Source organism: Nocardioides sp. (assembly GCF_050246775.1).
In the GTDB taxonomy this organism is placed as follows: domain Bacteria; phylum Actinomycetota; class Actinomycetes; order Propionibacteriales; family Nocardioidaceae; genus Nocardioides.
This window is the reverse complement of record NZ_JBFWVK010000001.1, coordinates 112,639-225,061: the sequence shown is the minus strand read 5'-3', so window position 1 is coordinate 225,061 and position 112,423 is coordinate 112,639. Positions and strand designations below refer to the sequence as shown.

The 112,423-nt window shown below is 69.3% G+C and carries 106 protein-coding genes, 2 tRNA genes, 2 pseudogenes and 2 riboswitches (1 of these 112 cut by a window edge); of the genes and pseudogenes, 64 read left to right on the top strand and 46 right to left on the bottom strand.

Features of this window, described 5'->3' with window-relative positions; genetic code table 11:
- Positions 1–1,816, top strand: the 3' portion of a protein-coding gene (locus AB7I40_RS01110) for a TIGR03960 family B12-binding radical SAM protein (protein WP_428346541.1). 173 nt of this gene lie to the left of the window's left edge; 1,816 of the gene's 1,989 nt are visible here — the last part of the coding sequence; its start codon lies off the left edge, out of view; it ends in the stop codon at positions 1,814–1,816.
- A gap of 8 nt (positions 1,817–1,824) precedes the next feature.
- On the opposite strand, the gene AB7I40_RS01105 is transcribed toward AB7I40_RS01110, so the two are convergent.
- Entirely contained in the window at positions 1,825–2,601 is a 777-nt protein-coding gene (locus tag AB7I40_RS01105) for a septum formation family protein (protein WP_428346540.1), read from the bottom strand.
- Between the two features lie 59 nt (positions 2,602–2,660).
- On the opposite strand from AB7I40_RS01105, the gene AB7I40_RS01100 reads away from it, so the two are divergent.
- Positions 2,661–3,842 carry a winged helix DNA-binding domain-containing protein gene (locus tag AB7I40_RS01100; protein ID WP_428346539.1) on the top strand — a complete coding sequence of 394 codons (1,182 nt, stop codon included), beginning with the start codon at positions 2,661–2,663 and terminating at the stop codon, positions 3,840–3,842.
- A 3-nt stretch (positions 3,843–3,845) separates the two neighbouring features.
- On the opposite strand, the gene AB7I40_RS01095 is transcribed toward AB7I40_RS01100, so the two are convergent.
- Positions 3,846–4,532, bottom strand: coding sequence for a hypothetical protein (locus AB7I40_RS01095; RefSeq protein ID WP_428346538.1), 687 nt, complete (start codon positions 4,530–4,532; stop codon positions 3,846–3,848).
- Between the two features lie 82 nt (positions 4,533–4,614).
- Between AB7I40_RS01095 and AB7I40_RS01090 the strand changes: the two genes are divergently transcribed.
- Positions 4,615–5,334, top strand: a complete 720-nt coding sequence (locus AB7I40_RS01090; RefSeq protein WP_428346537.1) for a TIGR03936 family radical SAM-associated protein — start codon at positions 4,615–4,617, stop codon at positions 5,332–5,334.
- A 313-nt stretch (positions 5,335–5,647) separates the two neighbouring features.
- Entirely contained in the window at positions 5,648–8,749 is a 3,102-nt protein-coding gene (locus AB7I40_RS01085; RefSeq protein WP_428346536.1) for an Rne/Rng family ribonuclease, read from the top strand.
- Positions 8,750–8,787: 38 nt separating this feature from the next.
- On the opposite strand, the gene AB7I40_RS01080 is transcribed toward AB7I40_RS01085, so the two are convergent.
- Positions 8,788–9,540: a class I SAM-dependent methyltransferase gene (locus tag AB7I40_RS01080; protein WP_428346535.1), complete on the bottom strand. Its 753-nt coding sequence runs from the start codon at positions 9,538–9,540 to the stop codon at positions 8,788–8,790.
- A 124-nt stretch (positions 9,541–9,664) separates the two neighbouring features.
- Here AB7I40_RS01080 and AB7I40_RS01075 point away from each other — a divergent pair, with 124 nt between their 5' ends.
- From AB7I40_RS01075 to AB7I40_RS01030, 10 genes are all read left to right on the top strand, one after another.
- Positions 9,665–10,222: a dihydrofolate reductase family protein gene (locus AB7I40_RS01075; protein ID WP_428346534.1), complete on the top strand. Its 558-nt coding sequence runs from the start codon at positions 9,665–9,667 to the stop codon at positions 10,220–10,222.
- A gap of 190 nt (positions 10,223–10,412) precedes the next feature.
- Positions 10,413–10,721, top strand: a complete 309-nt coding sequence (gene rplU, locus AB7I40_RS01070; protein WP_428346582.1) for a 50S ribosomal protein L21 — start codon at positions 10,413–10,415, stop codon at positions 10,719–10,721.
- A 25-nt stretch (positions 10,722–10,746) separates the two neighbouring features.
- The gene (gene rpmA / locus AB7I40_RS01065; RefSeq protein ID WP_428346533.1) at positions 10,747–11,001 is read left to right on the top strand and encodes a bL27 family ribosomal protein; all 255 of its coding nucleotides are present in this window, start codon (positions 10,747–10,749) and stop codon (positions 10,999–11,001) included.
- A gap of 86 nt (positions 11,002–11,087) precedes the next feature.
- Positions 11,088–12,617: a GTPase ObgE gene (gene obgE / locus AB7I40_RS01060; RefSeq protein ID WP_428346532.1), complete on the top strand. Its 1,530-nt coding sequence runs from the start codon at positions 11,088–11,090 to the stop codon at positions 12,615–12,617.
- A complete protein-coding gene (proB, locus tag AB7I40_RS01055; RefSeq protein ID WP_428346531.1) occupies positions 12,614–13,744 on the top strand; it encodes a glutamate 5-kinase in 1,131 nt (376 codons plus the stop codon). The genes obgE and proB overlap by 4 nt, the downstream gene beginning before the upstream one ends.
- 17 nt (positions 13,745–13,761) lie before the next feature.
- Complete coding sequence (locus tag AB7I40_RS01050; protein WP_428346530.1) at positions 13,762–14,733, top strand: endonuclease/exonuclease/phosphatase family protein; 972 nt, start codon at positions 13,762–13,764, stop codon at positions 14,731–14,733.
- A 125-nt stretch (positions 14,734–14,858) separates the two neighbouring features.
- Positions 14,859–15,842 carry a matrixin family metalloprotease gene (locus tag AB7I40_RS01045; protein WP_428346529.1) on the top strand — a complete coding sequence of 328 codons (984 nt, stop codon included), beginning with the start codon at positions 14,859–14,861 and terminating at the stop codon, positions 15,840–15,842.
- Between the two features lie 52 nt (positions 15,843–15,894).
- Positions 15,895–17,067: a cysteine desulfurase family protein gene (locus tag AB7I40_RS01040; RefSeq protein ID WP_428346528.1), complete on the top strand. Its 1,173-nt coding sequence runs from the start codon at positions 15,895–15,897 to the stop codon at positions 17,065–17,067.
- The gene (gene mnmA / locus AB7I40_RS01035) at positions 17,067–18,170 is read left to right on the top strand and encodes a tRNA 2-thiouridine(34) synthase MnmA (RefSeq protein ID WP_428346527.1); all 1,104 of its coding nucleotides are present in this window, start codon (positions 17,067–17,069) and stop codon (positions 18,168–18,170) included. The genes AB7I40_RS01040 and mnmA overlap by 1 nt, the downstream gene beginning before the upstream one ends.
- Positions 18,167–19,162: a methionine synthase gene (locus AB7I40_RS01030; protein ID WP_428346526.1), complete on the top strand. Its 996-nt coding sequence runs from the start codon at positions 18,167–18,169 to the stop codon at positions 19,160–19,162. The genes mnmA and AB7I40_RS01030 overlap by 4 nt, the downstream gene beginning before the upstream one ends.
- A 100-nt stretch (positions 19,163–19,262) precedes the next feature.
- On the opposite strand, the gene AB7I40_RS01025 is transcribed toward AB7I40_RS01030, so the two are convergent.
- The 3 genes from AB7I40_RS01025 to AB7I40_RS01015 all read right to left on the bottom strand — a co-directional run bounded on the left by AB7I40_RS01025 (position 19,263) and on the right by AB7I40_RS01015 (position 22,276).
- Positions 19,263–20,870: a DHA2 family efflux MFS transporter permease subunit gene (locus AB7I40_RS01025; protein WP_428346525.1), complete on the bottom strand. Its 1,608-nt coding sequence runs from the start codon at positions 20,868–20,870 to the stop codon at positions 19,263–19,265.
- Between the two features lie 52 nt (positions 20,871–20,922).
- Positions 20,923–21,528 carry a TetR/AcrR family transcriptional regulator gene (locus AB7I40_RS01020; RefSeq protein WP_428346524.1) on the bottom strand — a complete coding sequence of 202 codons (606 nt, stop codon included), beginning with the start codon at positions 21,526–21,528 and terminating at the stop codon, positions 20,923–20,925.
- Between the two features lie 112 nt (positions 21,529–21,640).
- A complete protein-coding gene (locus tag AB7I40_RS01015; protein ID WP_428346523.1) occupies positions 21,641–22,276 on the bottom strand; it encodes an alpha/beta hydrolase in 636 nt (211 codons plus the stop codon).
- 101 nt (positions 22,277–22,377) lie between these two features.
- On the opposite strand from AB7I40_RS01015, the gene ligA reads away from it, so the two are divergent.
- Positions 22,378–24,468: an NAD-dependent DNA ligase LigA gene (ligA, locus tag AB7I40_RS01010; RefSeq protein ID WP_428346522.1), complete on the top strand. Its 2,091-nt coding sequence runs from the start codon at positions 22,378–22,380 to the stop codon at positions 24,466–24,468.
- 1 nt (position 24,469) lies between these two features.
- Here the strand turns inward: ligA and AB7I40_RS01005 are convergent, their stop codons facing one another.
- From AB7I40_RS01005 to AB7I40_RS00995, 3 genes are read right to left on the bottom strand one after another with little or no spacing between them, the layout of a single operon-like run.
- Positions 24,470–25,402, bottom strand: a complete 933-nt coding sequence (locus AB7I40_RS01005) for an SGNH/GDSL hydrolase family protein (protein ID WP_428346521.1) — start codon at positions 25,400–25,402, stop codon at positions 24,470–24,472.
- 30 nt (positions 25,403–25,432) lie between these two features.
- A complete protein-coding gene (locus AB7I40_RS01000) occupies positions 25,433–26,557 on the bottom strand; it encodes a hypothetical protein (RefSeq protein WP_428346520.1) in 1,125 nt (374 codons plus the stop codon).
- Complete coding sequence (locus AB7I40_RS00995) at positions 26,550–27,080, bottom strand: SigE family RNA polymerase sigma factor (RefSeq protein ID WP_428346519.1); 531 nt, start codon at positions 27,078–27,080, stop codon at positions 26,550–26,552. The genes AB7I40_RS01000 and AB7I40_RS00995 overlap by 8 nt, the downstream gene beginning before the upstream one ends.
- 79 nt (positions 27,081–27,159) lie before the next feature.
- Between AB7I40_RS00995 and AB7I40_RS00990 the strand changes: the two genes are divergently transcribed.
- From AB7I40_RS00990 to AB7I40_RS00950, 9 genes are all read left to right on the top strand, one after another.
- Complete coding sequence (locus AB7I40_RS00990) at positions 27,160–27,603, top strand: hypothetical protein (protein ID WP_428346518.1); 444 nt, start codon at positions 27,160–27,162, stop codon at positions 27,601–27,603.
- Positions 27,604–27,662: 59 nt separating this feature from the next.
- The gene (gatC, locus tag AB7I40_RS00985; RefSeq protein ID WP_428346581.1) at positions 27,663–27,992 is read left to right on the top strand and encodes an Asp-tRNA(Asn)/Glu-tRNA(Gln) amidotransferase subunit GatC; all 330 of its coding nucleotides are present in this window, start codon (positions 27,663–27,665) and stop codon (positions 27,990–27,992) included.
- Positions 27,989–29,527, top strand: a complete 1,539-nt coding sequence (gatA, locus tag AB7I40_RS00980; protein WP_428346517.1) for an Asp-tRNA(Asn)/Glu-tRNA(Gln) amidotransferase subunit GatA — start codon at positions 27,989–27,991, stop codon at positions 29,525–29,527. The genes gatC and gatA overlap by 4 nt, the downstream gene beginning before the upstream one ends.
- Positions 29,527–31,047: an Asp-tRNA(Asn)/Glu-tRNA(Gln) amidotransferase subunit GatB gene (gene gatB / locus AB7I40_RS00975; protein ID WP_428346516.1), complete on the top strand. Its 1,521-nt coding sequence runs from the start codon at positions 29,527–29,529 to the stop codon at positions 31,045–31,047. The genes gatA and gatB overlap by 1 nt, the downstream gene beginning before the upstream one ends.
- Before the next feature lie 54 nt (positions 31,048–31,101).
- A riboswitch (cobalamin riboswitch) is annotated at positions 31,102–31,172 on the top strand.
- Positions 31,173–31,274: 102 nt separating this feature from the next.
- Positions 31,275–32,888, top strand: coding sequence for a hypothetical protein (locus AB7I40_RS00970; protein ID WP_428346515.1), 1,614 nt, complete (start codon positions 31,275–31,277; stop codon positions 32,886–32,888).
- Positions 32,888–33,769, top strand: coding sequence for a hypothetical protein (locus AB7I40_RS00965; protein WP_428346514.1), 882 nt, complete (start codon positions 32,888–32,890; stop codon positions 33,767–33,769). The genes AB7I40_RS00970 and AB7I40_RS00965 overlap by 1 nt, the downstream gene beginning before the upstream one ends.
- Entirely contained in the window at positions 33,766–34,899 is a 1,134-nt protein-coding gene (locus tag AB7I40_RS00960; RefSeq protein WP_428346513.1) for an energy-coupling factor transporter transmembrane component T family protein, read from the top strand. Before AB7I40_RS00965 ends, AB7I40_RS00960 begins: the two co-directional genes overlap by 4 nt.
- A complete protein-coding gene (locus AB7I40_RS00955) occupies positions 34,896–36,449 on the top strand; it encodes an ABC transporter ATP-binding protein (protein ID WP_428346512.1) in 1,554 nt (517 codons plus the stop codon). Before AB7I40_RS00960 ends, AB7I40_RS00955 begins: the two co-directional genes overlap by 4 nt.
- A complete protein-coding gene (locus tag AB7I40_RS00950) occupies positions 36,446–37,252 on the top strand; it encodes an ECF transporter S component (RefSeq protein ID WP_428346511.1) in 807 nt (268 codons plus the stop codon). Before AB7I40_RS00955 ends, AB7I40_RS00950 begins: the two co-directional genes overlap by 4 nt.
- On the opposite strand, the gene AB7I40_RS00945 is transcribed toward AB7I40_RS00950, so the two are convergent.
- From AB7I40_RS00945 to AB7I40_RS00935, 3 genes are all read right to left on the bottom strand, one after another.
- Positions 37,239–38,360, bottom strand: coding sequence for a PQQ-dependent sugar dehydrogenase (locus tag AB7I40_RS00945; RefSeq protein WP_428346510.1), 1,122 nt, complete (start codon positions 38,358–38,360; stop codon positions 37,239–37,241). The genes AB7I40_RS00950 and AB7I40_RS00945 overlap by 14 nt on opposite strands.
- Positions 38,361–38,414: 54 nt before the next feature.
- Positions 38,415–38,606, bottom strand: coding sequence for a hypothetical protein (locus tag AB7I40_RS00940; protein ID WP_428346509.1), 192 nt, complete (start codon positions 38,604–38,606; stop codon positions 38,415–38,417).
- An 82-nt stretch (positions 38,607–38,688) separates the two neighbouring features.
- Positions 38,689–39,546, bottom strand: coding sequence for an EamA family transporter (locus AB7I40_RS00935; RefSeq protein WP_428346508.1), 858 nt, complete (start codon positions 39,544–39,546; stop codon positions 38,689–38,691).
- Positions 39,547–39,669: 123 nt separating this feature from the next.
- Here AB7I40_RS00935 and AB7I40_RS00930 point away from each other — a divergent pair, with 123 nt between their 5' ends.
- A complete protein-coding gene (locus tag AB7I40_RS00930; protein ID WP_428346507.1) occupies positions 39,670–40,755 on the top strand; it encodes a WD40/YVTN/BNR-like repeat-containing protein in 1,086 nt (361 codons plus the stop codon).
- Positions 40,756–40,765: 10 nt separating this feature from the next.
- A complete protein-coding gene (locus AB7I40_RS00925) occupies positions 40,766–41,224 on the top strand; it encodes an SRPBCC family protein (RefSeq protein ID WP_428346506.1) in 459 nt (152 codons plus the stop codon).
- On the opposite strand, the gene AB7I40_RS00920 is transcribed toward AB7I40_RS00925, so the two are convergent.
- Genes AB7I40_RS00920 through AB7I40_RS00910 form a run of 3 tightly spaced genes read right to left on the bottom strand, consistent with a single transcriptional unit; the run spans position 41,199 to position 45,401 of the window.
- Positions 41,199–42,158 (bottom strand): phosphotransferase enzyme family protein, encoded by a 960-nt coding sequence (locus tag AB7I40_RS00920; protein WP_428346505.1) that lies wholly within the window; start codon positions 42,156–42,158, stop codon positions 41,199–41,201. The two genes, AB7I40_RS00925 and AB7I40_RS00920, sit on opposite strands and share 26 nt — an antisense overlap.
- A 4-nt stretch (positions 42,159–42,162) precedes the next feature.
- The gene (locus tag AB7I40_RS00915; RefSeq protein WP_428346580.1) at positions 42,163–44,640 is read right to left on the bottom strand and encodes a glycoside hydrolase family 65 protein; all 2,478 of its coding nucleotides are present in this window, start codon (positions 44,638–44,640) and stop codon (positions 42,163–42,165) included.
- A gap of 23 nt (positions 44,641–44,663) precedes the next feature.
- Entirely contained in the window at positions 44,664–45,401 is a 738-nt protein-coding gene (locus tag AB7I40_RS00910) for an HAD family hydrolase (protein ID WP_428346504.1), read from the bottom strand.
- An 85-nt stretch (positions 45,402–45,486) separates the two neighbouring features.
- On the opposite strand from AB7I40_RS00910, the gene ilvD reads away from it, so the two are divergent.
- From ilvD to AB7I40_RS00895, 3 genes are read left to right on the top strand one after another with little or no spacing between them, the layout of a single operon-like run.
- Entirely contained in the window at positions 45,487–47,190 is a 1,704-nt protein-coding gene (gene ilvD / locus AB7I40_RS00905; RefSeq protein ID WP_428346503.1) for a dihydroxy-acid dehydratase, read from the top strand.
- 37 nt (positions 47,191–47,227) lie between these two features.
- Positions 47,228–48,196 carry a hypothetical protein gene (locus AB7I40_RS00900; protein ID WP_428346502.1) on the top strand — a complete coding sequence of 323 codons (969 nt, stop codon included), beginning with the start codon at positions 47,228–47,230 and terminating at the stop codon, positions 48,194–48,196.
- A 21-nt stretch (positions 48,197–48,217) separates the two neighbouring features.
- Entirely contained in the window at positions 48,218–49,420 is a 1,203-nt protein-coding gene (locus tag AB7I40_RS00895; RefSeq protein ID WP_428346501.1) for a kynureninase, read from the top strand.
- Here the strand turns inward: AB7I40_RS00895 and AB7I40_RS00890 are convergent.
- Positions 49,408–50,046 (bottom strand): Pr6Pr family membrane protein, encoded by a 639-nt coding sequence (locus AB7I40_RS00890; protein WP_428346500.1) that lies wholly within the window; start codon positions 50,044–50,046, stop codon positions 49,408–49,410. The two genes, AB7I40_RS00895 and AB7I40_RS00890, sit on opposite strands and share 13 nt — an antisense overlap.
- A 56-nt stretch (positions 50,047–50,102) precedes the next feature.
- On the opposite strand from AB7I40_RS00890, the gene AB7I40_RS00885 reads away from it, so the two are divergent.
- The 5 genes from AB7I40_RS00885 (at position 50,103) to ilvC (ending at position 54,801) form a co-directional block, all read left to right on the top strand.
- Positions 50,103–50,519, top strand: a complete 417-nt coding sequence (locus AB7I40_RS00885) for a VOC family protein (protein WP_428346499.1) — start codon at positions 50,103–50,105, stop codon at positions 50,517–50,519.
- On the top strand, positions 50,516–51,175 hold the full coding sequence (locus AB7I40_RS00880; protein WP_428346498.1) for a 4a-hydroxytetrahydrobiopterin dehydratase: 660 nt from the start codon (positions 50,516–50,518) through the stop codon (positions 51,173–51,175). Before AB7I40_RS00885 ends, AB7I40_RS00880 begins: the two co-directional genes overlap by 4 nt.
- Positions 51,176–51,453: 278 nt before the next feature.
- Positions 51,454–53,205 (top strand): acetolactate synthase large subunit, encoded by a 1,752-nt coding sequence (locus AB7I40_RS00875; protein ID WP_428346497.1) that lies wholly within the window; start codon positions 51,454–51,456, stop codon positions 53,203–53,205.
- Positions 53,205–53,741: an acetolactate synthase small subunit gene (ilvN, locus tag AB7I40_RS00870; protein WP_428346496.1), complete on the top strand. Its 537-nt coding sequence runs from the start codon at positions 53,205–53,207 to the stop codon at positions 53,739–53,741. Before AB7I40_RS00875 ends, ilvN begins: the two co-directional genes overlap by 1 nt.
- A gap of 31 nt (positions 53,742–53,772) precedes the next feature.
- Positions 53,773–54,801: a ketol-acid reductoisomerase gene (gene ilvC / locus AB7I40_RS00865; RefSeq protein WP_428346495.1), complete on the top strand. Its 1,029-nt coding sequence runs from the start codon at positions 53,773–53,775 to the stop codon at positions 54,799–54,801.
- A gap of 102 nt (positions 54,802–54,903) precedes the next feature.
- Here ilvC and AB7I40_RS00860 read toward each other — a convergent pair whose 3' ends face one another.
- The 3 genes from AB7I40_RS00860 to AB7I40_RS00850 all read right to left on the bottom strand — a co-directional run bounded on the left by AB7I40_RS00860 (position 54,904) and on the right by AB7I40_RS00850 (position 57,264).
- Complete coding sequence (locus AB7I40_RS00860) at positions 54,904–55,704, bottom strand: ABC transporter permease (RefSeq protein WP_428346494.1); 801 nt, start codon at positions 55,702–55,704, stop codon at positions 54,904–54,906.
- On the bottom strand, positions 55,701–56,600 hold the full coding sequence (locus AB7I40_RS00855; protein ID WP_428346493.1) for an ABC transporter ATP-binding protein: 900 nt from the start codon (positions 56,598–56,600) through the stop codon (positions 55,701–55,703). Before AB7I40_RS00855 ends, AB7I40_RS00860 begins: the two co-directional genes overlap by 4 nt.
- Positions 56,601–56,736: 136 nt before the next feature.
- Positions 56,737–57,264 (bottom strand): GNAT family N-acetyltransferase, encoded by a 528-nt coding sequence (locus AB7I40_RS00850; protein ID WP_428346492.1) that lies wholly within the window; start codon positions 57,262–57,264, stop codon positions 56,737–56,739.
- A gap of 36 nt (positions 57,265–57,300) precedes the next feature.
- Here AB7I40_RS00850 and AB7I40_RS00845 point away from each other — a divergent pair, with 36 nt between their 5' ends.
- Positions 57,301–57,996, top strand: coding sequence for a DsbA family oxidoreductase (locus tag AB7I40_RS00845; RefSeq protein ID WP_428346491.1), 696 nt, complete (start codon positions 57,301–57,303; stop codon positions 57,994–57,996).
- Here the strand turns inward: AB7I40_RS00845 and AB7I40_RS00840 are convergent.
- Entirely contained in the window at positions 57,993–59,624 is a 1,632-nt protein-coding gene (locus AB7I40_RS00840; RefSeq protein ID WP_428346490.1) for an ABC-F family ATP-binding cassette domain-containing protein, read from the bottom strand. The two genes, AB7I40_RS00845 and AB7I40_RS00840, sit on opposite strands and share 4 nt — an antisense overlap.
- A 180-nt stretch (positions 59,625–59,804) precedes the next feature.
- On the opposite strand from AB7I40_RS00840, the gene serA reads away from it, so the two are divergent.
- Positions 59,805–61,391 carry a phosphoglycerate dehydrogenase gene (gene serA / locus AB7I40_RS00835; protein ID WP_428346489.1) on the top strand — a complete coding sequence of 529 codons (1,587 nt, stop codon included), beginning with the start codon at positions 59,805–59,807 and terminating at the stop codon, positions 61,389–61,391.
- Between the two features lie 2 nt (positions 61,392–61,393).
- Here serA and AB7I40_RS00830 read toward each other — a convergent pair whose 3' ends face one another.
- A complete protein-coding gene (locus tag AB7I40_RS00830) occupies positions 61,394–62,818 on the bottom strand; it encodes a PLP-dependent aminotransferase family protein (RefSeq protein ID WP_428346488.1) in 1,425 nt (474 codons plus the stop codon).
- 61 nt (positions 62,819–62,879) lie between these two features.
- Between AB7I40_RS00830 and AB7I40_RS00825 the strand changes: the two genes are divergently transcribed.
- On the top strand, positions 62,880–63,566 hold the full coding sequence (locus tag AB7I40_RS00825) for a YczE/YyaS/YitT family protein (protein WP_428346487.1): 687 nt from the start codon (positions 62,880–62,882) through the stop codon (positions 63,564–63,566).
- Here AB7I40_RS00825 and AB7I40_RS00820 read toward each other — a convergent pair.
- The gene (locus AB7I40_RS00820) at positions 63,540–64,103 is read right to left on the bottom strand and encodes an O-methyltransferase (protein WP_428346486.1); all 564 of its coding nucleotides are present in this window, start codon (positions 64,101–64,103) and stop codon (positions 63,540–63,542) included. The genes AB7I40_RS00825 and AB7I40_RS00820 overlap by 27 nt on opposite strands.
- Before the next feature lie 365 nt (positions 64,104–64,468).
- Between AB7I40_RS00820 and AB7I40_RS00815 the strand changes: the two genes are divergently transcribed.
- The 4 genes and pseudogenes from AB7I40_RS00815 to AB7I40_RS00800 all read left to right on the top strand — a co-directional run bounded on the left by AB7I40_RS00815 (position 64,469) and on the right by AB7I40_RS00800 (position 68,522).
- Complete coding sequence (locus tag AB7I40_RS00815; protein ID WP_428346485.1) at positions 64,469–64,606, top strand: hypothetical protein; 138 nt, start codon at positions 64,469–64,471, stop codon at positions 64,604–64,606.
- 10 nt (positions 64,607–64,616) lie between these two features.
- A complete protein-coding gene (locus AB7I40_RS00810; RefSeq protein ID WP_428346484.1) occupies positions 64,617–65,675 on the top strand; it encodes a 3-isopropylmalate dehydrogenase in 1,059 nt (352 codons plus the stop codon).
- A 141-nt stretch (positions 65,676–65,816) separates the two neighbouring features.
- Positions 65,817–66,890: pseudogene (locus AB7I40_RS00805) on the top strand (branched-chain amino acid aminotransferase); the annotation flags it as partial.
- Entirely contained in the window at positions 66,879–68,522 is a 1,644-nt protein-coding gene (locus tag AB7I40_RS00800) for a serine/threonine-protein kinase (protein WP_428346579.1), read from the top strand. The pseudogene AB7I40_RS00805 and the gene AB7I40_RS00800, both read left to right, overlap by 12 nt.
- Here AB7I40_RS00800 and AB7I40_RS00795 read toward each other — a convergent pair.
- The gene (locus tag AB7I40_RS00795) at positions 68,519–69,229 is read right to left on the bottom strand and encodes a MerR family transcriptional regulator (RefSeq protein WP_428346483.1); all 711 of its coding nucleotides are present in this window, start codon (positions 69,227–69,229) and stop codon (positions 68,519–68,521) included. The genes AB7I40_RS00800 and AB7I40_RS00795 overlap by 4 nt on opposite strands.
- Positions 69,230–69,523: 294 nt before the next feature.
- On the opposite strand from AB7I40_RS00795, the gene cimA reads away from it, so the two are divergent.
- The gene (gene cimA / locus AB7I40_RS00790) at positions 69,524–71,116 is read left to right on the top strand and encodes a citramalate synthase (RefSeq protein ID WP_428346482.1); all 1,593 of its coding nucleotides are present in this window, start codon (positions 69,524–69,526) and stop codon (positions 71,114–71,116) included.
- On the opposite strand, the gene pgsC is transcribed toward cimA, so the two are convergent.
- The 4 genes from pgsC to AB7I40_RS00770 are packed head-to-tail and all read right to left on the bottom strand — an operon-like array spanning position 71,113 to position 74,473.
- Complete coding sequence (gene pgsC, locus AB7I40_RS00785) at positions 71,113–72,141, bottom strand: poly-gamma-glutamate biosynthesis protein PgsC (RefSeq protein WP_428346481.1); 1,029 nt, start codon at positions 72,139–72,141, stop codon at positions 71,113–71,115. The two genes, cimA and pgsC, sit on opposite strands and share 4 nt — an antisense overlap.
- A 7-nt stretch (positions 72,142–72,148) precedes the next feature.
- A complete protein-coding gene (gene pgsB, locus AB7I40_RS00780; RefSeq protein WP_428346480.1) occupies positions 72,149–73,474 on the bottom strand; it encodes a poly-gamma-glutamate synthase PgsB in 1,326 nt (441 codons plus the stop codon).
- Positions 73,475–73,476: 2 nt separating this feature from the next.
- Positions 73,477–74,379, bottom strand: a complete 903-nt coding sequence (locus AB7I40_RS00775) for a hypothetical protein (protein WP_428346479.1) — start codon at positions 74,377–74,379, stop codon at positions 73,477–73,479.
- Positions 74,348–74,473, bottom strand: coding sequence for a hypothetical protein (locus tag AB7I40_RS00770; protein WP_428346478.1), 126 nt, complete (start codon positions 74,471–74,473; stop codon positions 74,348–74,350). Before AB7I40_RS00770 ends, AB7I40_RS00775 begins: the two co-directional genes overlap by 32 nt.
- 214 nt (positions 74,474–74,687) lie before the next feature.
- Between AB7I40_RS00770 and AB7I40_RS00765 the strand changes: the two genes are divergently transcribed.
- Positions 74,688–76,508: a CapA family protein gene (locus tag AB7I40_RS00765; RefSeq protein ID WP_428346477.1), complete on the top strand. Its 1,821-nt coding sequence runs from the start codon at positions 74,688–74,690 to the stop codon at positions 76,506–76,508.
- Here the strand turns inward: AB7I40_RS00765 and AB7I40_RS00760 are convergent.
- On the bottom strand, positions 76,505–77,101 hold the full coding sequence (locus AB7I40_RS00760; protein WP_428346476.1) for a TetR/AcrR family transcriptional regulator: 597 nt from the start codon (positions 77,099–77,101) through the stop codon (positions 76,505–76,507). The two genes, AB7I40_RS00765 and AB7I40_RS00760, sit on opposite strands and share 4 nt — an antisense overlap.
- 88 nt (positions 77,102–77,189) lie before the next feature.
- Between AB7I40_RS00760 and AB7I40_RS00755 the strand changes: the two genes are divergently transcribed.
- Positions 77,190–77,732 (top strand): NADPH-dependent FMN reductase, encoded by a 543-nt coding sequence (locus tag AB7I40_RS00755; protein ID WP_428346475.1) that lies wholly within the window; start codon positions 77,190–77,192, stop codon positions 77,730–77,732.
- A gap of 22 nt (positions 77,733–77,754) precedes the next feature.
- Here AB7I40_RS00755 and bioD read toward each other — a convergent pair whose 3' ends face one another.
- From bioD to AB7I40_RS00740, 3 genes are read right to left on the bottom strand one after another with little or no spacing between them, the layout of a single operon-like run.
- Complete coding sequence (gene bioD, locus AB7I40_RS00750) at positions 77,755–78,417, bottom strand: dethiobiotin synthase (protein WP_428346474.1); 663 nt, start codon at positions 78,415–78,417, stop codon at positions 77,755–77,757.
- Positions 78,414–79,544, bottom strand: coding sequence for an 8-amino-7-oxononanoate synthase (locus AB7I40_RS00745; RefSeq protein ID WP_428346473.1), 1,131 nt, complete (start codon positions 79,542–79,544; stop codon positions 78,414–78,416). The genes bioD and AB7I40_RS00745 overlap by 4 nt, the downstream gene beginning before the upstream one ends.
- Complete coding sequence (locus tag AB7I40_RS00740; protein WP_428346472.1) at positions 79,544–80,821, bottom strand: adenosylmethionine--8-amino-7-oxononanoate transaminase; 1,278 nt, start codon at positions 80,819–80,821, stop codon at positions 79,544–79,546. The genes AB7I40_RS00745 and AB7I40_RS00740 overlap by 1 nt, the downstream gene beginning before the upstream one ends.
- Before the next feature lie 111 nt (positions 80,822–80,932).
- On the opposite strand from AB7I40_RS00740, the gene bioB reads away from it, so the two are divergent.
- A complete protein-coding gene (gene bioB / locus AB7I40_RS00735; protein WP_428346471.1) occupies positions 80,933–81,928 on the top strand; it encodes a biotin synthase BioB in 996 nt (331 codons plus the stop codon).
- A 165-nt stretch (positions 81,929–82,093) separates the two neighbouring features.
- Here bioB and AB7I40_RS00730 read toward each other — a convergent pair whose 3' ends face one another.
- The 4 genes from AB7I40_RS00730 to AB7I40_RS00715 are packed head-to-tail and all read right to left on the bottom strand — an operon-like array spanning position 82,094 to position 84,427.
- A complete protein-coding gene (locus AB7I40_RS00730; RefSeq protein ID WP_428346470.1) occupies positions 82,094–82,657 on the bottom strand; it encodes a M23 family metallopeptidase in 564 nt (187 codons plus the stop codon).
- A gap of 9 nt (positions 82,658–82,666) precedes the next feature.
- On the bottom strand, positions 82,667–82,930 hold the full coding sequence (locus AB7I40_RS00725) for a DUF2087 domain-containing protein (protein ID WP_428346469.1): 264 nt from the start codon (positions 82,928–82,930) through the stop codon (positions 82,667–82,669).
- A 10-nt stretch (positions 82,931–82,940) separates the two neighbouring features.
- Positions 82,941–83,459, bottom strand: coding sequence for a 2'-5' RNA ligase family protein (locus tag AB7I40_RS00720; RefSeq protein ID WP_428346468.1), 519 nt, complete (start codon positions 83,457–83,459; stop codon positions 82,941–82,943).
- An 11-nt stretch (positions 83,460–83,470) separates the two neighbouring features.
- Positions 83,471–84,427 carry a 3-methyladenine DNA glycosylase gene (locus AB7I40_RS00715; RefSeq protein WP_428346467.1) on the bottom strand — a complete coding sequence of 319 codons (957 nt, stop codon included), beginning with the start codon at positions 84,425–84,427 and terminating at the stop codon, positions 83,471–83,473.
- Positions 84,428–84,486: 59 nt separating this feature from the next.
- Here AB7I40_RS00715 and AB7I40_RS00710 point away from each other — a divergent pair, with 59 nt between their 5' ends.
- From AB7I40_RS00710 to AB7I40_RS00690, 5 genes are all read left to right on the top strand, one after another.
- Positions 84,487–85,296 carry a fumarylacetoacetate hydrolase family protein gene (locus tag AB7I40_RS00710; protein ID WP_428346466.1) on the top strand — a complete coding sequence of 270 codons (810 nt, stop codon included), beginning with the start codon at positions 84,487–84,489 and terminating at the stop codon, positions 85,294–85,296.
- Positions 85,296–86,771 carry a glutamate--tRNA ligase gene (gltX, locus tag AB7I40_RS00705; protein ID WP_428346465.1) on the top strand — a complete coding sequence of 492 codons (1,476 nt, stop codon included), beginning with the start codon at positions 85,296–85,298 and terminating at the stop codon, positions 86,769–86,771. The genes AB7I40_RS00710 and gltX overlap by 1 nt, the downstream gene beginning before the upstream one ends.
- On the top strand, positions 86,771–87,706 hold the full coding sequence (locus AB7I40_RS00700) for a lysostaphin resistance A-like protein (protein ID WP_428346464.1): 936 nt from the start codon (positions 86,771–86,773) through the stop codon (positions 87,704–87,706). The genes gltX and AB7I40_RS00700 overlap by 1 nt, the downstream gene beginning before the upstream one ends.
- A gap of 46 nt (positions 87,707–87,752) precedes the next feature.
- Positions 87,753–87,824, top strand: a tRNA-Gln gene (locus AB7I40_RS00695).
- Between the two features lie 71 nt (positions 87,825–87,895).
- Positions 87,896–87,971 (top strand) — tRNA-Glu (locus AB7I40_RS00690).
- 56 nt (positions 87,972–88,027) lie between these two features.
- Here AB7I40_RS00690 and AB7I40_RS00685 read toward each other — a convergent pair.
- From AB7I40_RS00685 to AB7I40_RS00675, 3 genes and pseudogenes are all read right to left on the bottom strand, one after another.
- Entirely contained in the window at positions 88,028–88,480 is a 453-nt protein-coding gene (locus AB7I40_RS00685; RefSeq protein ID WP_428346578.1) for a KUP/HAK/KT family potassium transporter, read from the bottom strand.
- Positions 88,481–88,588: 108 nt separating this feature from the next.
- Positions 88,589–89,946: pseudogene (locus AB7I40_RS00680) on the bottom strand (KUP/HAK/KT family potassium transporter); the annotation flags it as partial.
- A gap of 23 nt (positions 89,947–89,969) precedes the next feature.
- Entirely contained in the window at positions 89,970–90,728 is a 759-nt protein-coding gene (locus AB7I40_RS00675; RefSeq protein WP_428346463.1) for a DUF4118 domain-containing protein, read from the bottom strand.
- A gap of 122 nt (positions 90,729–90,850) precedes the next feature.
- On the opposite strand from AB7I40_RS00675, the gene AB7I40_RS00670 reads away from it, so the two are divergent.
- The 8 genes from AB7I40_RS00670 to AB7I40_RS00635 all read left to right on the top strand — a co-directional run bounded on the left by AB7I40_RS00670 (position 90,851) and on the right by AB7I40_RS00635 (position 99,661).
- The gene (locus AB7I40_RS00670) at positions 90,851–91,042 is read left to right on the top strand and encodes a hypothetical protein (RefSeq protein ID WP_428347908.1); all 192 of its coding nucleotides are present in this window, start codon (positions 90,851–90,853) and stop codon (positions 91,040–91,042) included.
- Positions 91,039–91,128 carry a K(+)-transporting ATPase subunit F gene (gene kdpF / locus AB7I40_RS00665; RefSeq protein WP_428346462.1) on the top strand — a complete coding sequence of 30 codons (90 nt, stop codon included), beginning with the start codon at positions 91,039–91,041 and terminating at the stop codon, positions 91,126–91,128. The genes AB7I40_RS00670 and kdpF overlap by 4 nt, the downstream gene beginning before the upstream one ends.
- Before the next feature lies 1 nt (position 91,129).
- Positions 91,130–92,788 (top strand): potassium-transporting ATPase subunit KdpA, encoded by a 1,659-nt coding sequence (gene kdpA / locus AB7I40_RS00660; protein ID WP_428346461.1) that lies wholly within the window; start codon positions 91,130–91,132, stop codon positions 92,786–92,788.
- 65 nt (positions 92,789–92,853) lie between these two features.
- Positions 92,854–94,914, top strand: coding sequence for a potassium-transporting ATPase subunit KdpB (gene kdpB / locus AB7I40_RS00655; protein WP_428346460.1), 2,061 nt, complete (start codon positions 92,854–92,856; stop codon positions 94,912–94,914).
- A 17-nt stretch (positions 94,915–94,931) separates the two neighbouring features.
- The gene (locus AB7I40_RS00650; protein ID WP_428346459.1) at positions 94,932–95,591 is read left to right on the top strand and encodes a potassium-transporting ATPase subunit C; all 660 of its coding nucleotides are present in this window, start codon (positions 94,932–94,934) and stop codon (positions 95,589–95,591) included.
- Between the two features lie 51 nt (positions 95,592–95,642).
- The gene (locus AB7I40_RS00645; protein ID WP_428346458.1) at positions 95,643–98,270 is read left to right on the top strand and encodes an ATP-binding protein; all 2,628 of its coding nucleotides are present in this window, start codon (positions 95,643–95,645) and stop codon (positions 98,268–98,270) included.
- Complete coding sequence (locus AB7I40_RS00640) at positions 98,267–98,971, top strand: response regulator (protein ID WP_428346457.1); 705 nt, start codon at positions 98,267–98,269, stop codon at positions 98,969–98,971. Before AB7I40_RS00645 ends, AB7I40_RS00640 begins: the two co-directional genes overlap by 4 nt.
- 76 nt (positions 98,972–99,047) lie before the next feature.
- Positions 99,048–99,251, top strand: a riboswitch (cobalamin riboswitch).
- A gap of 119 nt (positions 99,252–99,370) precedes the next feature.
- Positions 99,371–99,661 carry a hypothetical protein gene (locus AB7I40_RS00635; protein ID WP_428346456.1) on the top strand — a complete coding sequence of 97 codons (291 nt, stop codon included), beginning with the start codon at positions 99,371–99,373 and terminating at the stop codon, positions 99,659–99,661.
- 52 nt (positions 99,662–99,713) lie between these two features.
- On the opposite strand, the gene AB7I40_RS00630 is transcribed toward AB7I40_RS00635, so the two are convergent.
- The 6 genes from AB7I40_RS00630 to AB7I40_RS00605 all read right to left on the bottom strand — a co-directional run bounded on the left by AB7I40_RS00630 (position 99,714) and on the right by AB7I40_RS00605 (position 104,481).
- On the bottom strand, positions 99,714–100,277 hold the full coding sequence (locus tag AB7I40_RS00630) for a copper resistance CopC family protein (protein WP_428346455.1): 564 nt from the start codon (positions 100,275–100,277) through the stop codon (positions 99,714–99,716).
- A gap of 62 nt (positions 100,278–100,339) precedes the next feature.
- Positions 100,340–100,984 carry a vitamin K epoxide reductase family protein gene (locus tag AB7I40_RS00625; RefSeq protein ID WP_428346454.1) on the bottom strand — a complete coding sequence of 215 codons (645 nt, stop codon included), beginning with the start codon at positions 100,982–100,984 and terminating at the stop codon, positions 100,340–100,342.
- Positions 100,981–101,769, bottom strand: coding sequence for a DsbA family protein (locus AB7I40_RS00620; RefSeq protein ID WP_428346453.1), 789 nt, complete (start codon positions 101,767–101,769; stop codon positions 100,981–100,983). The genes AB7I40_RS00625 and AB7I40_RS00620 overlap by 4 nt, the downstream gene beginning before the upstream one ends.
- Before the next feature lie 17 nt (positions 101,770–101,786).
- Positions 101,787–102,851, bottom strand: coding sequence for a Dyp-type peroxidase (locus AB7I40_RS00615; protein WP_428346452.1), 1,065 nt, complete (start codon positions 102,849–102,851; stop codon positions 101,787–101,789).
- A gap of 164 nt (positions 102,852–103,015) precedes the next feature.
- Positions 103,016–103,606 carry a copper chaperone PCu(A)C gene (locus tag AB7I40_RS00610; protein WP_428346451.1) on the bottom strand — a complete coding sequence of 197 codons (591 nt, stop codon included), beginning with the start codon at positions 103,604–103,606 and terminating at the stop codon, positions 103,016–103,018.
- Positions 103,607–103,770: 164 nt separating this feature from the next.
- Positions 103,771–104,481: a hypothetical protein gene (locus AB7I40_RS00605; RefSeq protein ID WP_428346450.1), complete on the bottom strand. Its 711-nt coding sequence runs from the start codon at positions 104,479–104,481 to the stop codon at positions 103,771–103,773.
- Between the two features lie 368 nt (positions 104,482–104,849).
- Between AB7I40_RS00605 and AB7I40_RS00600 the strand changes: the two genes are divergently transcribed.
- On the top strand, positions 104,850–105,209 hold the full coding sequence (locus AB7I40_RS00600; protein WP_428346449.1) for a YciI family protein: 360 nt from the start codon (positions 104,850–104,852) through the stop codon (positions 105,207–105,209).
- A 37-nt stretch (positions 105,210–105,246) separates the two neighbouring features.
- Here the strand turns inward: AB7I40_RS00600 and AB7I40_RS00595 are convergent, their stop codons facing one another.
- Complete coding sequence (locus tag AB7I40_RS00595) at positions 105,247–106,602, bottom strand: MFS transporter (RefSeq protein ID WP_428346448.1); 1,356 nt, start codon at positions 106,600–106,602, stop codon at positions 105,247–105,249.
- A 69-nt stretch (positions 106,603–106,671) separates the two neighbouring features.
- On the opposite strand from AB7I40_RS00595, the gene AB7I40_RS00590 reads away from it, so the two are divergent.
- Genes AB7I40_RS00590 through AB7I40_RS00580 form a run of 3 tightly spaced genes read left to right on the top strand, consistent with a single transcriptional unit; the run spans position 106,672 to position 109,414 of the window.
- Positions 106,672–107,385: a VOC family protein gene (locus AB7I40_RS00590; RefSeq protein WP_428346447.1), complete on the top strand. Its 714-nt coding sequence runs from the start codon at positions 106,672–106,674 to the stop codon at positions 107,383–107,385.
- Between the two features lie 33 nt (positions 107,386–107,418).
- On the top strand, positions 107,419–108,933 hold the full coding sequence (locus AB7I40_RS00585; protein WP_428346446.1) for an AlkA N-terminal domain-containing protein: 1,515 nt from the start codon (positions 107,419–107,421) through the stop codon (positions 108,931–108,933).
- A 1-nt stretch (position 108,934) separates the two neighbouring features.
- Positions 108,935–109,414: a methylated-DNA--[protein]-cysteine S-methyltransferase gene (locus AB7I40_RS00580; protein WP_428346445.1), complete on the top strand. Its 480-nt coding sequence runs from the start codon at positions 108,935–108,937 to the stop codon at positions 109,412–109,414.
- Between the two features lie 8 nt (positions 109,415–109,422).
- Here the strand turns inward: AB7I40_RS00580 and AB7I40_RS00575 are convergent, their stop codons facing one another.
- On the bottom strand, positions 109,423–110,145 hold the full coding sequence (locus AB7I40_RS00575; RefSeq protein WP_428346444.1) for an IclR family transcriptional regulator: 723 nt from the start codon (positions 110,143–110,145) through the stop codon (positions 109,423–109,425).
- Positions 110,146–110,246: 101 nt separating this feature from the next.
- Between AB7I40_RS00575 and leuC the strand changes: the two genes are divergently transcribed.
- Both leuC and leuD read left to right on the top strand, forming a co-directional pair.
- Entirely contained in the window at positions 110,247–111,650 is a 1,404-nt protein-coding gene (gene leuC / locus AB7I40_RS00570) for a 3-isopropylmalate dehydratase large subunit (protein ID WP_428346443.1), read from the top strand.
- 3 nt (positions 111,651–111,653) lie between these two features.
- Positions 111,654–112,262, top strand: a complete 609-nt coding sequence (gene leuD, locus AB7I40_RS00565) for a 3-isopropylmalate dehydratase small subunit (RefSeq protein WP_428346442.1) — start codon at positions 111,654–111,656, stop codon at positions 112,260–112,262.
- Positions 112,263–112,423: the final 161 nt, after the last annotated feature.

Sequence of the window (112,423 nt, the reverse complement as noted above, 5' to 3'; positions counted from 1 at the left end):
GCTGATGTACCCCGACGCCTATGAGGTGGGCCTGCCCAACCAGGGCGTCCAGATCCTCTACGAGGTCCTCAACGAGCGTGACTGGATCGTGGCCGAACGCACCTATGCGGTGTGGCCCGACCTGGAGCAGATCATGCGCGAGGGTGACAGTCAGGGGCCGATCCCGCAGTTCACCGTCGACGCGCACCGCCCGGTGAAGGCCTTCGACCTGTTCGGCCTCAGCTTCTCCACCGAGCTCGGCTACACCAACATGCTCAACGCTCTCAGCCTGGCCGGCATCCCCCTGCACGCCGTCGACCGCACCGAGGACGACCCCATCGTGCTGGCCGGCGGGCACGCGGCCTTCAACCCCGAACCGATCGCCGACTTCATCGACGCCGCCGTCCTAGGCGACGGCGAGGAGATCGTGCTCAAGATCTCCGAGGTGCTCCGCGAATGGAAGGGCCAGGGTGAGCCCGGTGGTCGCGACGAGGTGCTCGCGCGACTGGCTGCCAGTGGCGGCGTCTACGTGCCCAAGTTCTACGACGTCAGCTACGGGGCGGACGGAGCCATCGCCGCCGTCGTCCCCAACCGTCCCGGCGTGCCGGACCGGATCCGCAAGCACACCTTGATGGACCTGGACGCCTGGCCCTACCCGGCTCGGCCACTGGTGCCGTTGGCCGAGACCGTGCACGAGCGATTCTCGGTGGAGATCTTCCGGGGCTGCACCCGCGGGTGCCGCTTCTGCCAGGCAGGCATGATCACCCGCCCGGTCCGCGAACGCTCCATCGAGACCATCGGTGCGATGGTGGAGAACGGCATCCGGTCCTCAGGGTTCGAGGAGGTCGGGCTGCTGTCGCTCTCGAGCGCGGACCACACCGAGATCGCGGAGGTCGCCAAGGGGCTTGCCGACCGTTACGAGGGCTCCAACGTCTCGTTGTCGCTGCCCAGCACCCGGGTCGATGCCTTCAACATCTCGCTGGCCAACGAGTTCTCCCGCAACGGACGCCGCTCCGGGCTGACCTTCGCGCCTGAGGGTGGCAGTGAGCGGATGCGCAAGGTGATCAACAAGATGGTCACCGAGGAGGACCTGATCCGGACCGTTGCCGCCGCCTTCAGCCACGGCTGGCGCCAGGTCAAGCTCTACTTCATGTGCGGTCTGCCGACCGAGACCGACGAGGACGTCCTCGAGATCGCAGACCTGGCCAGGAAGGTGATCGCGAAGGGTCGGGAGGTGTCGGGACGCAACGACATCCGCTGCACCGTCTCGATCGGTGGGTTCGTGCCGAAACCGCACACGCCGTTCCAGTGGGCAGCGCAGCTCGACCACGAGACCACCGACCTGCGGTTGAAGAAGCTGCGCGACCTGGTGCGCGAGGACAAGAAGTTCGCGCGGGCGATCGGGTTCCGCTACCACGACGGCAAGCCCGGCACCATCGAAGGGTTGCTGTCTCGCGGTGACCGTCGGGTCGGTGCCGTGATCGAGGCGGTCTGGCGCGACGGGGGGCGCTTCGACGGCTGGAGCGAGCACTTCTCCTACGACCGGTGGCTCACGGCCGCCACTGAGGCGCTGTCCGGGACCGGGGTGGACCTCGACTGGTACACCGTCCGCGAACGTGGCTACGACGAGGTGCTTCCCTGGGACCACCTGGACTCCGGCCTCGACAAGGACTGGCTGTGGGCGGACTGGGAGGACGCCATCGATCCGTCCACGGACGTCGAGGTCGAGGACTGCCGCTGGACACCCTGCTACGACTGCGGGGTCTGCCCGGAGATGAACACCGAGATCCAGATCGGCCCCACCGGCCACACGCTGCTGCCGTTGTCGGTCCTCTGAGCGAGCCGTCAGGGGCGGCCGGTGCCGCGCAGCGAACCCTGGATGAGGGGGTCGGAGCGGCCGATCACGCACTGCACGGAGTGGTCGCCGAGCAGGTTCCACGTGCGCTTCTGCGGGTAGTACAGATAGATGGAGAGGTCGGAGCCGCGAGCGGGTTGGCCTCCCAGGAAGGACCGCACCTTGCCCGAGCAGCCTTCGTCCGCGAGCGCGTCGACCTTGTCGCTGCCCGGGTAGTCGTCCCCGGGGATCTCGAAGGTGTGGTAGATCTCGAAGTGGTGCGGCTGGGCGCAGGGCACAGCCTCGGCGGTGGTCGCCTGGACCCCCTCCTGCGTCGCCCCCAGCATCGTGTCGTCGTCGAAGCAGTCCCCGACCCGCAGGTTCTCCACGGTCACCTCGGTGCGCTCGGTGACGTTGCCCTGGCTGTCGCGGGGCGCGTCGATGCCCTCGGTGACGCCCTTGTAGAGGCCGAAGGCGAAGAGCCCCACCTGCGCCAGGAACACCAACGTGGCGATGCACAGGGCGGCGATCGCCATCGTCCTGCCGTGGTCGCGCCCGTCCCTCGACTTGACCAGGACGGCGATCGCCAGCCCGATCGAGACCAGGAAGCCGAACGGGATGCAGATGAGGAGTGCCAGTGCCAGCGCCCAGCCCGCCATGGTCTTGGACGGCGGCGGCTGGTAGCCACCGCCGTACGGAGCGACCGGCCCGTAGGGCGACCCCGGAGGGGTGCCGTGCGGCGACCCGTAGGGCGATGGGCCGGGCGGTGGAACGGGCGGCTGGGACATGCGGAGTCTTTCCGAGTGCGATCGCGGGTGCGCGCAGCCTAACCGGGCATGCTGGTCCCATGCGGAGGTTTGACGACATCGAGCGGCGAGCCAGGATCGCCCGACGACACGGCATCGATCCGGCTCACCGCTTCGACGATGCGGTGACGGCGACGCGGGCCATGACGGTGCTCCACGCGACCGAGCCGGCCACCGTGCACCTCTCGGTGTTCGCGCGGGTCACGGACATGTCGGCGGCCGGGCTCGACCCTGCCCTGTACGACGAGCGCAGCCTGGTCAAGCAGCTGGCAATGCGGCGCACCCTGTTCGTCTTTCCTCGCGATCTGCTGCCGGCTGCCTGGGGGAGTGCGTCGGCACGGGTCGCGGCTACCGAGCGGGCCCGGATCATCAAGGACGTCACCGCCTCGGGGCTTGCCGCCGACGGTGACTCCTGGGTGGACGCAGCATGTTCGGCGGTGCTCGATCGGCTGGGTGCCGGCCCGTTGACGGCTCAGCGTGTCCGCGAGGAGGTGCCCCAGCTCACCGGCAAGGTGACGATCTCACCGGGCACCACCTGGGGCGGCGAGGTCCCGATCGGTCCACGGGTGCTCGGTCTGCTGGGCGCGCGTGGCGACATCGTGCGCGGGCGGAACTCCTCGCACTGGCGGGTGTCGCGCCCGGAGTGGACCCTGATGCGGGACTGGCTCGAGGAGTCCGGAGGCGCCGTACCCACTGCACTGCCCGCACGGGAGGGGTACGCCGAGATCGCGCGCCGCTGGCTGTGGACGTTCGGTCCGGCCTCGCTGAACGACTTGAAGTGGTGGCTCGGCAGCACGGTCAGCGCAGCCCGAGCGGCACTCGCGGACATCGGCGCGCAGGAGGTCGAGACTGCGGCGGGGCCGGCCTTCGTGCTGTCCGACGATCTCGACGCCGAGCCGGCCCAGGCGCCCTGGGCCGCGCTGCTGCCGGTGCTCGATCCCACAGTGATGGGATGGAAGGAGCGCGGCTTCTTCCTGGGGCCGCATGCCGAGCGACTCTTCGACCGCAACGGCAACGCCGGGACGACCGCGTGGTGGGACGGTCAGGCGGTGGGCTGCTGGGTGCAGGATCCCGACGGAGTCGTGGAGGTCAGGCTCCTGGAGAACGTCGGTGCGGACGGGCGGGCGGCCCTGGCCGTCGAGGCCGAGCGGCTCACCACGTGGCTCGACGGCGTCAAGGTCGGCACGGTCTACTCCTCGCCGCTGATGAAACCTGGTGCCTGACGCTCAGCAGATGCTCGCGTGCAGGCGACGGCGCAGCGCGTCCCCGAGCTCGACCGGAGTGGCTGCGGGTCGCTCGAAGGTCAGGGTCCGGCGATCTGCGCCGTGCTCGTCGACCCAGACGAGGTCGACCGCGCTCGGGGTGAGTCGATCCAGGGCAGCCGCGAGGATGCCGTCGACCGGCACGCCGACGGCCTGGGCCACGGAGCGGCGGAGCTCTGCCAGGTGGCAACAGTTGGCATGCTCCGTGGCCCGGTGCAGGTAGCCCGAGTTCAAGGCAAGCGTGGGATCGCGGAAGGCCTGGGGGGCGATCAGGTGGCGCCGACCCCGACGGATCAGCAGCACCCGGGTGACGACCAGCAGCACCTGCACGGCTGGCTCGTCGTCGAGGACCTCCTCGCCCACGAGATCGAGGTGGCCGGCCAGCACCAGGGACAGCCCCGGGTCCGGATCCGGCAGACCGCTGGAGAGCTCGAGGAGCCCGGAGCGGGCCTGCTCGGCGGCCCGGTGCAGCGGAGAGTCGAGGTGGCAGGTGATGGCAGGAAGGCCCCCTCGGTCCTCGAGGACCAGACTGGTGGAGCCGTCGACGTGTTCGATGCCGTCGACCAGGAGGCTCATCGAGCCCGGACAGGCCAGGACACTGCGGGCGACGGCGGCGAGGTCGGTCATGGTCGGGGTGGGTTCCGTGGTCATCTGCACTCCAAAGTTAGGTAAGCCTTACCTTAGATACGGTGATGAAGCGTGTCCAGCCCCGGGTTACGGCTAGCGTTGCCCCGTGCGTGAGCAACCCGAACAACAGGCCCCGCCGGTGCAACGGCTCCGGATCCGCTATGCGAAACGTGGGCGACTGCGCTTCACCAGCCACCGCGACTTCAGTCGCGCGTTCGAGCGCGCCGTGTTCCGGGCCCGGGTGCCCATGGCCTACTCCTCGGGGTTCAACCCGCACCCCCGCATCTCGTACGCCGGGGCCGCGCCGACCGGCTCGGCGAGTGAGGCCGAGTACCTCGAGATCGCCCTGGCGCAGGTCGTGGATCCGGCCGAGGTCAAGCTGCAGCTCGAGGCCGCTCTCCCCGACGGGCTGGACGTCCTCGAGGTGGTCGAGTCGGCCGGTGGCTCCCTGGCCGACCTGCTCACCGGAAGTCACTGGCAGATCACCTCGACCGGTGACCCGGAGGCTGCCGCAGCGGCCGTGGAGAGGTTCCTCGCCGAGGACGAGGTGATGGTCGAGCGGATGACGAAGAAGGGCCTGCGCTCGTTCAACTGCCGTGCAGCGGTGATCTCGCTGGCCGCCCGGGGGACGGTCCTGGATCTGGTGCTGCGCCACGAGGTCCCCGCGGTGCGCCCCGACGACGTACTGTCCGGACTCGCCGCCACGACGGGCTTCGATGCAGGCGAGGCGCCGACCCTGACGCGGCTGAGCCAGGGCCTGCTGGACGAGGAGACGGCGAGCATCGCTGACCCGCTGGCATCCGGCCGCTCACCGGAAATCGCTTGACCTGTGCGATACTCGTGAGTGGTTTGTGCTTCACGGCACGACCCGACGACGTTCTCGCCGGTCCGATTCGGGACTGGCACAGAAGGTGAGAGTCTTCGCCAAACCGCGACGCGGCTGCAGCACCGATCCGTGACAGGGACAGTGCGTTCAACGCCCAGCGACCGCGGTAGGTGACAGGCACCCATCCTCTGACGCGCCCGCGGAGGGTGTCGCCGCCACCTGAAGGCTTTGCGTCGTCCGGCTGTTCGTGGCCGCCGGCGTCTGACACACCCGAGATCGAGTGCCTCGGCGCTCCGGGTGACAAGGAGAGCCCATGCTCGACGAAGACTCCACCTCCAGCGATTCAGTTCTGGAACCTGCTGCCGAAGCCCCGAAGAAGGCGCCGGCCCGCAAGAGCGCCGCCAAGAAGACCGCGGCCAAGAAGACCGTTGCCCGCAAGAGCACGGCCAAGAAGGCTGTCGCCGCGGCTCCCGCGGACGATCCGGGTGACGTCACCGAGGCTGCTGCCGCCACCCCCGAGTCTGCCGGTGAGTCCGTGCCGGCAGTGAAGAAGACCACCCGGACCCGGGCCCCGAGGAAGACCGCCGCCAAGGTGGCGCCTGAGACCACACCTGAGATCCCCTTCGAGGCGCCTGAGCCCTCAGCGGCAGCGGCGCCCACGGCCGTCGTACCCCTCTTCCAGGCCCCCGACGCCACGGTCGTGACCACCCGACGCACCCGCAAGCCCGTCGTGAAGATGGCTCCGGCACCGGCCGAAGCCGCCCCCGATGCCCCAACCCCCGATGCCCCAGCCACCGACACGCCCACTGAGGGTGCCGCGGAAGGCGAGACCGCGCCCGACGCCGAGCGGACGGGCCGCCGTGGCGGTGAGCGCCCGAGCCGCCAGCGCAACCGGGGTGGCGCCAAGGCGGGTTCGAAGGCCGCCGCGAAGGCCGCTGCGAGCAGTGACGACGAGGACGACGAGGTCACCGAGGACGCCGCGGACGACGTCAATCTCGAAGCCGACGACGTCGACGACAGCGACGAGAGCGATGAGAACGATGGCCCGCGTCGCCGGCGCCGCCGCGGCGGGCGTCGTCGTCGCCGCTCCGGAGATGACGACACCGAGGCGGGCGCCGGCGATTCCGAGGCGGATGCAACGCCGGAGGGTGGCGTTCAGGAAGCCGCCGCCGACGACGCGGGCGAGGGCGGCGGTTCACGTCGTCGTCGACGCCGTCGCCGTCCCGGCGAAGATGGTGGCGACGGTGGGGACGACCCGGAGAAGACCACCACCCGCGTCCGACGCAGCCGCACCTCGGACGACCAGATCACCGCAGTGTCCGGATCGACGCGACTCGAGGCGAAGAAGCAGCGTCGGCGCGAGGGCCGTGAGGCTGGTCGCCGCCGCGCACCGATCGTGAGCGAAGCCGAGTTCCTGGCCCGTCGCGAGTCCGTGGAGCGCGTGATGGTGATCCGTCAGCGTGAGGACCTGATCCAGATCGCCGTCCTCGAGGACAAGGTGCTCGTCGAGCACTACGTCGCCCGTGAGTCCCAGACCTCGTTGATCGGCAACGTCTACGTGGGCCGCGTGCAGAATGTGCTGCCCTCGATGGAGGCGGCGTTCGTCGACATCGGCAAGGGACGCAACGCCGTGCTCTACGCCGGCGAGGTCAACTGGTCCTCGCTCGGCCACAAGGACGGGCAGCCTCGCAAGATCGAGTCGGTGCTCTCGTCGGGACAGTCGATCCTGGTTCAGGTCACCAAGGACCCACTCGGACACAAGGGAGCGCGTCTCACCAGCCAGGTCAGCCTGGCTGGACGCTTCCTGGTCTACGTGCCCGACGGCACCACCAGCGGCATCTCCCGCAAGCTGCCCGACACCGAGCGCAACCGGCTCAAGACGCTGCTCAAGGACATCGTCCCCGACACGGCCGGCGTGATCGTGCGCACCGCCGCGGAAGGTGCCTCCGAGGAGGAGCTCACCACGGACGTGGAGCGGCTCAAGGCGCGCTGGGAGGACATCGAGAAGAACTCCAAGTCCGGCGGATCTCCCAAGCTGCTCTACGGCGAGCCCGACCTGACCCTCAAGGTCGTGCGCGACCTGTTCACCGAGGACTTCTCCAAGCTCGTGATCGAGGGCGACGACGCCTGGGAGACGGTGCAGCAGTACGTCGCCCACGTGGCCCCCGACCTCGAGCCGCGCCTGGAGCGCTACGACCGTGCCGAGCACGGCGCCGACGTCTTCTCGACCTACCGGGTCGAGGAGCAGATCGCCAAGGGACTCGACCGCAAGGTCTGGCTGCCCTCGGGTGGATCGCTGGTCATCGACCGGACCGAGGCCATGACGGTGGTTGACGTCAACACCGGCAAGTTCACCGGCTCCGGCGGCAACCTCGAGGAGACCGTCACCAAGAACAACCTCGAGGCCGCCGAGGAGATCGTCCGCCAGCTGCGGCTGCGCGACATCGGCGGGATCATCGTGGTCGACTTCATCGACATGGTGCTGGAGTCCAACCGCGACCTCGTGCTGCGCCGCCTGGTCGAGTGCCTGGGGCGCGACCGGACCCGCCACCAGGTTGCCGAGGTGACCTCGCTGGGCTTGGTGCAGATGACCCGCAAGCGGATCGGGACCGGCCTGCTCGAGGCCTTCAGCGAGAACTGCGAAGCCTGCCAAGGTCGAGGCATCGTCATCCATGACGCACCCATCGAGCCGAAGAACTCCGACGACGACGGTCGGCGAGGTGGCGGTCCCGGCGGCGGTCCCGCCACCGGACGCCGCAATCGCGGACGAGGTCGCGATGGCGCCCAAGGTGGCAACGGCAGCGGCAACGGCAACGGCAACGGCAACACCCCGCCGCGCGCCGTCCCCTCGCCCAAGGACCTTGCGGCCACGCACCCTCCGGTGGAGCCGGACGTCGCCGTGGTCGAGCCGCTGGAGCCTGCCGGCCCGGTCGAGCCAGTGACTCCGGTGGAGCCTGAGCCCGTGGATCCTGCGACCCCGGTGGAGCCTGACCCCGTCGAGCCAGTGCCGGTCGAGCCAGTGCCGGTCGAGCCTGAGCCGGTGGATCCTGCGACCCCGGTGGAGCCCGAGCCCACCCAGCCGGACCCGTTCCACCCCGACCCGGTCGAGCCCGCCCCCGAGCCTGTGGTGCCGGCCGAACCCGAGCCGACCCCGGCGCCGGTCGCGGAGGCACCTCGCGTCGTGACGAGGACTCGGCGGCGCAGCGCGAGCCGCCCTGCTGGCCCTCCCTCGGTGGCGATCCCGGCCACCGGCCCGGCTCATGCCGACGAAACGTCCGCGACCGTGGGCGACGTCGGTGCCCCGGCCGCCCACGGCATGGTGGAGCCGGGCGCTGCGGGTGTCGAACCAGGCACGCCTGGCGAGCACGCGGAGCTGCACGTGCCGGTGAAGAAGAAGGGTTCGCGCAGGCGCTGACCGGCCCACCTCGTTGAGTCGTGCCCGCGGGGCACCACTCAGCGGGCGGGCGGTGGCCCGGGCAGCCGGTAGACCGAGACGTGCGACGACGAGTCGGCGGTGAACTCCGACCCGGACCAGTCGGCGTGTCTGCTCTCGAGCTCGAAGCCCGCCAGTTGCGCCATGAGGTCGAGCTCGGCCGGCCAGATGTAGCGGTGCGGGCTCCGGAAGAGTTCTGCGACCGAAGTGTCGTCGAACGTGAAGTGGTGCGAGACCACGTGCTGGTGCAGCGTGTCGTAGGTGTCGACCAGCAGGTAGTCGGGGTCCGAACGCCCCACGGTGGCCGCGATGCCCGGTGGGAGTCGCCGCAGCTCGGGCACCCACAGCTCGATCACGAAACGACCGCCGGGGGCAAGGTGACGGGCTGCATTGTGGAAGCAGGCCACCTGTTCTGCCTGGGTCACCAGGTTCGAGATCGTGTTGAAAACCAGGTAGACCAGGGTGAAGTCACCGGTCACGAAGGTCCGGGCCATGTCGCCCACGACCACCGGCAGGCTCTCCTGTGGCGCTTTGGCCCGCAGTCGGTCGAGCATCGCCGTGGACAGCTCGATACCGGTGACCGGCACGCCGGCCGCAGCAAGCGGAAGTGCCACCCGACCCGTGCCGACCGCGAACTCGAGAGCGGCACCACCCTCGGCCCAGCTGGCCAGTGCCGCCACGGTCGGCTCCAGCACCTCGGGGGCGAACATGCCCTCCCCGGGTGTGTCGTATCGCTGGGCGGTCTCGGCATCCCAGATCCTGTCCTGCCACATGGTCGCGATCCTGCCCCCATCCACAGTCGGGGTCCAACGCATTTGTGCGGCGATGTCGTGTTCGGTGATCCCCGTTCGTGGAGTGGATGAGAACATCCCTTGACCCCATCCACGAGGAGTCCACATGCGCACCCTGATCATCACCGAGTTCATCAGCCTCGACGGAGTCGTCGACTCGCCCGGAGGTGGCAGCCACCCACGCGCCGGGTGGACCTTCAAGGACGTCGCGTTCGACCTCGCGGCCTACGAGATCAAGGGCCGCGAACAGGCTGAGGCCACCGCGATGCTCCTGGGGCGCGTCAGCTATGACGAGTTCGCCCCGGTGTGGCCCACGATGGCCGACTTCGCGGAGTACAACGCCATGCCCAAGTACGTCGTCTCCACCACCCTCACCGATCCTGAGTGGAACAACACCACGGTGCTGCGCTCGCTGGACGACGTGGCCGCCCTGAAGGAGACCGCGGGCGGCCCGATCATCGTGCACGGCAGTGCCCGGCTCGCCCAGGGCCTGGCTGCGGCAGGGCTCGTCGACCGCTACCACCTCCTGGAGTTCCCGATCGTCCTCGGAGGCGGAAAGCGACTCTTCGCCGAGGAGGGTGCGCAGGTGGCCAAGCTCGAACTGGTCGAGCACGCGGCGTACTCCAACGGCATCCGCCTGGCCGTGTACGACGTCGTACGCTGAGCGAGGGAGTGCGCGGACCGTCCAGGAACGAGCCCGTTTTGCGGTGAGCGCCCAACGTCCGTAGTATTGATTCTCGGCGTGCGCCCCGCGCGCGCATTCTGCATGGCACCTCCTCCTCGCATCTGATGTGTGGATCTGTGTGCCGCAGACCAGCACTGTTACGCAGATGGAAACGACGAAGGAGACCGCGGTGTACGCGATCGTGCGCGCAGGCGCCATTCAGCAGAAGGTGGCCGTCGGCGACGTCCTCGAGATCGACAAGATCACGACGGGTGTCGGCGAGTCCGTCAGCCTCCCCGTGTTGATGCTCGTCGACGGCGCGAGCGTCACCACCGACGCCGCGGCGCTCGGGAAGGCCTCCGTCACCGTGGAGGTCCTCGGCGCCACCAAGGGTCCGAAGATCATCATCCAGAAGTACAAGAACAAGACCGGATACAAGAAGCGCCAGGGGCACCGTCAGAAGTACACCCAGGTCAAGGTCACCGACATCACCGTCTGACGTTCCCAGATAAAGGACTGAACTCATGGCACACAAAAAGGGCGCAGCCTCGACCAAGAACGGTCGCGACTCCAACTCCCAGCGCCTCGGCGTCAAGCGCTACGGCGGCCAGTTGGTCAACGCCGGCGAGATCATCGTGCGCCAGCGTGGCACCCACTTCCACCCTGGCAGTGGCGTCGGCCGCGGCGGTGATGACACCCTTTTCGCGCTCGTCGAAGGCGCTGTCGAGTTCGGCACCAAGCGCGGTCGTCGCGTGATCAACATCGTCCCGGGCGAGTGACCTCACTCCACCCCTAGACACACACTTCACCCGAAGGGCGTCCCTAGACTGGGGGCGCCCTTCGGCATTTTCGTACAGGAGAACTCATGGCTGTCCCGACCTTCGTCGACCAGGTCACGCTGCACATCGCAGCGGGCCGGGGTGGACACGGTGTCGCGTCGGTGCACCGTGAGAAGTTCAAGCCGCTGGGCGGCCCCGACGGCGGCAACGGTGGCCCCGGCGGATCGGTGATCCTACGGGTGGAGCAGGACGTCACCACCCTGCTCGCCTACCACCACAGCCCCAAGCGGCGCGCTGAGAGCGGCGGTCACGGTGCCGGCGGCCATCGCAACGGCAGCCACGGTCAGGACCTGATCCTTCCCGTCCCCGAGGGCACCGTCGTCTCTGACGTGCGCGGCAACCTCATCGCCGACCTGGTCGGCGTCGGCACCGAGCTGGTGATCGCCAGTGGCGGCCGCGGCGGTCTCGGCAACGCCGCCCTGGCCAGCTCCAAGCGCAAGGCCCCCGGCTTCGCACTGCTCGGCGAGCCCGGTGACGAGATCGAGGTGGTCCTCGAGCTGAAGGTCGTGGCCGACATCGGCCTGGTGGGCTTCCCGAGCGCCGGCAAGTCCAGCCTGATCGCCGCCATCAGCCGGGCGCGCCCCAAGATCGCGGACTACCCGTTCACCACCCTGGTGCCCAACCTCGGAGTCGTCAGCGCCGGCGACACCACCTTCACGGTCGCCGATGTCCCCGGACTCATCGAGGGCGCCAGCGAGGGGCGTGGCCTGGGCCACGACTTCCTGCGCCACATCGAGCGCTGCGCGGCGCTCGTCCACGTCATCGACACCGCCAGCGTGGAGCCCGGCCGCAACCCCGTCGAGGATCTGGACATCATCGAGAACGAGCTCAGCCGCTACGGCGGGCTCGAGGACCGGCCCCGCCTCGTGGCGCTCAACAAGGTCGACGTGCCCGATGGTCGCGACATAGCCTCGTTCGTCACCGACGAGCTGCGTGAGCGTGGGCTCACGGTCCTCGAAGTCAGCGCAGCCTCCGGCGAAGGGCTGCGCGAGCTCACCTTCGCCATGGCCGAGATCGTGGCCAGGGCTCGAGCCGAGCGCCCCGTCGCCGAGGCACAACGCATCGTGATCCGGCCGCCCTCGGTGGACGGCAAGGGCGAGTTCACGATCGCCCGGACCGACGAGGGCTGGCGCGTTCGAGGCGAGAAGCCCGAACGCTGGGTCCGACAGACCGACTTCGGCAACGACGAGGCGGTCGGGTTCCTCGCCGACCGTTTCAACCGGATCGGCATCGAGGCCAAGCTGGTCGAACTCGGCGCCCAGGAGGGCGACGCGGTCCTCATCGGGCACCCGGACAACTCCGTGGTGTTCGACTTCAAGCCCGGCATCGACGCCGGGGTCGAGATGCTGGGTCGTCGTGGAGAGGACCAGCGCTTCGACGAGAAGCGTCCCGCGCACCGCCGCCGCCGCGAGATCGACGAGATGATGGGCGAGCGCGAGGAGAACGAGACCCGCGCCGACGTTGCGCGCAAGCTGGTCACCGGCCCGACGTCGTACGAGATCGGTACGGAGGCAGATCCCGACTGGCTGGCGTCGGACCCGGACTCCGACGCATGAGCCGCGAAGGGCTCGAGCACCGCAGCACGGTCTCCGGTGCCCGTCGCATCGTGGTCAAGGTGGGCTCCTCGTCCCTGACCACCGCGGCCGGTGGCATCGACCCGAGCCGGATCAGTCGTCTGGTCGACGTCCTGGCGTCGGTCCGGTCCCGTGGTGCCGAGGTCGTGCTCGTCTCGTCGGGAGCCATCGCCGCCGGCCTGGCCCCGCTCGGCCTCAGGAAGCGGCCGCGCGCGCTGCCCGCGCAGCAGGCTGCCGCCTCGGTGGGCCAGGGACTGCTCGTGCACCGCTACACCGAGGAACTCGCCCGGCACGGTCTGGTGACCGGTCAGGTGCTGCTCACCGTCGATGACGTCGTACGACGAGCGCACTACCGCAACGCGCACCAGACCTTCGCCAAGCTGCTCGAGCTCGGGGTGCTGCCCATCGTCAACGAGAACGACACCGTGGCGACCAGCGAGATCCGGTTCGGCGACAACGACCGCCTGGCTGCACTCGTCGCGCACCTGGTGCACGCCGATCTGCTGGTGCTCCTCTCCGACGTCGACGGACTGTACGACGGGCACCCCACCCACGACGGCACCCGGCTCATCGCAGAGGTCCGCGGCAACGCGGATCTGGCCGGCGTCCGCACCACCACCGCCGGAGCAGCCGGCGTGGGGACCGGGGGCATGTCCACCAAGGTCGATGCCGCACGGATCGCCACCGGTGCCGGCATCCCCGTCGTCCTCACGAGTGCCGACCAGGCCTCGGCGGCGTTGGCGGGGGATCCGGTGGGCACCCTGTTCCACCCCACCGGCAAGCGGCGCCCGACCCGGCTGCTGTGGTTGGCGCACGCCACCGAACCGAAGGGTCAGCTCGTCCTGGACGGTGGCGCCGTGAAGGCCGTGACCGAGCGGCGCGCCTCGCTGCTGGCCGCTGGCGTCACCGCGGTCCGTGGCTCGTTCGTGGCGGGTGACCCGATCGACCTGCTGGGTCCCGACGGCACCACCGTCGCCCGAGGGCTGGTCAACTTCGACGCCGACGAGCTGCCCGGACTGCTGGGCCGCTCCTCGCACGAGCTCAAGCGCGAGCTCGGCGCGGCCTACGAACGAGAGCTGGTCCACCGAGACGACCTGATCGTGCTCTAGTTGGAATCATGAGGGGGATGGGCAGGCTGCTGGTCGCGCTCTTCCTGGTGCCGGCCCTGGTGCTGACGGTGCTGCGCATCGTCCAGCCCGAGTTCGGGCTCGCGGTGCGCCTGGTGTCGTTCGCCCCTCTCGCGATCGTGCTCTACGGGTTCGTCGTGCTGTTCTGCATCGTCCGGGTGCTGTTGCCCGGCCGTGGACGGTGGCAGGTCGATGCGGCGACGGCAATCGTCGCCCTGCTCCTGCTGGGGCTGCATGCCTGGTGGTTGAGCCCGCAGTTCGTCGGCCCGCACCCCACCGCTGCCGCGGACGCAGTGCCCCTGCGCGTGCTCACCGTGAACCTCTACCGAGGCCAAGCGGACGCACCGGCCGTGCTCGACAAGGCAGTGCGACAGAAGGTCGACGTCCTGGTGCTGGAGGAGGTCACCCCCGGGATCCTCGCCGACCTGCGCGAGGCCGGGCTCGACGAGGCGTTCCCCCATTCGGGTGGGCGGCCAGCAGAGCAGATCGCCGGCACCATGGTGTTCGCGGCCGCGCCGATCAGCGAGGTGACCCGGCTGTCGACGAACTTCGGCTCCTGGTCGATGACCGTGTCCCTGCCGCAGGGCGACGTCACGGTCTTCGCCGTGCACCCGAGGCCACCGAAGGGGTCCGCGGGTCAGTGGGCCGACGACCTCGCAGCGATCGCGGACGCCATCGAGGCCGACCAGCCGGACATCGTGGCCGGGGACTTCAATGCCACCCGCGACCACCGGCAGTTCCAGCGACTGCTCGACGCCGGCACCGTGGATGCCGCCGAACGGCTCAACACCGGCTGGCAGCCGACCTGGCCGGCCAACGGCGAGTTCCACGTGTTGGGTCTGGGCCTGCCTCGCCTGGTCCAGATCGACCACGTGCTGATCGGCCCTCGGTTCGCCGCGGTGGGGGTCCGGACGGTCGCGTTGGACAACACCGATCACAGCGGTGTGCTTGCCGAGGTCGCCCTGCGCTGAGCGAGGCCCGAGCCCGTCCGCGACTTCGGGGAGGGCCACGCGGACCCCACCCCCGTGACTCGATCCTGTCGGCCGTCTGTGACACATTGGTGCGAAGTCCAGACAGATCTACGGGGGAGTTTCACATGACGGGATCCATCTCGGGGCGCTGCGGCGCCATCCTGGTCGCGCTGGCGGTGACGGTGCCACTGGCTGCCACCATGACCTCCAGCACCGCCGCGACGCCGGCCACCACGGGGCAGCGCTCCAGCGTGTGTGACACGCGCGGGCCGATCGCCGCCTCGGCACTCGTCGATGGTGTCAGCGGTTGCTCACTGGTCGGCAGGGTCGTGGTGTCGGGTTCGGCCGCTGTCGTCGTGCCTCGCGCCGGCTACGGCGTCGGTGCTGACGGCGTCGCGGGTGCCGGATCCAGTGACGCCGCGTCGCTGCAGGTCACCAACCTCGACGGCGTGGTCCGCGCCACCGTCGACGGCGACGCCGCACCGGCGTCGCGAGGCCTCGCGGCCAGGGCCGCGGGGGCGTGCTCCGCCGGCCAGTTCAAGCTGGCCTCCGGTCGACACCCCTGGGGCAAGGTGCTGTCGTGGCGCTACCACCGGCCCTCGGAGCCCAAGCGCTATGCGACGGGCAAGGCGCTGGCCCACATCAGGGCCGGCATGACCAACATGCGCACCGCCCGCAACGACTGCAACCGCACCAGCAACCTGAGTGCCCGCGCCCGCTACGCCGGCGTCAGCGCCACCGGCCCCGGCATCCGGGTCAAGGGCAGTCGCATCACGTGCGGCAAGCTCAACAGCAGGAACGTGGTCGGCTGGGGTGCGTTGCCCAACAGTCTGCTGGGTTGGACCTGCTACTGGTGGGGCGGCAGCGGCAAGATGATCGCCGCCGACATGCGCCTGTCGACGTCGGCCAAGGTGGTCACCGCGATCCCCGGGTCCTGCACCCAGCGTTACGACCTGCAGTCGCTGGCGACCCACGAATGGGGTCATGCCTGGGGCCTGGGACACGTGTCCAACCCCAACCTGACGATGCACCACTTCCTGCCGGCCTGCTCGACGGCCTTCCGCACCCTCGGTCTGGGTGACATCAAGGGGATGCGCCAGCTCTACTAGCGGGCGGGCGGTTTGGGCGGCAGGTGGAGGCCCGCCGTAGGCTGGGGTCGTCATGACCGTCTACCTCGACCACGCGGCGACCACGCCGATGCTGCCCGAAGCCATCGCTGCGCTCTCGGCGCAGTTGACGACCACCGGCAACGCCTCCTCGCTGCACGCATCGGGACGTCACGCTCGGCGCATCGTCGAGGAGAGCCGCGAATCGGTGGCCAGGGCGCTGAACTGTCGTCCCGGCGAAGTGGTGTTCACCTCGGGGGGCACCGAGTCGGACAACCTGGCGTTGAAAGGCATCTTCTGGTCACGACGAGCCGAGGACCCTCGCCGCACCCGCATCCTGGCCTCGGCGGTCGAGCACCACGCGGTGCTCGACCCCCTGGACTGGTTGGCCGAGGCCGAGGGCGCCGAGGTCGAGCTCATCGGGGTCGACCACGCGGGTCGGCTCGACCTCGATGCCCTGCGAGCCAGCATCGAACGCGATCCGGGCACCGTGGCCCTGGTCTCGGTGATGTGGGCCAACAACGAGGTAGGGACCCTGGAGCCGTTGGACGAGGTCGTGGCGCTGGCCAGTGAGCACCGGATCCCGGTGCACACCGACGCCGTCCAGGCGGTCGGCTCGGTGCCGGTCGACTTCGCCCGCTCCGGGGTCGACGCCCTCAGCCTGTCGGGCCACAAGGTCGGTGGACCGTTCGGCGTCGGCGCGCTCGTCGTACGACGTGAGCTGGCGGTCACCGCGCTGATGCATGGCGGAGGCCAGGAGCGCGACATCCGCAGCGGGACCATCGATGCGCCGGCGATCGCCGGCCTGGCGGCGGCGGTGGAACTGTCGGTCAAGCACCAGCCCGAGCACTCAGCCCGCGTGAGTGTGCTGCGCGACGATCTGGTGCGGCGCGTGCAGGAGGCCGTGCCGGGCGCGATCTACAACGGCAGTGCCGGCCAGAGGCTGCCCGGCAACGCCCACCTGACCTTCCCCGGCTGCGAGGGTGACTCGCTGCTGATGCTGCTGGACGCACGCGGCATCGAGTGCTCCACCGGTTCGGCCTGCTCGGCCGGGGTGCCACAGCCCTCCCACGTGCTGCTGGCCATGGGATTCACCGAGGCGGACGCGCGCGGGGCGCTGCGATTCTCGCTCGGTCACACCAGCACAGCTGCCGATGTGGAGGCCCTGGTCCAGGCGATCGGCCCGTGCGTCGAACGCGCCCGGGCAGCCAGCGTGCGGGGCCGCTGATGAAGGTCCTGGCTGCCATGTCCGGTGGCGTGGACTCCGCCGTCGCCGCAGCCCGGGCGGTCGAGGCTGGCCACGACGTCACCGGCATCCACCTGGCTCTGTCACGCAACCCCAAGTCCTACCGCACCGGCGCGCGCGGGTGCTGCACGATCGAGGACAGCAACGACGCCCGGCGGGCAGCCGACGTCATCGGGATCCCCTTCTACGTGTGGGACCTCAGTGACCGTTTCCATGAGGACGTGGTCGAGGACTTCATGAGCGAGTACGCCGCCGGGCGCACGCCCAACCCCTGCCTGCGCTGCAACGAGAAGATCAAGTTCGCGGCCGTCCTCGACCGTGCGCTGGGGCTGGGCTTCGACACGGTGGCCACCGGCCACTACGCCCAGTTGCAGACCGGCCCCGACGGGTTGATCGAGATGCACCGGGCCGTCGACATGGCCAAGGACCAGTCCTACGTGCTCGGCGTCCTCACCCAGGACCAGCTGGCGCACTCCCTGTTCCCCCTGGGTGACTCGCCGAAGTCCGCCGTACGGCGCGAGGCCGAGGCCCGCGGCCTTATGGTGGCCGACAAGCCCGACAGCCACGACATCTGCTTCATCGCCGACGGCGACAACGCCGGTTGGCTCGGGGAGAAGCTCGGGGATCTCGCGCCCAACCGCGGTGGCGACATCGTCGAGCACGGCACCGGCGAGGTCCTCGGCCAGCACGAGGGCACCTTCCGCTACACGATCGGCCAGCGCAAGGGCCTGCGGTTGGGGCGCCCGGCAGCCGACGGCAAGCCGCGCTTCGTCCTCGACATCGAACCGGTCTCGGGCACCGTCACCGTGGGACCGCGTGCTGAGCTTGCGGTCAACCGGATCGACGGCATCAAGGCGCGCTGGTGCGGCAGCGTGCCCGACGTGCTGCACGGGACGGTGCAGCTGCGCGCGCACGGTGCTGAGCATCGAGCCACGATCTCGACCTGCCAGGACGCAGCCGGGGTCGCCATCGAGCTCCTGGATCCCGCGCAGGGGATCGCACCCGGTCAGGCGGCGGTGTTCTACGACGGCAGCAGGGTGGTCGGCTCAGCCACCATCGCGGCGACCGCGCGGGTGCCTGCGTGACCCTGGCCACCGGCGTCGGCTCGATGCCCTTCGACGACGGGCAGCAACCCGGGGCGCAGTACGCCGAGTCGATGCGGATCATCCTCGACACCCTCCCGAGGTTGCCACACGTGGCCGAACTCCCCGGCCGCGGCGTGACTGCCGGCCTGACGGGTCGCGGCCTTGCCGTGGTCTCCGGGCTCGGTGTCGACCTCCAGCCGGCCGGATGGCGGTTGACCGATGCCTCGGGGGTCGACCACCGGCGGGCCCGCTCCCTGCTCGCCCAGGACCTGGACACGGTGGAGGAGCTCACGCAGGGCTACACGGGGGTCTTCAAGCTCCAGCTCGCCGGCCCGTGGACCTTGGCCGCCACCGTCGAGAAGCCACGGGGTGACAAGGTGCTCTCCGACCACGGTGCCCGCAGGGAGCTGGCCCAGGCCTTGGCTGAGGGGGTCCGCGACCACATCGCCGACGTCCGGGGCAGGGTCTCCGGCGCGACCGAGCTGCTGGTGCAGCTCGACGAGCCGTCGCTGCCGTCCGTGCTGGCCGGTCGGGTGCCGACCGCCTCGGGCTTCGGGCGGCACCGCACCGTCCACCCGCCTGAGGCCTCGGAGCACCTGGGTTGGGTGCTGGAAGCCGTCGTGGCGGCAGGTGGCACACCCATCGTGCACTGCTGTGCCTCCGATGCACCGATCTCCCTGGTGCGCGGTGCCGGCGCCCAGGGCGTCAGTGTCGACCTGGACCAGTTGGACGCAGCCGGTCACGACCAGCTCGCCGAAGCAGTCGATGCGGGGGACTGGGTGTTGCTCGGGGCTGTTGCGGCCACCTCCCCGGACCCCGCTCCCACGGAGTCCTCGCTCACCGAGCGGGTGACCCGTCTGCTCGACATGCTCGGACTCGAGCCCTCCGACCGGCTCGTGGTGACGCCGACCTGTGGGTTGGCCGGCGCCACGCCGGTCTGGAGCCGCCGTGCCCTGAGCCTTGCCGCCGCGGCGGCCACCCACCTGTCCTGACCGCATGCGGGCTCGGCCGCATGGCGAGAAGAAGAACGCCGCCCGCGCGGTCAGGCACCCGAGTGCCCGACGGCGCGAACGGCGTCCCGATGCAGTGGGCTCAGCCGACGTGAACGACCTCGGGACCGTCGGTGGCCAGCTCCTCGTGCTTGACGTTGAGGAAGATCCACACGACCGCCGAGGCGCCGAGCATGAGCAGTGCGCCCACGAAGAAGGCCGTGGTCGACCCGTCGGTGAAGACCTGCTGCTGTGCGACCAGCTGCATCGCGCTGATCTGGTCAGCAGTGGGTGCCGGTGCGTTCGCACCGGCCGCGGCCGCCGCGGCTTCACTGGCCTTCTGCAACTCGGCTCCCCGCGTGGTGAACACATGGGTGGCGACGGTCGAGAGCGTCGCCAGTCCGAGCGCGCCGCCGACCTGCTGCATCGTGTTCAGCACGCCCGATCCGATCCCGCTGTCCTCACTGCGCAGGTGGTGGACGGCCGTCAGAGTGACCGGCACGAAGACCAGGCCCATGCCCAGCGACATCAGCACGATGAAGGGCAGGATGTCGGTGACGTAGCTGCCCGTGACCGCCGTGACGGGGTACTCGGTGTCGTAGGGCAGGGTGGAGAACCCGTAGAGGGCCCCGGCTGCCATCAACGTGCCGATGCCGGCCAAGAAGCGTGGATCGACCCGGTTGATCAGGTTCGAGGCCAGACCGGCAGCCACGATGATGCCGACCGAGAACGGCAGGAAGGCGACGCCGGCCTTGAGTGGGCTGTAGCCCATGACGTTCTGGATGTACTGGCTCAGGTAGTAGAACATCGCGAACATGGCGGCCGGTGCCAGGAACATCGCCAGGAAGCTCGAGGCCCGGGTCCGGTTCATGAAGATCCGGAACGGCAGCAGCGGGTGGTTGACGCGGCTCTCGATCAGGCCGAAGGCGATCAGCATCACCGCACCGGCGACCAGGCTGGCGATCGTCCAGCTGTCGCCCCAGCCGTTGGTGCCGGCGCGCGACAGGCCGTAGACGATCCCGAGCAGACCGAGCGTGCCGGTCACGGCACCGGGGATGTCGAGCTCGCCGGGGTGCGACTCGGACTCCGGCAGGAACCGCGGCGCGAGCGCGGCGGCCGCGAGGCCGATCGGCACGTTGATGAGGAAGGTGAGGCGCCAGCCGTCGACGGTGATGCCCAGGATGTCGGGCGTCGTGCCGGTCAGCCAGCCACCGAGGATCAGACCGACCGCCGCGCCGGCACCCGACATCGCGGCGTACACCGCGAAGGCCCGGTTGCGGGCAGGGCCGGCCGGGAACGTCGTCGTGATCAGCGCAAGGGCGGCGGGGGAGGCCAGGGCAGCCCCCAGGCCCTGGAGGCCACGGGCGGCGAGCAGCAGCGGCTCAGTGGTGGCGAGGCCGCCCAGCAGGGAGGCCACGGCGAAGATGGCCAGTCCGGCCATGAAGATCTTGCGGCGCCCGTAGAGGTCACCGAGACGACCACCCAGGAGCAGCAGGCTTCCGAAGGCGAGCGCGTAGCCGGTGACGATCCACGGCAGGTTGGCCTGCGAGATGCCCAGGTCCTTCTGGATGTAGGGCAGGGCGATGTTGGCGATGGTCGCGTCCAGCACCACCATCAGCTGAGCGACGGAGATGAGCACGAGTGCCCAGCCGAGATGCAGCTGCCTCTCGGGTGTGGCCGAATCCTCGGCGGTCTTGGTGATGTCAGCCATGAGCTTCTTTCAGGTCGGATGGTGGAAGGTAGACAGAACGGGGGTCAGGAAGTCATCGAGGGTCCGTCGGCCGACAGGCCGGCAGCACGATCTGATCGATGACGTTGGCGATGCTGTCGGCTGAGGCCGGTTCACCGAGCACGAAGATGCGGTGCAGGATGATCCCGGCGAAGGCCCCGGCGATCAGGTCGATGTCGAGGTCGTCCCGGATCTCGCCGCGGGCCCGGGCCCGCTCGTAGATGGCGCGTGACGAGGCGATCTTGGGGCCGATGAAGTCACGGCGCCAGGCTTCGGCGAAGTCTGCGTCGCGGTTGATCGCGGTCATGATGCTGCCGAGCACGCTGATCGGCTGCGGATCGGTGAAGCCCCCCGAGCCACAGGACGTGGCGAGCAGGTCTCCGCGGAGGCTGCCGGTGTCGGGGACGTGGTTGGGGCCCTTGTGGGCGACGATCGCGTCGATGACGAGCGCGGCCTTGGTGTTCCAACGGCGATAGAGCGTCGCCTTCGATGCCTTCGCACGGGTGGCCACGGCGTCCATGGTCAACCGGTCGTAGCCGACGTCACCGAGCACCTCGAGGGTCGCCTGCAGGATCTGAAGCTCGCGATCGCCCTCGACGCGGGGTCGGGACTCGACGGGGAGGGAGGGTCCTGCGTTCACTGTCCAGCCCTCCCTGTTACGTCGATGAAACGAAACGGTTCCGTTTCATGCAGGGACGGTACTCCGGCCTCTCGGATGAAACAAACTGGTTTCATCCGGTGGTCTGGACCACTCAGGAATGCGGGACTTTCAGAAGGCCCAGTGAGCGTTTGAGGGCAATTTCGTTCCACCGGGCGCTGTCCTTGAACATGTAGTGGCCCACCCGGCCCATGTCGACGAAGTCGGCTGAGGTGCTGATCTCGGCGGCGCGCCGGACGAAGGCCCGAGTCGCCTTGGCGGAGGTGATCCGGTCGGTGCTGCCGTGGGCGGCGACCAGGTGCTTGCCGCGCAGCGCCTCGATCGGTTCGTCACCCGGCAGCCATGGAGCCAGGGCCACGACGCCGACCACCTTGGGGTCATCGGCCACCCGCACGGCCGTGCGTCCGCCCATCGAGTGCCCCAGGAGTACGACGGGCACCTCGAGGTCGTCGAGCTGGGAGAGCGCCCAGCGGGCGTCCGGCACGGGGGAAGGATGTGCCGGGTCGTTCCAGCCTCGGATGCCGTAGCGCAGCAGCCAGACCGAGACACCGACGGCGTTGGCCGGCCCGGCGATGGCGCGCTGCATGGCGAGCGAACGACGCCACGACGCGCTGCGGCCGGTGACCGGCTGCCTGGACCGGTCCTTGCCGCCGTGCAACATCAGGATCACTGCCTCGGGACGGTCAGCCGGACCCGTGGCGTCGTACTTCGTCAGGGCAGGCTCGGGCATGCTCAGATCTTCTCTCACGCCTGGTATTCGGAGCCTGTGCGGGAGCGGATTGGTGTCGAGGGGGTGGCCGGGATGTCGGTGCCACCCGGCAAGATGTCCCCATGAGTTCCCCCGAGGTCTCCCAGGCGACACCCGAGGCACGAGAGGCCCATCAGGCTCTCTCGGAGCAGATCGAGGATGCCCGCTGGCGCTACTACGTGCTTGACGACCCGACACTGTCCGACATCGACTTCGACCTGAGGATGCGGGAGCTGGAGGCACTCGAGGAGGAGTTCCCCGAGCTGCGCACCCCCGACTCGCCCACGCAGAAGGTCGGCGGGCAGGTCTCCACCGAGTTCACAGCCGTGGACCACCTCCAGCGCATGGAGAGCCTGGACAACGCGTTCTCCTACGAGGAGCTCGCCGCCTGGCATGCCCGCCTCCAGCGCGACGGGGTCAGTGATCCGGAGCTGCTGTGCGAGCTCAAGGTCGACGGTCTGGCCATCAACCTGCTCTACCAGCAGGGCCGGCTGGTCCGTGCCCTGACGCGGGGCGACGGCCGCACCGGCGAGGACGTCACGCCCAACGTCAAGACCATCGCGTCCGTGCCGCACCGCTTGACCGGCACCGCTGATCTCCCGGTCCCGGCTCTGGTGGAGGTCAGGGGTGAGGTGTTCTTGCCGGTGGTCGCCTTCGAGCGCCTCAACGAGGCGATGCGTGACGCCGGCAAGCCGCCGTTCGCCAATCCACGCAATGCGGCGGCCGGCTCCCTGCGCCAGAAGGACCCCCGCGTCACCGCGACCCGGGACCTGGGCATGGTCTGCCACGGCATCGGTGCCCGGGAGGGCTTCGATCCCACTGCCCAGTCGTCGGCCTACGACGCGCTCAAGACCTGGGGGCTACCGACCTCCGACCGGGTCCGCGTGCTGCCCGATCTGGCCGCGGTCCAGGGCTTCATCGAACACTACGGCGAACACCGCCACGACGTGGAGCATGAGATCGACGGAGTGGTGGTCAAGGTCGACCAGGTCGCGCTGCAGCGCCGGCTGGGCTCGACGAGTCGCGCGCCCCGGTGGGCGATCGCGTTCAAGTACCCGCCCGAGGAGGTCAACGCCAAGCTGCTCGCGATCGAGGTCAACACCGGACGGACCGGACGGGTCACCCCGTTCGGCCGCATGGAGCCGACCCGGGTGGCGGGCTCGACGGTCGAGATGGCGACCCTGCACAACGCTCACGAGGTCAGGCGCAAGGACGTGCGGCCCGGTGACACGGTGATCCTTCGCAAGGCCGGTGACGTGATCCCCGAGATCGTCGGTCCGGTGCTCGCACTGCGGCCCCCGGACCTGGCCGAGTGGGTCATGCCCACGGAGTGCCCGGCGTGTGGCACGACGCTGGCCCAGCAGAAGGAGGGCGACAAGGACCTGCGTTGTCCCAACCACCGCTACTGCCCGGCCCAGGTGCGCGAGCGGGTCTTCCACGTGGCCGGCCGGGGTGCCTTCGATATCGAGGGGCTCGGCTACGAGGCGGCTGTCGCGTTGCTGGACTCCGGGGTGATCGCCGACGAGGGCGACGTGTTCGATCTCGACGAAGCCAAGCTGCTGCGCACCCCCTTGTTCACCCGTGCTCCCAAGAAGGGCGAGGGCGACGATCCGGTCCTCTCGGCCAACGGGCGCCGACTGCTCGACAACCTGGCCCGGGCCAGGCACGTGCCTTTGTGGCGGGTGCTTGTCGCTCTGTCCATCCGCCACGTCGGGCCCACCGCCGCTCGGGCGATCGCGGCCGAGTTCGGTTCGATGCCGGCCATCCGCGGAGCAGACCACGAGCGCCTGGCCGGCGCGGAAGGCGTGGGGCCGACGATTGCCGAGGCAGTCCTCGAATGGTTCGACGTCGATTGGCACCGCGACATCGTCGACAAGTGGGCCGCCGCTGGGGTCTCCATGGCCGACGAGAGGGACGAGTCGACTCCTCGCACGCTCGAGGGTCTCACTGTCGTCGTGACCGGATCCCTGGTGGCCTATACGCGCGACTCGGTCAAGGAGGCCATCATCTCGCGGGGCGGCAAGGCATCCGGTTCGGTGTCGAAGAAGACCGACTACGTGGTGGTGGGGGAGAGTGCGGGCTCCAAGGCCGAGAAGGCCGAGCAGCTCGGTGTCCCGATCCTCGACGAGGCCGCCTTCGCAGTGCTCCTGGAGCATGGTCCCGCAGGGCTGTGACTCACGATGTCAGGGCGGCGGTGATCAGGTCCGCGACGGCCGCTTGCTCGACTGCGAACGGGTGATAGGCCGCCGCCGTGGAGAAATCGGTGAACTGACCGTTGATCCATGGCTCGTCGGCGCAGATGTCGTGGCCTGCGCTGGCCCGCCAGACGTCGACGTACCTCGCGCCGGCCGTTTCCGCGGCCCGTTTCAGCGCACCAGTGAGCCGGCGGCTCACTGTTCGGGCGTAGGCGTAGTCGCCGTCAGCCAGTGGGAGGAGCCGAGGACAGGTCCCTGATGGCGGGACCAGCTGCGGATAGCCGACCACCAGGACCTCAGCGCGCGGAGAGCGCTGCTCGATCCCGGCGATGGCTGCAGTGACCCGGCGTTCGGTGCGCTCCAGCGACGTCGACAGCCGGTCGCGACCACCCGAGCGCTGGGCGTCGCGACACGGGGAGCCGGTGGGGTCCTGGCTGCGCAGGGACACGCAGTCGGTGATCAGGGTTGCGAACACCTGGAAGTCGTTGCCGCCCATGCCGAGCGTCACCAGGTCCGTGGCCGGGGTCAGGCTGGCGAACTGCGGCCGCACCCGTGCCGTCTCGGTCCGTTGTGGGCGGGCGAGGTTGGTGGTGTCGGCGGCGCTGCAGCTGCGATCGACGAAGGCGGACACGGTGATGGCCGCGGCCACCAGCGACGGGTAGTTCTCGCTCGAGCGGAAGCACCCACGAGCCGCGTCCAACTGTGGCACGAGCGGCGCGGCGGTGTAGGAGTCCCCGAGGGCGACGTACCGCTCGAAGGTCCGCGGTGTCGCGGTGGTCCCGCCCGGCCCGCCGATCGAGTTCGCCGCAGTGCCCTCGGACCCTGAGGTGCACCCGCTGAGCAGCAGGGTGAGGGCCACGGCGCCGGCGACGAACACCGGCGCGACACGCGCGATCCGAAAGCCTCGAGACACCTCGTCAGGCTACGGGGGCGACCCCAGCACTCAGCTCTCGTAGGCCTTGCCCCCGAGCTTCAGGCCTCCAGCGCCCACGTCCACCGGGTGGGTCTCGCACTCGGCGGTGCCGGGGTCGCAGACCGTGAGCTCGGTGCGCGTGACCGCGAACAGGTGACCGTCAGGAGTCCAGCCGAAGTCCCAGGCAGCACCCCGGATCGTCTGGACGGTCCCGCTGTCGACCCCGTAGACCGTGAAGGCGGTGCCCTCCGACTCGTCCTGGTTGATCAGCTCGGCGAACCGCCCGTCGGGCGAGAGCGTGACGTAGGGGTAGCGGTCCGGCTCGGTGGGGATCCGCAACAGCTTCTCCCCGCTGGCGACGTCGTAGATCGTGCTCGCACCTCGGGTGGAGGCCACATCCCGACCCCCGGTGGCGGACGGGTAGGCCTCGGGACCCATCCGGTCGGCGACGGTGGTGGTGCCGGCGCGCCAGTCGACCGCGATCCCGGCCTGGTCCATGCCCACGAACACGGTGTCCCCGGACAGTGCCACGGGGGGCGCGAGCCATCCTCCCCAGGTGAAGTCACCCGGCACCGGGACCCGGGCGACCTCCTCATCGGTGACGACGTCGCGGACCACAGCGACCCAGCCGTCACCGGCCTTGTCGGCGTAGGCGAGGTAGGGCTGTCCCGGGTCGGTGGAGGGCACCCGGTCGCCCAGGTCCAGATCGAGCCGGCGAACCTCGCCGGCCGGGGTGACCAGGCTGTAGTGGGAGGGGCCGGGATCGTCGGACTCCGCATTGTCACCCGTGCGCGCCACCACGCCCGAGGAGGTGTAGTAGAGGGACTTGATGTCCTCGGGCAGCGTTGCTCGGTGCTGCGCCCGATCGCCGAAGTAGACCGTTCGCCCGGCCGAGAAGGCTCCTCCGGAGAGGTAGGCCGCCGTCGCCGGATCGAGCTTCTGCTCCGGTGCGGTGCCGGGGCGGTCACTGTGGTTCAACGCCACCAGTGCGGCGCTGCCGAAGACCGCGAGCACCGCGGCGGCTGCCAAGCCGCTCGTGACCAGACGCCGGCGACGCAGCCGGTGGCCCTCGACCATGATGTCGGGCAGGTGCGGCGGTGGGATCTCCAGGGCACTGGCCTCCTCCCTGAGGAGGGTGGCGAGACGTTCAGTCATGACTGGCTCCTTGGCTGAGGGGGATGACGGCGTCCCCGAGGAGGGGACGAAGACGGGCCAGGGCATCGGAGGTCTGGCTCTTCACGGTGCCCTCGGAGCACCCGAGTGCGGTCGCGGTCTGGGCGACGTCGAGGTCCTCGTAGAAGCGCAGGACGATCACCGCTCGTTGACGAGGGGCCAGGGTGCGCAGGGCATCGAGCACGAGCGGCCGGGTCGTGGCGTCCGGCTCGTGCGTGGTCTCGCGGATGCGTGCGCTCACGTCCTCGGTGGCGAGCTCGTTGCGCCACGACTTCTTGCGGAACCACTCGGTGGCGGTGTTGACCAACACCGTCCGGGCATAGCCGTGGGCACGGTCCAGATCCCGCACCCGACCCCAGGAACCATAGGTTTTGGCCAGGGCCGTCTGCACCAGGTCCTCGGCGAGCTCGCGGTCGCCCAGCAAGAGGTACGCCGTGCGGTAGAGGCCCGCCCACGAGCCGTGGACGAAGGCCGTGAACTCGGCATCCGAGGGTGATCTCGCCACTACGTCCTCCTTCTCTCCCCCTGAAAGATGTGGTGGCGTGGCTTTCGGTTGGGCCCACAACCCCTCTAGGGTGTCCGGCATGCCCGAAACGCCTCGCTCACCGTGGTCCTGGACCCCGCGCAGCACGGCCCTGGTGATGACCGGGACTCTGCTGACAGCCGCCTGGGTCGCCGTCGGTGCCACCATGATGCTCTCGGAGCGCCCGTCCGCGCCCGCCGCAGCCCCGCCCGCCCAGGTGGAGTCCACCCCAGCGGCCAAGCGTGCCGTCGCACCGAAGCGCGAGGCGGCGGCCTCGCGCAGCCAGTCACGCTACAACCCGAAGCCCTACAAGGGTCCGCTGCCGAAGTCAGGCACCAAGGCGCCGGTCGCTGTCGCGCACCCGCCACAGGTCGAGACGTCCCAGGCTGCGGCCGACGCCCAGGACCCGCAGCAGGACGGACCGGCCCATACCTGGCCCTCCCATCACGGCAACCACGATGGCGGTCCTCGCCACCACGGTGGAGGCCACCGCCACTGGTGGTGAACGCAGGCCCCTAGGATTGGCTGGTCTCCGCCGATCGTGAAGGACGCTGCATGCCTGAAATCCCTGGATCGCGCACGTCGCCCCGCGACCGTGTCGTGGTCTCCCGTGACGAGGTCGCCCACCTGGCAGACCTGGCGCGGATCGACCTGTCCGATGCCGAGCTCGACCACCTCGCGCCCCAACTGAGCGTGATCTTGGAGTCGGTGGCCTCGATCAGTGCCGTCGCGGGTGACGACGTCCCGCCGACCTCGCACGCGCTCCCGCTGACCAACGTGTTCCGCGAGGACGTGATCGTGCCCGGACTGACCGCTGAGCAGGCCCTGGCCGGTGCACCGGCCCAGGAGCAGCAGCGCTTCTCGGTCCCGCGGATCCTGGGAGATGAGCAGTGAAGACCGACTGGACGCGTGCGAGCGCCGCCAGCCTGGCTGATGCCCTCGCCGCGGGCGAGGTCACCTCGGTCCAGCTCACCCAGGCCCACCTCGACCGCATCGCCGCCGTCGACGGTGACGTCCACGCCTTCTTGCACCTCGACCCCGAGGGCGCGCTGGCGCAGGCCGCGGAGTCGGACGCCCGGCGCTCCGCGGGAGCGCCCGCTTCGGCCCTGGACGGGGTGCCGATCGCGGTCAAGGACGTGCTGACCACCTCGGGTCTGCCCACCACCTGCGGATCGAGGATCCTCGAAGGCTGGATCCCGCCGTACGACGCCACCGTGGTCAGCCGCCTCAAGGCCGCCGGGTTGCCGATCCTGGGCAAGACCAACATGGACGAGTTCGCGATGGGCTCCTCCACCGAACACTCCGCCTACGGGCCCACCCACAATCCGTGGGACCTCGACCGCATCCCCGGTGGGTCCGGCGGTGGGTCGGCCGCCGCGGTCGCAGCCTTCGAGGCACCCCTGGCCATCGGCACCGACACCGGTGGCTCGATCCGCCAGCCTGGCGCGGTCACCGGCACCGTGGGGGTCAAGCCGACCTTCGGTGGCGTCTCGCGCTACGGGCTGGTCGCGATGGCCAACTCGCTCGACCAGGCCGGCCCGGTCACCCGGACGGTGGTGGACGCAGCGCTGCTGCACGAGGTGATCGGTGGTCACGATCCCCGCGACTCCACCTCGATCGACCAGCCCCTGCCGGACCTCGTCGAGGCAGCGCGCCGTGGTGCCGGCGGCGACCTGAGCGGCGTACGCATCGGGGTGATCGCCGAACTGGGTGGCGAGGGCTACCAGGCCGGCGTGCTGGCGAGGTTCGCCGAGGCCGTCGACCTGCTGGTCGCGGCCGGAGCCGAGGTGGTCGAGGTGTCCTGTCCGAACTTCGTCCACGCGTTGGCGGCGTACTACCTGATCATGCCCTGCGAGGCCTCCAGCAACCTGGCGAAATTCGATGCCATGCGCTACGGCCTGCGGGTGCTGCCCGAGGGCATCGAGGACCCGAGCGCCGAGGACGTCATGCGGGCCTCGCGCGACGCGGGGTTCGGCGACGAGGTGAAGCGCCGCATCATCCTGGGCACCTATGCGCTGTCCAGCGGCTACTACGACGCCTACTACGGCTCGGCACAGAAGGTGCGCACCCTGATCAGTCGCGACTTCGAGGCCGCCTTCGAGCTGGCCGACGTGCTGGTCTCGCCCACGGCGCCCACGACCGCGTTCAAGCTGGGCGAGAAGCTCGACGACCCCCTGGCGATGTATCTCAACGACCTCGCCACCATCCCGGCCAACCTGGCAGGGGTGCCTGGCATGTCGCTGCCCAGCGGCCTGGCCGAGGACGGGCTGCCGGCCGGGTTCCAGATCCTGGCTCCGGCACTCGCCGACGACCGGCTCTACCGGGTCGGTGCGGCCCTCGAGGCCCTGCTGGAGAAGACGTGGGGAGGTCCGCTGCTCGATCGCGCACCGGATCTCGACAAGCTCGACCGACGCGACGGAGCCCAGTGATGAACAGCATGAGCGCCGACACCCTGCTCTCCTTCGAGGAGACCCTCGAGAAGTTCGACCCGGCCCTCGGCCTCGAGGTGCACGTGGAGCTCAACACGCTCACGAAGATGTTCTGCGGCTGCCCCACCGAGTTCGGCGCCGAACCGAACACGCAGGTCTGCCCCACCTGCCTCGGCCTGCCCGGTGCCATGCCCGTGGTCAACCGCAAGGCGGTCGAGTCGGCGATCCGCATCGGCCTCGCGCTCAACTGCGAGATCGCCGCGTGGTGCCGCTTCGCGCGCAAGAACTACTTCTACCCCGACATGCCGAAGAACTTCCAGACCTCCCAGTACGACGAGCCGATCGCCTTCGAGGGCCATCTCGACGTGATGCTGCCCGGCGAAGGGGGCGAGGGTGAGGTCTTCCGGGTCGAGATCGAGCGCGCCCACATGGAGGAGGACACCGGCAAGTCACTGCACGTCGGTGGCGCCACCGGACGCATCCACGGTGCCGACTACTCGTTGGTCGACTACAACCGTGCCGGGATCCCGCTGATCGAGATCGTCACCAAGCCGATCATGGGGACCCGCGAGCAGGCGCCGCTGATCGCCAAGGCCTACGTCGCCCAGCTGCGCGAGCTCATCGTCGCCCTCGGCGTCTCGGACGCGCGGATGGACCAGGGGTCGATCCGTGCAGACGTCAACCTGTCCCTGTCCCCGAGGGGTGACGGCAGGTTGGGCACCAGGACCGAGACCAAGAACGTGAACTCGCTGCGGTCGGTGGAACGAGCCGTGCGCTTCGAGATGCAGCGACACGCCGCGATCCTCGATGGTGGCGGATCGATCCTTCAGGAGACCCGGCACTGGCACGAGGACACCGGTGTGACCACCAGCGGACGAGAGAAGTCCGACGCCGAGGACTACCGCTACTTCCCGGAGCCCGACCTGCTGCCGGTGGCGCCCTCGCGGGCGTGGGTGGAGGAGTTGCGCCTCACCCTCCCGGAGCCGCCGCGCGAGAAGCTGGCTCGCCTCCAGGCGGCGTGGGGCTTCTCCGACCTGGAGATGCGCGACACGGTCGGGGCGGGGGCACTGGGCCTGGTCGAGGAGACCATCGCCGCAGGCGCCACGCCACAGGCGGCGCGCAAGTGGTGGCTCTCCGAGCTCGCCCGGCGGGCCAACGAGTCCGACACCGACATCGCCGCGCTCGGCGTCAGTCCCCAGGACGTGGCCGCGGTCCAGGCCCTGGTCGATGCCGGCGCGATCAACGACAAGCTGGCGCGCCAGGTCTTCGACGGCCTGGTGGCCGGTGAGGGCACTCCAGAGGAGATCGTGGCTGCGCGGGGGCTGGCGATCGTGTCCGATGACGGTGCGCTCGGTGCGGCCGTGGACAACGCGATCGCGGCCAACCCCGACATCGCCGACAAGATTCGCGACGGCAAGGTGGCGGCGGCAGGGGCGCTCATCGGCGCGGTGATGAAGGAGATGCGCGGTCAGGCCGATGCCGGGCGCGTTCGCGAACTGATCCTGGAGAAGCTCGGCTGAATCTCCTGATACATTCGCTCCTGCACCACCACATCCACAAACGCTCGCAACCAGGGGAAGCCGGTCCAAATCCGGCGCTGACCCGCAACCGTAGGCCGACCTCACGAGTCGGAAGCCGGAACACCTGCTGCGCTGCGTCCTGATCACACGCTGTCGAGGAAAACAGCGGGATCTCCGGGCCTCATCCGAGCTCCGTAGCCCCGCTGGCGAGCAGCGGGAAGGAACCCATGAAGCGCCTGTTGCGCTCCGCGGCAGTCATGTCGGCTACCGCACTGACGATTCCCTTGGCCATGACCACGTTCGCCTCGACGGCCACCGCCGTCAGCGACCCGAAGCCGGTCGCGGCGGGAGCCAGCTGGCTGGCCGCCCAGGTGCCGGCCGGGGTGGTCCACAACGACCAGTACGACTTCGACGACTACGGCCTCAGCATCGACGCCGCCCTCGCCTTCGCCGGCGCCGGCCAGCGTCCCGCCAAGGTCCAGCAGATCAGCGATGCGATCGCTGCCCACGTCGACAGCTACACCACCGGCGTCGACTTCGGGTCCAGCGATGTCTATGCCGGCTCGACGGCCAAGGCTGCGGTGCTGGCGCAGACCGCCGGCGATGACGCTGCGGCGTACGGCGGGGTCGACCTGATCGCCCGGCTGGAGGGCCTCGTGTCGACGACGGCGCCCATCGCCGGCCGGATCGAGGACGACTTCACCCCGGGTCCGTTCGCCGGCGACTTCGCCAACGTGATCGGCCAGGCCTTCGCTGCCCAGGCGCTGGCCGCGGTCGACTCGGCGCAGGCGCCCGCGGTCACCAGCTTCCTGCTCCAGCAGCAGTGCTCGCCGGGCTACTTCCGGGTCTCCTTCACCGCTGACAAGACCGCCACCGACCAGAGCTGCGACGGCGCCACCGGCAGCGCTGACACCGACGCCACCGCGCTCGTCGTCCTCGCTCTCGAGGACCAGGTCACCGATCCCGATGTCGCCGACGCCCTCGACGCGGCCGTGAACTGGCTGGTCGAGCAGCAGGCTGCTGACGGTTCCTTCACCAGTGGGGATCCGCTCACCCCGGACAAGAACACCAACAGCACCGGCCTTGCCGGCTGGGCGCTCGGAGACCTCGGGCACCCCACGGAGGCCATCGCGGCCGCCACCTGGGTGCGCAGGAACCTGGCCGCCGACACCGCCCCGTGCACCACGAAGCTCACCTCCCAGCGAGGTGCACTGGCCTACAACGGCCCGGCCCTCGTGGCCGGGAGGACCGACGGCATCACCGTCGAGACCATGGACCAGTGGCGCCGGGCGAGCGCGCAGGCGCTTCCGGTGCTCCAGTGGGCTCCGGCAGCCGACCAGGCCTTCGACGTCTCGGGACCAACCGGATTCGTGCGGGCGAGGTCGACGCAGACCCTGCGGGTCTCCGGGCTGGCTCCCTCCTCGCGTGGCTGCCTCTCCGGCGGTGGCGGCGAGCGTGTCCTCAAGGGCACCGGCGCCCGCCTCACCGCGGACGTGACCGTTCCGGCCGGCACCGCCGACCGGGTCTACGCCGTGTCCAGCCTCGACGGGGTCCAGCGCACCACCCTGCGAGCGCTGGGGACCCTCACGGTCCCGTTCACCCTCGCCAAGCGCACGATCGCCAAGGGCGGCTTGCAGACGGTCCGCGTGTCCGGGCTCGAGGCGGGGGAGAAGCTCACCATCCGGTGGCGCGGTGAGGTCGTCGGCGGCGGAGTCGCCGGTGCCGCCGGCAGGTTCACCGACTCCTTCCGGGTCGGCCGGACCAGCGGTCCGGGCAAGATCCGGGTCACCGGACAGTTCGCCGACCTGCGCAGCAACACCAAGTCCCTCACGGTGCGCTGATGCTGAAGCGACTGGCTGCCCTCATGGGCGTGCTCGTCACCGGCGCCGCCGGTGCGGGCATCGCCGTCCTTGCGACGGCGGTGCCCGCCCAGGCTGCAGGGTGCTCCGGGGCCCACGGCGTCACTGTCGTCGTCGACGCCAATCAGGTCGGCGGCACCCAGGTGGGCTGCGCGAGTGGGGGTGGTCGGACCGCGACGTCGGCCACCACCGCGGCAGGGTTTGCGCTGACCTACGTGCAGCGCAGTCCCGGCTTCGTCTGCCGGATCGCAGGCGTCCCGGCAGCCGACCCCTGCGTCAACACCCCGCCGTCCGATGCCTACTGGGGTCTGTTCTGGAACGACGGCAAGGGGGGTGGGTGGGTCTATGCCTCCTTGGGTGCCGGCTCCCTGTCAGTGCCGGACGGCGGCTACGTCGGTTGGTCGTGGCAGGGCGGCGGCGCACGCACTTCGCCGGGCGTCAGCCCGACTCCGCGAAACGAGCCGAGCGCTCCCGCTCAGCCCACCAGGACACCGACGACGTCACCCACGAAGTCGCCTACGGTGGCGCCCACGGCCTCCTCGTCTCCTAGTGCCACCTCCGCGTCCTCCCCGAACGGCTCGCAGAGCGCGGTGCCGTCGGCCTCGGCATCGAGGAAGCCGCGAGCGTCGAGCACCACGTCGAGCGCCAGGTCGACCTCCGCCTCGGCGTCCGCCTCGGATTCCGCCTCGCCGGACGGCGCCACCTCCACCGATGCGGCGCTGGCCGCCGACGTACCCGACGCAGGTGACCCGACGGACTCGGGTGGGCTTCCTCTGTGGAGCGTCGGGGCAGTCATCGCGGTGCTCCTCGCGGGCGCCGCGACAGTGGCCGTCGTACGTCGCCGGGGGGACCACGCGTCGTGAACCTCCGGCAGTTGCCCCGTGACCTGCACCCGATCGCCTGGTGGATCTGGGCGATCGGGCTGGCGGCGGCTGCCTCGATGACGACCAACCCCCTGCTCCTGCTGCTGCTCATCGGCGTCGCCGCGGTCGTGGTGGCAGCCCGGCGTTCGGATCACCCCTGGGCACGGTCGTTCCGGCTCTACCTGCTGATGGGTGCAGCCATCGTGGTGATCCGGGTGCTGTTCCGGATCCTCCTGGGCGGCGGCGAAGGTACGACGGTGTGGCTGGACCTGCCGGAGATCCCGCTGCCGGACTGGGTCCTGGGCATCCAGTTGCTGGGACCGGTGACCCGCGAGTCGGTCCTCGCCGGGCTCTACGACGGGCTGCGGCTGGCGGCCATCGTGATCTGCGTCGGAGCGGCGAACTCGCTGGCCAACCCGAAGCGACTGCTCAAGTCGGTGCCTCCGGCGCTCTACGAGATCGGGACCGCGCTCGTGGTCGCGGTCAGCGTGCTCCCCCAGCTCGCCGACAGCCTGCGCCGGGTCCGGGCTGCCCAGGAGCTGCGCGGTGGTCCCACCGGCCGGATCTGGCGGCTGCGGCGGCTGCTGATCCCGGTGCTGGAGGACGCCCTGGACCGCTCACTCAAGCTGGCTGCCGGGATGGACACCCGCGGCTACGGCCGCGCCGGGGGGCTCACCAGGGGTGAGCGCCGTCGTACCGGTGCCCTGATGCTCGTCGGACTCAGCGGGGTCTGCGTGGGCGTCTACGCGGTCCTCGACAAGCAGGCGCCGCGCGTCCTGGCCGTGCCGATGCTGGTCCTCGGCTGCCTCGCCGCGCTCATCGGCATCGTCAGCGCGGGGCAGCGAGTGCAGCGCACCCGCTACCGGCCCGATCGCTGGCGCGCGGCGGAGGTCGTGGTCGCCGTCTGCGGACTGGCCGTGGCTGCCGGGCTCTGGAAGGTCACCTCCACCGATCTGCTGATCGCCTACCCCGACCTCACCACGGCACCCCAGGTCACCCTGACGGCGCTGCTGGCTGTCCTGGTCGGCCTGATCCCGGCGGTGGCCGCTCCGCAGCCGGTCACCTCCCGGGTGCCGCACTCCCTGGCGCCGGTCAAGGGTGATCGCGACCGGGAGCCGGTGGCCGCATGATCGAGCTGCGCAACATCTCCTTCCGCTACGCCGAGCAGCAGATCCTCGGCGGGGTCGACCTGCTCGTCGAGGACGGCGAGTTCGTGCTGGTCTCGGGTCGCACCGGATCGGGCAAGTCCACCCTCCTGGGCATCGTCAACGGTCTGGTGCCTCGCTTCTCCGGAGGCGATCTGTCCGGTGACGTCCTCATCGACGGCGTCAGCGTGCTGCGCCAACCGCCGCGCGAGCGCGCCCACCTGATCGGCTACGTGGGCCAGGACCCTGCTGCGGGGTTCGTGACCGACACCGTGGAGGAGGAACTGGCCTACGGCATGGAGCAGCTCGGGCTGACGTCCACCACGATGCGGCGCCGCGTGGAGGAGACGTTGGACCTGCTCGGCATCGCCGACCTGCGGGCGCGTGACCTGCGCACCCTGTCGGGTGGACAGCAGCAGCGGGTCGCCATCGGTTCGGTGCTGACCATGCACCCGCGGCTCCTGGTGCTCGACGAACCCACCTCGGCCCTCGATCCGACCGCGGCCGAGGACGTGCTGGCGACCCTGCGACGCCTGGTCGAGGACCTCGGACTCTCGGTGCTGCTGGCCGAACACCGGCTGGAGCGGGTCATCCCGTTCGCCGACCAGATCTGCCTGCTCGACGGTCGCGGGGGAGTCCGGGTCGGCACCCCGACCGATGTGCTCGCCTCGTCGCCCGTCGTACCGCCCATCGTCGAGCTGGGTCGCCTCATCGGGTGGGACCCGCTGCCGCTGACAGTGCGTGACGCTCGCCGGGTGGCCCGCGCCGTGCACCTCGCCCCGCTGCCCGCGCGGCCGGCAGCATCGGGCGGCACCGCCCTGAGCGCCGCAGGACTCTCGGTGGTGCACGGGCGCACGGTGGCGCTCCGTGAGGTCGACGTGCACCTTGCCGAGGGCCGGGTCACCGCCCTGATCGGTCGCAACGGGTCGGGCAAGTCGTCGTTGCTGTGGGCCCTGCAGGGTGGTCGTCGCAGGTACGCCGGACGCGTGGACGTCGGGGGCATCGACCCCGCCTCTCTCGACGCGGCCGAGCGCCGGGCCACGGTGGGGCTGGTGCCTCAGAGTGCTTCGGACCTGCTCTACCTCGAGACCGTGGCCGAGGAGTGTGCCGCGGCCGGAGAGGGTTGCCGCGACATCCTGTCGCGACTGGCACCGGGGATCGATGACGAGAGCCACCCACGTGACCTGTCCGAGGGCCAGCGCCTGGCGTTGGTGCTGGCGATCGTGCTCGCCGCCCGGCCGAGGATCCTGCTGCTCGACGAACCGACCCGCGGGCTCGACTACCCGGCCAAGGCCGAGCTGTCGCGAGTGCTGCGCGACCTGGCCGCCGACGGCCACCCGGTCTTCGTGGCCACCCACGACGTCGAGTTCGTGGCCCAGGTCGCCGACGACGTCGTGGTGCTGGCCGAAGGCGAGGTGGTCTCCTCCGGCCCGGTCCGCGACGTGATCGCCGAGTCGCCCTCCTACGCTCCCCAGGTCACCAAGATCTTCGGGGCGCCCTGGTTGCGCGTGGACGAGGTCGAGGTGCTCGCGTGAGCACGGTGCTGCCCCTCGGGCGCCGCTCGAGCACTGTCCTGGTCCTGGCCTCGGCGGCCGGGCTCATGATGTTGGCCTGGCCGCTCCTGCTGCGGGTTCCCGAGGGGACCCGCGTCGATCCGCCGTTCTTCTTCCTCGCCCTGCTGCCCCTGGTCATCGGGGTGGTGCTGGCGGAGTTCAGCGAGGGAGGCATGGACGCGCGTGCGTTGGCGGTCCTCGGTCTGCTGAGTGCGATCAACGCCCTGATGCGCGGCCTCGGCGCCGGTACGGCGGGCATCGAACTGGTGTTCTTCCTGCTCATCCTCGGAGGACGCGTGTTCGGGCCGGGGTTCGGGTTCGTCCTCGGCTGCACGTCGATCTTCGCCTCCGCCCTGATGACGGCCGGGGTAGGGCCCTGGCTGCCCTATCAGATGCTGTGCTCGGCCTGGGTCGGGATGGGCGCCGGGTTGCTGCCGCGCCGGGTCCGGGGGCGCGCGGAACTCGCGATGCTGGTCGTCTACGGGATCGCCGCCGCCTACGCCTTCGGCATCCTGATGAACCTTTCGAGCTGGCCCTTCCTCCTGGGCCTGCAGCTGCCGGGGCACGGCAACGGGCTGGCCTTCGTGCCAGGTGACCCAGTGCTGGAGAACCTCCGCCGCTTCGCCGCCTACACGCTCATCACCTCGACGGGCAGTTGGGACACCGGCCGGGCCATCACCAACTCGATCGCGATCCTGCTCCTCGGCCCCGCCGTGCTGAGCACCTTGCGCCGGGTGTCTCGCAAGGTCACGATCACGCCGGAGCCCGAGGTCAGCCGGGTCTGACCTCGAGGATCCGGTCGTCGCCCGCCGCCGGGTCTCCGCGCCCGTCACGGTTGGAGGTGGTCACCCACAGGTTCCCGTCCGGGGCCACGACGACCGTGCGGATCCGGCCGTGCTCGCCCACGAAGAAGTCGGTCGGGTCGCCGGCCCGTCTGCCGTTGACGTCGACGCGCCAGAGCCGCTCGCCCCTCAGGGCCCCGAGCCACAGCCGGCCGTCTGCGAACGCCAGTCCCGACGGGGAGGCCTCCGAGGTCCGCCACACCACCTCGGGCTCGGCATAGCGTCCGTTGCCTCCGGTGCCCTCGAACAGAGGCCAGCCGTAGTTGGCGCCCTTCACGATCAGGTTGAGCTCGTCGAACTCGGAGGCCCCGAACTCGGATGCCCACAGCCGGCCCCGGTCGTCGAAGGCGAGTCCCTGCACGTTGCGGTGCCCCCAGCTCCACACGGGGGACTCCCCGAACGGATTACCCGGTGGGGCGTCGCCGTCGGGGGTGATCCGCAGGATCTTGCCGCCCAGGGAGTCGAGGTCCTGGGCGAGCTCCTCCTCGCCGGTCTCGCCGGTGGAGGCGTAGAGGTAGCCGTCGGGACCGAAGGCGAGCCGGCCACCGTCGTGGATGAAGCCGTTGGGGATGCCGTCGAGAATCACCTCCAGCCTGCCGAGTCGCCGCCCGTCGTACGTCGTGCGGACGATCCGGTTGTCCTGCTCGGTGGTGACGTAGAGGAAGACCTGCTGATCGCTTGCGTAGGTCGGCGAGACAGCGATGCCCAGCAGTCCCGCCTCACCCTGGGGAGCAGCTTCGTCGACGGTGCCGACCTCACCCACCCTGCCGTCGGTGATCGAGAGCACCCGGCCACTGTCCCGCTCGGTGACGAGCGCGGAGCCATCGGGGAGGAACGCCACGCCCCACGGCACGGCCAGGCCGGTGGCGATCGTGTCGACGACCTGGGGCCTGCGGGGACCTGGACTCGCGGTCGGCTCGGCCTGCGGCGAGGCGGTCGTGGCCGGACCGGTCGGCGCCTGGCTGGGCAGCGCCGGTGAGTCCTCGCTGCTGGCGCAACCGGTGAGCAATCCGGCTCCCACCAGCAGACCGGCGACCTGTCGTCGGATCATCGGGCAAGTCTGCCCGACCCCTGGTTGACCCCCGCGGCCATGGGTCGGTCCGGATCAGCCGTGGGCCGAGACCCGTCCTTCGGCCCGAGGCAGGACACTACGAGCGATGAAGGCGTCCACCTCGAGCACCTGGGCCCGGTGGGCGGAGAGCGCCGTGCAGGCGATCATGGCGTTGCGGCGGGAGATCTGCTGGCTCGCGGTCGGCCAGTGACGCAGGGACAGCAAGCGTGCCGAGAAGAAGGCCATGAGTCGAAGGTAAAGGAGCAGACCACCCTTCCGCATCAACCCTGGGTGACATCTGTGTGAACGCTGGGGCCGTCGGTGCGAGTCAGTCCGGCACAGGGCCGTGCAGCACGCCCGCCGAGCGGGTCGCGCCGATGCTCGCAGCGACCACGCAGGCCATCGCGAGCCACTGGACCGGGCTCAGGAACTCGCTCAGCAGCAGCATGGCGGCCAGTGCGGCAGCAGCCGGTTCGAGACTCATCAGGATCCCGAACGTGGCCGGGGGCAGGGTCCGCAACGCGACCAGCTCCAGGCTGTAGGGCACCACGGACGAGAGCAGCCCGACAGCAAGGCCAAGGATCAGGATCCGGCTGTCCATGAGCTGGGCGGCACCATCGAGGAGCAGGACCGGCAGCAGGGCCGTCGCGGCCACCACACTGGCCACGGCCAGACCGTCGAGTCCCGGCCAGCGCCGGCCGGTGCGGGCGCTCAGCAGGATGTACGTCGCCCACGCGGCTCCGGCGAGCAGGGCGAACCCCACGCCGGCCAGGTCCAGGTCACCCGGCTCGGCCCCGAGCAGGGCCACCCCGAGGCCGGCCAGGATCACCCAGGCCAGGTCGCGGGGCCGTCGTGACCCCAGAACGGCCAGGGTCAGCGGACCCACGAACTCGATGGTGACGGCCAAGCCCAACGGGATGCGGGCGAACGACTGGTAGATCGCCCAGTTCATGAGTCCCAGGCTCACCCCGAATCCCAGGACGACCATCCAGTCCTCGCGCGAGCGACCGCTCAGGCGGGGACGCGTGATCGCGAGCAGGATCGTGGCGCTGGTGGCGAGCCGCAGCCACACCAGCGCGGTGGGGGAGACCTCGTCGAACAGGTCCTTGGCGACCGCGGCACCGAACTGGACCGACAGGATGCCGATGAGGACCAGCCCGACTGCTCTTCGCACTGCGCCCGACACGCGATCAGGATGCCAGTCGTCGGTCCCCCCGGCGCACCCAGGTGAGGTGCGCGCGGGCCTTGACCCCGGCGGGCGGATCGGTTAGGCCTGTGTGCGGGGTCTCGAATCGAGGAGGGTGGTCGAGTGACATCCACGTTGTTGCTGGTCGGCACACGTAAGGGGCTGTGGATCGGGCGATCCGAGGAGGCGCGGACCGACTGGACCTGGACGGGGCCGCACTTCGACATGGAGGAGGTCTATTCCGCCATGATCGACACTCGCGGAGCGACCCCGCGGCTCCTGGTCGGCTCGTCGTCGAGCTGGCTCGGGCCGCAGGTATGGCGGTCGGACGACCTGGGGGAGTCCTGGCAGGAGACCCCCAACGGGGCGGTGCGTTTCCCCGAGGCGACCGACGCGACCCTGGCCCGGATCTGGCAGCTCACCCCCGGCGCCCGGCCGGAGATCGTCTACGCCGGCACCGAGCCCGGCGCCGTCTTCCGCTCCACCGACCACGGGGCCACCTTCACGCTCGAACAGGCGTTGTGGGACCACCCGCACCGCGAGCAGTGGCAGGCCGGCTTCGGGGGCCAGGCGTTCCACACAGTGCTGCCCCATCCGAGCGACCCCGACTCCGTCACCGTGGCGCTGTCGACCGGTGGGGTCTATCGCACCACCGACGGCGGTGCCTCCTGGGAGCCGCGCAACCACGGCATCCGCGCGGAGTTCCTGCCGGAGGGACAGCAGTATCCCGAGTTCGGGCAGTGCGTGCACAAGGTGGCCCGACACTCCGCCCGGCCCGAGCGGCTCTACCTGCAGAACCACGGCGGGGTCTACCGCTCCGACGACGAGGGAGGCACCTGGGAGTCCATCGCGGACGGGTTGCCGGCGGACTTCGGGTTCCCGATGGTGGTCCACCCCCACGAACCCGACACCATCTACGTCTTCCCGATCCAGGGAGGCGACAAGCGTTACCCGCCCGACGCCGAGGCCAGGGTCTGGCGCTCCCAGGACGCCGGGAACACGTGGGAGCCGCTGGGCGAGGGTCTCCCCGACGGCTTCTTCGTCGCCGTGATGCGCGATGCCATGTGCGCCGACGACCACGCCTCACCGGGGCTGTACTTCGGGGCTCGCAACGGCAGCGTGTGGGGGTCGGCCGATGCTGGCGAGACGTGGTCCCTGGTGGTCAGCGACCTGCCGGACGTGATGGTCGTGCGGGCTGCCTCGCTCTAGGCTGAGGTTCATGGGCTCCTTCGAGGTCGTCCGCCAGGCGCAGATCGATGCGCCCGCCGAGACCCTGCATTCGCTGATCAGCAACTTCCACGAATGGACCGCGTGGTCCCCCTGGGAGGATGTCGACCCCGACCTGCATCGGGTCTACTCCGGGCCTGAGTCCGGTCCGGGGGCGCACTACGCCTGGTCGGGCAACCGCAAGGCCGGGCAGGGGAGCATGGAGATCACGTCATCCACCCCCACGGTGATCCGGATCGCCCTGAGCTTCCTGAAGCCGTTCAAGGCGGTCAACGACATCACCTTCGAGCTGGAGCCGGGCGGGTCCTCGACCGGCGTCACCTGGCGCATGACCGGAGAGCAGTCCGGCCTCATGGCGCTGTTCGGCAAGGTCGTCTCGATGGACCGACTGGTCGGCAAGGACTTCGAGAAGGGGCTGACCCGGCTCAAGGCCGTGGCCGAGTCCCCCTGACTGCCCCGAGGAGGTGCTCGACGGTCGCCACCGTGACGGGGTCGTCGAGGAACTCCGCCACCCAGGCGGCATTGTCCGCGCGGGCGGCGTCGGTGTCGGCGGCCAGCCACCGGCGACAGCCCTCCTCGGCGATGTGCCCCAGCGTGGCGACCAGCATGGTCAGGTCACCCGGCGCGTCGAGTCGTCCCGGTCCGCCGGCAGCGACATACGCGTCGTACAGCTCGCGCATCCGCTCCGGTTCGCCGCACCCGTACTCGTAGACGACCATGCCCAGCTCCTGACGGGGATCGGCCGCTCCGGCGTTCTCCCAGTCCAGCACCATCAGCTCGCCCGTGGGAGTGCTCACCAGGTTGTCGCTCCAGAGGTCGCAGTGGCACAGCTGGGCGGCCGCCGGAGGAGTCAGCAGCGCCTCGACCGCCAGCAGGTCCGGCACCAACCGGTCCAGTCGCGTCGCGAAGGGGGCGCCGGCGCGCGACAGCTCCCGCACGAGTCGCTCCCATCCGACTCGTCCCACCGGGTCTGTGTGCCACGCGTCCACCGGTGTCGCCGCAGACACGACCACCTGGTGCAGGCGCGCGAGGAGCCGACCGACCGCGACCGGGTCCAGGCGCGGGGTGCCCGGCAGCACGTCGACGTACTCGTAGAGCCGGACCTGCGCTCCACCGACGGGCGCCAGCACCTCGCCGCCCGGGGTGCGCACCACGGCGGGCATCGGCACCCCGGCGGCCCGCACGACATCCTGGAACGCGGCATCGGCCCGTGCGTCCGTGGCGGACACGGGGAAGAAGGGCTCCTTGACGGCATAACGTCCCTGCGGGGTCGTCAGCAGCCAGACCTGACCGAGGCGCCCGGCCGCCACGGGTCCGGTCAGCGAGGCCCGAGCCCCGAGACCGAAGGACTCGGCGATCGCGAGCGCGTCCGCGGGTGTCAGCACACGCTCAGGCGTCCGTGGTCCACTCGTCGGCCGGGAACGTCGGCTCGGGGACGCTCGCGGTGATCATGGTGCCGTCGTCGCGACGGCCACCGATGATCGGCTTGTCACCGAGCGTGCCGGCGGTCCGCGGGCCCTGGTCGTCCAGCGGCACCACCAGCGGCGCGTCGGCGGGTACGTCGTAGGAGCGGCCGCGCACCCGGACCGGCACCCCGCTGCCGTGTTCGACGGTGAAGCTGATCTCGCTCTGGGTCAGCGAGACCCGCAGTCGCGAACCGTGCCAACGCAGGGCGTAGGTCAGCGACGGCCAACCGACGGGCAGGCGCGGGTCGAACGACAGCACTCCGCCGTGGTCGCGCATCCCGCCGAACCCGTTGACCAGGGCGCTCCACACGCCACCGGCCGAGGCGATGTGCAGCCCGTCGACGGTGTTGCCGTGCAGGTCGATGAGGTCGACGTAGAGGGCCTGGTGGAAGTACTGCGACGCCAGCTCGTGGTAGCCCACCTCGGCCGCGATCACCGACTGCACAACCGCCGACAGGGTCGAGTCGCCGGTGGTGATCGGGTCGTAGTACTCGAAGTCGGCGCACTTCTCCTCGGTGGTGAACCGGTCTCCCTGCAGGAACAGCGCCAGGACCACGTCGGCCTGCTTGAGCACCTGGAAGCGGTAGATGACCAGCGGGTGGTAGTGCAGCAGCAGAGGGCGCAGGTCCTCCGGTGTCTGGGACAGGTCCCAGACCTCACGATCGAGGAAGTAGTCGTCCTGCGGGTGGATGCCCAGCGAGTGGTCGAACGGGATGGCCATCCCGTCGGCGCAGGCCTGCCACTCCTCCACCTCGCCGTCGGCGAGATCGAGCCGGGAGACCATCGCCTGGTAGGTGGCCGGATCCGAGCTCTTGATCTCCTGGACCGCGCGCGCGGCGCGCTCGAGGTTGTAGCGCGCCATGACGTTGGTGAAGAGGTTGTTGTTGACCACGGTGGTGTACTCGTCGGGCCCGGTCACGCCGTGGATGTGGAAGGAGTGCTCGCCGTTGCTGCGCCAGAATCCGAGGTCGGCCCACAGCCGCGCGGTCTCGACCAGGATGTCGATGCCATCGCGTTCCATGAAGCCGGTGTCCCCGGTCGCGTCGACGTACTTGGTCAGCGCGTAGGCGACGTCGGCGTCGATGTGCACCTGGGCCGTGCCGGCCGCGTAGTAGGCCGACGCCTCCTCGCCGTTGATGGTGCGCCAGGGGAACAGGGCCCCGTTCTGGGCCATCTCGCGGGCCCGTTCGCGGGCGGCCGGCAGCATCCGGGAGCGGAAGTGCAGCGTGTTGCGAGCCACTTCGGGCAACGTGTAGGTGAGGAAGGGGATCACATAGATCTCGGTGTCCCAGAAGTAGTGCCCCTCATAGCCCGATCCGCTGACGCCCTTGGCCGGCACTCCCTGCTGGTCGGCGCGGGCGCTGGCCTGGGCGAGCTGGAAGAGGTTGAAGCGGGTGGCCTGCTGGATGGCGTCCTGGCCCTCCACCTCGATGTCGGCGTGCAACCAGAAGTCGTCGAACCAGGCGCGCTGTTCGTCGTGGTGGTGGCGCACGCCGTTGTGCCTGGCCCGGTCCAGGGTCCGGTCGCACCGATCCGAGAGCTCGCGCACGGGGACTCCGCGGGAGCTGTGGTAGGCGACGAACTTGCCCACCGTGACCGGCCTGCCCTCCTTCGCCTCGACCCGGAAGACCATCTTGGTGAGGTCCTGCTCGTTGCGGACCACCGTCTCGACCGGCTGATCGGTCTCGATGACGTGGTCGGCCGCGACCGCGATCGTCATCTTGGACTGGGCGCACTGGTAGCCCAGCAGCATCCGCTTCTCGGTGGCGTAGCTCGCCTTCGGCAGCAGCACCCGCTCCTCGAAGTGCGAGGCCTTGCGCGGGTCGACGCCCTCGCCCATGGCTGCGGACTTGACGTGGTACTCGTCCTCACCGTCCTGGCGGTTGAGCACTTGCGAGGAGATCACCAGGGGGGCGTCGCCCTCGAGCATCGTCACCTCGAGGGTGAACACGGCGAGGTGACGCTGGGTCATCGACACCATCCGGCTGGAGTCGACCTTGACCCGCTTGCCCGACGGCGTGCGCCAGATCAGGCTTCGGCGCAGCACGCCCTCACGGAAGTCCAGCACCCGTTCGTAGTGCTCGAGGTCGGCGCTGGCCAGGTTCAGCGGCTCGTCGTCGACGTAGAGCTTCATCACCTTGGCATCAGGCACGTTGACGATCGTCTGGCCGGTCCGCGCGAACCCGAAGGCCGACTCGGCGTGGCGGATCGACCAGGTCTCGTGGAACCCGTTGATGAACGTTCCGTGGGCGTAGGCGTCGCGACCCTCCGCAGGGTTGCCGCGCATGCCCAGGTAGCCGTTGGCGACCGTGAACAGGGTCTCGGTCAGGCCGAGGTCGGCCTGGTTGTGCGAGGTCTCGACCAGGCGCCACGGGTCCAGGGGGAACCGGGCGCGGTCCATCGGGTCGGCGGGGACGTTGCGGCTCACGGGACGAGCTCCTGGAGATCGGGTACGACGAGGTCGGCACCCGCGTCGAGCAGGATCTGGCTCCCTGCCCCGCGGTCCACGCCGATGACGAGGGCGAAGTCGCCGGCGGCTCCGGCCCGGACACCCGAGACCGCGTCCTCGATGACCACCGAGGTGGCCGCGGTCGCGCCGAGCACCTCGGCGGCGTGCAGGAAGGTGTCCGGAGCGGGCTTGCCCGGCAGCCCGAGGTCGGCTGCGACGCGGCCGTCGACGACCGTGAGGAACCGGTCCGACAGCCCGGCAGCGGCGAGCACCGAGGGAGCGTTGGCCGACGACGACACGACCGCCAGGGGCATCCGGATCGCGGCGAGATGGTTGAGCAGGTCGATGGAACCCGGGTAGGCGGTGACGCCGTCGCGCGCGAGGACCTCGTTGAACGCCAGGTTCTTGCGGTTGCCCAACCCGCAGACCGTCTCGAGAGCAGGGTTGTCGGCAGGTTCCCCGTCGGGCAGTGAGAGCCCACGCGAGGCGAGGAAGTCCCGCACCCCGTCGTACCTCGGCTTGCCGTCGACGTAGGCGAAGTAGTCGTCGTCGGTATAGGGCGCCAGGTCCTGGTCGCGAGAGGCGAGGAATGCGTTGAACATCACCCCCCAGGCCCTCATGTGGACCTCGGCGGTGGGCGTGACAACGCCATCGAGATCGAACAGCACAGCGGCGTAGTCGCTCCACACCGGAGCAGGTTTGTCGTCGGGCACGGGACAAGGCTAGGGGTCTCGGCCCGGTGCCCGCACCGCAGACACCCATGTTGTTGGTCACGACGCCGGGACTAGGCTCACCGCCATGAGTTCGACCGATCAGACCTCGAGCAGCCAACCCGACATCAAGCCGCGTTCGCGCGACGTCACCGACGGTCTCGAGAAGGCGGCGGCGCGCGGGATGCTGCGCGCTGTCGGGATGGGCGACGACGACTTCGCCAAGCCGCAGATCGGGGTGGCGAGCTCCTGGAACGAGATCACGCCGTGCAACCTGTCCCTGGACCGCCTGGCCAAGGCTGCCAAGAACGGCGTGCACGCCGCGGGCGGCTATCCGCTCGAGTTCGGCACGATCTCGGTCTCCGACGGCATCTCCATGGGCCACGAGGGCATGCACTTCTCCCTGGTCTCGCGCGAGGTCATCGCGGACTCCGTGGAGACCGTGATGATGGCCGAACGCCTCGACGGCTCGGTGCTGCTGGCCGGGTGTGACAAGTCCCTGCCCGGCATGATGATGGCTGCCGCCCGGCTCGACCTGGCCTCGGTGTTCCTCTACGCCGGCTCCACCATGCCGGGCTCGGTCGACGGCCACGACGTGACCATCATCGACGCCTTCGAGGCCGTCGGCGCCTGCCTGGCCGGCAAGATCACCCGTGCCGAGGTCGACCGCATCGAGCGGGCCATCTGTCCCGGCGAAGGCGCCTGCGGCGGCATGTACACGGCCAACACCATGGCGGCCGTGGCCGAGGCGATCGGCATGTCCCTGCCCGGCTCGGCCGCCCCGCCGGCCGTCGACCGCCGTCGTGACGGTTTCGCACATCGCTCGGGCGAAGCCGTGGTCACCATGCTGCGCCAGGGCATCACGGCTCGTCAGATCATGACCAAGCCTGCCTTCGAGAACGCCATCGCGGTCGTGATGGCACTCGGCGGCTCCACCAATGCCGTGCTGCACCTGCTCGCGATGGCGCGGGAGGCCGATGTCGACCTGTCCCTCGACGACTTCACCCGGGTCGGCGCCAAGGTGCCGCACCTGGGCGACCTCAAGCCGTTCGGCCGCTTCGTGATGAACGACGTGGACAAGATCGGCGGCATCCCGGTGGTGATGAAGCTGCTCCTCGACGCCGGGCTGATGCACGGTGACACCCTCACCGTCACCGGCCGGACGATGGCTGAGAACCTGGAGGCGCTCAACCCGCCGCAGGCCGACGGCGAGATCATCCGGTCCTTGCAGGCTCCCATCCACCGCACCGGCGGGATCACCATCCTGAAGGGCTCCCTGGCGCCCGAGGGGGCGGTGGTCAAGTCGGCTGGCTTCGACGACGACATCTTCGAGGGCCCGGCCCGGGTCTTCGACGGCGAGAAGGCTGCGATGCAGGCGCTCACCGAGGGCCGGATCCTGCACGGCGACGTCGTCGTGATCCGCTACGAGGGCCCCAAGGGTGGCCCGGGGATGCGCGAGATGCTGGCGATCACCGGCGCGATCAAGGGTGCCGGTCTCGGCAAGGACGTGCTGCTGGTCACCGACGGCCGCTTCTCAGGCGGTACGACGGGCCTGTGCGTCGGCCACATCGCCCCCGAGGCCGTGGACGGTGGACCGATCGCCTTCCTGAGGGATGGAGACCTGGTGCGTCTCGACGTCGCCGGTGGCGGCCTCGACGTCACCTTGAGCGAGGCGCAGCTCGAGGAGCGCAGGGTGGGTTGGACCCCCAACGCCCCCAAGTACACCCGTGGGGTCCTGGGCAAGTACGCCAAGGTCGTGCAGTCCGCCGCGCACGGCGCCATCACGAGCTGATCCGGCTTCGGGGCCGCCCAGGGCGTACCGTGCTGGGGTGAAGTGGGGGATCGGACTGGGCGTGGCCGTGCTGCTGTGCCTCGGCTATCTCGCCGCCCTCCCGCCGCGGCCCGCGAACACTCCTGGCGTCGCAGTGCCGAGCGAGACGTCAGCCACCGGCCCGACCGGAGACGCCACCCACCACGACCCGGTCGAGCCACCGCCCGATGACCCGCTGCCACCCCCGCTGCTGCCGCACGGTGGGCGGCACTTCGACCCCGACCGCATGCTCGTGGCCTACTACGGCACCGCCGGCACCGGGTCGCTCGGCGTGCTCGGGGAGCGATCGATCCCCGTGATGACCCAGCGGCTGCGGCAGGCCGCGCAGGCCTTCGCACGCCCTGGACGCCCCGTGCAGATCGTCTATGAGCTCATCGTGACCGTCGCCGACGCCCACCCCGGCCGAGGACGGGACTACTCACACGACATCGACCGGGCCAAGGTGGAGGCCTTCATCCGGGCCGCTCATCGCAACAAGGCGCTGCTCGTGCTTGACCTGCAGCCCGGGCGCGCGGGATTCCTCGAGGTGGCCAAGCGTTGGGCCTGGGCCCTGAAGGACCCGTGGGTCAGCCTCGCCCTCGATCCTGAGTGGCGCATGCACGGACGACAGGTGCCGGCCCGGGTCATCGGGAGCGTGTCGGCGACCGAGGTCAACCGCGTGGGCGCCTGGCTTGACCAGCTCACCCGGGTCAACCGGCTGCCCGACAAGCTCTTCGTCGTGCACCAGTTCCGCACCGAGATGGTGCGTGGCATCGCCGGAGTCGCGGACCGGCCCCGTCTGGTCGAGGTGCAGCACGTCGACGGATTCGGCAACCGGCAGCAGAAGCTGGCCACCTACCACCACGTCGAGCGGCACGAGCAGTTCCGGATGGGCTTCAAGCTCTTCTACGACGAGGACACGCGGCTGTTCGCGCCGTGGGAGGTCCTGCGGATCCGACCCGCGGTACGTTTCGTCAGCTATCAGTGACTCGCAGAGCAGGAGCACCTCGTGACCCAGGACGCCGCCGTACTCGATGCCGGTGACCCGCTCGCGGGCCTGCGCGACCGCTTCGTCGGGGCACAGACCCCGCTGGTCTACTTCGACGGCAACTCGTTGGGCCGGCCGTTGCGCGCCACCGTGGAGCGGCTCCCGGCGTTCGTCACCGACGCCTGGGGCGGGCGTCTGATCCGCGGCTGGGACGAGACCTGGTTCGACCAGCCGCTGACCCTCGGGGACGAGCTGGGGCGGATCGTGCTGGGGGCCGGACCCGGCCAGGTGTTCGTGGGCGACTCCACCACGGTGATGCTCTACAAGCTGGCGCGGGCGGCGGTCGACTCGGCACCCGAGCGCACCGAGATCGTTCTGGACTCCGACAACTTCCCGACCGACCGCTACATCCTCGAGGGCATCGCTGCCGAGCGCGGGCTCGACCTGCGCTGGATCGAGTCCGACCCGGCCGGTGGGGTCACCCCCGACCAGGTCCGGGAGGTCGTGGGGGAGCTGACGGCGCTGGTGGTCCTCAGTCACGTCGCCTACCGCTCGGCGTACGTCGCCGAAGGGGCAGAGATCACCGGGATCGTCCACGACGCCGGTGCCCTGATGCTGTGGGACCTCTCGCACTCGGTGGGATCGGTGCCCCTTGCCCTGGACGAGTGGGGCGCGGACCTGGCGGTGGGCTGCACCTACAAGTATCTCAACGGCGGACCGGGGGCACCCGCCTTCGGCTACGTCGCCACGCGTCACCTGGCGAGGTTGACCCAGCCCATCCAGGGCTGGATGGGACATGCGGACCCGTTCCTCATGGGCCCTGGCTACACCCCGGCCCCGAGCGTGCGCCGTTTCGTCAGCGGGACCCCGGCCATCGTCGGAATGCTGGCGATGCAGGACATGCTGGCCCTCATCGACTCCGTCGGCATGGAAGCGGTCCGGGCCAAGTCGATCGCCCTCACGTCCTACGCCATCGAGCTCGCCGACGACCTGCTCGCACCCTGCGGGGTCACGGTGGCCTCACCGCGGGAAGCAGCCTCGCGCGGTGGGCACGTGACGCTGCTGCATCCGCGGATGCAGGAGGTCAAGGACGCACTGTGGGCCATCGACGTGATCCCGGACTACCGGGATCCGCACGGCCTGCGCGTGGGGCTGTCGCCGCTGTCGACCTCGTTCGAGGAAGTACGGCGCGGGATGCTGGCCATCCGCGATCAGCTGGTCTGATCGAGTCTCCGGTCCAGTGTCGCGAGGGCAGCGAAAACCACCAGGAACAGTGTGGTGACCCCGAGGCAGGCGGCCCCCACGCTGCCGACACCCTTGTCCGCGACGTCGAGGAACGGGTAGGGGTACCAGCCGGTCGTGGCCCCGATCATGAGGGTCCAGCCGAGCCAGACGATCGGCCAGAGCAGGGCCCAGCCGACCGTGCGTGCCGTGATCCGCGGCCGCGGCCCGAAGAGCCCCCAGCCGGCCACGGCCAGCACTGGCACGACCATGTGCAGCAGCTTGTCCGCCGCCCAGTTCCAGCCCTCGAGGTGCAGCAGGGGGCGCAGCAGGACGAAGTGCACCAGCCCGGTCACCGTGATGCCGGCGATCGCGCACAGCCGGGCCACCCGCCAGCCATGGCCGTCCTGCTGCGGGTTGCGGGCCAGCTGCACCGCCGTCAGAGCGACCAGGGCATTGCTCTGGATCGTGAAGTAGGACAGGAAGCGGCCCAGGCGGATCCCCAGCCCGGGCACCTCGGCCTCGTTGAGCACCGCGACGCCGGCGACGATCAGCACCAGTTGGAGGAGCAGCGCCACGATGGCCACGCCGGCGGTGAGCAGGTGCCAGCGCCTGGCGGTCGGGTGCATGCCCCGAGGCTAGAGGATCTCGGGGACTGTCGGTGGCACGTGGCAGGGTGGACGTCATGGATCAGCGCATCAGCTTCATCACGTTGGCGGTGCACGACCTCGACGCCACCCGGGCCTTCTACGTCGGCGCTCTCGGCTGGAGCCCCGAGGTCGACGTGCCGGGGGAGGTGCTCATGATCAAGGTGGGCGACCGCCTGGTGCTCTCCCTGTGGGACGAGGCCGCCTTCGAGGCCGAGGTGGGTGCGATCCGGCGCGGCCCGGGCGTCGTGCCGCTGACCCTGGCCCACAACGTGGCCACCCCGGCCGAGGTCGACCAGGTCCTCGCGACCGCTCGGGACGCGGGGGCCGATCCGGTGCAGAGCGCCGTCCAGCGCGACTGGGGCGGTTACACCGGATACTTCGCCGACCCCGATGGCTACCGTTGGGAGATCGCCTACAACCCCGGACCGATCGGACAGGACGTGTTGCCATGACCGACCCCCAGCAGACCCTCACCGGCCCGCAGATCCACGCGGCCGAGCTCACCGACTGGCGTCAGCTCCTTCGCGGGCTGCACACCCGGTTCGCCACGGGCGACTTCGCCACCGGTCTGACGCTCGCCGCTGCCATCGGCGAGGCGGCCGAGGAGGCCAACCACCATCCCGACCTCGACCTGCGCTACCCACATCTCGATGTCGCGCTGACCAGCCACGATGTCGGTGGCGTGACCCAGCGAGACCTGGACCTGGCCCGGGTCATCAGTGCCTTGGCCGCGGAGCACGGCGTGGCTGCCCGACCACAGGCCGTGTCCGTCCTCGAGCTCGGTCTCGACACTGCCGATGCCGCGGCGATCAGGCCCTTCTGGCTCGCCCTGCTCGACCTGCCCGACACCGACGGCACCGACGAGATCATCGACAGCTCCGGTCGGCTGCCCACGATCTGGTTCCAGTCCACCGAGCCCCATGAGACGCCGCGCCAGCGGTTGCACGTCGACATCACCGTCCCCCACGACGTCGCCGAGCGGCGCGTCGCCGCGGCGGTGGCGGCTGGTGGCACGCTCGAGAGCGACAGCCGGGCTCCGTCCTTCTGGGTCCTGGTCGACGCGGACGGCAACCGGGCGTGTGTGTGCACGTGGCAGGATCGTGATTGAGCCGGGTGCCGCAGACGGTCAGGATGTGGGATCGACGTACCAGATATTGGGATGACTGTCAGACTGGCTTGACGAGGACGGTGCCTGGCGGCGACCGTAGGCGCATGCGTGACAATCTTCTTGTATGCACCCGACGCGTGAGCTGATCACAGAAATCAGCACACGCGTCACCCCTCGTTGCCTTCCGGCCCGAGGGGTTTTTTGTTGTGAGCGGTGGTGTCGACAACGGTGAGTGCACCGCAGCAGACGTCGGGAAACGGAACAAGGAAAGCGCGAGGATGAGCGAGCAGAGTACGGCGATGACCGGGGCCCAGAGCCTGATCAGGTCACTGGAGTGTGCCGGCACGGAGAACATCTTCGGCATCCCGGGCGGGGCGATCCTGCCGGCCTACGACCCGTTGATGGACTCCAGCATCAGGCACATCCTGGTGCGCCATGAGCAGGGCGCCGGCCACGCCGCCCAGGGTTACGCGGCAGCCACGGGCAAGGTGGGCGTGTGCATGGCCACCAGTGGCCCGGGCGCGACCAACCTGGTGACCCCGTTGGCAGATGCCCACATGGACTCCGTGCCGCTGGTCGCGATCACCGGCCAGGTCGGCGCCGCCGCGATCGGCACCGACGCCTTCCAGGAGGCCGACATCCGCGGCATCACGATGCCGATCACCAAGCACAACTTCCTGGTCACCGACCCCGCCGAGATCCCGCGCACCGTCGCCGAGGCCTTCTACATCGCCTCCACAGGGCGGCCCGGGCCGGTCCTGGTCGACGTCGCCAAGTCCGCGCTCCAGGCCATGACGACGTTCAAGTGGCCGACCCAGCTCAACCTGCCCGGCTACCGGCCCGTGACGCGCCCCCACACCAAGCAGATCCGCGAGGCCGTGAAGCTCATCCTGAGCGCCCGCCGACCGGTGCTCTACGTCGGCGGCGGCGTGATCCGGTCGCGGGCATCTCGCGAGTTGCGCGCCCTCGCCGAGTTCACCGGCATGCCGGTCGTCACCACGCTCATGGCCCGTGGAGCGTTCCCCGACAGCCACCCGCAGCACCTCGGCATGCCCGGGATGCACGGGACCGTGGCAGCGGTCGCCGGACTGCAGCGCAGCGACCTGATGATCAGCCTGGGCGCCCGCTTCGACGACCGGGTGACCGGCAACCTGGACTCGTTCGCACCTGGTGCCAAGGTGATCCATGCCGACATCGACCCGGCCGAGATCGGCAAGAACAGGCATGCCGACATCCCGATCGTGGGTGATGCCCGCGAGGTCATCAACGAGCTCCTGGCTCTGCTGCGCACCGAGGCCGACGCCGGCAACTGCGGAGACTACGAGGAGTGGGTGCAGTTCCTGGCCGGCGTCAAGTCGACGTACCCGCTCGGCTACGACACACCCGCCGACGGCTCGCTGGCGCCCCAGTACGTCATCGAGCGGTTGGGCGCGATCGCCGGTCCCGAGGCCATCTACTGTTCCGGGGTGGGCCAGCACCAGATGTGGGCGGCTCACTACGTCGGCTACGAGAACCCCAACACCTGGATCAACTCCGGCGGGCTCGGCACGATGGGCTTCTCGGTGCCGGCGGCGATGGGTGCCAAGGTGGGTCGGCCGGAGGCGACCGTGTGGTCGATCGACGGTGACGGGTGCTTCCAGATGACCAACCAGGAGCTGGCCACCTGCGCGATCAACGACATCCCGATCAAGGTGGCGATCATCAACAACGAGTCGCTGGGGATGGTCCGTCAGTGGCAGACGCTGTTCTACAACGAGCGCTACTCCAACACCGACCTGCACTCCAAGCGCATCCCCGATTTCGTGAAACTCGCCGAGGCCTACGGGTGCATCGGTCTGGCCTGCGATGCTCCTGGCGACGTCGATGCCACGATCGAGAAGGCGATGTCGATCAACGACCAGCCGGTCGTGGTGGACTTCCGGGTGCACCGTGACGCCATGGTGTGGCCGATGGTCGCCGCCGGGTCCAGCAACGACGCCATCCAGTACGCCCGGGACCTGGCTCCCCAGTTCGACGAGGACTCCGTCTGATGAGCAAGCACACCCTGTCGGTCCTGGTGGAGAACAAGCCAGGCGTCCTGGCCCGCATCGCCGGCCTCTTCTCGCGCCGCGGGTTCAACATCGACAGCCTCGCGGTGGGACCGACCGAGCATCCCGAGGTCTCCCGCATGACGATCGTCGTCAACGTCGAGGAGAGCCCGCTCGAGCAGGTCACCAAACAGCTCAACAAGCTGGTCGAGGTCATCAAGATCGTGGAGCTCGACGGTGGCGCCTCGGTGGACCGAGCGCTCCTGATGGCCAAGATCCGCGCTGACGCCGACAGCCGGGGCAAGGTGCTCGATGCCGTCCAGCTGTTCCGCGCCAAGGTCATCGACGTGGCGCCGGACGCGATCACGGTGGAGGTCACCGGCAACCCCGACAAGCTGTCGGACTTCCTGCGGATCGTCGAGCCGTTCGGCATCCGCGAGCTCGTCCAGTCCGGCGTGATCGCGATCGGTCGCGGTTCGCGCTCCATCTCCGAGCGCAACCTGCGCCCGGTTCCTGTCCCTGCACCGACTGCAGTCTGACGAATCACCCAACCCCGAAGGAGAGCCCCCAGTGGCTGAGATGTTCTACGACGACGACGCCGACCTTTCCCTGATCCAGGGCAAGAATGTCGCCGTCCTCGGTTACGGCAGCCAGGGCCACGCCCACTCGCTGTCCTTGCGTGACTCCGGCGTCGATGTGCGCATCGGTCTGCCCGAGGGCTCCAAGTCCCGGGCCAAGGCAGAGGCCGAGGGCCTGCGCGTGCTCACTCCGGCCGAAGCCGTCGAGGAAGCCGACGTCATCGTCATCCTCGCCCCCGACCACAAGCAGCGCGAGCTCTACAAGCAAGATGTCGAGCCCAACATCACCGCCGGCGACACCCTCGTGTTCGGGCACGGGTTCAACATCCGCTTCGGCTACATCACCCCACCCGAGGGCGTGGACGTGTTCATGGTCGCCCCGAAGGGTCCCGGCCACCTGGTGCGCCGCGAGTACGTCGACGGGCGCGGCGTACCTGTGCTCGTGGCGGTCGAGAAGGACGCGTCCGGCAAGACCTGGGATCTCGCGCTGTCCTACGCCAAGGCGATCGGCGGTCTGCGGGCCGGGGGCATCAAGACGACCTTCACCGAGGAGACCGAGACCGACCTGTTCGGTGAGCAGGCCGTCCTGTGCGGCGGTGCGTCCCAGCTGGTGCAGTACGGCTTCGAGGTGCTCACCGAGGCCGGCTACCAGCCCGAGGTCGCCTACTTCGAGTGCCTGCACGAGCTCAAGCTGATCGTCGACCTGATGTACGAGGGCGGCATCGCCAAGCAGCGCTGGTCGGTCTCGGACACGGCTGAGTACGGCGACTACGTCTCCGGCCCCCGGGTCATCGACGAGCGGGTCAAGGAGAACATGAAGGCTGTCCTGGCCGACATCACCAACGGCAGCTTCGCGCAGCGGTTCATCGATGACCAGGATGCCGGCGGCCCGGAGTTCAAGGCGCTGCGGGCCAAGGGCGAGGCCCACCCGATCGAGGGCACGGGTCGCGAGCTGCGCAAGCTCATGGCCTGGGTCAAGAGCCACGACTCCGACTACGTCGAGGGCACCGCCACCCGCTGACCTGTCGCAGCTGTACACGCCCAAACCGCTGACCCGTCGCAGATGTACGCACATCTGCGACGGGTCAGCGGTTTTCTGATGCACATCTGCGACAGGTCGGTGCTACTTGACCTCTGAGCGCATCACCATCGTGAGACCGACGGCCAGCGGTGCGACCAGCCAGATCAGGCTCGCCACCCCGAGGTTGGCCCACTCCTCCGCGCTCAACGACCCGTTGAACAGCGGGGCGGAGGCGAAGTTGATGTCCACCCACGGCTGCAGATCGCGGAACCAGTCCTGCAGGCTGGCCAGGATCATGAAGGCGGCCGGCAGCACGAACGAGTAGACCAGGTAGGTGACGATCGCGGCCGAGGAGTTGCGCACGAGCACGCCGAGCATGAAGCCGATCACCATCCCGAGCACGTTGCCGAGCACGATCAGCCCGAAGTGCAGCAGGCTGACGTCCCAGACCGTGTCGGTGCCCGTGATGGCCGTGCCGACCACGTTGCCCAGTGCTCCGATCGCTGCGGCCATGGCCATGGAGACGACCCCCACGACGAGTGAGGCGAAGGCCTTGGACGCGATCACCCGACCCCGGTGCGGGACCATGGTGAAGGTGGTCAGTCCGTTGCGCTGACTCCACTCGCTGGTCACCGACAAGATCGCGACGATCGGCAGGATGACAGCCATCGGGAACCCGATCGCGGCCGCGAAGGTGTCGTAGGTCAACTCGCTGTCCGGGGCCCACAGGATCACCGCCCCGGTAGCCAGGAGCGAGGTGATGGCGATGCTCGCCATCAGCCAGAACCCGGATCGGGTGTCGAACATCTTGCGAAGCTCGACGCCGACGAGTCGGGTCATCGGGATGGGCCGCGGTACGGCGCGGGTGGTGCGGGTCTCGGGTGCTACTGCGACGGCGCTCATGCCGCTGCTCCTTCTCGTTGGGTGTCGGCGGTCAGCTCGAGGAACATCTCCTCAAGCCCCGCGCCATCGGCTGAACGCAGTTCGGTGAGGGGCACGCCGGCCTCCAGGGCGACCTTGCCGACCAGGGATGGGTCGGCGTCGGTGCGCAGGGCTCCGTCTCCGGAGGGGGTGTAGGCGATGCCGGCGGCGAACAGGGCCCGTTCGAGCTCCACCAGGCCGGCTGCCCGCACGAGGGTTCCGGCGGCGGCCAGCAGGTCGAGTTTCGTGCCCTGGGCGACGATGCGGCCGTTGCCGATCACCACCAGGTCGTCGGCGATGACCTCGATCTCGTGGAGCAGGTGGCTGGAGAGCAACACCGTCCCGCCCCGGTCGGCGTAACCGCGCAGCAGGTCGCGCATCCAGCGGATACCGGCCGGGTCGAGGCCGTTGGCCGGCTCGTCGAGGATCAGGACCTCGGGGTCACCGATGAGCGCGTTCGCGATGCCGAGACGCTGCCGCATGCCGAGGGAGTAGTTGCGCACCCGACGGCCCGCCTCGCTTTCGGTCAGGCTGACCAGGTCGAGCATCTCCTCGACCCTGGTACGCGGCAGCCCCATGGTGCGCTGTGCGATGGTGAGGATCTCCCGGCCGGTGCGACCGGCGTGCTGCGCCGACGCATCGAGCAGAACTCCGACCTCCATCCCCGGGTTGGGCAGATCGGCGAACGAGCGACCGGAGATGCTCGCGTGACCCGAGGTGGGCGGGGTCAGGCCGACCATGATCCGCATGGTGGTGGACTTGCCGGCGCCGTTCGGTCCGAGGAAGCCGGTCACGCGGCCCTCCCGGGCGCTGAACGTGACGTCGTCGACGGCGGTGAACCCGGCGTACTTCTTGGTGAGTGCTTCGACTGTGATCATGACGAGAAGACTGGCTGTCCCAGGGGTCTGCGCACATCAGGGAAGCCGCTGAACCAGCCCCCGGCTCTGACCCGGAGATCACCTCAGGGTCTACCCCGAGACCCTGCAACGTGTACATCTGCGACAGGTCGATGACTTATTCGTGTACAGCTGCGACAGGTCGGCGAAAGAGGCGCATGTCGGCGTCATACCACCGGTGCACCACCCCTTCGTCGCTCATGCCGAGCTTGCGGCAGACGTTCATGGAGGGCTCGTTGCCGAGATGGGTGACGGCCAGGATCTCGGGCAGCCCGGCGGCGAACCCGTGTGCCATCACGGCCTGCGCCGCTTCGGTGGCGTAGCCCTGACCCCACGCGTCGGGATGCAGCCACCAGCCGATCTCGACCTCGCCCGCCGTCGCGTTGGGCAGCGTGAGCAGGAGTACGGCGCCCACAAGCTCAGCATCCGCCTTCGTCTCCACGGCCCAGTAGCCCAGCGGAGGCGTGAGCGAGAGCCCGTTCCAGCGGGCGATCCGCTGGCGGGCCTGGTCGACCTCGGTGAGGAGGACCGTCGGGCCATCGCCCAGCCAGCGCATCACCTCCTCGCGGCTCATGATGTCGAGCAACCGAGGGGCATCGTCATCGCGCCACGCTCGGAGCGTGAGCCGCCGCGTCGTGAGGTCCATGGGAACAGACTCGCACCGGGCATGGTTGGGGGGAACGTGAGAATCGAGATCTGGTCCGACATCGTGTGCCCGTGGTGCTACATCGGCAAGCGCCGACTGGAGACGGCACTGGCCGGCTTCCCGCACGAGGTCGAGGTGGTGTGGCGCTCCTTCCAGCTCGACCCGGGCTCCCCGGTGCAGGCGACCGAGACGGTAGCGGAGCACCTGGGCCGCAAGTACGGCGGTGGCCGGGAGGCGGGGCAGCGGATGATCGACAACGTCGAGGCCGTGGCAGCCGAGGAAGGGCTGGTCTACCGCCTCGGTGAGGCCAAGCGGGTCAACACCGTGGACGCCCACCGGTTGCTGCACCTGGCGCAGAGCCAGGGCGTGCAGGCCGAGCTGGAGGAGGCCCTCTTCTCGGCGTACTTCACCCAGGCGGCCGACGTGGGTGACCACGAGGTCCTACGCAGGCTCGGGGTCGAGGTCGGACTCGAGCCGGACCGGGTCGACGCGACGCTGGACAGCGACGAGTTCCGCGACGCGGTGTACGCCGACATCGAGCAGGCGCAGGCTTACGGGGCCACGGGCGTGCCGTTCTTCGTGATCGACGCGAAGTACGGGATCTCCGGCGCCCAGCCAGCCGACGTGTTCACCCAGGTCCTCGAGCAGGCCTGGGCCGACTCCCACCCCACGCTGCAGATGACACCCTCGAGCGGTGAGGGGGCCTGCGGGCCCGATGGGTGTGCGGTCTAGGTCTCACTGACCTGGCCGTCATCGACGTGCCAGCGACGGTCGACCCCGACCGCCTCGAGGAATGCGACGTCGTGGCTGACGACCACCAGTGTCCCGGTGTAGTCGGCCAGGGCTGACTCCAGCTGCTCGATGGCGGCCACGTCGAGATGGTTCGTGGGTTCGTCGAGGACCAGGAGGTTGACCGCCCGGGCCTGGAACAGCGCCATCAGGGCTCGGGTGCGCTCTCCCAGGGAGAGACTGCGGGCCGGCCGGTCCACGTGCTCGGCGCCCAGCCCGAACTTGGCGAGCAGGGTCCGCACCTCGGCCGGATGGGGGTCACCGAGCAGGTGGCGAAGGATGTCCACCACCGTGGCATCGGACTCGAGCAGGCCGCGCTGCTGGTCCAGGACGCCGACCCGCACGCGTGCGCCGAGTGACTGACGGCCCTCGGTCAACGGGAGGTCTCCCAACAGCGCCGCCAGGAGCGTGGACTTGCCGCTGCCGTTGTCACCGCTGACCGCGACGCGGTCGCCGCGCTCCAGCGACAGGTCGAGTGGACCGAGGCGGAAGGCAGGGCGCTGCACCAGGGCCCCGGACAGGGTCGCCACGAGCTCGGTCGAGGCTGGACCCGCGTCGATGGCATAGCGCAGCTGCCACTCCTTGCGCGGTTGCTCCACCTCGGGCAACCGGACCGCCGCCCGCTTGAGCCGTGCAGCCTTCCCGGCCTGCCGGTCGGCCCGCGCCTTGTCGCGCTCGCGCAGGTGCTTGTCCGGCTCCTCGCCGCGCGCGACCGTCCGCTGCCCCTTGGCTGCCCACCCGTCGCGTTGACGGGCCTGGGCGATCAGGGCGTCTCGATGCCCGGCGTACTCCTCGAAGGCCCGGTGCGCCTGGCGCCGGGCGAGCGCACGCGCAGCGACGTAGTCCGCATACGTCCCGTGGTGGTGCCCGACCCGCTGCTGGGCCAGGTCGAGCTCGACGACATCGGTCGCCACCGCGTCCAGGAAGCCTCGGTCGTGGCTCGCGATCAGGACGGGCCCGTCGTGCCCGCGCACGAAGTCGGTCATCAGGGCCAGACCGCGCGCATCGAGGTTGTTGGTCGGCTCGTCGAGCAGCAGTACGTCGTACCTGCTGAGCAGGATGACCACCAGGCCGACGCGGGCCACCTGCCCGCCGGACAGCGTGCCGAGCCGGCGATCGGTGTCGACGTCGAGCCCGACCTGGGCGGCGGCGAACGGGATCCGCTCCTCGAGGTCCGCGGCACCACAGGAGAGCCAGGCCTCGAGCTTGGCCGAGTAGTGCTCCGCAGCTCCCGGGGAGCCGGCCGCCAGAGCCTCGGCGGCGGCCTGAAGAGCCAGGTCGGCGGCCGCCACGCCGGTACGGCGCCGGGCGTGCTCGAGCAAGGTCTCTGTCGGTTCGGGCAGCTCCTGGGGCAGCCAGCCGATCGTGGCATCGGCCGGGGCGAGGCGTACCGAGCCGGCCTCGAGGGGCAGGTCGCCGACGATCGCACGCATCAGCGTCGACTTGCCCGATCCGTTGGCGCCGACGACGGCCGTGACCGAGCCGTCACCGATCGCGAGATCGAGGCCGTGGACGAGCGGGCGCGCGCCGTAGGCGACGCCGACCCGGGTGAGGGTGAGGGTGGTGGGCACGTGAAGGTCCTGACACGACAGAAGGGTGCTCCGAGGGGGGCCGAGGGAGCGCGCGTTAGTCAGGAATGGTCCACGGCTCAACGCTAACGGATGCCCGCAACCGATTTGCCGGCCAGCGGGTAGTGTGGTTTGTCGCACAGCGTCGTGCACTCACCATCGTTCTGCATTGAGGAACTCGCTGTGACCAAGCCGGTCGTACTCATCGCCGAAGAACTGAGCCCCGCGACCCTCCAGGCACTCGGCCCGGACTTCGAGATCAGGACCTGCAACGGCGCCGATCGCACCGAGCTCCTCGCCGCGATCGTGGAGGCCCACGCCCTGCTGGTGCGCTCGGCCACGAAAGTCGACGCCGAGGCGCTGGGGGTCGCGCGCAACCTCAAGGTGGTGGCGCGCGCCGGTGTCGGCCTCGACAACGTGGACGTCCGCACCGCGACCATGAACGGTGTGATGGTGGTCAACGCGCCGACCTCCAACATCGTCAGTGCCGCTGAGCTCGCCGTCGCGCTGATGCTGGCCGCCGCCCGCCACGTCAGTCCTGCCCATGCGGCGCTGCGCAACGGTGAGTGGAAGCGCTCGAAGTACTCCGGGATCGAGCTCTACGAGAAGACCGTCGGCATCGTCGGGCTCGGCCGGATCGGTGTCCTGGTCGCCCAGCGGCTGAGCGCCTTCGGCATGAAGGTCATCGCCTACGACCCCTACGTGCAGGCCGGTCGAGCGGCACAGATGGGGGTGCGGCTGGTCGACCTGGACACCCTGCTCGCCGAATCCGACTTCATGAGCGTGCACCTGCCCAAGACCTCCGAGACGGCCGGACTGATCGGCGACGAGCAGCTGATGAGGGTCAAGCCGTCCCTGGTCCTGGTCAACGCGGCCCGCGGCGGCATCGTCGACGAGGCCGCGCTCTACGCGGCCCTCAAGGAGGGCCGGGTGGCCGCGGCGGGCCTCGACGTCTTCACCAAGGAGCCGTGCGTCGACAGCCCGCTCTTCGAGCTGGAGAATGTCGTCGCGACGCCACACCTGGGGGCCTCCACCCAGGAGGCCCAGGAGAAGGCCGGCATCGCGGTCGCCAGGTCTGTCCGCCTGGCGCTCAGCGGTGAGCTGGTCCCCGACGCGGTCAACGTCCAGGGCGGCGTGATCGCCGAGGAGATCCGTCCTGGCATCCCCCTGACCGAGCGGCTGGGTCGGATCTTCACCGGCATCGCCGGTGAGGTGGCGCAGTCGGTCGACGTCGAGGTGCGGGGCGAGATCACCGAGTACGACGTGAAGGTGCTGGAGCTCGCGGCGCTCAAGGGTGTGTTCAGCGACATCGTGGAGGACCAGGTCTCCTACGTGAATGCTCCGCTCCTGGCGGCCGAGCGCGGCACCGCCGTACGTCTGGTCTGTGAGGCGGAGAGCCCCGACCACCGCAACCTGATCACGCTGCGCGGCACCCTGGCCGACGGGTCACAGATCTCGGTCAGCGGCACCCTGATCGGCATCAGCCAGCGCGAGCGGCTCGTCGAGGTCAACGGGTTCGACGTCGACCTGGAGCCCACCGACCACCTGGCGTTCTTCACCTATGACGACCGCCCCGGGATGGTGGGCACTGTCGGCGTGATCCTCGGGGACGCTGGGGTCAACATCGCGGGCATGCAGGTCTCGCGCGACGCCAAGGGTGGCAAGGCGCTGGTGGCGCTGTCGGTGGACTCGGTGATCCCGAGCGGCTGCCTGGAGGAGATCGAGTCCGCGATCGCTGCCGACTCGGTCCGCACGGTCAACCTGACCTGACCTCAGGCCACCATGATGCGGGGCCGGGGATGGTCCCCGTGCCCGAGCGTGGCCCACGCGGCAGCCAACCGCACCACGGCCTCCTCCAGCTGGTCGCCGGGCAGCGTCCACGGGATCCGGACGAACCGGTCGAGACCACCTTCGGCGGCGAAGACCGGCCCGGGAGCCAGGATCACCCCGCGGCGCTCGGCCTCCGCGACCACGGCCGTCGCTGCTGCGTGGGGGAGCTCGCACCACAGCGCCAGTCCGCCGGCCGGCAGCCGGAAGCGCCAGTCGGGCAGGTGGCTGGCCACGGCGGCGGCCAGTCGATCACGCTGACTGCGCAGCCGGGAACGCTGCTCGGCGAGCACCGGCTCCGGGTCGGCCAGGAGCCGGGCCAGCACGAGTTGCTCGAACACCGGGGCGCCGAGGTCGAAGCCGACGCGGGCGCGGGTCAGCTGGACCATCTGCTCGTCGGAGGCGCGGATCCACCCCAGCCGCAGGCCGCCCCAGAAGGACTTGCTGGCGCTGCCGATCGAGATGGTCGAGGCCGCGTACGACGCGAACGGTCGTGGCATCGCCTGACCCTCCAGGGGCAGTGACTGATGGGCCTCGTCCACCACCGCGACGGTGCGGGTCACTCGCAGGTGCTCGGCGTAGGCGGCCCGTTGCTCGTCGCTCATCAGGTTGCCGGTGGGGTTCTGGAAGTCCGGGATCAGGTAGGCCAGCGTGGGGCGGGTCTGCTGGAGGGTGGCGGCCACGGCGTCGAGGTCCCAGCCGTCGGGGTCCACAGGGGAGGGCACCAGTCGGGCGCCGTTCTGGCGCAGGGCCTGGGTGGCGTTGGGGTAGACGGGGGACTCGACCATGAGCCGGTCTCCGGGACCGGTGAGTGCCTGGGCGACGATGGCGGCCGCGGTCAGCGCGCCGGGCGTGACCATGATCTGCTCCGGCCTGGTCGGCAGCCCGCGGGCGGCGTACATCGCGGCGATGGCTGCCTGCAGCATCGGGATGCCGGCCGGGAAGTAGCCGTGCCCGCCGAGGTGGGCGGGCAGCTCCTCCACGGCGGCCGCATAGGCCTTCGCGACCCCGGGCGGTGCGGAGGCGGCCGCACAGTTGAGGTCGATGGCGTCCTCGTCCCCGGAGTAGGGGAGCAGGGCGTTGTCCAGCGCGCGACGCCGCCCGCCGGGAACGCGGGTGAAGGTGCCGGCTCCCTGTCTGGCCTCGGCGTAGCCGCAGTCGCGCAGCTCGGCATAGGCCCGGGTGACTGTGGTGCGCGAGACGGCCAGCGCCTCGGTGAGCTCCCGCTCACTGGGCAGTCGGGTGTCCAGCAGGATCCGACCGTCGCCGATGAGTAGACGCAGGGCCGCGGCCAGGCCGGCGTACGCCGGAGACCGGTCGAAACCGGTGACGAGAGTGGCCACCCGGGAGGCACTGATGGAACGGCTCATGCAGGCCACTATCTCATGATTGGCTATTTCAGGACAGGCCAATTGGCCCCACGATGGATCCATGACCACGACTGCCGTTCCCCGGCCCGCGCTCACCGACCTGGGGCCGATCGCCCAGCTGCGCGCCGGCAGGCTCACGCGTCGTCTGGTGCAGCTGTTCGTCGGGCTGTTCCTGTACGGCGCCTCGCTGGCGTTGATGGTGCGCGGCGCCCTCGGCCTGGCGCCGTGGGACGTCATGCACTCCGGGCTGATCCGCTTCATCCCCCTCACCCTGGGCGAGATGGTCGTGGTCGTCAGCTTCGTGGTGCTCGTGCTGTGGATCCCGCTACGCGAGAAGCCGGGCATCGGCACCGTGGCCAACGCCTTCGTGGTGGGCTTCTCGGCCGACGCCACGCTGGCGGTGCTGGCCCGGCCCGACGCGCTCTGGGAGCGGGCCCTCCTGACGATCGCCGGGGTGGTGCTCTGCGGGCTGGCCACGGCCCTCTACATCGGCTCCCAGTTCGGTCGGGGGCCGCGTGACGGGCTCATGACCGGACTGGTGCGACGCACCGGTTGGTCCCTGCGTCTGGTGCGCACGGGTCTCGAGGTCACCGTCGTGGTGCTCGGCCTGGCTCTGGGGGGCGGACTCGGCATCGGGACGGTGTTCTTCGCGCTGGCGATCGGCCCGCTGGCCCAGTTGATGCTGCCGTGGTTCACGGTGGCGCTGGACCCGCGGCCAGCGCTAGCGGCGGGTGGCGATCAGGGCTGAGGCATCGGGCGCCACCATCACCTCGACGGTGGTGAAGCGCTCATCGGTCAGCCACGACTCCCGCAAGGTGTCCACGCGTCCGCTTGTGATCGGCGGCCACTGGGCGCACGGGACGAAGTCGTCGAGCACGACGATGCCGCCGGGTTCGACGAGATCGGCGATCGAGTCCACCCCCACCTCACTCGGTGAGCCCGAGTCCAGGAAAAGCAGGGAGAAGGGCCCGCGATCGTGCAGGGTCGACCAGTCCGCTGCCAGCACCTCGACGTCAGGGTCCTCCACGAAGATCTGCTGGGCCGCCTTGGCCAGTCGCGGGTCGAGCTCCGCGGTCAGGATCCGCCCTTCGCGGATCCCCGAGCGCAGCCAGGCGGTGCCGACGCCACAGCCCGTGCCGAACTCTGCCAGGGTCCCGGAGCGGGTGGCGGCCAGGGTCGCCAGCAGACGACCGGTCTCGTTGCGGCAGAACGAGACGTAGCCAGCGCGCCGGCACACGTCGAAGGCACGCGTCACGATCTCGGGCAGGTCGGGAGGGGCGCTCATGGCTGGAGTCTTTCATCCTGAAATGGCGGTCTCGCCATGTGAACTGTTCAACCAAATCCGGTGCGTGCCGATCCGGCTCGGCGTACCGTGATCCCATCATGCGGAAGTTCAACGTACTTATCGTGCGCCGCGGCGGGGCCCAGCACTAACACTGCTTGTGAGGCCACCTCGTCGCGGTGTTCGGCGTTGACGGTCTCACAGCACAGCTGAAGATGCCTCCGCGGCGGGTTTCCCGCCAGTCACCGTGCGCGATCCGCACCTCCTGGAACCTCCGCACTCATGCGATCCGTGAGTCGTTTTCCGGACTCCTGCCGCGGAGGCAGGCCCCTTGAACGCTCACTTTCGCCATTTCCAGGAGAATCACCATGTACGACATGTACCCCGAGTGGGGACCGGCCGCTCACGACCCGGAGCACCCACTGCACACCGGCTCGACGCAGACAGCGCTGCAGACCGCGCTTGACCTGCGAGACAACGGCGGCGAACGCCCGGACGACAACTAGCCTCGTCGCCATGACTGACACAGGTTCGCTCAAGCTGGCTGTCGTTCCCGGTGACGGGATCGGCCAGGAGGTCACGGCAGAGGCCCTCAAGGTCCTCGAGGTCGCGGCCCCGGCTGGGGTGAAGTTCGAGCAGACCCGCTACGACCTGGGTGCGGAGCGCTACCTGGCCACCGGCGAGGTCCTGCCCGACAGAGTCCTCGCCGAGATCCGCGAGCACGACGCGATCCTGCTGGGAGCAGTCGGCGGCAAGCCGGGTGACCCCAACCTGCCGCCGGGCATCCTCGAGCGCGGGCTGCTGCTGCGACTGAGGTTCGAGCTCGACCACTACGTCAACCTGCGTCCCTCCAGGATCTTCCCCGGCGTCACCTCGCCGTTGGCCGACCCAGGCGAGGTCGACTTCGTCGTCGTGCGTGAAGGCACCGAGGGGCCCTACACGGGCAACGGTGGCTCGATCAGGGTGGGCACCTCCGCCGAGGTCGCCACCGAGGTGTCGCTCAACACCGCCTTCGGTGTGGAGCGCGTCGTACGGGACGCCTTCGCCCGGGCCATGCGCCGGCGCAAGAAGCTCACGCTGGTCCACAAGACCAACGTGCTGGTGTACGCCGGAGCCGTGTGGTCACGACTGGTGGCGGAGGTCTCGACGGAGTTCCCCGAGGTGTCGGTGGACTACCTGCACATCGACGCGGCCACGATCTTCATGACCACCGATCCGTCGCGCTTCGATGTGATCGTCACCGACAACCTGTTCGGCGACATCATCACCGACCTGGCCGCCGCCATCACCGGTGGCATCGGGCTGGCTGCCTCCGGCAACATCAACCCGGACCGCACCGCCCCCTCGATGTTCGAGCCCGTCCACGGCTCTGCTCCCGACATCGCCGGCCAGCAGAAGGCGGACCCGACGGCAGCGATCCTGTCGGCGTCCCTGCTGCTGGACCACCTGGGCCACCCCGAGGCAGCAGCCGCCATCGAGACAGCCGTGCTGGCCGATCTCGCGGAGCGCGTACCCGGCTCGACGCGGCGTACTTCCGAGGTGGGCGACGCGATCGCGGCGCGCGTCTCGGGCTGAGGCGATCCCCGGTCGGCCGGGGAAACCCACGGTTGCCAGGGGTTGCGACCCCTGACAACCGCCAGTTCTCCCTGACACCCCACGGACCTGTCGTACGACGGGCCGCAGACCCGACGTGAAAGGTCGGCTAACGTGACGACCATGGACATCAGCACCACCCTCTCCAGTGACCTCGTGGACGACGACCGGCTGGCCGGGATCCTGGCCAACCCTGGTTTCGGCACCTACTTCACCGACCACATGTTCACGGTGGAGTGGACGCCCGACGCCGGGTGGCACGACGCCCGGATCACGCCCTACGGTCCCTTGACGATGGACCCTGCGAGCGCCGTCCTGCACTACGCCCAGGAGACGTTCGAGGGCATGAAGGCCTACCGCCACGCCGACGGATCGGTCTGGACCTTCCGCCCCGAGGAGAACGCCAAGAGGATGGCGCGCTCCAGCCGGCGACTCGCGTTCCCCGAGCTGGAACCGGCCGACTTCGTGGCAGCCGTCGACGCCCTGGTGCGCGTCGACCAGCGCTGGGTGCCCGACGCGGAGGGGGAGAAGAGCCTCTACATCCGGCCGTTCATGATCGCCACGGAGGTGTTCTTGGGGGTGCGTCCGGCCCACCACGTGACCTTCATGGTGATCGCCAGTCCCGCCGGTGCCTACTTCAGCAAGGGGGTCAAGCCGATCACCCTCTGGCTGACCGAGGACTACACCCGAGCCGGCCGCGGTGGCATGGGCGCGGCCAAGACCGGCGGCAACTACGCCAGCTCCCTGGTGGCCCAGCAGGAGGCGAGCTCCCACGGCTGCGACCAGGTGGTCTTCCTCGACGCCCAGGAGGGCCGCTACGTCGAGGAGCTCGGCGGCATGAACATGTACTTCGTGCACGACGACGGCACGATCGTCACCCCGGAGACCGGCACCATCCTGGAGGGCATCACGCGTGCGGCCATCATCGAGCTGGCCGGCAAGATGGGCCACCAGGTCGTCGAGCGCAAGGTCGACATCGACGAGTGGCGCGAGGGAGTGGCCAGCGGCCGCATCACCGAGGTGTTCGCCTGCGGCACCGCAGCCGTGGTCACCCCCGTGGGTGCGCTCAAGTGGGACGGCGGCGAGGTCGGTTCCTCCGACGGTGACGCCGGCGAGCTGACGATGAAGATCCGCCAGGCTCTGGTCGACATCCAGTTCGGTCGCGCCGAGGACACGTTCGGCTGGATGCACCAGGTCCGCGCGGAGCCGCGACTACCGCAGTTCACCCGGACTCCGGTCTACGCTGCTCTCGTGACCGCCCTGCCCCGAACGCAGCCTCCCGGCCCCATCCAGGTGGGCCCCTACACCTTGCTGTCGCGCATCGGCGAGGGTGGCATGGGTGTGGTTCACCTCGCCCGGCGCTCGGACGGGCACCGGGTGGCCCTCAAGGTGCTGCGTCCCCACATCGTCGGTGACGACGAGGCCCGCGAACGGCTGGCTCGTGAGGTCAACTCGCTGAGCCTGATCCGCAGTCGTTGGGTCGCCGAGATCGAGGACTCCGACCCGTGGGGCCCGATTCCCTACGTCGCCACCCGCTATGTCCCGGGGTTGTCGCTCCACGACCACGTGCGCGAGGACGGTCCGGTCCAGGACCTGGCCTGGTTCGCCGCGCGGCTGGCCGACGGGCTGCAGGCCGTGCACGCGGTGGGAGTGCTGCACCGCGACGTCAAGCCCTCCAACGTGCTCATGGAGGGCCGGGCCCCGATCCTCATCGACTTCGGGCTGGCCCGGGTCGCCGACGACCCGCGGCTGACCCACACCGGATGGCTGCTGGGCACCCCCGGCTACCTCGCCCCGGAGATCCTGTACGGCGAGGACGCCACCGCCGCTTCCGACATCCACTCGTGGGCGGCGACCGTCGCGTTCGCCGGCACTGGGAATCCGCCGTTCGGCCGCGGTCCGTCCATGGCGATCATGGACCGGGTCCGCCGGGGTGAGCACCAGCTCGGTGGGCTTCCGAGTGGCCTGCGCGACCTGCTCGACGCTGCCCTGTCGCCGGAGCCCCTCGAGCGCCCCTCGCTCCGGGAGATCCGGACCGAGCTCGCCGGCGACCGGCCCGCGCCGACCGCCGTGCGCCCGATGCCGGCTGAGGAGGCACCGCTGACGATGCCCTACGCGGCCGTCGCAGCAGCCCCCGCAGAGGCGCCGACCGCACGCACCGAGCCCGACGACCCGACTCGCGTCTTCTCCACGGAGGTGTGGAGCGACGAGCCGGTCGAACCGGACCTCTTCGTCGAGGAGGACCTCGACACCGCGGGACGGCTGAGGCGCCTTGCCCTCACGGGGTCGCTGTTGATCCTGGCCACGGTCAGCATCGCGCTGGCGCCTTACCTCGCGACAGCGGTGCTGGTGACGCTGGTGTGGGTCCTGCGGGCCGGGTCACTGGCGGGCAGTCGCCACCAGGACCGGCTGATGCGTCGCGGGCGACGCTGGTACGACGCGCTCGTGCTGCCCTTCAGCTATCCCTGGTTTCTCGTCGTGGCCCTGCCCGGACTGTTCCTACTGACGTTCTGGGCCCTGGGCCTCGGGCTCGCGGCCGGCTTGGTCTGCTTCGCGTTCAGTGCACCGACGGACACCACCCTGGCCATCGCCGGGGCCAGCGTGGTGACGGCCCTGTGGTGGGGACCGGGGGGTTCCCGCTTGCGCGGCCCGGTCCGCCGTGCCGTGCTCAGCGCCAGCCGCCGGCCACTGGTGTGGGGACTGATGACGGGGGGACTGCTGGCCGGGGCGGCCGTGGCCGCGTTGGTCCTGGGCGCACAGGGAGTGAACTGGGCACCGGCCACCGAGGGTCCGTTCGCCGGCAGCTCGTTCCTGGGTGGCCTGTTCTAGTCCGCCACGGGGATGGACGCCTCGGGCTCGTCGTCCGGGTCCTCCGGGGTCTGTTGGAACTGACCGGGCTCGGCGCCGAGATTGCGCAGCGCCATCGTCATCTCCCCGAACTGCCGGCGGGACACGTCCTCGGCGGCCAGCACGCGCAGCGCGCCCAGCACCGACCCCCACAGCACCGAGCTCCCGATGGCGCGCAGCACCGTGCGGTCCGGGTCGGCGTCCATCACCCAGTCGATGTCGTTCTCGGCAGCCAGCAGCGCTGCGGCGCCGTACACCTGCATGCGCTCGCCGGAGGGGGGCAGTCCGATGCTCTCGAGCGCGCTGATGGCCCGGGCCAGCCAGGCGAGGTGGGGGGACTCGGGGTCGATCGACCAGCCCAGCGCCCGGACGGCGGCGAGTGCCGGGGTCAGGTCGGTCTCGTCGTAGCGGGCAGCCTTCGCTGCAGCGTCGTAGACCTGGACCAGCGCCTCCACCATCTGCCCCGGTGGCTTGGCAAGAGCGTCGAGGATGCCCTGGATCTCGGCGTGCGTGAGGTGGCCGACCTCGAGGAGGGCGCGGATCAGGCGTAGTCGCTCGAGGTGGGTCTCGTCGTACTCCGCCTGCGTGGCGCTGACCAACTGTCCTTGGTGCAGCAGTCCGGAACGCAAGTAGAACTTGACGGTACCGACAGGCAGATCAGCCTGTTCGCTGAGTTCGCTGATGCGCATTTTGTCCTGATTGGTCGGGCGGGGAGTCCGATGTGAAACAGGGGTGATCTTAGATAAGCATCCTTCGGGGGTGACGGGCAGCCCCCGGTCTAGTTGACCTCTGTAGTGTTCGTATCCCGGGACGGACACGCCGTCGCGGAGGCTTCCGTGGCAAGATCGACACATGAAGATGTCGGAGATCGTCATTCCTTAGCGCGTCAGCCTCCCTGACGCGCAAACCTCTCGTGTTCGAGAGGTTTTTTTGTGCCCTCTGCGACCTCGACGACACCCTGCGAGACGAAAAGAATGCCGAAAATGACCGACCAACTGGACCTCCACGGAAGCTTCCACGTCTACGACACGACCCTGCGTGACGGTGCGCAGCAGGAGGGCTTGAACCTGTCGGTCGCCGACAAGCTCCAGATCGCGCGCCAACTCGATCTCTTGGGCGTGGGCTACATCGAGGGTGGCTGGCCCGGGGCGAACCCCAAGGACACCGAGTTCTTCGCTCGCGCGGCCTCCGAGCTCGACCTGCGCCATGCGAAGCTCGCAGCCTTCGGCGCCACCCGCCGAGCCGGCAACGTGGCCGCGGACGACCCGACGGTGGCCGCGCTGCGCGAGAGTGGTGCCTCGGTCGTGACGCTCGTGGCCAAGTCCCACGACCGCCACGTCGAACTCGCGCTGCGTACCACGCTGGCGGAGAACCTCTCGATGATCCGTGACACCGTCACCCATCTGCGCGCCGAGGGCCAGACGGTCTTCCTCGATGCCGAGCACTTCTTCGACGGCTACCGCGACAACCGCGACTACGCCCTGGAGGTGCTACGCACGGCCTATGAGGCCGGCGCCGAGGTGCTCGCCCTGTGTGACACCAACGGGGGCATGCTGCCGACCCGGGTCGCCGACGTCGTGCACGACGTCGTCGAGGCCACCGGCGTACGCGTCGGCATCCACTGCCACAACGACACCGGCTGTGCGGTCGCCAACACTCTCGCGGCGGTCGCTGCTGGCGCCACCCACGTGCAGGGGACCATCAACGGCTACGGCGAGCGCACCGGCAACGCCGACCTGGTCTCGGTCATCGCCAACCTCGAGCTCAAGCTGGACCGTCGTGTGCTGCCCCCGGGCCTGCTCAAGGACGCCACCCGCATCGCCCACGCGGTCGCGGAGGTCACCAACTTCCCGCCGGCGTCGCGTCAGCCGTACGTCGGCACCTCGGCGTTCACCCACAAGGCCGGCCTGCACGCCAGCGCGATCAAGGTGGACCCCAACCTCTACCAGCACATGGACCCGATCGGGGTGGGCAACGACATGAGGCTGCTGGTCTCCGACATGGCGGGTCGTGCCAGCATCGAGCTCAAGGGTCGAGAGCTCGGCTTCGAGCTCGACCAGGACCTGGTGGCCAGGGTGACCGCGCGGGTCAAGGAGCAGGAGCTGCGCGGCTACACGTTCGAGGCGGCCGATGCCTCCTTCGAACTGATGCTGATCGAGGAGGTCGACGGCGCCCGGCTGTCCTACTTCGACGTGGAGTCGTGGCGGGTGATCACCGAGACCCGTCCCGGGGACGAGGCAGTCTCAGAGGCGACGGTCAAGCTGCGGGCCGGGGGCGAGCGGTTCGTCGTCACGGCCGAGGGCAACGGGCCGGTGAACGCTCTCGATGCGGCCCTGCGCACGGCGATCGGACAGGCCTACCCCGAGGTGGTCAAGTTCGAGCTCATCGACTACAAGGTGCGCATCCTCGACCAGGGTCACGGCACCGACGCGATCACCCGGGTCCTCATCGAGACCTCGGACGGGGAGTCGTCGTGGGTCACGGTGGGGGTGGGACACAACGTGATCGAGGCGTCGTGGGATGCCCTGGTCGACGGACTGACGTTCGGGCTGCGCCGCCAACAGGCGGCGCGTTAGCCGAACACGGCGGGGCTGAGCAGGCCGGTGCCCAGCAGCAGGGCCGCGACCAGGTTGGTCACCGAGAACACCCCGAGCGTGCCCAGGCCGACCCCCCACAGGGTGCGTTCCCAGCCCTGGCGCTGCGCGTCGTTGGCGATCAGGGCAGGCAGCATGACCGTCATCACGGTCAGGCCGCGCACGGGTTCCCACAGCCCGTCGCTCATGCCCCGGGCGACCAGCTCGGCCGTCGACCCGATGAGGGCCCCGAACAGGACCATCGTGGACAGCTTGCGCCGGCCGAAGAGCAGCAGGCGCGGCATCATCAGCTTGGCCACGACCGCCCAGGTGAGCACGGCGACGACCAGGATGAAGGCCAGGTCCCACCACCGGTCGATGAGCAGCGCGAGGTAGGCCGCGGTGATGAATCCACCCGAGCGCAGCCCGAGCCGCGCGAAGAGCGCCATCCCGATCAGGACGCTGGCCGCCACCGCCACCAGGAGCAGCCGGCGGTCGTAGCCCAGCACTGAGGCCAGCACCTCAGGTGGCGCCACCTGGGCATTGGTGAGGTCCAGGAGCTCCACGTAGACGTAGAGGAAGGTGCCCAGGATCGCCGTCGTGGCCAGGATGGCCATCAGGGTGTTGTGGATGCCCTGACGCGACATGTCGTGCGCGATGATGCCCGGCACCAGGAAGCCCACCGTGCCCACGGTCAGGTCCCACGGTCCGAGCTGTCCCCACACGCCGCGCAGCACGAACACCGATCCGACCAGGGCCAGCCCGACGAGCACCTCGAGCTCGAACTTGCGGCGCCCGTAGAGGATGCGGCGTCGGGTGATGCCCCGGTCGACGATCAGGTGGGTCAGCACGCCGGCCGCGACCGTGAGGATGACGGTGAGCGGAGCGAGCAGGGCCAGGGCCAGGTAGGCCGGCACGATGGCGCCACCGGTGGTCAGCTGCAGACGCTCGTAGAACAGCATCGACACCAGCACTCCCACCACGAGGGTCACCCGGACCACGTCAGGGGAGTAGAGGTAGGGATTCACCGAGCGCTCACGAGCTGTCCGCCACCGCCGGGGTACGCCGGGCGGCGGCGTAGCGCAGCCGGCGTCGGGCGTCGGGCTGGCGCGCCGGGTTGAGGGACTCGAGCAGCTCGTCGACGTGCTCGGCACCGATCTCGTGTGCCATGTGCTCGAGCAGCAGCTCGGCCTGGTGGGTGTGGATGTTGACCATCCCGATGAGGACGCCGTGCTCGCCGGGGATGAGGGCGGCGATGCCGTCCAGGATCTCCTCGAGGCTCAGCCGGAGACTGTCACCCATCCGGTGCAGCCGCTCGGGCGGCATGCCGTGGGCGAGGATGATGTGCTCGACGGTGTCCTCGAAGGCACCGAACAGCACCGTGTGGTCCAGGAAGGGCTCGAGATCCTCCGAGGCCATCTGGGCGAACAGCTCGGCCCGGCGTCCCCGGTCGAGCCGGTTGTTGAGGATGCCGATGACGGTGGCGTCGGAGGGGAACTGGGCAACCAGCGACTGCAGCGTGAGGACGACGCTCTCGCGGTCGTTCGCGGCGAACATCGGCACCCACGTCACCGACTTGTCCCGGATCCGCACGGTTCGCAGGCGAACCACCCCGACGTCCGGGACCCCCTTCCACATGCCGCGGATCGCTGCCTCCCGACTGATGCCGAGGAGCTCGGCGATGCTCAGTCCGATGGCGACGTTCTCCTTGAACTGGAGGTAGTCGAAGCCGCGCATGTCGTCGTCGGTGACACCCGCAGGATCGGCGTAGATGAATCGGCTCGAACGTTCCGCCGCCCGCTGGGCCAGTCGGTCGCGCAGCTCGGGACGTTCCTCGGCGGTGATCAGCACGCCGGTCCGGGGCACGGTGAGGGCGAGGGAGTCGGCGATCTCCTCGAGCGTCTCGCCCATCTCCTCCTGGTGATCCTCACGGACATTGGTGATCACCGTGATGTCGGACTTGACCATGTGGTCCTGGGAGTACTCCTGATACAGGGGGCGCACGGCCATGCACTCCATCACCAGGCCCTCGACGCCGGGCACGACATGTTCGCGGACCACGGCGATCTGCTCGTTGATGGTGGGTGCGCCGGTACGCCGGATGGGGGTCTCCTCGCCCAGGGGGCCGATGACGCGCGCCGCACTGCCCGTGGTCTTCGCGACGGTCACGAACCCGCCCTCGCGCATCACCGAGGCCACCAGCCGGGTGACCGTGCTCTTGCCGCGGATCCCGTTGACATGGATGCGCACGTCGAGCTGGTCGAGGCGTTTGCCGTGGTCGCGCACCGACTGCCACCAGTAGCCGGCCAGGGTCAGCGCCACCATCCACAGCAATGAGATGCTGATGATCGCGCCAGTCATCCTCAGCTCGCCTTGAGCAGGCCGGGAGGCTGTTCTGCGGAGTCGTCCACCAGGGCGGGGGCCGCCAGCAGCTGTGATGCCGTGCTCGGCTGGGGGGCAGCGGCGAGGCGCGGCGGGGTGGCCCGGCGCAGAGACCCGATGGCGACGCGCACGTCAGCGACGTCACACACAAGGCGCCGCTCACCGCTGGTCCGGTCGGTGAACGTGGCCAGGCGGCTGAGCATCAGGGCCGGTTCGATGACGTCGTTGGCGGTCTCCGCGCTGCTCTCGGGCAGGATGATGCCGAAGCTGTCCTCGCCGATCACGAAGGGAACGTCGGTGCTGCGCAGCTCGGTCTCGAGGGTCCGGGCGACCGCTCGCATCGCGCGCACCCGGTCGTCCTCGGACAGTGAGTCGTCCTCGATCCGGACGGTGACCTGGGCGATCGACAGGGGTCGGTCATGGAGCTGGGCACGGAGCTTCTCCTCCTCGAGTCGCCACTGGGCGTCGCTGAAGGAGATCAGGCCCAGGGTTCCCTCGACCGGGGCGACGGCCTGCGCCGCGACGCGTTCGGCGACCCGACGTCCGCGCCGGATCCGGTCGCCGAGGCTGCCGGCGCAGGCACCCACGATCAGGAGCAGGCCGAGGCGGACCGCCTGGTCGGCGAAGCCGGCGAGCTGCCCGGTGCCGATCAGGTCGTGCACCGCTGTGGTGGCGGCTCCGCCGACCAGGGCGACGGCCATGCCGCCGAGGCTGTCGGTCAGCGAGGCGATCATCACGGTGGCCACCGCGATCAGCACGGTGCCGAGGGTGAACCGGGGATCACCGGACCTGGCCGCGACGGCGCTGACGACCGCGACCACGACGACAACCCCCAGCAGGCTCGAGTGGACGTCAGTCCAGACCGATGTCAGTCGACGCGACATTGTCCTCACCTCCCTTGAACCGAAAGGCGGCGGCGGCCAGGGCGATGGCGAATGCCGCCAGTCCTGCCAGTCCGTGCGTGAGCGCGCTGCTCATGAAAGGTCCTCCCCAAAACGCGCGCTGCGTGATGTCACCCCAAGACATGTCCCCCACGCGGCGGCACTGAATGTTCGATCGTTCCCCCGAGCGTCAGTTTGGCGGGGCTGAGCCGGAAACGGCACAAAACGCGAAAACTGGTGCGATTGTTTGGCAAAGAAAAGACAACTGATTCCGTTGCGAGACGCGAATCCGAGGGCAGAAGGGCGGGAATGTGCGCAGAGCACTCGCGTACTCGGCCGTCCTCGGCGCGCTCTCCCTGGTCAGCGTGCTGCTGCGTGGGGTGGCTCCGCAGTCGGTCGCACCGCCGGCATCCTTGTCCAGCGTCGAGGTCGTCGGTGTGGACGTCGCCTCGGGTCAGCCCCTGGCCGCGACGCAGGCAACGGTGCTGTCCGGCAGCGGGGCCGAGGACGGACCCGGGCGCGTCGCCGGTGCTGACGGACGGGTGGACCTGGTGCTCTCGTCCCCTCGGTTGGTCAGGGTCGGTGCTCCGGGATTCCTGTCGCGGGTGGTCGCGATCGGACCGGGCGACCCGGTCCGGGTGCCGCTGACGCCCGCGACCGACCAGGCCGTCTCGCTGCGGTTCGGCGGCGACGTGATGATGGGTCGCCGGTTCTACCGGCCCGCCCACGGCCCCGCCCTGTTGTCGCACCGCGCCACCGTTGCCGACCATGCCCGGGTCCTGAGCGACCTGCGGCCCATGCTGGCTGATGCCGACCTGACGGTGGTGAACCTGGAGACCCCGCTGGTGGAGCGCCCGTGGGAGGCCGATGCCCGGGGTGCGAGGTTCCATCCCGATAAGGACCTGATGTTCGCGAGCGGACCCAGGACCGCCGGCGGGCTCGCGGCTGCGGGAGTCGACGTCGTCGACCTGGCCAACAACCACGTGTACGACGCCCTCGAGGCCGGGATCGACTCGACCGTTTCGGCGGTGGAGGACGCGGGGCTGGCGCACTTCGGCGCCGGACGCACCGTCGAGGAGGCCTGGGCTCCGGCGTACGTCGAGGTGCGGGGACAGGTGGTCGCCTTCGTCGGTTGTACGACGATCGACGGATCGGCACACGAGATCACCTACGTGGCCGATGACGACAAGGGCGGTGCGGCACGATGCGACCGCTCCCGTCTGCTCGCCGCCATCGGGGAGGCTCGGAGCCGTGCCGACGACGTCGTCTTCATGCTGCACGGGGGAGTCGAGTACCGCCAGCGGCAGACCCCCGACGTGCTCCGGTTCAGCCGGATGGCGGCCCGGGCGGGGGCCTCCGTGGTGGTCGACGGCCATCCGCACGTGATCGGCGGCATCACCCGCGTGGCCGGCGTACCGATCGTGCACAGCGTGGGCAACCTGGCCTTCGACCAGGAGCTCTGGTCGTCGTCGAGGTCCTACCTGGTGACGGTGGTGCTGGCCGCTGGCAAGGCTCTCAGCACGGTGGTCGACCCCATCGCGATCGTCGACTACCGCCCGGTGCCGGTGGTGGGCGGGTTGGCCGACTCGATCGACGAGGTGGCCACCAGCCTGGCTCCGGGCGCCGCGGACCCAGCGGGGCGGGACCTGCTGTGGGGCACCGGGGCGATGGAGGACCTCGACACGGTGGCCAGCACCACGGAGCCGACCCTGTGGGCCCTCGGGAAGTACGCGGAGTCCTCCCCGCTCGCTGCCTGCTCCGGCGACCAGGGGCTGCGCCTGCAGCGCAGCCCGGTCAGCAGGGAGGACGTCACGGCGACCACGGTGCATCGCCAGTCGATCGCCCCCGGCACGCGGCTCACCCTGACCGCCGAGGTGCGCCAGGCCTCGGCCGGGGCGTCGCTCGAGATCCGGTGGTATCGCGGGATGGCCGGGGGGAGCTCCGACGTGGTCTCGGTGCCGATCCCTGAGCAGGGACCGCGCAAGGACTGCACGAAGGTGAGCTTCGACGTGGTCGCGCCGCCGGGACGCAACGCCCTGCAGGTCTACGCCCGCCTGGCGCCGCCCCACGACGTACACCTGGCCGCCGAGCTGCTCATCGACGACCTCCAGCTGGTCGCCCGCGACGACTAACCCGCGATGACGCGGTGGACGAGGTCCTCCCAACCGGCAGCGACCCGGTTGAGGCTCATGCCCTCGATCCGGGTCTGCTGCTCGAGGATCACCAGTTCCAGGGGCGCGAGGAGCGAGGTGGCCAGCAGTGCGATGTCCCCGCGCACGTGCAGTTCCCCGAGCAGGTAGCGCACGTGGGTCGCGGCGAACGAATAGGCGGCGTAGGGCCTGCCGCCCGAGTGACCCGCGGCTCTGATCAGGTCGGCGTGGCGCAGGTTGGTGATCATCCGGGAGCGGCCGAAGGCCAGCAGCCGATCGATCGGTGGGGCTCCTGGGCCCAGGGGTGCCGGTCCGCCCATCACGTTGGCCTGCCACTCGGCCTCGGAGTGGTTGAGCAGGGCTGCCATGAGGCCCGATCGGCTGGTGAACCGGCGAAAGACCGTCCCCTTGCCGACGCCGGCCTCGGTGGCGACCGCCTCCATGGTGACCGCGTCGGGCCCGCACTGCTCCACGAGACGCTGGGCGGCCTCGAGCAGCAGTTTGCGGTTGTGGGCAGCATCGCGCCGCTCGGGCGGCTGCTGCCCGAGCATCGGCAGGAAGCGAGGCTCAGTCATGACGGGGATCACTCTAGAGGGGAATAGAAGCGGACCAGGGTCCGTTTTGACGGGTGTTGCTCCCACTTCCACACCCTTCAGGAGAACCATGTCTGACACCCGCGTCCTCATCCTGGTCGGCAGTCTTCGCGCCGACTCCTTCAACCGTCGCCTCGCCGAAGCAGTCCAGGCGCAGGCTCCCGCGGGCGTGAGCGTCGACATCGCCACCGGCCTCGGCGAGGTCCCCTTCTACAACGAGGACATCGACGGCGAGAGCGCTCCGGTCGCCGTCACCAACCTGCGTGACCAGGTCGCGGCCGCCGATCGGGTGCTCGTGGTCACTCCCGAGTACAACGGCACCATGCCCGCGGTCCTCAACAACGCCCTCGACTGGGCATCGCGCCCGTTCGGTGCGGGCTCGATCATGGGCAAGCCGCTGGCGGTCGTCGGTGCCTCGGTCGGCCAGTACGGCGGCAAGTGGGCCCACGACGACACCCGACGCTCCGCCACCGTGGCAGGAGCCTCCGTGGTCGAGGACATCGTGATCAACCACCGCTACGCGTGGGGCGAGGACCCGGTCTCCGACGCCGAGACCGTGCAGGCGTTCGTGGACGCGGTCGCCAAGCTCGTGGCCTACGAGGTCGCTGCCTGACGGTCGTCCGGGACGTGGGTGCTCACGGTGCCTGGTCGAACCAGGTCGGGGCCTGCTCCAGGAACTCCTCCCGGCTCAGCGCACCCGCACCTTCGGGCAGTACGCCGACCAGCGGCACGCCGGTCTGCGCGGCAAGGTCCGCGCGGTTGGTGGTCTCGGCGAGTCCGGGGGTCCCGGGCCATGATCCGATCACGAGGGCTCGCGGCTCGATGCCGCGGGCCCTCAGTGCCTCGACGGTCAGGGCGGTGTGGTTGAGCGTGCCCAGCCCGGCCCGGGTGACCACGTAGACGTCCGCTTCCAGGGCAAGAGCCAGGTCGAGGATCGTTCCGCCCTCGGTGTCGAGGCGTACCAACACCCCGCCGGCTCCTTCGACTATCACCAGGTCGTGGAACTCGCCCAGCACCCGGATCCGGTCGGCGTACTCAGCCACCGGTGGGATGCGGACCTCACGCAGCCGCGCCGCGGTGTCGGGCGCCAACGGGTCGGAGAGGGTCGTGAACTCCTGACAGGCACGACCGGTCAGCCGGTGCACCACATCGACATCGCCGATCTCGGTGCCGCTGATGCCGGTCTGCACGGGTTTGACCACCACGACGCTGCCGGTGGCAGCGGCGGCGAGGGCAGCGGTGACGACGGTCTTGCCGACATCGGTGTCGGTGCCGGTGACGACCAGGATCCGTGTCATCGATGCGCTGCCACGACGTCGACGAGCACGTCGACCGCGCGCCGCCACTGGTCCTCGGGCACGCCGGCGTTGATCGTCATCCTCAGCCGCGAGATCCCGTCGGGCACGGACGGCGGACGGAAGCAGCCGACGGCGACACCGCGCTCCCGGGCCGCCTGCTGGGCGGTGAGCGCGACCGCAGGTGAGGTCATCGGCACCGACATCACCCAACCATCAGGGACCTCGATGTCGAGGGCCGTGGCGAGCTCATGGGCCCGCTTGGTGCCACGCTCGACCCGGTCGGTCTCGGTCTCGATCAACTGCAGCGCCGCCAGCGCCGCCCCGGCCGAGGCCGGCGCCAACCCTGTGTCGAAGATGAACGGCCGGGCGGCGTTCACCAGGTGGTCGATGAGCTCGGGCGGGCCCAGCACACCGCCACCCTGGGCGCCCAGGGACTTCGACAGGGTGCAGGTCATCACGAGGCTCGGGTGAGCTGTCAGGCCCAACTCCTGCAGCAGGCCCCGACCCTCGCCGCGGACCCCCAGCCCATGGGCCTCGTCCACCACGAGGAGAGCATCGTGCCGTTCGCACACCTCGAGAAGATCGGCCAACGGTGCGGCGTCCCCGAACACGGAGTAGACGGACTCGACCAGGACCAGTGCACGCCGCCCCTTCCTGCTGCTCAGCGAAGCGGCCACCGCGTCCACGTCGTTGTGCGGGGTGACCAGCACGGAGGCACGGGAGAGGCGGGCGCCGTCGATCAGCGACGCATGGACGTGGCTGTCGCTGACCAGGAGGGAGTCGCGGTCGGCCAGCGCGGCGAGCACGGACAGGTTGGCGTGGTAGCCCGTCGAGAAGCACAATGCCGCGGGCATCCCGGTGAAGTCCGCGAGACTCCGTTCGAGATCGGCGTGCAGCTGGGTCGTGCCGGTGACCAGCCGTGACGCGGCTGCGCCGGCTCCCCAGACCCGGGCAGCCTCGGCAGCCGCCGCGGTGATGGTGGGATGGCGGCTGAGTCCCAGGTAGTCGTTGCCGGCCAGGTCGACGAGACCTTCTGCGGCGCTGCGGGGCCGCAGTGTGCGTTGGAGCCCAGCCGCTTCACGGCGCGCACGGCTGGCAGCCAGCCACGTCGTCCACTGCTCGCTCATCACGCCACGTCCGCGGCAGCCCGCATAGCCGTCGTGATGGCGGCGATCTCGTCGTCGGTGCACACGTAGGGGGGCATCGTGTAGATCAGGTCACGGAACGGGCGCAGCCACACGCCGTGCTCGAGCGCGACCTCGGTCGCCTTGGCCACGTCGACCTGGTGGTCGAGCTGGATGACGCCCACGGCGCCCAAGGTCCGAGCGACCGCGCCACCGGCGAGTCCTTCGCCGAGCCCCCGGGCCAGGCCGGCGTTGATCCGCTGGATCTCGCCCTCCCAGTCCTGACCGAGCAGGAGGTCGATGCTGGCGCTCGCGATCGCACAGGCCAGCGGATTTCCCATGAAGGTCGGCCCGTGCATGAGCACCCCGGCATCGCTCTGGGAGAGGCCGCGCGCGATGGCCGTCGTACACAGGACGGCGGCCAGGCTCAGGTAGCCGCCGGTCAGGGCCTTGCCGACGCACATGACGTCCGGTGCGACCCCGGCGGCCTCGGCGGCGAACAGCGTCCCGGTGCGTCCGAAGCCGGTGGCGATCTCGTCGAAGATCAGCACCAGGTCGTGCTCGTCGGCGACGTCGCGGAACACGGTGAGGCACGCGGCCGGGTAGGGATGCATGCCCCCGGCACCCTGCAGGAGAGGCTCGACGATGAGACCTGCGATCTCGGACGCGTGGCGGGCCGCGAGCGCCCGGAAGCCGGCCTCCCACTCGGAGATGTCCTGACCCTGCCCGGGCGGTCGGTCCCCGAACAGCTGCTCGGGCAACAGGCCGGTGAACATCGAGTGCATGCCGCCGACCGGGTCGCACACGCTCATCGCATCGAACGTGTCGCCGTGGTAGCCGCCGCGGACCGTCAGGAAGCGGGTGCGCTCGGGGTGACCCACGCCGCGCTGGTGCTGCAGGGCCATCTTCATGGCGACCTCGACGCTGACCGAGCCGCTGTCGGCCAGGAAGACGTGCTCCAGGCCGCCCGGGGTGATCTCGATCAGCTGGCGGGCCAGCCGGATCGCCGGTTCATGGGTGAGGCCGCCGAACATGACGTGCGCCATCGAGTCGAGCTGGGCCGTGGCCGCGGCGGTCAGGGCCGGGTGGCGGTAGCCGTGGATCGCGGACCACCACGAGGACATGGCATCGATCACGACCCGACCGTCCGCCAGCGTCAGGCGGACCCCGTCGGCACCGGTGACGAGCCGGGTCGGCGTGGGCTCGGTCATCGACGTGTAGGGGTGCCAGAGGTGCTGACGGTCGAAGGCCAGCAGCTCCGCGGACTGAAGGGGGGTCATCGCCCCTGAGTGTATTGACGCCGGTGCCGTCAGTCGCACGCCGTCCCAGTGACCGTCCAGTAACCGACCTCACGACGACAGCAGACCAGACGCACATTAGATTGGGCGACTGTGACTGACATTCTCGAGCGTGCCCGCGTCCAGGTCCTCGACAACGGCGAGGGCCTGTCGTACGACGAGCTGGTCGAGGTGCTGCAGCTGCCTGACGACCAGATCCCGGATCTGCTGCAGCTGGCCCACGACGTGCGGATGAAGCACTGCGGCCCCGAGGTCGAGGTCGAGGGGATCATCTCGTTGAAGACCGGCGGGTGCCCCGAGGACTGTCATTTCTGTTCCCAGTCAGGCCAGTTCACCTCCCCGGTGCGCGCCGTGTGGCTCGACATCCCGCAGCTGGTCAAGGCGGCGCAGGAGACCGCGGCGACCGGTGCCACCGAGTTCTGCATCGTGGCGGCGGTCCGCGGGCCTGACGAGCGGCTCATGTCGCAGGTGCGTGACGGCATCAAGGCGATCCAGGAGGCCGTCGAGATCAACGTCGCCTGCTCGCTGGGGATGCTCACCCAGGAGCAGGTCGATGACCTGAAGGAGATGGGGGTGCACCGCTACAACCACAACCTGGAGGCGGCCCGCTCCTACTTCCCCTCCGTGGTGACCACGCACTCCTACGAGGAGCGGTGGGAGACCTGCGAGATGGTGCGCGAGGCCGGCATGGAGCTGTGCTGCGGTGGTCTGGTGGGGATGGGGGAGTCACTCGAGCAGCGTGCCGAGCTGGCCTCCCAGCTGGCTGAGCTGGACCCGCACGAGGTGCCGTTGAACTTCCTGAACCCGCGCCCGGGCACCCCGTTCGGGGACCAGCCGATCATGGACTCCACCGACGCGCTGCGCACGATCGCGGCGTTCCGGCTGGCGATGCCGCGCACGGTGCTGCGCTACGCCGGTGGCCGCGAGCTCACCCTCGGCGACCTGGGCACCCGTGAGGGCCTGCTCGGCGGCATCAACGCGGTGATCGTGGGCAACTACCTCACCACGCTCGGCCGGGCCGCCGATGCCGACCTCGAGCTGCTATCGGAGCTGAAGATGCCGATCAAGGAACTCGCGAAGACCCTGTGATGTATTGCCCTCACTGCGGCCAGCGGGCCGACTCGGGCGATCACACCGCGTGCGCGCGCCGTCTGGAGATGGAGCCGCCTCGCTACTGCTCGACGTGTGCGCGGCGGATGAAGGTGCAGGTGCACCCGCTGGGCTGGTCAGCGGTCTGCGTGGAACACGGCACCGTCAGCTCCTGAGACCGAGCAGCGGCCGCGGCCACTGCGCCGTACTCAGGCCGCCGCCGAGCTCGCGCACCTCGAAGTGCAGGTGGCAGCCGTCGGGAGCGCCGTTGTCGGAGACCCGGGCGATCACGTCGCCCTTGCGGATCCGGTCACCGGGGTGCACGTAGACCCGACGGGTGTGTCCGATGACGATGTCGACGCCGCGGGCGTGGTTGCGGATCAGCAGGGGATTGGTGCCGTACGCCGGGCCCAGGCTGCTGTGGTCGACCGCCCAGCCGTTGACCCCGGCGAAGATCCGGCCACGGCAGCCGATGGCCACGTCGATCCCGTGGTGGAAGCCGCGGCCCTTCGTGCAGCTCGGATCGGGGGCGTAGTAGGGGGCGTTGGTGCAGCCCCAGCCGATCATGATGCGGTGGCTGTTGCCGAACCAGGGGGAGCTGTAGGCCGTCTTGTCCTTGGTGTAGAACACCCACCGAGGGTCGGGCTCGGCGCCGGCGGGCGCGCTGGTGACCAGGAGGGGGCTCACCAGCGCAGTGACGGTGAGCAGCAGGAGCAGGAGCCTCTTCATGGTGTGACGCTAACCGACATCGACGGTTCCGCCCGAGCGCCAGTAGACGTTGTCCTCGCGAGTCAGGAACGCGTCGTCGACCAGATAGCGCCGCAGGGCGGCGTAGTCGGGATGGAAGCGTTCGAGGATGGCGTTGACCTCGGCCTCCGGATAGGTCCTGCCCAGGTCGAACTCCTGGGCCAGGTGGTCAAGGACGACCAGCAGCTTCGCTCGCTTGGTCGGGATCGTGTGCAGGCTGCCGTCGGGGCTCAGGAAGTTGTGGAGCACGTCCATGGACCCAGACTCACACACCCAGGGGCCAGGAATCGACCACGTGACAGTTGCCGGCGTCGTACCACGCCAGGTCCAGGCGCGTCGCACGTGCGGTGACCGGGATCGCCGAGCCGAGCAGAGCCCGGGTCGACTCCTCGCTCACCTGCTCGGTCCGGGCATCGAGGGTCAGGTGGGGGCAGGTGTCGGGAAAGCTGCCTTCGTAGGGAGGGCACTGCGGGAAGGCCCTGGCGAGGCGCTCGGTGAGATCGCGGAACGGCTGGTCCGGATCCGGGACCAGGTGGATGATGCCGGTGCCGAAGGTGTCGATCCGCTCCAGGCGGTAGTCGAAGGGGGCTGTGGCTCGCGCGATCGCCGCGATCAGGGCCGCGGACTCGGCGTCCAGCTCGTCCAGGAAGGGGCCGAGCGCGGTGATGTGGGCGTGGGTGAAGTCCGGGTCGCTGGAGAGGTAGTCGGTGTCGTAGTGCTCGGTCCGGGCGCGGATGAAGGCCTCGAGCGGTGGCACCGGCACGAGCAGGACGCTGTGTCCCATCTCGCGCGGACCTAGGCCCGCGCGAGCAGGCGCTCGCACTCGTCGATGAGGCGTTGGCGCAGCGGGGCACCCCGCTCGGCGAAGCCACGCTGGGCGGCGGCGTACTCCTGCTTTCCCTCGGGCGTCTCGATGCGTACCGGCAGATAGCCCAGGTCGGTGAGGTCGTACGGCGCCGCCCGCATGTCCAGGACCCGGATGTCCAGCGCCAGGTCGAAGCAGTCGGCCACGAGGTCGGAGCAGATCAGCGGGGTGAGCCGGAACGCATGCTTGTAGAGGTCCATCCCGGCGTGGAGGCACCCGGGCTGCTCGAAGTCGACCCGGTCGGAGTGGGTGGGTTGCACGACGTTGAGCACGCGCGCCGGCGGCGTGAAGAACCGGAAGGCGTCGAAGTGGGAGCACACGATCCGGTGCGACTCCACGACCCGATCGGTCTCCTCGGCTCCCAGGCGCAGGGGCCAGTCGTGGCGGGTCTGCTCGCTGCGATAGACCATCGCCCACTCGTGCAGTCCGAAGCACCCGGTGTGGGCCGCCCGCGCGGCGGTGGCGGTCAGCAATGCGTGCGACGAGGCCAGCAGCGGCCGCTGCGACTCGACGTACTCCCGCGAGACGGTGGTGATCTCGACAGGCTCGATCACCGAGGCTTCGGTGGTGATCTCGACAGGCTCGATCACCGAGGCTTCGGTGCTGATCTCGACAGGCGGCTCCTCGGTGGTCGAGCTTGTCGAGACCACATACCCCTTCAGCCCGGCGTACACCGCCCCGCCGGCCAACCCCACGCCGAAGCCAGGGTGCCAGCGCCGCAGCTGTGCGGGGCGCTGGGAGTAGTAGGTGAACAGGAAGTCGTGGACGGGGTGCTTGATCTTGTCGGCTCGTCGCGCGAGGTGGGGAGCGACGAAGGCATCGACCCGGGCGGCATGCTCGGCAGCGCGAGCGGCCCAGGTCGCCTCGTCCAGCACGGTCAGGGTCACCCACGCAGGTTAGGTGGTCTCGACGGGCTCGCCAACACCGGACCGATAGGCTCGGGCCCGTGCGTATCTGCAGATTCACCACCGGCGAGGATCCCCTGTACGGCGTCCTGACCGGGGAGCTGGACCGGTTCGGCCAGCCCGACGAGGACGCCCGGATCGTGGCGCTCGCCGGGGACCCGCTCTATGTCGGGATCAAGCTCCTCGAGCAGGAGCACAACCCGCAGGACGTGCGCCTCCTCGCGCCCGTGCTGCCGCGTTCCAAGGTGGTCGGCATCGGCAAGAACTACGCCGCCCACGCCGCCGAGATGGGCGGTGAGGTCCCCCGTGAGCCGCTGATGTTCCTCAAGCCCAACACCAGCGTGGTCGGTCCCGGTGACCCGATCTTCTATCCCCGGCAGACCCAGAACCTGCACTTCGAGGGTGAGTTGGCCGTGGTGATCGGACGGATCTGCCGCGACGTCCCGCCGGAGCAGGCCACCGACGTGATCCACGGCTACACGATCGCCAACGACGTCACTGCGCGGGACCTGCAGAAGAGCGACGTCCAGTTCACCCGCGCCAAGGGGTTCGATTCCTTCTGTCCGCTGGGTCCGTGGATCGAGACCGATCTGGACCCCCAGCACTTCGCCGACGGTGTCCGCATCCAGACCCACCTCAACGGTGACCTGAAGCAGGACGGCAACACCAGGGACCTGATCTTCGACATCCCGACCCTGATCGCCCACGTCAGCAGCGTGATGACCCTGCTGCCCGGCGACGTGATCCTCACCGGCACCCCGGAGGGTGTCGGTCCCATGAATGTCGGTGACGAGATCGAGATCTCCATCGACGGCCTCGGAACCCTGACCAACAAGGTGGCATCTCGCTGATGAGCTCGACCGACACAGCTGTTCGTGTGCGCTTCTGTCCTTCCCCGACCGGCGCGCCCCACGTCGGCCTGGCCCGTACGGCGCTGTTCAACTGGGCGTTCGCCCGGCACCACGGGGGCACGTTCGTGTTCCGGATCGAGGACACCGACGCAGCGCGTGACTCCGCAGAGTCCTACGACACCCTGCTCGAGGTGATGCGGTGGTTGGGCTTCGACTGGGACGAAGGGCCCCAGGTGGGCGGCCCGCACGCGCCGTACCGTCAGTCCGAGCGCACTGAGCTCTACACCGACGCTCTGGCGAAGCTCGCCTCGGCCGGTCGCACCTACGCCTGTTACTGCACCAACGAGGAGGTCGAGGCGCGCCGCAAGGCGTCCGGCTCCAAGCTGATGGGCTATGACGGCTTCTGCCGCGAGCTGTCCGAGCAGCAGGTGGCGGCGTTCCACGAGGAAGGGCGGGCTCCGGTAGTCCGGTTCCGGATGCCCGACGGCGCGATCACCTTCGACGACCTGGTCCGTGGCGAGATCACCTTCCAGACCGAGCACGTCCCGGATTTCGCCGTGGCCCGCGCCAGCGGTGCCCCGCTCTACACCCTGGTCAACCCGGTCGACGACGCGCTCATGGGGATCACCCACGTGCTGCGCGGGGAGGACCTGCTCTCCAGCACGCCGCGACAGATCGCGCTGTACGACGCGCTCCGCGAGATCGGGGTGGCGGGGGAGACCCCCCGTTTCGGGCACCTGCCCTACGTGATGGGCCAGGGCAACAAGAAGCTCTCCAAGCGGGACCCCGAGGCCAACCTGCTCGGCTACCGCGACGCCGGCTTCCTCCCCGAAGGGCTCCTGAACTACCTGGCCCTGCTCGGGTGGGCGATCGCCGAGGACCGCGACATCTTCTCGATGGCCGAGATGGTCGAGGCGTTCGACATCGCCCGGGTGAACCCCAACCCCGCGCGCTTCGACCTGAAGAAGGCCGAGGCGATCAACGCAGCCCACATGCGCCTGCTCCCGGTCGAGGACCTCACCCACCGGGTCTTGCCGTTCCTCAAGGCGGCAGGGGTGGTCTCGGATCCGGTCTCGGACGCGGACGCCCAGTTGCTGGAGCTCGCGATGCCGTTGATCAGCGAGCGCATCAACAAGCTGACCGAGGCTCCCGATATGCTCGGCTTCCTGTTCGTCGACGAGGCGTCCTTCACCAGGGATCCGGTCGACGTGGAGAAGGTGCTCAACGAGGACGGCCGGGCGGTCGTCCAAGCGGCGTACGACGCCCTCGTGGGTGTGTCGACGTGGAGCACGGCGGCCATCGACGAGGCCCTGCGCCTGAAGCTGGTCGAGGAGCTCGGGCTGAAGCCCCGCAACGCCTTCGGTCCGGTCCGCGTGGCCGTGACCGGCAGACGCATCAGCCCACCGCTCTTCGAGTCGCTTGAGCTGTTGGGCCGCGAGCGTGGACTCGCACGGCTGCAGGGCGCGCTGGCCTGATGGAGTACCACCTCCTGCACCGGGCGGGGAAGGCCGGCGCCTGGCGTCCGATCGTCGGGATCGTGGCGCTGGTAGCGTGGATGTTCTTCTTCGCGGCGCTCGTGGTGTTGGTGCCCTTCATCGCGGTGGCAGCGCTGCAGGGCAAGGACCTCGGTGCCACCATCTCCTCGCTGACCAGCCTCGACGACCCCACGCCGGGTGCCTTGGCGTATCTCAACATCGCGCTGGCCTCGCTGATCCCCGCCACGTTCCTGGTGAGCTGGGTCCTGCACGGGCTGAAGCCGGGATGGCTCACCTCGGTGATGCCGCGGATGCGCTGGCGGTTCTTCGTGGCCTGCCTCGGCCTCGCCGTCGTCGCCCTGATCGCCACCCTGATCGTCTCCGCCGTACTCCCGCAAGGGCCTGCCGGTGAGGGCACTGAGATCACTGGCGAACTCAATGCCTGGACCAGCACGGTGCGCGACTTCGTGCTGGTCGTGGCGTTCCTCACCCCCTTCCAGGCCGCGGGGGAGGAGTACCTCTTCCGGGGCTATCTCACCCAGGCGTTCGGTGGCCTGTTCGGCAGCCGGGTGGTGGCGGTCGTGGTGCCTGCGGTGCTCTTCGCGCTCGCCCACGGACTGGGCCAGAGTGTGCCTGTCTTCTTCGACCGGTTGGCGTTCGGCCTGGTGGCAGGTGTCCTGGTGATCCTCACCGGCGGCCTGGAGGCCGGCATTGCTATGCACGTGCTCAACAACTGGCTGGCGTTCGGGTTGGCGCTCGCCTTCGGCGATCTCGCCTCCACTCTGAACCCCACCGGCGGGACCTGGTGGTCCATCCCGTCGACGCTGACCCAGTCGCTGGTGTTCCTCGCGCTGGCGTGGTGGGTGAGTCGCAGGATGGGCCTGAGGAGCACTGTGGACCCACTCGTTTTGGAGCCGTCAGCGGGTCGCGTGTAAGGTTTCTCCCCGGCTCATCCCGTGCTTTCGGGAGGGGCCGAACCATTGGGATATGGTGTAATTGGCAGCACGACTGATTCTGGTTCAGTTAGTCAAGGTTCGAGTCCTTGTATCCCAGCGAAGTCGTGGTCGAGGCCGCGATTTGCTCCGATTCGCAGAGCGTGACTACAGTTTCGCTCGGCTGATCTTGCCCCCGTTGTGTAGTGGCCTAGCACGCCGCCCTCTCACGGCGGTAGCGCCGGTTCGAATCCGGTCGGGGGTACCAGCACGAAGGGCTCGTCCACCGCACAGCGGAGGGCGAGCCCTTCGCCTTTCCCTGGGTCAGACGTTGATCTGGGAGCCCATGATGACGACTCGGTCGCGGGGCAGTCCGAAGTAGTCGGCCGCGTCGGCGGTGATACTCGAGGTGGCGACGAAGAGTCGCTTGCGCCATCGCGTCATACCGGGTGCGTCGCTGACGTGCAGTTCGATCGTGGACAGAAAGTACGACGTCTCGTCCAGGTCGATCTCGAACTCTGCGCTCTGTTCGGAGGCGAGCCGCAGAGCTCCGGGAAGGTCAGGGTCCTGCATGTAGCCGAAGCGTGCAGTGACGTGGATGATGCCGTCGTCGCTGTAGCCGAGGTCGTCCAGGACGATGCGATCCGACTCAGGGACGCGGGGGATCGGTTCGGTCTCGATCGAGAGGATCACGACGTTCTCGTGCAGCAGGTGGTTGTGCTTGACGTTCGCCCGCATTGCCAACGGGGCAGTCGTCTTGCCCCGGTTGAGGAACACCGCAGTGCCGGTCGTGCGGGGGACAGCCGGTGAGCGATCATGCAGCTCGTCGATGAACTCCTGGAGCGGTCCCTCGTCGTGCTCACGTTTCTGCGTGACCAGCTCGCGGCCCTTCTGCCAGGTCGTGAGCACGGTGAACACGGTGACGGCGATCAGCAGCGGGAGCCATGCGCCATGGACGAGCTTGGTGAGGTTCGCGGCAAGGAACATCAGCTCGATGAGCAGGAAGCCCCCGGCTCCCGCCAGCACCAGCCACCACGGCTTGCCCCACTGATGGCGGACGACGTAGAAGAACAGCAGAGTGGTGATCGTGATCGTGCCAGTGACCGCCATCCCGAAGGCGAATGCGAGCGAGGCAGAGGTCTGGAAGGTGAAGACGAGCGTGAGGACGCCGACCATCAGCGCCCAGTTGACCCACGGGACGTAGATCTGACCGATGGTGTCCGCGGACGTGTGGGTGATCCGAAGCCTGGGCAGATAGCCGAGCTGCACAGCCTGGTGCGCCACGGAGAAGGCACCCGTGATGACCGCCTGCGAAGCGATCACCGTGGCCGCTGTCGCCAACAGCACCAGCGGGATGAGTGCCCAGCCCGGGGCCAACAGGAAGAACGGACTGCTGACCGCCCCCGTCGGATCCTGCAGCACCAGCGCACCCTGGCCGAGATAGCTCAGGATGCAGGCGGGGAAGACGAGCATCAGCCAGGCGCGAGTGATGGGGGCTCGGCCGAAGTGCCCAGGTCGGCGTACAGCGCTTCGGCGCCGGTGATGGCCAGGACCACGGCGGCAAGCGCGAAGAAGGCGACCGAGAAGTGGCCGGTCAGGAAGCCGACCGCATACGTGGGGGAGAGTGCCTTGAGGACACGGGGTTCCTGCACGATCCCGGAGATGCCGAGGGTCCCGACAGCCACGAACCACACGACCATCACCGGGCCGAAGGACCGTCCGATCCGAGCTGTGCCGAGGCGCTGGGTCGCGAAGAGCATCACGATGATCGTCGCGGTGGTGGGGACGATCAGCGGCTCCAGGTCGGGTTCGACCACCTTGAGGCCCTCGACCGCCGACAGGACCGAGATCGCCGGTGTGATCATGCTGTCCCCGAAGAACAGCGAGGCGCCGAAGATGCCGAGGGCTGCGAGCGCCAGTTTCGTACGGCGTCCACCCGGCACGGCGTGGCTGCGGATGAGAGTGATGAGGGCGAGGATCCCACCTTCGCCATCATTGTCGGCGCGCAGCACCAGCATGACGTACTTGATCGTGACGATGACGGTGACTGACCAGAAGATCAGCGAGATGACTCCGAAGACGCTGTCGATGCCGGCGTCCACCGGGTGGGGGTCCTCAGGATTGAAGACGGTCTGGATCGTGTAGATCGGGCTGGTGCCGATGTCACCGAAAACGACCCCGAGAGCGCCGACGGTGAGCGCACTGCGGGCAAGACCTGGCGTGGCGACAGCGGATGAAGTCATGGAGCCCTCGCGCAATCCGGGGCTCAGGGGGCCGGGTTCTCCAGCACCGAGCCGGCTTGGTCGGCCAACAGGATGGCGACCTTACGCTGCTCCAAGGAGGGGCGGGCGATCGCGCCGGCTGCGGTGAGGATGAAGTGGCCCACGATCGTGTCGCCGCGACTCACCCGTATGGCGGTGTACTCGTCGGTGGGCAAGCCGTCGCGATCCACGTCGACCAGCTTGGCATCGCGAGTGACTACTCCCTGGGTGTTCATCAGCGCGACCCGCGGATCGAGCCTGGGTCCCGGGGCGAATCGGCACTGCGCCACGCCCAGCACGAGCTCGATCTGCTCGCAGATGTGCTGCAGCAGCGCCGCTGGGGTCTCATGGCGCAAGCTCACGTTCTCGACGGTTCCCAGCACACCGTCGAGGTAGCCGGCGCGACGGCTCGAGCGCACCTGGTGCCGGTGGCCCCAGAGCGCCACCTCGGTCACCGCGGCGCCGATGAGCACCAGCAGGACCGTCGCCTCGATGTCGTTGGCGTCGTCAATGGCCAGTTGCCCGTAGGGCTCGGTGAGGAAGACGTCGAACCACAGCCCAGCAGACACGGCTGCGACGAGTCCCGCGGCTCGGTCACCCGTGCTGGCCGCCGCCACGACCAGCAGCACCAAGACCAACACCGAGGTGGCTGCGGAGATGTCGGAGCGAAACAGTGACAACCCGGCGCAGACAAGCAACGGCACCCCGACGGACGCCGCGATCAGCCAGGCCCTGTGGCGCACGGTGAACTGCGGATAGCTCATGGCTCCATCATGACGCTGGACTTCGTCCGGGAACGGGCGTTGACAGTTCGCTAACGCGATCCCCGCGACTCGCAACGGAACGTTAACGCGACCGGTCAGCCCGTCGTTTGCATGCCGTCAACATGAGCCGGATCGGCGTTACTGAGTTGTTAACGCGGGCCGCTGAAGGCATGTGCGGAGGGAAGGTTGCACCAAGACCGTTGATCGGTCACCTGATGACTGGAGTCCTGATGCAAGACCTCGTGTTCGTGATCCTGGCTATCGCGTTCTTCGCCGTGACCGCGCTGATCGTGAAGGGGGTCGAGCGGCTGTGAGCCCCGAGAACTCTGTCGGCTTGATCCTCGCCATCCTTCTCGTCGGCTACCTCGTGGTGGCCCTGCTGTTCCCGGAGCGTTTTTGACATGTCTGACACCACCGCCGGCCTGTTGCAGGTCGGGTTGCTGCTGGTCGCCCTTGCCGTGTGCTATCGACCGCTGGGTGCCTACATGGCCCGCGTCTACACCAGCGAGCACGACTCTCGCGTCGAGCGCGCGATCTACCGGGTCATCGGCGTGGACTCCAGGGCGGATCAGCGTTGGCCGGTCTATGCGCGATCGCTCCTCGCATTCTCGGCTGCGAGCATGTTGGGCCTCTACGCGCTCCAACGGCTTCAGCCGCACCTGCCCATGAGCCTGGGCTTCCCCGGCGTCGCACCCGACCAGGCCTTCAACACGGCGGCGTCGTTCGTGTCGAACACGAACTGGCAGTCCTATTCGGGTGAGTCGACGATGGGTCACCTGGTCCAGATGTCGGGCCTGACCGTGCAGAACTTCGTCTCGGCCGCTGTCGGCATGGCTGTGGCGGTGGCGCTGATCCGGGGCTTCATGCGTTCTCGCACCGAGCGGATCGGGAACTTCTGGGTGGACCTGGTGCGGGGCACGCTGCGCATCCTGTTGCCGATCTCGGTCGTCGGGACGCTTGCCCTGATCGCCCTGGGGTCGGTGCAGAACTTCTCCTCCGGAACCACCGTGACGACGGTCTCGGGCAACTCTCAGACGATCACCGGGGGACCTGTGGCCTCGCAAGAGGCCATCAAGGAACTGGGCACCAACGGGGGAGGCTTCTACAACGCCAACGCGGCGCACCCGTTCGAGAACCCCAATGCGTTGAGCAACCTCCTGGAGATCTTCCTCCTGCTGCTCATCCCGGTGGCCCTGACCTACACGTTCGGTCGCATGATGAAGGACCAGCGACAGGGCTACGCCATCCTGGCTGCCATGGCTTCGCTGTGGGGCCTGATCCTGGTCGGGATCTCGGCCCTCGAGGCTGCACACCCTGGTACGGCGCTCAAACTTGCCGGGGCAGCGATGGAGGGCAAGGAGACCCGATTCGGCGAAGCCGCATCGGCGCTCTTCGCGACCTCGACAACCGGCACCTCGACCGGTGCGGTCAACTCGTTTCACTCATCGTTCACCGAACTGGGCGGCGGGCTGACGATCTTCAACATGGGTCTGGGCGAAGTGTCGCCGGGCGGAGTCGGCTCCGGCCTCTACGGCATGCTCGTGCTGGCCATGGTGACCGTGTTCATCGCGGGGCTGATGGTCGGGCGCACGCCGGAGTACCTCGGCAAGAAGATCACGGCGAGGGAGATCAAGCTCGTCTCGCTCTACATCCTCACCTCCCCGGTTCTGGTTCTGGCCGGCACCGGACTCGCCATGGGTCTGGACTCGGCGCGCGCTTCGATGCTCAATCCGGGCTCTCATGGCTTGTCAGAAGTGCTCTACGCGTACATGTCGGCGGGCAACAACAACGGCAGCTGTTTCTGCGGCCTCTCGGCGAACACCGGGTTCTACAACACCTCGCTGGGTCTGGTGATGCTGGCAGTGCGGTTCATCCCTATCGTCCTGGTCCTGGCGCTCGCAGGGTCCCTGGCCCGGCAGCAGCCCATTCCGGCGAACGCCGGCACTCTGCCCACCTATCGGCTCCTGTTCGTCGGGATGCTCGTCGGCGTCGTCGTGATCGTTGCCGGGCTGACCTACTTCCCGGCACTCGCCCTCGGCCCGTTGGCGCAGGGCTTGTGATGGCGACAACCACGCCCACCGCCAGCCCCGACAACCCGAACACCACTTCCGAAGGAACGACCCGAATGTCTGCTTCAACACCGACCTCGCGGGTCCAGGCGGGCTTGCTGGACCCTCGCATGCTGCTGACCTCCCTCCCGGATGCAGCCCGCAAGCTCGACCCACGCGCGATGATGCGTAACCCGGTCATGTTCGTCGTCGAGGTCGGGGCCGTCCTGGCCACGGTCCTGGCCGTGGTCGATCCGACACTGTTCGCCTGGTCGGTCGTGGTGTGGTTGTGGCTCACCGTGGTGTTCGCCAACCTCGCCGAGGCCGTCGCCGAAGGGCGCGGTAAGGCCCAGGCAGCCACACTTCGTCAGGCCATCACCGAGCAGGTCGCACGCCGATTGCTGCCCGACGGCAGCGAGGAGTCGGTCCCGGGCCCCCAACTGACCCTGGGGGACAGGGTGGTGGTCGAGGCGGGCGAGATCATCCCCGGCGACGGTGACGTGGTCGAAGGCGTCGCCAGTGTCGACGAGTCGGCTATCACCGGCGAGTCCGCGCCCGTGATCCGGGAGTCTGGCGGCGACCGCAGCTCGGTCACCGGCGGCACCAAGGTGCTCTCGGACCGCATCGTGGTCCAGATAACGGCCAAGCCCGGGGAGAGTTTCATCGACCGGATGATCGCCCTGGTCGAGGGCGCCTCCCGACAGAAGACTCCCAACGAGATCGCACTGAACATCTTGCTGGCCAGCCTCACCATCGTGTTCCTGATGGCGACCATCACCCTTCAGCCGTTCGCCATCTACTCCGGTGCCGAGCAGTCCTTGATCGTGCTTGTGGCGCTGTTGGTCTGCCTGATCCCCACCACCATCGGTGCGCTGCTCTCCGCGATCGGCATCGCCGGGATGGATCGCTTGGTGCAGCACAACGTGCTGGCCATGTCGGGACGAGCCGTCGAGGCGGCCGGCGACGTCAACACGCTTCTCCTGGACAAGACCGGCACGATCACCCTGGGCAACCGGCAGGCCGCCGAGTTCCTGCCCGTGACGGGTGTCAGCTCCGAGGCGTTGGCAGATGCCGCCCAGTTGTCGAGCCTTGCCGACGAAACCCCGGAGGGACGTTCGATCGTGGTTCTCGCCAAGACCGCCCACGGGCTGCGCGAACGGCAGGTCGGTGAGCTCAAGACCGCCCACTTCGTGGTGTTCACTGCCCAGACCCGGATGAGCGGGGTCGATCTCGACGACGGACGCGAGATCCGCAAGGGGGCGGCCACGGCTGTCATGAAGTGGGTCCGAGACAACGGCGGGCACCCCAGCGAGGAGGTCGGCGCCATCGTGGATGCCATCTCCACCGCCGGCGGAACCCCCCTCGTCGTCGCCGAACGCAGTCAGGACGGCCTAGCGCGGACGTTGGGTGTGATCAACCTCAAGGACGTCGTCAAGGAGGGCATGCGCGAACGCTTCGACGAGATGCGTCGCATGGGGATCCGGACCGTGATGATCACCGGCGACAATCCCCTCACCGCCCGGGCGATCGCCGAGGAGGCCGGTGTTGACGACTTCCTCGCCGAGGCGACACCCGAAGACAAGATGGCCTTGATCAAACGCGAACAGCAGGGTGGCCGTCTGGTGGCGATGACGGGCGACGGCACGAACGACGCTCCTGCACTCGCCCAGGCAGACGTCGGCGTGGCCATGAACACCGGCACCTCAGCAGCCAAGGAAGCCGGCAACATGGTCGATCTCGACTCGAACCCCACCAAGCTGATCGAGATCGTGGAGATCGGCAAGCAACTCCTCATCACCCGTGGCTCGCTCACCACGTTCTCGATCGCCAACGACATCGCGAAGTACTTCGCGATCATCCCGGCGATGTTCGGCGGCGTTTACGTCGGTCTCGACAGGCTCAACATCATGCGCCTGGACTCACCGGAGTCGGCGATCCTCTCGGCGGTCATCTTCAATGCCCTGATCATCGTCGGGCTCATCCCTCTTGCGCTTCGCGGAGTGCGCTACACGCCGTCCTCCGCCGCGGCGATGCTCCGGCGAAATCTGGCCATCTATGGCCTCGGCGGCATCGTGAGCCCGTTCATCGGCATCAAACTCATCGACCTGCTCGTGTCCAACATCCCCGGCATCGGCTAGAGAAGGCAGTACAGATCATGGCAACCACACTTCCCGCAACCGTGCGTCAGTACGGCGCCGCCCTGAGGACTTACCTGGCCCTTACCGTCATCCTGGGCCTGGGCTACCCGTTGGTGATGACCGGCCTGGCCCAAGTGGCGATCCCGGGCAACGCGGACGGCTCCCTCGTGACCAGCAACGGCAGCGTCGTGGGCTCCGACCTCATCGGCCAAGCCTTCACCCGGCCGGTCCTGAAGGATGGCGAGCCCGTCGTGGACGCTGACGGCGTCGCCGTCGTCGAGGCCGACCCGCGGTACTTCCAGAGCCGTCCGTCGTCCGCCGGCGCAGGCTACGACCCCCTGTCCACCTCTGCTTCCAACCTGGGTCCGGAGAACGAGGACCTGATCGCGGCGGTCAAGGAGCGCCGCACAGCTGTCGCCCGACTGGAGGGGGTCGCGGAGTCGCAGGTGCCACCCGACGCCCTGCTGGCAAGCGGTTCTGGCCTCGATCCTCACATCAGTCCGGCGTATGCACGTCTCCAGATCCCCCGCATCGCCCGGGAGCGTGGGCTGAGTCCGGACACGGTCTCCGCGCTGGTCGCCGAACACACCCAAGGTCGTGTGCTGGGGTTCCTGGGCGAGCCCCGCGTCAACGTGTTGGAACTCAACCTGGCGTTGGATTCAGCGGCGCGCGAGTAGCGTTTCACCGACCGGGTCCATCGGATCAGTCAAGGAAAGCAGGGACGGAGCATGAGCCGCGGAAGTCTGAGGGTCTACCTGGGTGCAGCACCCGGCGTCGGCAAGACCTACGCCATGCTCAGTGAGGGCCATCGCCGCGCCGATCGAGGCACCGACGTGGTCGTCGGCTTCGTCGAGACCCACGACCGCCCCCACACCGCCGAGATGCTGGAGGGCCTCGAAGTGATGCCGCGCCGGGAGATCGTCCACCGCGATGCCACCTTCACCGAGATGGACGTGGATGCGCTGCTGGAGCGGCGCCCCAAGATTGCGTTGGTGGACGAACTGGCGCACAGCAACGTCCCTGGCGCCCGCAACGAGAAGCGTTGGCAGGACGTGGAGGAGCTGCTCGCGGCTGGGATCGACGTCATCTCCACCGTCAACATCCAGCATCTCGAGTCCATCAACGACGTCGTCGAGAAGATCACCGGCGTGCCGCAGCGCGAGCGAGTCCCCGACGCGGTGGTCCGGGCCGCCGACCAGGTCGAGCTGGTCGACATGTCTCCGGAGGCGCTGCGCAGACGGATGGCGCACGGCAACATCTACGCCGCCACCAAGGTCGACGCGGCGCTGGGCAACTACTTCCGGGTCGGCAATCTGACCGCCCTGCGAGAACTCGCCCTCCTCTGGACGGCGGACAAGGTCGACGAAGCGATGCAGGACTATCGGGCGCAGCACGACATCGAGAGCACCTGGGAGACCCGCGAACGAGTCGTCGTCGCCGTCACCGGCGGCCCCGAAGGCGGCACCCTGATCCGCCGAGCCGCACGTATCGCGGCGCGATCGGCCGGCGGTGACCTTCTCGCCGTCCATGTCACCCGATCCGACGGGCTCACCGGCGCCAGCCCGGCCGACCTGGCGGCGCAACGGCAGCTCGTCGAGACTGTCGGCGGGACTTACCACCAGGTTGTCGGCGACGACGTGGCGCGATCACTGCTGGAGTTCGCTCGAGCCGAGAATGCCACTCAGTTGGTGCTGGGCGGCAGCCGCCGGTCCCGACTGTCGGCACTCGTGTCGGGTCCAGGGATCGGCGCGACCACCATCCGCGATGCCGGCGACATCGACGTCCATCTGGTCACCCACCACCAGATCGGCAAGGGCCGTCGCCTTCCCCACCTGCGGGGCAGCCTGACGATGCGCCGCAGGATCCAAGGCACAGCGCTCGCCATTCTGCTGCTCCCCCTGCTCACCTTCGTGCTGACGAATGGTCAACAACACCTCAACCTCGTCAGCGACGTGCTGATCTTCCTGCTCCTCGTCGTGGTCGTCGCCCTCGTCGGCGGCGTCTTCCCCGCGATGGTCGCGGCGATCGGTGGATCGCTGATCCTCAACTACTACTTCGTGACCCCGACCCACACCTTCACCATCAGGGAGACCAACAACGCTCTCGCGCTGGGGGTGTTCATCGTCGTCGCAGCGCTGGTGAGCTCCGTGGTCGACCTGGCTGCCCGGCGTACCCGCCAAGCGGCTCGCGCCACAGCGGAGGCCGAGACCCTCGGCACCCTGGCCGGGAGCGTCCTGCGCGGCGAGACGGCACTGCCGGCGCTGCTGGAACGGGTCCGCGAAGCGTTCACCCTGACGTCCGTGACCCTCCTCGAGCGCACCTCGTCGTCGCCGTCGGGGCGAGTCACCACCGCCCGTAGTCCCGCGGACGAGTGGACCGTGGTCGCGACGGCGGGTGTCGGTCGCTGCGAGCGGCCCCAGGACGCCGACACCGAGGTGCCGGCCGGAGACACCCTCATGCTCGCATTGCGCGGGCGGCCGCTGCGGGCCGAGGACCAACGCGTCGTAGGCGCCTTCGCGGCGCAGGCAGCGGTCATCCTCGAACGGCACCGCCTCAGCGAGGCCGCAGCGGCTGCGGTGCCCATCGCCGAAGGCGATCGCATGCGAACAGCACTGCTCGCCGCCGTCGGCCACGACCTGCGAACCCCGCTGGCGTCGGCCAAAGCTGCGGTGACCAGTCTTCGCAGTGACGAGATCGACTGGTCCCCCGAGGACTATCGCGAACTCCTCGTCACCGCCGACGAGTCCCTCGATCGACTAGCCCGACTCATCGACAACCTGCTCGACATGAGCCGCCTGCAAGCGGGGGCGCTTTCTGTGGTCAGCCGACCAATCGCCCTGGACGAAGTGGTGCCCCTGGCGCTGGACGATCTCGGTGAGGCCGGAGCTCGGGCAGTCCTGGACGTGGCCGATGACCTGCCCCTGGTGCTGGCCGACCCGGGTCTCCTCGAGCGGGTCGTGGCAAACCTCGTCGGCAATGCCCTGCGCTACAGCCCGGCTGACACGCCCCCGACCGTCACGGGCAGCAGCATCGGTGACCGGGTCGAGCTCCGGGTGATCGACTGCGGCCCAGGAATCCCCGAATCGGCTCTTGATCGGGTCTTCGCTCCATTTCAACGCCTCGGCGATACCGACAACACCACCGGTGTCGGCCTGGGCCTTGCGCTCTCTCGCGGCCTCACCGAGGCCATGGGCGGAACTCTCACTCCCGAGGAGACACCCGGGGGAGGGCTCACCATGGTGCTGTCGTTGCCGAGGGCGCTTCCGCAGGCCGATCCGGCCCTTCGACTTCAGCCTGGTCGTCGAGAGCGCGATGACACCGATGATGCGCCCAAGAACGCCTGGAGCACGTCGTGAACCGCGTCCTCGTGGTCGACGACGAACCGCAGATCCTGCGAGCCCTGGCCATCAATCTGCGTGCTCGTCACTACGAAGTGTTCACCGCCGCGACCGGGACCGAGGCCCTCGCCACGGCCGCCTCGCATCCCCCGGATATGGTCATCCTGGACCTCGGACTGCCCGATATGGACGGCATCGAGGTTGTTCGCGGACTTCGAGGGTGGAGCACGGCACCGATCGTCATTCTGTCTGGGCGCACCGACAGCACGGACAAGGTCGAAGCACTGGACGCTGGTGCGGACGACTACCTCACGAAGCCGTTTGGGGTCGACGAACTGATGGCCAGGATGCGAGCAGTCCTGCGGCGCGCCACCCCGCCGGAGGCTCAGCCCATCGTGACGTTCGGGCACACAACGGTGGACCTGGCTTCCCGACGAGTCACGATGCGCGATGGAGACCACGTCGTCGACGTCCGCCTCACCCCCACGGAATGGCACCTGCTGGAGGTCCTGCTTCGCCACCCGGGCAAACTGCTCACTCCTCAGCTGTTGCTCAACGAGGTGTGGGGACCTGGCTACGAGACGGCCGGGGGGAACCTGCGGGTCTACATGGCCAAGCTGCGACGCAAGCTGGAGGCCAGTCCGGCCAGGCCCCAGCACCTGCTCACCGAGCCAGGGATGGGGTATCGATTCCAGCCAGACCAATCAGAACGGGTGTGAGCGTGATCGACAGTGCTCTGCGTCGACGGACGGCGCCACGCCGAACCGGGATCCCTCGAGGTCACGTTCGAGTTACTACAGTGGCCGGGCAACTGGTTCGGCGTCGAAGCCACCGATGTCGTCGTAAGAGGGAACCCGGTGTGAATCCGGGACTGCCCCGCAGCGGTAAGTGGGAACGAACGGTGTCACACAGCACTGAGCTCACGCTTGGGAAGCGACACCCAGTAGGCCAGAACGAGTGCCCATGAGTCCGAAGACCTGCCAGCGCACCACGTCATCTGCGTGGTGGTCTGCGACTTCCGAGGGAGGAGTCCGACGGACGGGTCGAGATCGTTCAGCATCCCGGCATTGCTCGTAGGTCGCAGACGCATCCGACACGAGCTTGCGAGGGAAGAGCACATGCGATCAACGACAACACGGGAACCGCGTGCCGCGGTCTCTCCGGCCTTCCTGGCCTTCCTCCTGGACCGGTTGACCGAAGAGATCATCGCGGCCACCTATCGCCGACAGACAGCAACGGGACCATCGGTGGAGGCTGCCGAACGTGGGCTGCGCCTCCTCGATGAGCTGATCCTCGGCCTCAAGCGCGGTGAGGCCCCGGACCACATGTCGCTCGGCATGCTGACCGTTGCCTACGGCGACCACCCCGACTTCCGTGCCTCATGGAACCGCTGGACTCCGGCCGACTGAGGCGGCTCACGGTGATGAACACCGTGCGGGCCGTCGTGAGGATCGACACCGGTCATGGGGGTGGAGCAGGCTCCGATTCGCTTCCGTGTCGGCTATCCGCACGGCCTTGTGCTGCGACGGGGCGCCGCGACAGGACCAGGAGGAGGGCCGCGATCAAGAAGAGACCGGCCCCGACCCCCGCCTGCATTCCGTGACGCGACCACCAGGAGGCACCTGGCGGGCTCCCTCGACCAGCACTGTCCGCCCCCTGTGCAGGTGCCGCATCAGGTCCGGCATCGGCCTCAGTCGTCGCTGCCGTGGTGCCCTCTCCCACGGTGAACGTGATCTCGCCGGTGACCGGATGGCCGTCCTCGGAGACAGCGCGGTAGGCCATCGTGTACGTCCCGCCCGGTCCGTCCGTGATGCCCTGTCGCACGAAGGCTCCGTCGACCCGAGGAGTCCCCGAGGTCACCGAACTTCCGTCCGGTGCGGTGACGATCACATAGGCGGGGGAGGAGATGTCCTGGCTGAACTCGAACTCCACCTGCTCTGGCAGAGCCTGGAGCACCGCCCCTTGGGTGGGAGTCGACGCGACCAGCGTGGCGTGCGCCCACGCGGGGGCCACCGAGAGGGTCACCGAAACCACCATGGCCGTTCCCAGGAGGCCGAGGGATCGGTACAGCCTGCCGCGAGAGCCCCTCACAGGAGCGTGCTCCAGTAGTCCCAGAAGCGAACCAGGATGAGCACTGCGAACACGAGGTACCAGGCCAGAACGATCAGGTATCGAACAGACCAGAGCGCCGTGACCACGCGGCTGTCAGCCATCAGCCGCAACGCGACCAGGATGGACCAGACTGCGATCGGGATCGTCACCGCCCAGACCACCATGCACCAGGGGCACAGCGCACCGATGCGGTACAGGCTTTGGAAGGCCAGCCAGTGGAAGAACGCCAATCCGGCCGCCGCGCCCACCGCGAGACCTGCCATCACCCAACGAGGCGGCCGCGTCCCGACGGCGAGCAGCACACCGATGGTGATGACGACACTGAATCCGATGAGGCCGAGCAACGGGTTCGGGAACCCGAAGACCGATGCCTGGTCGGTGATCATGACCGACCCGCACGAAAGCACCGGGTTCAGGTCACAGGACGGCACGAACGACGGGTCTTCGAGCAGCCGGAACTTGTCGACCGTCAGCGTGAATGCGGCAAGCAGACCGGCCGATCCCAGGATGACCAGGCCGACGCCGAAGCCGCGCAGTCGGACCACGGAGCCTCGCGGCGTCGAGCCGACGTGGCTCTGGGGCTCCTCGATCGACGTGGAGGATGGGACGGGGGTGGTCATGAGCCGCTCGCGTCCTCAACAGCCGACGTGATCGTCGCATTGTCGAAGCCTCCGAGCTTGCTCCCGTTCACGAAGATCGTCGGCGTCCCGGAGACTCCGTTGTCGAAGGCGGCGTCGGTGGTCTCCTGCGCCCAGTCGTCGTACCGCCGGTCCTCGATGCAGGACCTCACGTCGTCGCTGGTGGCCCCGACGGTGCTGGCCATGCTCACCAGTTCGCTGTCGGGCAGGCCCTCACCACCCTCCTCGGGCTGGTTGTCGAACAAGGCCTGGTGGTAGCGGAGCCAGGCGTCCTTGCCTGAGGCTTCGAGCACGCACATGGAGGCGTTCAGGGCGCGGCTGGAATATTCGGTGGAGGACATCCGGTCGAGGAACGCGATGGGTCGGTACTCGACTGCAACGTCGGTGCCTTCTCGGTAGCCGCGGAGCAGGTCTCCGGCGTCGGACTCGAACTGGCGACACACCGGGCACTGGAAGTCCTCCACCGCCTGGAGGACGACCGGGGCATCGTCGGCTCCGAAGCGGACCGCCCCGTCTGCCGTCAGGCCGGGCGGTGGGGTCGCCGAGCTTCCCGGGCCCCGGTTGTTGAGGACGACGACCGTCGTGGCCACGACGGCGATGACAGCGACGAGCCCGACGAGAGCCTGGAGGACGATGGTGCGGCGTCGCGCCCGGATCTTCTTTTCGCGCATGAGTTGCGCCACTTCGGCGCGCCGCTCGGACTTGCTATCGGGCAGGTCCGGGTTGATGGGCGGCAGCTTGGGTGTCTGCTTCTTCTTCTTGGCCATGAGGCTCTCCTAGGGTTTCAGTCGGTGAGGAGGTGCTGGGCGACGTACCGGCCCTCGGCCGCTCCCGGGGGAACGGCGTACACGGCGGAGCCGATCGTGGTGACCCATTCGTTCAGCCGGTCCAGAGCGGCAAGTCGGCGTTGGATCGGGACGAACTGGCGCTCGACATCGGCTGCGAAGGCGATGAACACCAGGCCGCTGTCCTCGCCGGTGGGACGAGTCGGGTCCGGGACCGTGTAGTTGAAGACGCGACGCAGGAACCGCTGGGCCGGGTCGTCTGTGCGCGCGCGGGCGATATGACTTGCCGGATCGATGACCGGGAAGCCGAGTCGATCCGTGGCCGCGAAGTCAGGTTCGTCGTGTTCGGAGTCGCCAGTGAGCGGTGCTCCGGTGTTGAGACGCCGTCCCACAGCGGCCTCTCGCCCGACGCGGTCGACCTTGTCCCACGCCTCCATCTCCGCGCGGATCCTCCGCACGATCATGAAGGTGCCGCCTTCGAAGCCAGACTCCTGCGACCAGATCAGAGGCGCGAAGTCCGGTTCGGCTTCGACCGGGTTGAGAGTCCCGTCGACCTGCCCCATGACATTGCGCATGGTCGTTCCGTCGGGAACCGTGCTCCGGGCGTGCCGGAATCCGTCCTGCACCCACCTCACCCGCGCAAAGTCCACGGAGTCCTTGAGGATCATCCGGCGCGCGTGCGTGAGCGTCAGGGGATCGTCGGCGCAGATCTGGATCGCCAGGTCGGTCTGGCCCCAGGATGGGTCGAGTCGGTCGGTCCGGAACGCCGGCAGAGGCGTGACGCGCCCCCCCGAGCGGGTGAACCTCTCGGCTGCCAGGCGGGGACCGAACCCGAAGGTGACCGTGAGCCGTGCTGGGTTCTCGGCGAGCTCGGGCTCGGTGTCGGCCAGTGCAGGCAGGCCACGGGTGAGTCTGGACGCATCGTCACTGAGCAGGCTCATGAGGCGACCAAGGCCCTCGCGCCCGACTCCGGGGTGCAGGTCGAGCCCGAGTAGGGTCAGGTGTGCCTGGGGTGGCGTCGCCACACCTGCCTGGTGGGCCCCATGAAAGGGGACCGTCTGCATGCCCGGCATCGGCGCGGCACCAGACGGCGATGGATTCGGCGCTGCCGAAGTCTCGGACGGGACCAGGGCGGCAGCTGCAGTCCAGCCAGCACCGGCGCCCCCGAGGGCGACGGCGCTGGTCTGAAGAAGCTGGCGCCGGCCCCATCGGCGGGGGTCGGCTGTCATCACATGCCTTCCGAGGAATCCTCGCTCGGGCCCATGTCCATGTCGCCCATGTCCGAGTCATCGCCGTTCTGGTAGTTCTCGTCAGCGCCCGAGAAGCTCTTGACCGTCGCCTCGATGTCCATGGTGCTTCCGTCTTCGAGGGTGAGTGTGATGGTGACGACCTCTCCGGGTCTGAGTGCCTTGTTCAGGTCCATGATCATGAGGTGGTCGCCGCCGGGGGCGAGCTCGTGATCAGCGCCGGCGGCGATGGTGAACCCACCCTTCTTGGGTTGCATCGCCATGCTTCCGTCGGAGTTCTCCACGGTCTCGTGGAGCTCCATCGAACTGGTGATGCTGCTGGTCGCGGAGACGATCGTGACGTCGGTGGGTCCACTGTTCTCGAGAGTGCCGAAAGCTGCGGTCATGCCGCTCGTGGCGGACTTCACCCACGGGTCCTTGATGCTGAGCGAGCTCGCCTCGGTGGTGACCTTGGGAGACGACGTTGTTGACTCGGCGTCACTCGCGACCCCGGTGGACGTGTCCCCGCAGGCTCCTACTGCCAGCATCAGGGCGGCGCCGCCCAAGGCGGCGATGAGACGGTTTGTGTGCATGTTGGTTCCTGTTCGTCGGTGTGGTGGAGGCGCCCGGGCAGCGCGGTCGCAGGACCGCCTGGTGCCCAAGTCGCCTGAGGTGTGGCCTGAGCCCCGAAGGGCACAGGTGGCGCGCGACCGCGCGCCCACCGGGCACCCACGCGGGCCAATCGGAGGACGTGCGATCAGGCAGAGAGAGTCGGTGGGCCTCGACGAGACGGGGGACGTGCCTGCCACCAGCAGACCGGGACCGCCAGTGTGAGGCCACCGGATCGGGCCCCTGATCCAGGAAGGTCGATCAGCAACGGGACAAGGGCGTAGGTGATCGCACGAACGCGTCGTCCGGTGAGGGCGATCACCGTCCACAGGCAGTGTTCGCCATAGGCCAGCCACAGTCCGACAAGGGCTGCCGCCGCGAGGTGAGCGATCATCATCGGCGCGTGCGTCGACATGTCGTTCACCAGGTGACCCACGGGCAGGGTCGGAGTCCCTGACGGCTGACCAGCGACCGATTGGTAGGCGTCCTGGAGTGATCCGACGCGGTGCCCGTCCACGACTGGCAGGGAGCTCAGCGCAGTCGAGCGATGCCCGAGGGACGTGCGGACCGGGTCGCCTGCGTGCCCGGCGGTCACGGTCAGGGCAAGGTGCACCAGGGTCTGGCCCCCGACCAACATCGCCACCAGTCTGAGTCCGGACGCGGGCCGCTTCAGCAGCGACGCGCTGCTCAGCAGTGCCACCAGCAGCATGACGACGAGCACGACCGGCCCGGGTAGCAGCCCTTCCGCCGAGACGTGACCGGCGATGCCGAGGCCGAACGCGATGGAACCCAGTGCGCCGGCGCGCGCCCACAGCACGCACCGGTCCATGTGGGCCTCCATGGTGGTCGATTCTCGCACGGGCGCACCGATGGCTCGTCGGGGGCGGAGCGGACTCGGGCTGCGTCGTTCGCGCTCAGACGCGACACCGCCTTGCGTCGGCGTTCGCCCACGAGGACCGTGGTGGTGATGGGCACTCGGCGAGGTTCCCTGGGTTCATCCCGTCACCAGGTCCTCGCGATGATGGCGAGCTGAGCCTGGCAGTTGCCCTGCTGCGCTGCTGCCGCTGTGGCCGGTCGAGCCGGAGCCGATGGACGGCGTCTCCTCCGGATGTCCAGTTGACCTGGGCGGGTGTATTCATTCTCAGGGGAGGGTGTCGGATTCGCCGGTCCCCGTTCGTGGAGAAGGTGGACGCGGACCAGTGGGTCGGCCGAGGAGAAGGAGCGGACATGAGCAAGTACCTCATCTATTTCAACCAGCAGTGGGTGGGCGATCACCCCGAGGAGTGGTACAGCGAGCGCGGACCCCTGGCGATGGCGGTCACAGACGAGATGAAGGCCGCCGGCGTCTATGTGTTCGCCGGAGGGCTGGAGGAGGAGGACGGCCCGATCTACAGTGCCGACCCGACGAGCGGGGCCGTGCTGATCACCGACGGGCCCTACGTCGAGACCAAGGAGTTCCTGGGCGGGTTCGCCCTGATCGAGGTGCCCGACGACGAGACCGCCACGATGTGGGCGGGCAAGGTCGCGGAGGCCTGTGGCTGGCCCCACGAGGTGCGTCGCTTCAAGCCGCAACGGCCGGCTGGCTGACGTCGCGGTCGCAGCCCCGCTGGGCCAGCCGGCAGGCTCAGCGCGGTGCGGTCCGCCAGGCCGTGACCACTCCGATCGCGGCGAGTCCGGCCGCCAGCACGAAGACCGACGCGAACGGGTCGACGTCCATCCTGGTCGCGACCCCGAACACGATGCCCGACAGCGAGAGTGAGATCGCCCCGCCGAGGGAGTCGGCGATCGAGAGCGCGGCGGAGTTGAAGCCCCGGTCGGAGTCGGTCGACGCGGCGAGCATCGCCACCCCGGTGCGTGGGTAGCCGAACCCCATCCCCGCACCGGACACGACGTACGTCGCCATGGCGAGCCAGGGTGGCGCGTCGGCGACCACGACCATCACCAGGGCCGCCGTGCCTGCGAGCACGAGTCCGGTGCCCCACCGCATGGCCGCGACGTCCGTGATGCGCTGTCCGAGCCGCGACTGCACCTGGCTGGCGCTGGCCCACACCACGCCGACGGCCGTCAGCGCCAGCCCGGCGGTGCCGGGGCTCAGGCCCCAGCGGTCCTGGAGCACGAAGACGATGTAGGCCTCGGCGCAGAAGAAGGAGGCACTCAGCAGGCCGCGCGTGCTGATCACCGCAGGCAGTCCGGGTCGGGCGAGCAGCGCACCGGCGGGCAGCAGCCGGCGGAGCGAGAGGACGACGACGCCCAGCGCCAGGGCAGCCAGGAGTGCCATCGCGTCGTCCCGGGAGCCGACGAGCTCGAGGACCAGCACCGCCGTCGCACCGATCATGGCCCAGATCAGGCGCGCCCTCGAGGGCTCACCGACCTCGTCGCGCGGCGCCAGCCCTCGCAGCGCGGGCACGATCAGCAGGGTGGATGCCGCGACCAGAGCCACCACGCCGAGGAAGACCCATCGCCACCCGACGGCGTGCGCGACGAATGCGGCAAGGGCTGGCCCGAACAGTGATGGCAGGACCCAGGCTGCTGCGAAGCTCGCGAAGATCGCGGGCTGGAGGACCGGGGGGAAGACCAGGCCGACGATGACGTAGAGACAGACGGTCAGGGCGCCGCCGCCGAGTCCCTGGAGGACGCGGCCGGCGACCAGGACCTGCATCGACGGTGCGGTGCCGCAGACGACCAGGCCCGCCGAGAACAGCACGAGCGCCACCAGGAGCGGGACCACCGGGCCGCCGCGGTCGCTGCGGGCACCGGCGGCAACCATCCCGACCACGCCGCTGGCCAGGGGGGCGGCGAACGAGAGGGCATAGAGCCCCACTCCGTCGAGCTCACGGGCGACCGTCGGCATCACTGTGGTGACCGCGGTGGCCTCGAACGCGGCGAAGGCGACCAGCGCGAACATCCCGACCGTGGTGGCGGCGTACGTGGGGGAGAGCAGCCGCAGGCGGCTTGCGCCCGTGGCGGCGGAAGGGGTCACTGACCGACCGTAGGACGTCGGGTCGGGTCTCGGTCAATCCGCCTGGTGATGATTCGGCATGATGTTCGGGTGACCGCAGCCATCGCCACCTTCAAGGACCTGAGCATCGACGCTGTCGACCCACCGCTGCTCGGCCCGTTCTGGGCCGCGGCGCTCGGGCTCGAGATCCGGGAGAGCAGCCCAGAGATGGTGCAGCTGACCGGTCCGACCCCGCAGTCGACCATCTGGCTGGCCCGGGTGCCGGAGCCCGTGACGGTCAAGCAACGTGTGCACCTGGACGTGCACGTCGCCGACGTCGACGACGTACTCGACCTCGGAGCGACGCCGCTCGACCTCGAGTCCTTCCGGTGGAAGGTCCTGCGTGATCCGGAGGGGGGTGAGTTCTGTGCCTTCCCTCGGGATGAGGTGCCGGAGACGCGCCTGTACGAGGTCGTCGTCGACTGCGCCGACCCGGCGAGGCTCACGCAGTGGTGGGCGGGCGTGCTCGGTGGGCGATGGGAGTACGACGAGGAGCACGGCTGGGGCGGCATCGAGGACATCCCCGGCGCGCCGTTCGCGCACCTGGTCTTCGTCCCCGTGCCCGAGCCGAAGACGGTGAAGAACCGTATCCACTGGGACCTCGAGCTCCCCGGCCTGGATCCCCTGATCGAGCACGGCGCGAGCGTCCTTCGTCTGCCGGACGACGAGATCCGCTGGACCGTCCTCGCCGACCCGGAGGGCAACGAGTTCTGCGCGTTCGTGGAGGAGGCGCAGCGGGTCGACGTGGTGTCTGATTCCCGCTAGATCTGGCGTCCGAATTCCGCCAGACTCAAGGACATGCAGCAGATCGAGCGACTGGACACCGAGTCGTGCTACCGCGCCGTCAAGAGCCGGGACCGGCGCTTCGACGGGATCTTCTACACCGCCGTGCACACCACGGGCATCTATTGCCGGCCCAGTTGTCCGGCCCGTACGCCGGGTCTGGCCAACGTGAGCTTCTTCCCGACCGCTGCCGCAGCGCAGGCCGCCGGCTTCCGCGCCTGCAAGCGCTGCCTGCCGGACGCGACTCCCGGGAGTCCGGACTGGGACGTGGCCGCCGACGCGGCCGGTCGAGCCATGCGCCTGATCGCCGACGGGGTGATCGACCGTGACGGGGTCGAGGGCCTCGCTGCCAGGGTGGGCTACACCTCACGCCACCTGACCCGGGTGCTGACCGCCGAGCTGGGCGCCGGCCCGTTGGCGCTGGCCCGGGCTCGACGGGCCCAGACCGCGCGAGTGCTCATCGAGACCACCGACCTGACCTTCGCCGAAGTGGCCTTCGCCAGCGGCTTCGCCAGCATCCGTCAGTTCAACGACACCGTGCGCGAGGTCTACGCGAGCACGCCGACCCAACTGCGCGGCCGGCGCCGTACCGGCCAGCACTCCGCCACCGGAACGGTGACCATGCGCCTGGCGGTCCGCACTCCGTTCGCCGGCCGGGCGATGCTGAACTTCCTGGCCCACCACCTCATCGCGGGAGTCGAGACGGCCGGCGACGGGTGGTACGCGCGCACCTTGGACCTGCCTCACGGATCCGGGACCGTTCGACTCGACCTGGCCGACGCGCCGCTCGTCGGCGAGACCGCCTTCGTGCCGGCGACCTTCGTGCTGGAGGACCTGAGGGACACGGCGGCCGCTGTCGAGCGGGCCCGCCGCTTGGTCGATGCCGACTGCGACCCGGTGGCCGTCGACGACCACTTCGCCGGCGACCCGGTCATCGGCCCGCTGGCCCGAGCCACGCCCGGCCTCCGGGTGCCCGGACAGGTCGAGGGCAACGAGACAGCCGTGCGCACCGTGATCGGCCAACAGGTCAGCGTAGTGGGTGCCTGCACCGTGACCAGCCGTCTGGTGCAGTCCTACGGTCGCGCGGTCGCGACCACCATCCCGGGATTGACCCATCTGTTCCCCGACGTGTCCCGGCTCGCCACGCTCGACGCCGAGGACCTGCCGATGCCCCGCTCCCGCGGGCGCGCCCTGATCGCGGTGAGCGCCGCGCTGGCCGGCGGGAAGCTCGCTCTCGACCGCGGCCCGGACCGCGACGACGTACGCCGTGCGCTTCTCGAGCTGCCCGGGATCGGGCCCTGGACGGCCGACTACCTGGCCCTGAGGGCGCTGGCGCACCCGGACGTCTTCCTGCCCACCGACATCGGTGTGCGCAACGCGCTCACCGGCCTGGGCCACGAACCAGCCGCCGTGATCGCCACCAGCGAGGCCTGGCGGCCCTGGCGCTCCTATGCCCTCATGCACCTGTGGAACACCCTGATGCCATCGGTGCTCGAGCCTGTCGAGACCACAGAACCCAAGGAGAACTGACATGTGGACCGTCATGGAGTCACCGATCGGCGACCTGCGCATCGTCGAGCACAACGGCTCGATCACCGCGATCGAGTTCACCCCGTTCGGCACCACCTCTGGCCGGCCCCTCGGACGCGAGGCCGCTGACGACGCCGTCCTCGCCGAGGCGGTGCGACAGCTGCGGGCCTACTTCGCGCGCGACCTGAAGGAGTTCGACCTGCCCCTGGCGCCTGAGGGCACCGACTTCCAGAAGCGGGTCTGGGACCAGTTGCAGGGGATCGGCTTCGGTGAGACCGCGTCATACGGCGAGATCGCGCACCGCCTGGGCAAGACCAACGCGGCCTCGCGGGCCGTCGGCCTGGCCAACGGGCGCAACCCGATCCCGATCGTGATCCCCTGCCACCGGGTCATCGGGGCCAACGGGACACTCACGGGCTACGCTGGCGGGCTCGCTCGCAAGCAGCTCCTGCTCGAGCTGGAGCAGGACGCGCTCTTCTGAGACCGGCGCTATTCGGCCGCGGCGCGGCGCAGTGACTCGCTGAGCCGTTCGGCGGCGGCGAGCACGGCCGGAGCGTGCATCCGCCCGGGCTGACGCGAGAGCCGCTCCAAGGGTCCGGACACCGACACCGCGGCGATGATCTTGCCGCTGGGGGAGCGCACCGGAGCCGACACCGACGCCACTCCCTGCTCGCGCTCGCCGACCGACTGCGCCCAGCCCCGGCGACGGATGCCCGAGAGCGCGGTCGCGGAGAAGGCGGCGTTCTGCAGGCCTCGGTGCATCCGCTCGGGGTCCTCCCAGGCCAGCAGCACCTGGGCTGCGGAGCCGGCCCGCATGGTGAGCTGGGAGCCGACCGGGATCGTGTCGCGCAGGCCGCTGGGCCGCTCGGCCGCGGCGACGCAGACGCGATGCTCACCTTGACGGCGCCACAGCTGGGCGGACTCGCCGGTGATGTCGCGCAACCTGGCCAGCACCGGCCCGGCAGCGGCCAGGAGCCGGTCCTCCCCGGCGGCCGCCGACAGCTCCGAGAGTCGCGGACCGAGCACGAACCTGCCCTGCATGTCGCGAGCCACCAGCCGGTGGTGCTCCAAGGCGACGGCGAGGCGGTGGGCGGTGGGGCGGGCCAGTCCGGTGCCGGCGACCAGGCCGGCGAGCGTTGCCGGGCCCGACTCGAGAGCGGTCAGCACGAGGGCCGCCTTGTCGAGTACGCCGACACCAGATCCGTTGTCCATATGGCGATACTCTCATCTCAGGGAATGGGATGCAAGCGTACGCTGGTCAGCGAATTGAACGATGTGGTCATCGACGACCACCCGCACGAGGAGGAAGAGTCGTGGGCAAGACCCTGGCCGAGAAGGTATGGGACGAGCACGTCGTCCGCAGTGCCGACGGAGAACCCGACCTGCTCTTCATCGATCTCCACCTCATTCACGAGGTCACCTCGCCGCAGGCCTTCGACGGCCTCCGCCTGGCCGGTCGCACCGTACGGCGCCCGGACCTCACCCTGGCCACGGAGGACCACAACGTCCCCACCATCGACTGGGACAAGCCGATCGCCGACCCGGTCTCCAAGACCCAGGTCGACACCCTGCGCCGCAACGCCGCGGAGTTCGGCGTGCGGCTCCATCCGCTCGGTGACATCGAGCAGGGCATCGTGCACGTGGTGGGCCCGCAGCTCGGCCTCACCCAGCCAGGCATGACGATCGTGTGCGGGGACTCCCACACGAGCACCCACGGCGCGTTCGGGGCGATCGCCTTCGGGATCGGCACCTCCGAGGTCGAGCACGTGCTGGCGACTCAGACGCTGATGCAGGCCCGGCCGAAGACCATGGCGGTGACCATCAACGGGAGCCTGCAGCCCGGCGTCACCGCGAAGGACCTCGTGCTCACGCTCATCGCCCACACCGGCACCGGCGGTGGGCAGGGCTACATCGTGGAGTACCGCGGGCAGGCCATCGAGGAGCTCTCGATGGAGGGCCGCATGACCGTGTGCAACATGTCCATCGAATGGGGCGCCAAGGCTGGCCTCATCGCTCCCGATCAGACGACCTTCGACTACATCGAGGGCAAGCCCGAGGCTCCCAAGGGAGCCGACTGGGACGCTGCGGTGGCGCACTGGAAGACCCTGCTCACCGATGAGGACGCCGAGTTCGACAAGGAGATCGTCCTCGACGCCTCGACGATGACCCCCTTCGTCACGTGGGGCACCAACCCCGGCCAGGGTGTGCCGCTGGGTGGCAAGGTGCCCAGCCCCGACGACTTCGAGTCCGAAGGCGACAAGATCGCCACCGAGAAGGCGCTGGAGTACATGGCCCTCGAAGCCGGGACCCCGATGCGCGAGGTCAAGGTGGACACGGTGTTCGTCGGCTCCTGCACCAATGGGCGCATCGAGGACCTGCGGCTCGCCGCCAGCATCATCGAGGGCCACCACGTCGCCCCTGACACCCGCCTGCTCGTCGTACCAGGCTCGGTGCGCGTGCGGCTACAGGCCGAGCAGGAAGGCCTCGACGTGATCTTCAAGGACGCCGGAGCCGAGTGGCGTGGAGCGGGCTGCTCGATGTGCCTGGGCATGAACCCCGACCAGCTCACCCCGGGGGAGCGCAGCGCCTCGACCTCCAACCGCAACTTCGAGGGGCGTCAGGGCAAGGGTGGTCGCACCCACCTGGTCTCGATCCCCGTCGCCGCCGCCACTGCCGTTCGCGGCACCCTTTCCTCGCCCGCCGACCTGGAGGCCTGAGTCATGGAGAAGTTCACCAGCCACACCGGTGTCGCCGTACCGCTGCGCCGCAGCAACGTCGACACCGACCAGATCATCCCGGCGGTCTACCTCAAGCGGGTGACCCGGACCGGCTTCGAGGACGGGCTCTTCGCCGCCTGGCGCAACGACCCCTCCTTCGTCCTCAACCGCCCGGAGTACGCCGCGGGCTCGGTGCTGGTCGCCGGACCCGACTTCGGGACCGGATCCTCGCGGGAGCACGCGGTGTGGGCGCTGCAGAACTACGGTTTCAAGGTCGTCATCTCCTCCCGCTTCGCCGACATCTTCCGGGGCAACTCGGGCAAGGCCGGGCTGCTGGCGGCCGAGGTCGACGAGAAGGTCGTCCAGCGGATCTGGGATCACCTCGAGGACCACCCCGGTGCGAGCGTGACCGTGGACCTGGAGTCGAAGACGGTTCGCGCCGGCGACGGTCCGGATGCCATCGAGGACTCCTTCGACATCGATGACTACACCCGATGGCGGCTGCTCGAAGGCCTCGATGACATCGGCATCACCCTCGGCCGCGAGGCCGAGATCGCCGCCTACGAGGCGAGCCGCCCGAGCTGGAAGCCCGCCACGCTGCACGCCTCCTGACCCCTCCCGTCACGTCATGCCCGATGGCGGCGTTGATTCGTGCCTCGGGCCCCCTTCAACCGGGGGTCCCGGCCGCCGGCGGGTATCCGTTGGGCACGAAATAGGCAGGTCAAAACCCCTTGCGGTGATTGTGGTCCCGGGTCGGACTGCCTAGCGTGCCT

Excerpts from the sequence above, each read along its gene's own strand:
- AB7I40_RS01105 (WP_428346540.1), bottom strand. The coding sequence starts at position 2,601 with ATGTCCCAGCCGCCCGTTCCACCGCCCGGCCCATCGCCCTACGGGTCG.
- AB7I40_RS01100 (WP_428346539.1), top strand. The coding sequence starts at position 2,661 with ATGCGGAGGTTTGACGACATCGAGCGGCGAGCCAGGATCGCCCGACGA.
- AB7I40_RS01095 (WP_428346538.1), bottom strand. The coding sequence starts at position 4,532 with ATGACCACGGAACCCACCCCGACCATGACCGACCTCGCCGCCGTCGCC.
- AB7I40_RS01085 (WP_428346536.1), top strand. The coding sequence starts at position 5,648 with ATGCTCGACGAAGACTCCACCTCCAGCGATTCAGTTCTGGAACCTGCT.
- AB7I40_RS01080 (WP_428346535.1), bottom strand. The coding sequence starts at position 9,540 with ATGTGGCAGGACAGGATCTGGGATGCCGAGACCGCCCAGCGATACGAC.
- AB7I40_RS01075 (WP_428346534.1), top strand. The coding sequence starts at position 9,665 with ATGCGCACCCTGATCATCACCGAGTTCATCAGCCTCGACGGAGTCGTC.
- rpmA (WP_428346533.1), top strand. The coding sequence starts at position 10,747 with ATGGCACACAAAAAGGGCGCAGCCTCGACCAAGAACGGTCGCGACTCC.
- obgE (WP_428346532.1), top strand. The coding sequence starts at position 11,088 with ATGGCTGTCCCGACCTTCGTCGACCAGGTCACGCTGCACATCGCAGCG.
- proB (WP_428346531.1), top strand. The coding sequence starts at position 12,614 with ATGAGCCGCGAAGGGCTCGAGCACCGCAGCACGGTCTCCGGTGCCCGT.
- AB7I40_RS01050 (WP_428346530.1), top strand. The coding sequence starts at position 13,762 with ATGGGCAGGCTGCTGGTCGCGCTCTTCCTGGTGCCGGCCCTGGTGCTG.
- AB7I40_RS01045 (WP_428346529.1), top strand. The coding sequence starts at position 14,859 with ATGACGGGATCCATCTCGGGGCGCTGCGGCGCCATCCTGGTCGCGCTG.
- AB7I40_RS01040 (WP_428346528.1), top strand. The coding sequence starts at position 15,895 with ATGACCGTCTACCTCGACCACGCGGCGACCACGCCGATGCTGCCCGAA.
- mnmA (WP_428346527.1), top strand. The coding sequence starts at position 17,067 with ATGAAGGTCCTGGCTGCCATGTCCGGTGGCGTGGACTCCGCCGTCGCC.
- AB7I40_RS01025 (WP_428346525.1), bottom strand. The coding sequence starts at position 20,870 with ATGGCTGACATCACCAAGACCGCCGAGGATTCGGCCACACCCGAGAGG.
- AB7I40_RS01015 (WP_428346523.1), bottom strand. The coding sequence starts at position 22,276 with ATGCCCGAGCCTGCCCTGACGAAGTACGACGCCACGGGTCCGGCTGAC.
- ligA (WP_428346522.1), top strand. The coding sequence starts at position 22,378 with ATGAGTTCCCCCGAGGTCTCCCAGGCGACACCCGAGGCACGAGAGGCC.
- AB7I40_RS01000 (WP_428346520.1), bottom strand. The coding sequence starts at position 26,557 with ATGACTGAACGTCTCGCCACCCTCCTCAGGGAGGAGGCCAGTGCCCTG.
- AB7I40_RS00990 (WP_428346518.1), top strand. The coding sequence starts at position 27,160 with ATGCCCGAAACGCCTCGCTCACCGTGGTCCTGGACCCCGCGCAGCACG.
- gatB (WP_428346516.1), top strand. The coding sequence starts at position 29,527 with ATGAACAGCATGAGCGCCGACACCCTGCTCTCCTTCGAGGAGACCCTC.
- AB7I40_RS00970 (WP_428346515.1), top strand. The coding sequence starts at position 31,275 with ATGAAGCGCCTGTTGCGCTCCGCGGCAGTCATGTCGGCTACCGCACTG.
- AB7I40_RS00965 (WP_428346514.1), top strand. The coding sequence starts at position 32,888 with ATGCTGAAGCGACTGGCTGCCCTCATGGGCGTGCTCGTCACCGGCGCC.
- AB7I40_RS00955 (WP_428346512.1), top strand. The coding sequence starts at position 34,896 with ATGATCGAGCTGCGCAACATCTCCTTCCGCTACGCCGAGCAGCAGATC.
- AB7I40_RS00945 (WP_428346510.1), bottom strand. The coding sequence starts at position 38,360 with ATGATCCGACGACAGGTCGCCGGTCTGCTGGTGGGAGCCGGATTGCTC.
- AB7I40_RS00940 (WP_428346509.1), bottom strand. The coding sequence starts at position 38,606 with ATGGCCTTCTTCTCGGCACGCTTGCTGTCCCTGCGTCACTGGCCGACC.
- AB7I40_RS00925 (WP_428346506.1), top strand. The coding sequence starts at position 40,766 with ATGGGCTCCTTCGAGGTCGTCCGCCAGGCGCAGATCGATGCGCCCGCC.
- AB7I40_RS00915 (WP_428346580.1), bottom strand. The coding sequence starts at position 44,640 with ATGGACCGCGCCCGGTTCCCCCTGGACCCGTGGCGCCTGGTCGAGACC.
- ilvD (WP_428346503.1), top strand. The coding sequence starts at position 45,487 with ATGAGTTCGACCGATCAGACCTCGAGCAGCCAACCCGACATCAAGCCG.
- AB7I40_RS00890 (WP_428346500.1), bottom strand. The coding sequence starts at position 50,046 with ATGCACCCGACCGCCAGGCGCTGGCACCTGCTCACCGCCGGCGTGGCC.
- AB7I40_RS00885 (WP_428346499.1), top strand. The coding sequence starts at position 50,103 with ATGGATCAGCGCATCAGCTTCATCACGTTGGCGGTGCACGACCTCGAC.
- AB7I40_RS00880 (WP_428346498.1), top strand. The coding sequence starts at position 50,516 with ATGACCGACCCCCAGCAGACCCTCACCGGCCCGCAGATCCACGCGGCC.
- AB7I40_RS00875 (WP_428346497.1), top strand. The coding sequence starts at position 51,454 with ATGAGCGAGCAGAGTACGGCGATGACCGGGGCCCAGAGCCTGATCAGG.
- ilvN (WP_428346496.1), top strand. The coding sequence starts at position 53,205 with ATGAGCAAGCACACCCTGTCGGTCCTGGTGGAGAACAAGCCAGGCGTC.
- AB7I40_RS00860 (WP_428346494.1), bottom strand. The coding sequence starts at position 55,704 with ATGAGCGCCGTCGCAGTAGCACCCGAGACCCGCACCACCCGCGCCGTA.
- AB7I40_RS00855 (WP_428346493.1), bottom strand. The coding sequence starts at position 56,600 with ATGATCACAGTCGAAGCACTCACCAAGAAGTACGCCGGGTTCACCGCC.
- AB7I40_RS00850 (WP_428346492.1), bottom strand. The coding sequence starts at position 57,264 with ATGGACCTCACGACGCGGCGGCTCACGCTCCGAGCGTGGCGCGATGAC.
- AB7I40_RS00830 (WP_428346488.1), bottom strand. The coding sequence starts at position 62,818 with ATGAGCCGTTCCATCAGTGCCTCCCGGGTGGCCACTCTCGTCACCGGT.
- AB7I40_RS00825 (WP_428346487.1), top strand. The coding sequence starts at position 62,880 with ATGACCACGACTGCCGTTCCCCGGCCCGCGCTCACCGACCTGGGGCCG.
- AB7I40_RS00820 (WP_428346486.1), bottom strand. The coding sequence starts at position 64,103 with ATGAGCGCCCCTCCCGACCTGCCCGAGATCGTGACGCGTGCCTTCGAC.
- AB7I40_RS00815 (WP_428346485.1), top strand. The coding sequence starts at position 64,469 with ATGTACGACATGTACCCCGAGTGGGGACCGGCCGCTCACGACCCGGAG.
- AB7I40_RS00810 (WP_428346484.1), top strand. The coding sequence starts at position 64,617 with ATGACTGACACAGGTTCGCTCAAGCTGGCTGTCGTTCCCGGTGACGGG.
- AB7I40_RS00800 (WP_428346579.1), top strand. The coding sequence starts at position 66,879 with ATGCACCAGGTCCGCGCGGAGCCGCGACTACCGCAGTTCACCCGGACT.
- AB7I40_RS00795 (WP_428346483.1), bottom strand. The coding sequence starts at position 69,229 with ATGCGCATCAGCGAACTCAGCGAACAGGCTGATCTGCCTGTCGGTACC.
- cimA (WP_428346482.1), top strand. The coding sequence starts at position 69,524 with ATGACCGACCAACTGGACCTCCACGGAAGCTTCCACGTCTACGACACG.
- pgsB (WP_428346480.1), bottom strand. The coding sequence starts at position 73,474 with ATGACTGGCGCGATCATCAGCATCTCATTGCTGTGGATGGTGGCGCTG.
- AB7I40_RS00775 (WP_428346479.1), bottom strand. The coding sequence starts at position 74,379 with ATGTCGCGTCGACTGACATCGGTCTGGACTGACGTCCACTCGAGCCTG.
- AB7I40_RS00770 (WP_428346478.1), bottom strand. The coding sequence starts at position 74,473 with ATGAGCAGCGCGCTCACGCACGGACTGGCAGGACTGGCGGCATTCGCC.
- AB7I40_RS00760 (WP_428346476.1), bottom strand. The coding sequence starts at position 77,101 with ATGACTGAGCCTCGCTTCCTGCCGATGCTCGGGCAGCAGCCGCCCGAG.
- AB7I40_RS00755 (WP_428346475.1), top strand. The coding sequence starts at position 77,190 with ATGTCTGACACCCGCGTCCTCATCCTGGTCGGCAGTCTTCGCGCCGAC.
- bioD (WP_428346474.1), bottom strand. The coding sequence starts at position 78,417 with ATGACACGGATCCTGGTCGTCACCGGCACCGACACCGATGTCGGCAAG.
- AB7I40_RS00745 (WP_428346473.1), bottom strand. The coding sequence starts at position 79,544 with ATGAGCGAGCAGTGGACGACGTGGCTGGCTGCCAGCCGTGCGCGCCGT.
- AB7I40_RS00740 (WP_428346472.1), bottom strand. The coding sequence starts at position 80,821 with ATGACCCCCCTTCAGTCCGCGGAGCTGCTGGCCTTCGACCGTCAGCAC.
- AB7I40_RS00730 (WP_428346470.1), bottom strand. The coding sequence starts at position 82,657 with ATGAAGAGGCTCCTGCTCCTGCTGCTCACCGTCACTGCGCTGGTGAGC.
- AB7I40_RS00725 (WP_428346469.1), bottom strand. The coding sequence starts at position 82,930 with ATGGACGTGCTCCACAACTTCCTGAGCCCCGACGGCAGCCTGCACACG.
- AB7I40_RS00720 (WP_428346468.1), bottom strand. The coding sequence starts at position 83,459 with ATGGGACACAGCGTCCTGCTCGTGCCGGTGCCACCGCTCGAGGCCTTC.
- gltX (WP_428346465.1), top strand. The coding sequence starts at position 85,296 with ATGAGCTCGACCGACACAGCTGTTCGTGTGCGCTTCTGTCCTTCCCCG.
- AB7I40_RS00700 (WP_428346464.1), top strand. The coding sequence starts at position 86,771 with ATGGAGTACCACCTCCTGCACCGGGCGGGGAAGGCCGGCGCCTGGCGT.
- AB7I40_RS00675 (WP_428346463.1), bottom strand. The coding sequence starts at position 90,728 with ATGAGCTATCCGCAGTTCACCGTGCGCCACAGGGCCTGGCTGATCGCG.
- AB7I40_RS00670 (WP_428347908.1), top strand. The coding sequence starts at position 90,851 with ATGAGCCGGATCGGCGTTACTGAGTTGTTAACGCGGGCCGCTGAAGGC.
- kdpA (WP_428346461.1), top strand. The coding sequence starts at position 91,130 with ATGTCTGACACCACCGCCGGCCTGTTGCAGGTCGGGTTGCTGCTGGTC.
- kdpB (WP_428346460.1), top strand. The coding sequence starts at position 92,854 with ATGTCTGCTTCAACACCGACCTCGCGGGTCCAGGCGGGCTTGCTGGAC.
- AB7I40_RS00650 (WP_428346459.1), top strand. The coding sequence starts at position 94,932 with ATGGCAACCACACTTCCCGCAACCGTGCGTCAGTACGGCGCCGCCCTG.
- AB7I40_RS00645 (WP_428346458.1), top strand. The coding sequence starts at position 95,643 with ATGAGCCGCGGAAGTCTGAGGGTCTACCTGGGTGCAGCACCCGGCGTC.
- AB7I40_RS00635 (WP_428346456.1), top strand. The coding sequence starts at position 99,371 with ATGCGATCAACGACAACACGGGAACCGCGTGCCGCGGTCTCTCCGGCC.
- AB7I40_RS00625 (WP_428346454.1), bottom strand. The coding sequence starts at position 100,984 with ATGACCACCCCCGTCCCATCCTCCACGTCGATCGAGGAGCCCCAGAGC.
- AB7I40_RS00620 (WP_428346453.1), bottom strand. The coding sequence starts at position 101,769 with ATGGCCAAGAAGAAGAAGCAGACACCCAAGCTGCCGCCCATCAACCCG.
- AB7I40_RS00615 (WP_428346452.1), bottom strand. The coding sequence starts at position 102,851 with ATGCAGACGGTCCCCTTTCATGGGGCCCACCAGGCAGGTGTGGCGACG.
- AB7I40_RS00610 (WP_428346451.1), bottom strand. The coding sequence starts at position 103,606 with ATGCACACAAACCGTCTCATCGCCGCCTTGGGCGGCGCCGCCCTGATG.
- AB7I40_RS00600 (WP_428346449.1), top strand. The coding sequence starts at position 104,850 with ATGAGCAAGTACCTCATCTATTTCAACCAGCAGTGGGTGGGCGATCAC.
- AB7I40_RS00585 (WP_428346446.1), top strand. The coding sequence starts at position 107,419 with ATGCAGCAGATCGAGCGACTGGACACCGAGTCGTGCTACCGCGCCGTC.
- AB7I40_RS00580 (WP_428346445.1), top strand. The coding sequence starts at position 108,935 with ATGTGGACCGTCATGGAGTCACCGATCGGCGACCTGCGCATCGTCGAG.
- AB7I40_RS00575 (WP_428346444.1), bottom strand. The coding sequence starts at position 110,145 with ATGGACAACGGATCTGGTGTCGGCGTACTCGACAAGGCGGCCCTCGTG.
- leuD (WP_428346442.1), top strand. The coding sequence starts at position 111,654 with ATGGAGAAGTTCACCAGCCACACCGGTGTCGCCGTACCGCTGCGCCGC.